Source organism: Pseudomonas sp. LBUM1670, assembly GCF_059695695.1.
On the sequence record NZ_CP166783.1, the window covers coordinates 2,562,435 to 2,677,777 of the forward strand.

General features: G+C 58.1%; 100 protein-coding genes and 6 pseudogenes (2 of these 106 cut by a window edge). 38 read left to right on the forward strand and 68 right to left on the reverse strand.

Annotated features, from left to right (window positions below; genetic code table 11):
- Both ACA073_RS11630 and ACA073_RS11635 read left to right on the forward strand, forming a co-directional pair.
- Positions 1–873: the 3' portion of an efflux transporter outer membrane subunit gene (locus ACA073_RS11630; protein ID WP_497403549.1), read on the forward strand. Its footprint begins 546 nt before the window's first position; 873 of the gene's 1,419 nt are visible here — the last part of the coding sequence; the start codon falls outside the window, past its left edge; its stop codon occupies positions 871–873.
- A gap of 456 nt (positions 874–1,329) precedes the next feature.
- Positions 1,330–1,527 (forward strand): hypothetical protein, encoded by a 198-nt coding sequence (locus tag ACA073_RS11635; protein ID WP_497403551.1) that lies wholly within the window; start codon positions 1,330–1,332, stop codon positions 1,525–1,527.
- Positions 1,528–1,692: 165 nt separating this feature from the next.
- Here the strand turns inward: ACA073_RS11635 and ACA073_RS11640 are convergent.
- Together ACA073_RS11640 and ACA073_RS11645 are read right to left on the reverse strand one after the other, a co-directional pair.
- Positions 1,693–2,283 (reverse strand): annotated as a pseudogene (locus ACA073_RS11640) (alpha/beta hydrolase family protein); the annotation flags it as partial.
- A 118-nt stretch (positions 2,284–2,401) separates the two neighbouring features.
- Entirely contained in the window at positions 2,402–3,142 is a 741-nt protein-coding gene (locus ACA073_RS11645) for a Mut7-C RNAse domain-containing protein (protein WP_497403552.1), read from the reverse strand.
- 495 nt (positions 3,143–3,637) lie between these two features.
- On the opposite strand from ACA073_RS11645, the gene ACA073_RS11650 reads away from it, so the two are divergent.
- Positions 3,638–4,066: an arsenate reductase ArsC gene (locus ACA073_RS11650; RefSeq protein ID WP_497403554.1), complete on the forward strand. Its 429-nt coding sequence runs from the start codon at positions 3,638–3,640 to the stop codon at positions 4,064–4,066.
- A 3-nt stretch (positions 4,067–4,069) separates the two neighbouring features.
- On the opposite strand, the pseudogene ACA073_RS11655 reads toward ACA073_RS11650, so the two are convergent.
- The 3 genes and pseudogenes from ACA073_RS11655 to ACA073_RS11665 all read right to left on the reverse strand — a co-directional run.
- Positions 4,070–4,159, reverse strand: a pseudogene (locus tag ACA073_RS11655) (arsenical resistance protein ArsH); the annotation flags it as partial.
- 82 nt (positions 4,160–4,241) lie between these two features.
- A complete protein-coding gene (locus ACA073_RS11660; RefSeq protein ID WP_497403555.1) occupies positions 4,242–6,368 on the reverse strand; it encodes a TonB-dependent receptor family protein in 2,127 nt (708 codons plus the stop codon).
- A 374-nt stretch (positions 6,369–6,742) separates the two neighbouring features.
- Positions 6,743–7,042, reverse strand: a complete 300-nt coding sequence (locus ACA073_RS11665; protein WP_497403557.1) for a hypothetical protein — start codon at positions 7,040–7,042, stop codon at positions 6,743–6,745.
- A 1,895-nt stretch (positions 7,043–8,937) separates the two neighbouring features.
- Between ACA073_RS11665 and ACA073_RS11670 the strand changes: the two genes are divergently transcribed.
- Positions 8,938–9,588, forward strand: a complete 651-nt coding sequence (locus ACA073_RS11670; RefSeq protein ID WP_497404065.1) for a methyl-accepting chemotaxis protein — start codon at positions 8,938–8,940, stop codon at positions 9,586–9,588.
- Positions 9,589–9,619: 31 nt separating this feature from the next.
- A pseudogene (locus ACA073_RS11675) lies at positions 9,620–9,751 on the forward strand (saccharopine dehydrogenase); the annotation flags it as partial.
- Positions 9,752–9,813: 62 nt separating this feature from the next.
- Here ACA073_RS11675 and ACA073_RS11680 read toward each other — a convergent pair.
- The 4 genes and pseudogenes from ACA073_RS11680 to ACA073_RS11695 form a co-directional block, all read right to left on the reverse strand.
- Positions 9,814–10,011, reverse strand: a pseudogene (locus ACA073_RS11680) (DoxX-like family protein); the annotation flags it as partial.
- Positions 10,012–10,178: 167 nt separating this feature from the next.
- The gene (locus ACA073_RS11685) at positions 10,179–10,631 is read right to left on the reverse strand and encodes a thiol-disulfide oxidoreductase DCC family protein (protein ID WP_497403559.1); all 453 of its coding nucleotides are present in this window, start codon (positions 10,629–10,631) and stop codon (positions 10,179–10,181) included.
- A 172-nt stretch (positions 10,632–10,803) separates the two neighbouring features.
- Positions 10,804–12,441, reverse strand: coding sequence for a sensor domain-containing diguanylate cyclase (locus tag ACA073_RS11690; protein ID WP_497403561.1), 1,638 nt, complete (start codon positions 12,439–12,441; stop codon positions 10,804–10,806).
- A gap of 355 nt (positions 12,442–12,796) precedes the next feature.
- Positions 12,797–13,606 carry a helix-turn-helix transcriptional regulator gene (locus tag ACA073_RS11695; RefSeq protein WP_497404067.1) on the reverse strand — a complete coding sequence of 270 codons (810 nt, stop codon included), beginning with the start codon at positions 13,604–13,606 and terminating at the stop codon, positions 12,797–12,799.
- A 97-nt stretch (positions 13,607–13,703) separates the two neighbouring features.
- Between ACA073_RS11695 and ACA073_RS11700 the strand changes: the two genes are divergently transcribed.
- The gene (locus tag ACA073_RS11700) at positions 13,704–14,675 is read left to right on the forward strand and encodes a threonine dehydratase (RefSeq protein WP_497403563.1); all 972 of its coding nucleotides are present in this window, start codon (positions 13,704–13,706) and stop codon (positions 14,673–14,675) included.
- Between the two features lie 170 nt (positions 14,676–14,845).
- On the opposite strand, the gene ACA073_RS11705 is transcribed toward ACA073_RS11700, so the two are convergent.
- From ACA073_RS11705 to ACA073_RS11725, 5 genes are all read right to left on the reverse strand, one after another.
- Positions 14,846–15,652, reverse strand: a complete 807-nt coding sequence (locus ACA073_RS11705; protein WP_497403564.1) for a substrate-binding periplasmic protein — start codon at positions 15,650–15,652, stop codon at positions 14,846–14,848.
- Between the two features lie 148 nt (positions 15,653–15,800).
- Complete coding sequence (locus ACA073_RS11710; protein WP_497403566.1) at positions 15,801–16,733, reverse strand: MBL fold metallo-hydrolase; 933 nt, start codon at positions 16,731–16,733, stop codon at positions 15,801–15,803.
- Between the two features lie 115 nt (positions 16,734–16,848).
- The gene (locus tag ACA073_RS11715; RefSeq protein ID WP_497403567.1) at positions 16,849–17,277 is read right to left on the reverse strand and encodes an MAPEG family protein; all 429 of its coding nucleotides are present in this window, start codon (positions 17,275–17,277) and stop codon (positions 16,849–16,851) included.
- Positions 17,278–17,781: 504 nt separating this feature from the next.
- Positions 17,782–18,723, reverse strand: a complete 942-nt coding sequence (locus tag ACA073_RS11720; RefSeq protein ID WP_497403568.1) for a hypothetical protein — start codon at positions 18,721–18,723, stop codon at positions 17,782–17,784.
- Positions 18,720–19,166 carry a hypothetical protein gene (locus tag ACA073_RS11725; protein ID WP_497403569.1) on the reverse strand — a complete coding sequence of 149 codons (447 nt, stop codon included), beginning with the start codon at positions 19,164–19,166 and terminating at the stop codon, positions 18,720–18,722. Before ACA073_RS11725 ends, ACA073_RS11720 begins: the two co-directional genes overlap by 4 nt.
- 268 nt (positions 19,167–19,434) lie before the next feature.
- Between ACA073_RS11725 and arsN2 the strand changes: the two genes are divergently transcribed.
- Complete coding sequence (gene arsN2 / locus ACA073_RS11730; protein WP_497403571.1) at positions 19,435–19,884, forward strand: arsenic resistance N-acetyltransferase ArsN2; 450 nt, start codon at positions 19,435–19,437, stop codon at positions 19,882–19,884.
- A gap of 183 nt (positions 19,885–20,067) precedes the next feature.
- On the opposite strand, the gene ACA073_RS11735 is transcribed toward arsN2, so the two are convergent.
- Together ACA073_RS11735 and ACA073_RS11740 are read right to left on the reverse strand one after the other, a co-directional pair.
- The gene (locus ACA073_RS11735) at positions 20,068–20,490 is read right to left on the reverse strand and encodes an MAPEG family protein (protein WP_497403573.1); all 423 of its coding nucleotides are present in this window, start codon (positions 20,488–20,490) and stop codon (positions 20,068–20,070) included.
- A gap of 81 nt (positions 20,491–20,571) precedes the next feature.
- Entirely contained in the window at positions 20,572–21,525 is a 954-nt protein-coding gene (locus tag ACA073_RS11740) for a diiron oxygenase (protein ID WP_497403575.1), read from the reverse strand.
- A 199-nt stretch (positions 21,526–21,724) separates the two neighbouring features.
- Between ACA073_RS11740 and ACA073_RS11745 the strand changes: the two genes are divergently transcribed.
- Positions 21,725–22,681, forward strand: a complete 957-nt coding sequence (locus ACA073_RS11745; RefSeq protein WP_497403577.1) for an AraC family transcriptional regulator — start codon at positions 21,725–21,727, stop codon at positions 22,679–22,681.
- Positions 22,682–22,687: 6 nt separating this feature from the next.
- On the opposite strand, the gene ACA073_RS11750 is transcribed toward ACA073_RS11745, so the two are convergent.
- Positions 22,688–23,089, reverse strand: coding sequence for a GFA family protein (locus tag ACA073_RS11750; RefSeq protein WP_497403579.1), 402 nt, complete (start codon positions 23,087–23,089; stop codon positions 22,688–22,690).
- Positions 23,090–23,820: 731 nt separating this feature from the next.
- Positions 23,821–25,407 carry a diguanylate cyclase gene (locus ACA073_RS11755; RefSeq protein WP_497403581.1) on the reverse strand — a complete coding sequence of 529 codons (1,587 nt, stop codon included), beginning with the start codon at positions 25,405–25,407 and terminating at the stop codon, positions 23,821–23,823.
- A gap of 138 nt (positions 25,408–25,545) precedes the next feature.
- Between ACA073_RS11755 and yecR the strand changes: the two genes are divergently transcribed.
- Positions 25,546–25,833, forward strand: coding sequence for a YecR family lipoprotein (gene yecR, locus ACA073_RS11760; protein ID WP_497403582.1), 288 nt, complete (start codon positions 25,546–25,548; stop codon positions 25,831–25,833).
- Positions 25,834–25,970: 137 nt separating this feature from the next.
- Here the strand turns inward: yecR and ACA073_RS11765 are convergent, their stop codons facing one another.
- The 9 genes from ACA073_RS11765 to ACA073_RS11805 form a co-directional block, all read right to left on the reverse strand.
- Positions 25,971–26,831 (reverse strand): alpha-amylase family protein, encoded by an 861-nt coding sequence (locus tag ACA073_RS11765; protein WP_497403584.1) that lies wholly within the window; start codon positions 26,829–26,831, stop codon positions 25,971–25,973.
- Positions 26,828–27,817, reverse strand: coding sequence for an alginate O-acetyltransferase AlgX-related protein (locus ACA073_RS11770; protein ID WP_497403586.1), 990 nt, complete (start codon positions 27,815–27,817; stop codon positions 26,828–26,830). The genes ACA073_RS11765 and ACA073_RS11770 overlap by 4 nt, the downstream gene beginning before the upstream one ends.
- The gene (locus ACA073_RS11775; protein ID WP_497403588.1) at positions 27,814–28,467 is read right to left on the reverse strand and encodes an alginate O-acetyltransferase AlgF; all 654 of its coding nucleotides are present in this window, start codon (positions 28,465–28,467) and stop codon (positions 27,814–27,816) included. The genes ACA073_RS11770 and ACA073_RS11775 overlap by 4 nt, the downstream gene beginning before the upstream one ends.
- 8 nt (positions 28,468–28,475) lie before the next feature.
- Positions 28,476–31,019 carry a bacteriophage N4 adsorption protein A gene (locus ACA073_RS11780; RefSeq protein WP_497403590.1) on the reverse strand — a complete coding sequence of 848 codons (2,544 nt, stop codon included), beginning with the start codon at positions 31,017–31,019 and terminating at the stop codon, positions 28,476–28,478.
- A complete protein-coding gene (locus ACA073_RS11785) occupies positions 31,016–33,130 on the reverse strand; it encodes a glycosyl transferase family protein (RefSeq protein WP_497403592.1) in 2,115 nt (704 codons plus the stop codon). Before ACA073_RS11785 ends, ACA073_RS11780 begins: the two co-directional genes overlap by 4 nt.
- 12 nt (positions 33,131–33,142) lie before the next feature.
- Positions 33,143–35,356, reverse strand: coding sequence for a hypothetical protein (locus ACA073_RS11790; protein ID WP_497403594.1), 2,214 nt, complete (start codon positions 35,354–35,356; stop codon positions 33,143–33,145).
- 59 nt (positions 35,357–35,415) lie between these two features.
- A complete protein-coding gene (gene wecB, locus ACA073_RS11795; RefSeq protein ID WP_497404069.1) occupies positions 35,416–36,678 on the reverse strand; it encodes a non-hydrolyzing UDP-N-acetylglucosamine 2-epimerase in 1,263 nt (420 codons plus the stop codon).
- A 597-nt stretch (positions 36,679–37,275) separates the two neighbouring features.
- Complete coding sequence (locus ACA073_RS11800; protein WP_497403595.1) at positions 37,276–37,701, reverse strand: hypothetical protein; 426 nt, start codon at positions 37,699–37,701, stop codon at positions 37,276–37,278.
- 110 nt (positions 37,702–37,811) lie between these two features.
- Positions 37,812–38,717 (reverse strand): alpha/beta fold hydrolase, encoded by a 906-nt coding sequence (locus ACA073_RS11805; RefSeq protein ID WP_497403597.1) that lies wholly within the window; start codon positions 38,715–38,717, stop codon positions 37,812–37,814.
- Positions 38,718–38,819: 102 nt separating this feature from the next.
- Here ACA073_RS11805 and ACA073_RS11810 point away from each other — a divergent pair, with 102 nt between their 5' ends.
- The 7 genes and pseudogenes from ACA073_RS11810 (at position 38,820) to arsJ (ending at position 45,888) form a co-directional block, all read left to right on the forward strand.
- Positions 38,820–39,833, forward strand: coding sequence for a GlxA family transcriptional regulator (locus ACA073_RS11810; protein WP_497403599.1), 1,014 nt, complete (start codon positions 38,820–38,822; stop codon positions 39,831–39,833).
- Positions 39,834–40,380: 547 nt separating this feature from the next.
- On the forward strand, positions 40,381–41,778 hold the full coding sequence (locus ACA073_RS11815) for an MFS transporter (protein WP_497403600.1): 1,398 nt from the start codon (positions 40,381–40,383) through the stop codon (positions 41,776–41,778).
- Between the two features lie 495 nt (positions 41,779–42,273).
- Positions 42,274–42,636 (forward strand): metalloregulator ArsR/SmtB family transcription factor, encoded by a 363-nt coding sequence (locus tag ACA073_RS11820; protein WP_497403602.1) that lies wholly within the window; start codon positions 42,274–42,276, stop codon positions 42,634–42,636.
- Between the two features lie 94 nt (positions 42,637–42,730).
- Positions 42,731–43,447, forward strand: coding sequence for an arsenical resistance protein ArsH (arsH, locus tag ACA073_RS11825; RefSeq protein ID WP_497403604.1), 717 nt, complete (start codon positions 42,731–42,733; stop codon positions 43,445–43,447).
- A gap of 30 nt (positions 43,448–43,477) precedes the next feature.
- Positions 43,478–43,630: pseudogene (locus tag ACA073_RS11830) on the forward strand (protein phosphatase); the annotation flags it as partial.
- 23 nt (positions 43,631–43,653) lie between these two features.
- Complete coding sequence (locus ACA073_RS11835) at positions 43,654–44,658, forward strand: ArsJ-associated glyceraldehyde-3-phosphate dehydrogenase (RefSeq protein ID WP_497403606.1); 1,005 nt, start codon at positions 43,654–43,656, stop codon at positions 44,656–44,658.
- 9 nt (positions 44,659–44,667) lie between these two features.
- Positions 44,668–45,888, forward strand: coding sequence for an organoarsenical effux MFS transporter ArsJ (arsJ, locus tag ACA073_RS11840; protein WP_497403608.1), 1,221 nt, complete (start codon positions 44,668–44,670; stop codon positions 45,886–45,888).
- 159 nt (positions 45,889–46,047) lie between these two features.
- On the opposite strand, the gene ACA073_RS11845 is transcribed toward arsJ, so the two are convergent.
- Both ACA073_RS11845 and ACA073_RS11850 read right to left on the reverse strand, forming a co-directional pair.
- Positions 46,048–48,543: an arsenate reductase (azurin) large subunit gene (locus tag ACA073_RS11845; RefSeq protein ID WP_497403609.1), complete on the reverse strand. Its 2,496-nt coding sequence runs from the start codon at positions 48,541–48,543 to the stop codon at positions 46,048–46,050.
- A 14-nt stretch (positions 48,544–48,557) separates the two neighbouring features.
- A complete protein-coding gene (locus ACA073_RS11850) occupies positions 48,558–49,076 on the reverse strand; it encodes an arsenate reductase (azurin) small subunit (RefSeq protein ID WP_497403611.1) in 519 nt (172 codons plus the stop codon).
- A 548-nt stretch (positions 49,077–49,624) separates the two neighbouring features.
- Between ACA073_RS11850 and ACA073_RS11855 the strand changes: the two genes are divergently transcribed.
- Positions 49,625–51,526 (forward strand): potassium transporter Kup, encoded by a 1,902-nt coding sequence (locus ACA073_RS11855; protein ID WP_497403613.1) that lies wholly within the window; start codon positions 49,625–49,627, stop codon positions 51,524–51,526.
- A 53-nt stretch (positions 51,527–51,579) separates the two neighbouring features.
- Here ACA073_RS11855 and ACA073_RS11860 read toward each other — a convergent pair whose 3' ends face one another.
- From ACA073_RS11860 to ACA073_RS11870, 3 genes are all read right to left on the reverse strand, one after another.
- Entirely contained in the window at positions 51,580–52,200 is a 621-nt protein-coding gene (locus tag ACA073_RS11860; protein WP_497403614.1) for a LysE family translocator, read from the reverse strand.
- Positions 52,201–52,234: 34 nt separating this feature from the next.
- Positions 52,235–52,990 (reverse strand): hypothetical protein, encoded by a 756-nt coding sequence (locus tag ACA073_RS11865; protein ID WP_497403616.1) that lies wholly within the window; start codon positions 52,988–52,990, stop codon positions 52,235–52,237.
- Between the two features lie 70 nt (positions 52,991–53,060).
- Positions 53,061–53,555, reverse strand: coding sequence for a PaaI family thioesterase (locus ACA073_RS11870; protein WP_497403618.1), 495 nt, complete (start codon positions 53,553–53,555; stop codon positions 53,061–53,063).
- A 259-nt stretch (positions 53,556–53,814) separates the two neighbouring features.
- Between ACA073_RS11870 and ACA073_RS11875 the strand changes: the two genes are divergently transcribed.
- Positions 53,815–56,406, forward strand: a complete 2,592-nt coding sequence (locus tag ACA073_RS11875) for a bifunctional diguanylate cyclase/phosphodiesterase (protein ID WP_497404071.1) — start codon at positions 53,815–53,817, stop codon at positions 56,404–56,406.
- Between the two features lie 73 nt (positions 56,407–56,479).
- Here the strand turns inward: ACA073_RS11875 and ahr are convergent, their stop codons facing one another.
- Positions 56,480–57,511 carry an NADPH-dependent aldehyde reductase Ahr gene (ahr, locus tag ACA073_RS11880; RefSeq protein ID WP_497403620.1) on the reverse strand — a complete coding sequence of 344 codons (1,032 nt, stop codon included), beginning with the start codon at positions 57,509–57,511 and terminating at the stop codon, positions 56,480–56,482.
- A 98-nt stretch (positions 57,512–57,609) separates the two neighbouring features.
- Positions 57,610–58,368, reverse strand: coding sequence for a sulfite exporter TauE/SafE family protein (locus ACA073_RS11885; RefSeq protein WP_497403622.1), 759 nt, complete (start codon positions 58,366–58,368; stop codon positions 57,610–57,612).
- Between the two features lie 147 nt (positions 58,369–58,515).
- Between ACA073_RS11885 and pdxR the strand changes: the two genes are divergently transcribed.
- The 4 genes from pdxR to ACA073_RS11905 all read left to right on the forward strand — a co-directional run bounded on the left by pdxR (position 58,516) and on the right by ACA073_RS11905 (position 66,188).
- Positions 58,516–59,988, forward strand: a complete 1,473-nt coding sequence (gene pdxR, locus ACA073_RS11890) for a MocR-like pyridoxine biosynthesis transcription factor PdxR (protein ID WP_497403624.1) — start codon at positions 58,516–58,518, stop codon at positions 59,986–59,988.
- A 198-nt stretch (positions 59,989–60,186) separates the two neighbouring features.
- A complete protein-coding gene (locus ACA073_RS11895) occupies positions 60,187–62,991 on the forward strand; it encodes an amino acid adenylation domain-containing protein (protein ID WP_497403626.1) in 2,805 nt (934 codons plus the stop codon).
- A 341-nt stretch (positions 62,992–63,332) separates the two neighbouring features.
- The gene (locus ACA073_RS11900) at positions 63,333–65,219 is read left to right on the forward strand and encodes an LTA synthase family protein (protein ID WP_497404072.1); all 1,887 of its coding nucleotides are present in this window, start codon (positions 63,333–63,335) and stop codon (positions 65,217–65,219) included.
- A 180-nt stretch (positions 65,220–65,399) separates the two neighbouring features.
- The gene (locus ACA073_RS11905; protein WP_497403628.1) at positions 65,400–66,188 is read left to right on the forward strand and encodes a DeoR/GlpR family DNA-binding transcription regulator; all 789 of its coding nucleotides are present in this window, start codon (positions 65,400–65,402) and stop codon (positions 66,186–66,188) included.
- A gap of 30 nt (positions 66,189–66,218) precedes the next feature.
- Here the strand turns inward: ACA073_RS11905 and ACA073_RS11910 are convergent, their stop codons facing one another.
- Both ACA073_RS11910 and ACA073_RS11915 read right to left on the reverse strand, forming a co-directional pair.
- Entirely contained in the window at positions 66,219–66,455 is a 237-nt protein-coding gene (locus ACA073_RS11910) for a hypothetical protein (RefSeq protein ID WP_497403630.1), read from the reverse strand.
- A gap of 259 nt (positions 66,456–66,714) precedes the next feature.
- Entirely contained in the window at positions 66,715–67,566 is an 852-nt protein-coding gene (locus ACA073_RS11915) for a CAP domain-containing protein (protein ID WP_497403632.1), read from the reverse strand.
- Positions 67,567–67,767: 201 nt separating this feature from the next.
- On the opposite strand from ACA073_RS11915, the gene ACA073_RS11920 reads away from it, so the two are divergent.
- Positions 67,768–68,388, forward strand: coding sequence for a cell wall hydrolase (locus ACA073_RS11920; RefSeq protein WP_497403634.1), 621 nt, complete (start codon positions 67,768–67,770; stop codon positions 68,386–68,388).
- Positions 68,389–68,497: 109 nt separating this feature from the next.
- On the forward strand, positions 68,498–69,433 hold the full coding sequence (locus ACA073_RS11925; RefSeq protein ID WP_461950182.1) for a Ppx/GppA phosphatase family protein: 936 nt from the start codon (positions 68,498–68,500) through the stop codon (positions 69,431–69,433).
- 206 nt (positions 69,434–69,639) lie between these two features.
- Here ACA073_RS11925 and ACA073_RS11930 read toward each other — a convergent pair whose 3' ends face one another.
- From ACA073_RS11930 to ACA073_RS11940, 3 genes are read right to left on the reverse strand one after another with little or no spacing between them, the layout of a single operon-like run.
- Positions 69,640–70,338, reverse strand: coding sequence for a dienelactone hydrolase family protein (locus ACA073_RS11930; RefSeq protein WP_497403636.1), 699 nt, complete (start codon positions 70,336–70,338; stop codon positions 69,640–69,642).
- A gap of 55 nt (positions 70,339–70,393) precedes the next feature.
- Positions 70,394–70,909 (reverse strand): HvfX family Cu-binding RiPP maturation protein, encoded by a 516-nt coding sequence (locus ACA073_RS11935; protein WP_461950187.1) that lies wholly within the window; start codon positions 70,907–70,909, stop codon positions 70,394–70,396.
- A 54-nt stretch (positions 70,910–70,963) separates the two neighbouring features.
- Positions 70,964–71,167, reverse strand: a complete 204-nt coding sequence (locus ACA073_RS11940) for an HvfA family oxazolone/thioamide-modified RiPP metallophore (protein WP_046048963.1) — start codon at positions 71,165–71,167, stop codon at positions 70,964–70,966.
- 375 nt (positions 71,168–71,542) lie between these two features.
- Here ACA073_RS11940 and glsB point away from each other — a divergent pair, with 375 nt between their 5' ends.
- The 3 genes from glsB (at position 71,543) to ACA073_RS11955 (ending at position 74,455) form a co-directional block, all read left to right on the forward strand.
- Positions 71,543–72,451: a glutaminase B gene (gene glsB, locus ACA073_RS11945; protein WP_497403639.1), complete on the forward strand. Its 909-nt coding sequence runs from the start codon at positions 71,543–71,545 to the stop codon at positions 72,449–72,451.
- An 84-nt stretch (positions 72,452–72,535) separates the two neighbouring features.
- Positions 72,536–74,038, forward strand: a complete 1,503-nt coding sequence (locus ACA073_RS11950) for an aldehyde dehydrogenase family protein (RefSeq protein ID WP_497403641.1) — start codon at positions 72,536–72,538, stop codon at positions 74,036–74,038.
- 66 nt (positions 74,039–74,104) lie between these two features.
- Positions 74,105–74,455 carry a BON domain-containing protein gene (locus tag ACA073_RS11955; protein WP_497403643.1) on the forward strand — a complete coding sequence of 117 codons (351 nt, stop codon included), beginning with the start codon at positions 74,105–74,107 and terminating at the stop codon, positions 74,453–74,455.
- A gap of 204 nt (positions 74,456–74,659) precedes the next feature.
- Here the strand turns inward: ACA073_RS11955 and ACA073_RS11960 are convergent, their stop codons facing one another.
- The 5 genes from ACA073_RS11960 to ACA073_RS11980 form a co-directional block, all read right to left on the reverse strand.
- Entirely contained in the window at positions 74,660–74,962 is a 303-nt protein-coding gene (locus ACA073_RS11960; protein ID WP_497403645.1) for a hypothetical protein, read from the reverse strand.
- Between the two features lie 295 nt (positions 74,963–75,257).
- On the reverse strand, positions 75,258–75,587 hold the full coding sequence (locus tag ACA073_RS11965; RefSeq protein WP_461950195.1) for a hypothetical protein: 330 nt from the start codon (positions 75,585–75,587) through the stop codon (positions 75,258–75,260).
- Between the two features lie 520 nt (positions 75,588–76,107).
- Entirely contained in the window at positions 76,108–76,611 is a 504-nt protein-coding gene (locus ACA073_RS11970) for a GNAT family N-acetyltransferase (RefSeq protein ID WP_497403648.1), read from the reverse strand.
- Between the two features lie 53 nt (positions 76,612–76,664).
- Positions 76,665–78,614: a DNA topoisomerase III gene (locus ACA073_RS11975; protein ID WP_497403650.1), complete on the reverse strand. Its 1,950-nt coding sequence runs from the start codon at positions 78,612–78,614 to the stop codon at positions 76,665–76,667.
- Positions 78,615–79,073: 459 nt separating this feature from the next.
- Positions 79,074–79,307, reverse strand: coding sequence for a hypothetical protein (locus ACA073_RS11980; RefSeq protein ID WP_497403652.1), 234 nt, complete (start codon positions 79,305–79,307; stop codon positions 79,074–79,076).
- Between the two features lie 344 nt (positions 79,308–79,651).
- Here ACA073_RS11980 and ACA073_RS11985 point away from each other — a divergent pair, with 344 nt between their 5' ends.
- Positions 79,652–80,020, forward strand: a complete 369-nt coding sequence (locus tag ACA073_RS11985) for a DUF427 domain-containing protein (RefSeq protein ID WP_497403654.1) — start codon at positions 79,652–79,654, stop codon at positions 80,018–80,020.
- Between the two features lie 35 nt (positions 80,021–80,055).
- Here the strand turns inward: ACA073_RS11985 and lldD are convergent, their stop codons facing one another.
- From lldD to ACA073_RS12000, 3 genes are all read right to left on the reverse strand, one after another.
- Complete coding sequence (lldD, locus tag ACA073_RS11990; protein WP_497403656.1) at positions 80,056–81,210, reverse strand: FMN-dependent L-lactate dehydrogenase LldD; 1,155 nt, start codon at positions 81,208–81,210, stop codon at positions 80,056–80,058.
- A gap of 540 nt (positions 81,211–81,750) precedes the next feature.
- Positions 81,751–83,373: an MFS transporter gene (locus ACA073_RS11995; protein ID WP_497403658.1), complete on the reverse strand. Its 1,623-nt coding sequence runs from the start codon at positions 83,371–83,373 to the stop codon at positions 81,751–81,753.
- 214 nt (positions 83,374–83,587) lie between these two features.
- Positions 83,588–85,234, reverse strand: coding sequence for a GMC family oxidoreductase (locus ACA073_RS12000; protein WP_497403659.1), 1,647 nt, complete (start codon positions 85,232–85,234; stop codon positions 83,588–83,590).
- Positions 85,235–85,355: 121 nt separating this feature from the next.
- On the opposite strand from ACA073_RS12000, the gene ACA073_RS12005 reads away from it, so the two are divergent.
- Positions 85,356–86,252 (forward strand): LysR family transcriptional regulator, encoded by an 897-nt coding sequence (locus ACA073_RS12005; protein ID WP_497403661.1) that lies wholly within the window; start codon positions 85,356–85,358, stop codon positions 86,250–86,252.
- Between the two features lie 91 nt (positions 86,253–86,343).
- Here ACA073_RS12005 and ACA073_RS12010 read toward each other — a convergent pair whose 3' ends face one another.
- From ACA073_RS12010 to ACA073_RS12065, 12 genes are all read right to left on the reverse strand, one after another.
- Positions 86,344–87,720 (reverse strand): ATP-binding protein, encoded by a 1,377-nt coding sequence (locus ACA073_RS12010; RefSeq protein ID WP_497403662.1) that lies wholly within the window; start codon positions 87,718–87,720, stop codon positions 86,344–86,346.
- On the reverse strand, positions 87,717–88,379 hold the full coding sequence (locus ACA073_RS12015) for a response regulator (protein WP_497403663.1): 663 nt from the start codon (positions 88,377–88,379) through the stop codon (positions 87,717–87,719). The genes ACA073_RS12010 and ACA073_RS12015 overlap by 4 nt, the downstream gene beginning before the upstream one ends.
- An 11-nt stretch (positions 88,380–88,390) precedes the next feature.
- Positions 88,391–89,035 (reverse strand): tetratricopeptide repeat protein, encoded by a 645-nt coding sequence (locus ACA073_RS12020; protein WP_497403664.1) that lies wholly within the window; start codon positions 89,033–89,035, stop codon positions 88,391–88,393.
- A complete protein-coding gene (locus ACA073_RS12025) occupies positions 89,032–89,841 on the reverse strand; it encodes an SDR family oxidoreductase (RefSeq protein WP_497403666.1) in 810 nt (269 codons plus the stop codon). The genes ACA073_RS12020 and ACA073_RS12025 overlap by 4 nt, the downstream gene beginning before the upstream one ends.
- Positions 89,828–90,502, reverse strand: a complete 675-nt coding sequence (locus tag ACA073_RS12030) for an iron-containing redox enzyme family protein (protein ID WP_497403668.1) — start codon at positions 90,500–90,502, stop codon at positions 89,828–89,830. The genes ACA073_RS12025 and ACA073_RS12030 overlap by 14 nt, the downstream gene beginning before the upstream one ends.
- Positions 90,499–91,980: an AMP-binding protein gene (locus ACA073_RS12035; RefSeq protein ID WP_497403669.1), complete on the reverse strand. Its 1,482-nt coding sequence runs from the start codon at positions 91,978–91,980 to the stop codon at positions 90,499–90,501. The genes ACA073_RS12030 and ACA073_RS12035 overlap by 4 nt, the downstream gene beginning before the upstream one ends.
- The gene (locus ACA073_RS12040) at positions 91,970–92,647 is read right to left on the reverse strand and encodes a thermostable hemolysin (protein WP_497403670.1); all 678 of its coding nucleotides are present in this window, start codon (positions 92,645–92,647) and stop codon (positions 91,970–91,972) included. Before ACA073_RS12040 ends, ACA073_RS12035 begins: the two co-directional genes overlap by 11 nt.
- A 115-nt stretch (positions 92,648–92,762) precedes the next feature.
- On the reverse strand, positions 92,763–93,872 hold the full coding sequence (locus ACA073_RS12045; protein ID WP_497403671.1) for a DNA alkylation repair protein: 1,110 nt from the start codon (positions 93,870–93,872) through the stop codon (positions 92,763–92,765).
- Positions 93,873–94,006: 134 nt separating this feature from the next.
- A complete protein-coding gene (locus ACA073_RS12050; protein WP_497403673.1) occupies positions 94,007–95,815 on the reverse strand; it encodes a monovalent cation:proton antiporter-2 (CPA2) family protein in 1,809 nt (602 codons plus the stop codon).
- 262 nt (positions 95,816–96,077) lie between these two features.
- The gene (locus ACA073_RS12055) at positions 96,078–97,142 is read right to left on the reverse strand and encodes a diguanylate cyclase domain-containing protein (RefSeq protein ID WP_497403675.1); all 1,065 of its coding nucleotides are present in this window, start codon (positions 97,140–97,142) and stop codon (positions 96,078–96,080) included.
- An 84-nt stretch (positions 97,143–97,226) separates the two neighbouring features.
- Positions 97,227–97,550 (reverse strand): protealysin inhibitor emfourin, encoded by a 324-nt coding sequence (locus ACA073_RS12060; protein WP_497403676.1) that lies wholly within the window; start codon positions 97,548–97,550, stop codon positions 97,227–97,229.
- Positions 97,547–98,611, reverse strand: coding sequence for a M4 family metallopeptidase (locus ACA073_RS12065; RefSeq protein ID WP_497403677.1), 1,065 nt, complete (start codon positions 98,609–98,611; stop codon positions 97,547–97,549). The genes ACA073_RS12060 and ACA073_RS12065 overlap by 4 nt, the downstream gene beginning before the upstream one ends.
- A gap of 144 nt (positions 98,612–98,755) precedes the next feature.
- Between ACA073_RS12065 and ACA073_RS12070 the strand changes: the two genes are divergently transcribed.
- The gene (locus tag ACA073_RS12070) at positions 98,756–99,094 is read left to right on the forward strand and encodes an FKBP-type peptidyl-prolyl cis-trans isomerase (RefSeq protein ID WP_497403679.1); all 339 of its coding nucleotides are present in this window, start codon (positions 98,756–98,758) and stop codon (positions 99,092–99,094) included.
- A gap of 119 nt (positions 99,095–99,213) precedes the next feature.
- Here ACA073_RS12070 and ACA073_RS12075 read toward each other — a convergent pair whose 3' ends face one another.
- Positions 99,214–99,549, reverse strand: a complete 336-nt coding sequence (locus tag ACA073_RS12075; protein WP_497403681.1) for a hypothetical protein — start codon at positions 99,547–99,549, stop codon at positions 99,214–99,216.
- The gene (locus tag ACA073_RS12080; protein WP_497403682.1) at positions 99,546–100,784 is read right to left on the reverse strand and encodes an S-type pyocin domain-containing protein; all 1,239 of its coding nucleotides are present in this window, start codon (positions 100,782–100,784) and stop codon (positions 99,546–99,548) included. The genes ACA073_RS12075 and ACA073_RS12080 overlap by 4 nt, the downstream gene beginning before the upstream one ends.
- Before the next feature lie 462 nt (positions 100,785–101,246).
- On the opposite strand from ACA073_RS12080, the pseudogene ACA073_RS12085 reads away from it, so the two are divergent.
- From ACA073_RS12085 to dmeF, 3 genes and pseudogenes are all read left to right on the forward strand, one after another.
- Positions 101,247–101,565: pseudogene (locus tag ACA073_RS12085) on the forward strand (DUF6124 family protein); the annotation flags it as partial.
- A gap of 234 nt (positions 101,566–101,799) precedes the next feature.
- Positions 101,800–102,075, forward strand: a complete 276-nt coding sequence (locus ACA073_RS12090) for a metal/formaldehyde-sensitive transcriptional repressor (protein WP_497403683.1) — start codon at positions 101,800–101,802, stop codon at positions 102,073–102,075.
- 12 nt (positions 102,076–102,087) lie between these two features.
- Entirely contained in the window at positions 102,088–103,014 is a 927-nt protein-coding gene (gene dmeF / locus ACA073_RS12095; protein ID WP_497403685.1) for a CDF family Co(II)/Ni(II) efflux transporter DmeF, read from the forward strand.
- Between the two features lie 94 nt (positions 103,015–103,108).
- Here dmeF and ACA073_RS12100 read toward each other — a convergent pair whose 3' ends face one another.
- On the reverse strand, positions 103,109–104,221 hold the full coding sequence (locus ACA073_RS12100; protein WP_497403686.1) for a cytochrome P450: 1,113 nt from the start codon (positions 104,219–104,221) through the stop codon (positions 103,109–103,111).
- A gap of 82 nt (positions 104,222–104,303) precedes the next feature.
- On the opposite strand from ACA073_RS12100, the gene ACA073_RS12105 reads away from it, so the two are divergent.
- The 3 genes from ACA073_RS12105 to ACA073_RS12115 all read left to right on the forward strand — a co-directional run bounded on the left by ACA073_RS12105 (position 104,304) and on the right by ACA073_RS12115 (position 107,245).
- Complete coding sequence (locus tag ACA073_RS12105; protein WP_497403688.1) at positions 104,304–105,065, forward strand: ArsR/SmtB family transcription factor; 762 nt, start codon at positions 104,304–104,306, stop codon at positions 105,063–105,065.
- Positions 105,066–105,185: 120 nt separating this feature from the next.
- Entirely contained in the window at positions 105,186–106,406 is a 1,221-nt protein-coding gene (locus ACA073_RS12110; RefSeq protein ID WP_497403690.1) for a putative DNA modification/repair radical SAM protein, read from the forward strand.
- Positions 106,403–107,245, forward strand: a complete 843-nt coding sequence (locus ACA073_RS12115) for a TIGR03915 family putative DNA repair protein (protein ID WP_497403692.1) — start codon at positions 106,403–106,405, stop codon at positions 107,243–107,245. Before ACA073_RS12110 ends, ACA073_RS12115 begins: the two co-directional genes overlap by 4 nt.
- Before the next feature lie 53 nt (positions 107,246–107,298).
- On the opposite strand, the gene ACA073_RS12120 is transcribed toward ACA073_RS12115, so the two are convergent.
- The 5 genes from ACA073_RS12120 to ACA073_RS12140 form a co-directional block, all read right to left on the reverse strand.
- Positions 107,299–108,318, reverse strand: coding sequence for a branched-chain amino acid aminotransferase (locus ACA073_RS12120; protein ID WP_497403694.1), 1,020 nt, complete (start codon positions 108,316–108,318; stop codon positions 107,299–107,301).
- Positions 108,319–108,530: 212 nt separating this feature from the next.
- On the reverse strand, positions 108,531–109,913 hold the full coding sequence (gene lpdA / locus ACA073_RS12125; RefSeq protein WP_497403696.1) for a dihydrolipoyl dehydrogenase: 1,383 nt from the start codon (positions 109,911–109,913) through the stop codon (positions 108,531–108,533).
- A gap of 3 nt (positions 109,914–109,916) precedes the next feature.
- The gene (locus ACA073_RS12130) at positions 109,917–111,188 is read right to left on the reverse strand and encodes a dihydrolipoamide acetyltransferase family protein (protein WP_497403697.1); all 1,272 of its coding nucleotides are present in this window, start codon (positions 111,186–111,188) and stop codon (positions 109,917–109,919) included.
- On the reverse strand, positions 111,189–112,247 hold the full coding sequence (locus ACA073_RS12135) for an alpha-ketoacid dehydrogenase subunit beta (protein WP_461950221.1): 1,059 nt from the start codon (positions 112,245–112,247) through the stop codon (positions 111,189–111,191).
- A gap of 1 nt (position 112,248) precedes the next feature.
- Positions 112,249–113,484 carry a 3-methyl-2-oxobutanoate dehydrogenase (2-methylpropanoyl-transferring) subunit alpha gene (locus tag ACA073_RS12140; protein WP_497403699.1) on the reverse strand — a complete coding sequence of 412 codons (1,236 nt, stop codon included), beginning with the start codon at positions 113,482–113,484 and terminating at the stop codon, positions 112,249–112,251.
- Between the two features lie 185 nt (positions 113,485–113,669).
- Here ACA073_RS12140 and bkdR point away from each other — a divergent pair, with 185 nt between their 5' ends.
- Complete coding sequence (gene bkdR / locus ACA073_RS12145) at positions 113,670–114,158, forward strand: Bkd operon transcriptional regulator BkdR (protein ID WP_007915088.1); 489 nt, start codon at positions 113,670–113,672, stop codon at positions 114,156–114,158.
- A gap of 87 nt (positions 114,159–114,245) precedes the next feature.
- Here bkdR and ACA073_RS12150 read toward each other — a convergent pair whose 3' ends face one another.
- Positions 114,246–115,109, reverse strand: coding sequence for an MBL fold metallo-hydrolase (locus ACA073_RS12150; RefSeq protein WP_497403701.1), 864 nt, complete (start codon positions 115,107–115,109; stop codon positions 114,246–114,248).
- A gap of 161 nt (positions 115,110–115,270) precedes the next feature.
- On the opposite strand from ACA073_RS12150, the gene ACA073_RS12155 reads away from it, so the two are divergent.
- On the forward strand, positions 115,271–115,343 hold the beginning of the coding sequence (locus tag ACA073_RS12155; protein WP_497403703.1) for a sulfite exporter TauE/SafE family protein. The gene runs 728 nt beyond the window's last position; 73 of the gene's 801 nt are visible here — the first part of the coding sequence; it begins with the start codon at positions 115,271–115,273; its stop codon lies off the right edge, out of view.

Here is a 115,343-nt window from a genome sequence, read left to right on the forward strand (position 1 = left end):
CTGCGAGAAAAAATCGCCCTGGCCAACCTGAAGAATCAAAACGACTCTCGCAGCGTGACAGTCAGCCTGCGCGATGCCGGCGTTGGCAACGAACTCGATGTAGTGCGCGCCGACGCGCGCCTGGCCGCCGTCGAGGCGAGCGTGCCGCAACTGCAAGCGGAACAGGTCCGGGAGAAAAACCGCATTGCGACATTGCTCGGTGAGCGTCCGGATCAATTGAGCGTGTCGTTGAACCCGGCGGACCTGCCGGCCATCGCCAAGGCGCTGCCAATCGGCGATCCCGCCGAACTGCTGCGCCGCCGCCCGGATGTGCTGGCGGCAGAGCGCAGACTCGCGGCCGCGACGGCGGACGTCGGCGTGGCCACCGCGGACCTGTTTCCCCGGGTCAGCTTGAGCGGTTTCCTGGGCTTCACCGCCGGGCGCGGTTCGCAAATCGGTTCCAGCGCCGCCCGGGCCTGGGCGCTGGGTCCGAGTATCACGTGGGCGGCCTTCGATCTGGGTAGCGTGCGAGCACGTATCCGCGGCGCGGATGCCGACGCCGAAGGCGCCTTGGCCACCTATGAGCAACAAGTGCTGCTGGCGCTGGAAGAGTCGGAAAACGCCTTCAGCGATTACGGCAAACGCCAACAGCGACTGTTGTCGTTGATCAAGCAAAGCGAGTCGAGCCGAGCCGCCGCAGACCTCGCGGCTATCCAGTACAAGGAAGGCACGGTGGATTATCTGGTGCTGCTCGACGCACAGCGTGAGCGACTGAGCGCCGAGGATGCTCAGGCACTGGGTGAAATTGACCAGTACCGGGGAATAGTCGCGATCTATAAAGCGTTGGGGGGAGGGTGGGACAGCGGGGGCAAAAAAGTTGTAGCCACGAACTGATGCTGGCGTGAAATCTATCGCCCTACGCTGATGGTGTGGATCGACCTGTCGGATATTTCGGTGATTTGGCTTGGGTTGAAAGCGGCGTCGACGAGCGACGGCTTCTTGGCAATAGGTGTTAACTATGAAGGAGTGCTTTCGACCCGAAGCTGACGCGCAGGATTTCGCACTCTCAAACCCCAACCCCAAATTCGCACATCTCTTACGACAAATCGGTACGTCCGGGGAGGGGCATGATGATCATGAAAAAACTTAATCAAGAAATGCAATGTGCAATCCCGGATTAAAGGTCATGGATTGTCATGAAATGAAAAAGCGCTGTCGCCAAATGAAAGGTTGGTAGTCCCCCCGTCTATAAACTCGTTTCACAGTCTGCGGAGCAAACCCCCACTATTCGACTTGCACGGTCGGCGCAATGTCGGCCGTATGGTCTTCAGTCCTGAGGAGAACAAAAAAATGCGTATAGAACAACTCGCTGCCAGTCTTGATGCCGTGTTGATAGGCATGCGCCTCGTTAATGCCACGCATGACGCCCCGTTCAATGAAATCAAGGGGCTGCTGCCGCATAAAGCTCTGTTCACGCTCGATCAGGACACCTTCCATCCAGATTACATGGCCTTCACCCTACGTTTCGGCGCACTGGAAGACGGGTGAGTAGTCAAAACGCTCTTTAGAATCGACCTTGGTTTCATAGGCACTTAAAGCCATAGAGGAATGGCCTGGCAATAAGTGGGACGCCTAGATTTTTTGGTGCATCCACAGACTGCTATTGGCCGATAGCTGTCTGTCGTGAAGGGCTGCAATCGACCCAGAGCGCTCATCCCTGGCCAACCGATCTGACAGATTGCGCGGGCGGAAACGAGCACCGGCGATCTCCAGGGCGGTCAAGCCGCCGAGTGAATGGCCCACTACTGCAATTCGGCCATTGGCGACCAAGCCGAATTTTTCAGGTTGAGTCGTGACCCTATCAATGGCTCGGCGCACATCAACGGGCCGCTGCCATAACTGCGCCGCTGCTTGAGGGCTACGGTCATGAGTGGTGGTGCCAGGGTGATTGATTGCGGCGACGATGTAACCCCTATGAGCCAGAGCACTCGCAAGCCAGATCTGGTTGCTCCAGTTACCTCTGTACCCGTGGGAGAGCACCAACAATGGATGCTTGCCAGCAGCGGGCGGCGCGTCACGAACGGCAGAGGCCCCGACGAACACTGCATCATCGCCGATCAATTGCGTGGCAGCGGTAGTTGCACTGGGGTACCAAACGACCATCTCCAGTGAGCGGTCGTTGTGCGAGTCCGGCAGTGTGAAAGATTGGAAGCCGACAGGGTTCTCGTCAGCGAGTGCGATAGCAGTCAGCCAGGTCAACAACAGGGCGCCAAAAGCTGTTTTCAATGTCGTTTCTTCCTTGATTAGACAAGTGCATAGCAACCTGAACCCGCCGTTAGGCGCATTCACCTTCGTATGAGTCGAAGCTAACGTGGCTGCACATAAGCACGGACATTAAAGCCCACATTCGAACCGCGCTCGGCTACCTGTCCAGCAGAGGTGCCAGCAGTGCACACATGCCGCGCCAGTGCGAACCCTCCCAGTAAACCCGTTGGCAGGCGTCGCAGCGCAGGAAGTGCGAATAGAGGGCACCAACGCGTGGTGGCACCTGCGGCCGGGCCAGTTCCGGGCTGATCTCGTGCAGCGGCAGGTTGCAATGAAGGCACAGGCTGAATGGCCGCGCGCTACGCGCCAGGTCGAGGCGCTCGTACAATTCGCGCAGCTGCAGCGACGGTTTCAGGGCATGCACGTAACAGCCGTGGCTGATGATCCGTCGCTTGCGCAGTTCGCGGTCACGGGTTAGCACGATGCGTCCTTGCTGCGCAGCGATCTCAGCGATCTCGCCATCCTCGAAGCCATTGTCGTATAGGGTGTCGAAGCCACTCATGCGCAGCAGACTGGCCAGCCCGCCCAGGTGCGCATCAGCGACGAAGCGCAGCACCCGTAAAGGTTGCGCACGAACCTTTAGCAGCGGGCTGATGTCCAGCGCTTCGAACTTGGGATACACCGCCAGCCGGTCATCGTCGAAGATCACCCGCTCGAAGCCCACCGACTCGCCGTTCAGCAGCACCAGTTCGACCTCCGTGTGCGGTATCCCGAGCGCTTCGATCATGTGCTTGACGGTCGCCCCTCGTGCGCACTCGCAGGTGAATGACTGCCGCCGCCGTTCGGCCGGCAGGAAATCGTTGAGCTCCTCGTAGAAGCGGAAGGTTGCACTGGTCATGCTGAACAGTATGGCAGGGCTGCAGGATCAGCGAGTCTGGCCCGGACATCTTCTCCGGAAGGCCCCAAACTACGATCGTAATCATGTTGAAATTGACTATGCCATGTAGCTTCGTTGCTGGATGTCCTGCTTGAAATTGAAGTTGAAGCCTGGCCCTTGAGCGGAGCCAACGCAGCGATCAAGAAGAGCATGGGCGGACATGCTCGCGGCAAACTGGTTCTCGATACCCTGAAATGATCCGGAGGGGTCAGGCAGTTGTTTGAGAAGGCAAAAACGCCAGGCAAAAAAAAGCTGCCAAAAATGGCAGCCAGTTAAAGAGCCCGCAACGGGTTGAAGTCAGTATTACTAAAGATAGATGACAGCCTCATGACAGTTTTTCTATCCGCACTCGATTGCCCATGCTTCCCATCGGCCAGGATTTCCCTTCGGCGCAATCACTGCTCTAATAACAGCAACCGCTGTTCCGTTCACTGTCTTGAGAGAGGGGCGTTGTTCATGACCGAAAAATCCCGGGTACTGTTCGTCTGCGCTAAAAATGACATTCGTTCATTGATGGCGGAAGCGCTCCTCAAACACACCGACTCCGAACACTTTGAAGCCTTCAGCGCGGGTCTGGAAGCCAGTGAAGTCGACTCGCGCACGCTCGAATCGCTTGATCATATCGGCGTCGACGCCACCGGGTTGCGCAGCAAATCAACCCGCGAATTTGAAGGTCAGCAGTTCGACTACGTCATCACACTGTGTGACAAGTCATCGGAAGAAGCAGACAGGATGCCGATCTCTGACGAAGTGATGACGTGGAATTTTGAGGATCCCGCCACCAGTGAAAAGCATGAACCTTTTCGCCATGCACTCCAGGAAATTCACGACCGCGTCAAAATGTTCGTCACGGTGAAAATGAGACATCCCAGCCCTGATGCCTGAGGTTCAAATCGACCGCTGATTGACGCGCCGGGTCCGTTCTGCTGCCTTGCGTTCCGAGTAGCGGTCAACCCGATCCGGACGATCGCGTAGCAATCCGACGCAGGCGGTCATCCTGTACGCTTTAGTAATATCGCTGCTTGAGTCTCGCTCCGTCTATGAGCCTGCGCGCAAAGTCTCAGAGCAAACTCCACGACACCCCGACATACACCCCCAAACCCTCGCCGGGCGTGGATCGTGCAGCGTCCAGTCCTTTGTCGTCGTAGCCCGGAGTGACGGTAGCGGCGTAGTGCTTGTCAGTCAGGTTGCGCAGGTCCAGCCAGGTCTGCCAGTCGCCCTTGGGCGCGTTGTAACCCAGAGTCGCGCCGAACAGCGCGTAGGGATCGGCGTAATAGCTGTTGGCATAATCCACCGCAACCTTGGACACCCACTGCGTGTTGAGTGCAGCGAAAAAGCCGAGAGGCCAGTCGTAGCGCAGTTCGCCCTGGTAGTAGTGCATCGGCAAGCCCGGCAGGCGGTTGTCGCCGAAGCGGTCGTCGTCGCGGTAGTGGAAGTCGCTGAAGGTATAGCTCTGGCGCAGGCTCAGTTGGCCGCCATCGTCCCGCGACCACAGGTTGCTCTGCAGGCTGGCCTCCATGCCTTGATGCACGGTGGGGCTGGCGTTGAGTTCGTAGGGCGTGGTGGCGTTGGCATCCGGCAACACCGAGAGCAATTCGTGGCGCACTTGGGCGAAGTACCAGGCCAGGCTCCATTGCCCCATCGCGCTGTCGCCGCGGCCGCCGATTTCCAGGGTGGTCGCGGTCTGGTTTTGTAGCTTGATCGGATCCCGCTGGGCACCTGTGGCGACGCCGCTGCCTGCCGGGAATCGAATATTGGAACTGTAGATCAGCGACCATGGGTGTGGCGCTTCGACCGAGCGACTGAGATTGCCGAACAGTTGCAGGTCAGGTGTCAGTTGGTAGCGCAGACCTAAACGTGGGGCGTAATCCCAGTCGTTCAGGCTGGTCTTGCCACCTCCTTGCGGGTAGCTCACGGCGCTTTCGCGGCGGGTGTAGATGGCGGCGAGGCCAGTCGTCAGCCACAGGTCGTCGGCGATCTCCAGATCATTGCCCATGTGCAGGACAGTGTCCGACCCCTGGTAACTAAAGTTGCGAATGTGCGTGCCCGGCGCGTAGCCAGCGGTGTTGCCGGTGGGGATGCGCACCCATTCCGTGGCGCCGGCATTGGGTAGGTGTTTGGTCACTCGCAGGCCCAGAGTGCTGTGGCTTTCCAGACCCCAGAGTGTGTCGCGACGCTTGTAGTCGAACGTGCCACTGACGTCCGTGTACGCGACCTTCAGGCGGTTGGGCCCCTCGCGCAAGTCCATGGGATAGTCGTGGTAGACAAAACCCGTCTGGATACTCGAATCGTCATCGATGTAGTAAGTGGTTTTGTTGCCGATGAAGGTACTGCCTGGCTGTTCACGGCTGTCATCCCGCGCCACGTACGCGGGGTTGGCCGCCCGTGAGTCGTGCTCGATGGAGCGCTTGGTCACCCGCCCGGCGAGGTCGTTGTCGGTCTGGCGGTAGCGCAGGTAGAAACGCGTTTCCAGGTTCGGGTTGAAGCGATAACCGAAGTTGGCGATGACGCCCTGGCTCTCCCTGGCCGTGTGATCCTGGTAGCCATCGGAATGCGCGTCGGTCGTGGCCACGTAGTAGTCGAAGTCGCCCAGCACCTGCCCGGAGCTGACCTGGCGCTGCTGATAACCGTGGCTGCCCATGGCGTAGCGCACCTGCAACAGCGGTGCGTCGTAGCCGGTGTGGCTGACGTAATCGATCGCCCCGCCCAAGGCCAGGGCGCCCCTGTCGAAACCGTTGGCGCCGCGCAGCACTTCTACGTGGTCGAGCCACAACGGTTCCAGCAATTCGTAGGGCGTGCCGCCCGGGCCGGTCAGCGGCAGACCGTCGAGCATGCTGTACAACCCCGAGGCATGGGCGCCCGGTGCACGGTTGATCCCCGATCCGCGGATCGAGATCTTCACCCCTTCGTTACCTGCCGACTGAGCATAAACCCCCGGTTGATACGCCAGCACATCCTGATTGCTGGCCACGCGGCCCTGCAGGGGGCGGCGCAGGTCAACCACATTGGTGCCGCCGGGCACCTCGGCAAGGCGTGCCTTGGCGTCCTCGACCGATGCGTCTTCGCCGCTGCGGTCCTCAGCCCCAATCAGCACTTGTCCAAGCTCCAGGCCTTGCGCTTCGGCCATGGCCGGACAGACAAGGGCCAGACCCAGCAGCGCAGCGGGCAAGGATTTGGGCGAGGGCATTGAGAAACTCCAGACGGACAGAAACGGGCAGTGAAGAACTGCGACGTAGGGAAGAACGAAGGAAACACATGGGGATTTTGTTTTTTTGCCTGGGAGTCGGAGAGGGCAGGATTCTCTTGCTACCCAGTCATGCGTCGTTGCACAAATGCGATCCGAAAAAAGGGATCGCTGCGTGGCTGATGCCGATCAGTAAAGCGAAAGCTGACTCTTGTAGGAGCGAGCTCGCTCCGGGCGGCGTTCCGACGATGGACGCCAACGATAACGCGTATTCTCTGGATACACGCGTCGTCCTGAAGTCCATCGCGAGCAAGCTAGCTCCTACAAATTCTCTTAACTGACGTGTTTAATTTGCGTGCGCGAACATGACTGCACGCCTAATTTCTACACTCGGCCAACACCACCTGACAGGTATCTGGCGTGCCACCGGAGCGGCCGGCATAACGAATGCAGTTACTCAGTGATTTCTGGCGCGCCATGTTCAAAGTGTCCCCCCAAGCAAGGCCGCCCTCGCCGGAGGTGGGCAGCGCTTTGGCATAACAGCTTGAACCTGCGTTCGAGGCCGAATAGCGAGCCGTGGCAGCTTTGCCAGAACATCCCGCCATCAACGCCAGGTTGATGGCGAGCAGGGACGGCAGGATCCATGACGAGTAGTGGCGTGCTGTGTTTCCGGTCATGGTGTTTTCCTGCAAGAGGCGGCTAGCAGCGTGTGTGTAGTCGTGTACTCATCAGATTAGACGGTAGGCGGACGTTGAGAACCGTATTCCAGCTTTTTGGGCTCGTCTGTCCCAAATCGAAAACAAGTTTGGTTGTGGGACTAGCTAGCAGGCCCTGGCGACTTTGATCGTCCTGGCACAGCTCTCTTATAGAGCGTGGCGCGGTTGGCGCACTGAGTTGAAGCAGGATATGCATTGCGCACTCCGTTCAGGCAAACAAGCAGAAGGGTCCACGGCTTCGCCAGAACGTCCTATGCCATGGACAATGGTTAGCGTGCTTTCGAATTGGCCTGGTATTTGCAATGCATTTTCTTATCCGAATGTCGCAGTTGGTGAAGTTAATGTCGCTATCAAGTAATTCGATGCAGTTATCCTTCAGTGAGAAGCGCTGGTTACCCTGGTCCGGCAAAACTGGAAAAATTGCGATGGGCTGGTCGTGTCGGCTCAATCAGTCGGCTTATCCGGTGATCGAACAGACTTTCGAAGCTATCGCTGAAACCCGTGTGCAGTTGCTGAACAACTGGACGCGCGAGCAGTGGGAACACCTGGCTGAATTGGCGGAAAACCTCGGTCGTGATTTCGCCCATCTCGACAGCACTTCACTGATGGACAAGCTCAGCCAGGCAGAAGATTTTTCGGAGTTATTTGTCGTTGATGCCAGCGGCACCGTCATTGTCTCGACCTGGAATCGACGCGACAAAACCCGGATCGAGCAAACCCGTGCATTGGAAGAAGGAATGAAGAGGCCGTTTCTCCATGGGCCTTACACCGATCCACTGACCTTGCAAATCGGTCCATCGTCTTCACGCTTCCACGATGAAGTCACGTTGATGTTCTATCAGCCCCTGAAGGCCGATGGAAAAATCCTTGGCTGCCTCTGCGGTCGCGTGCCAAACGATGTGCTGGGCGATCTTATCCAGCGCGAAGCCGGGCACATTTTCGCCGAGTCGGGCGATAACTATCTGTTCATGGCGCAATCACGCTTTGATCCCGCTATCAAGCCGGGAACCGCGTTGTCACGTTCACGTTTCGAGGACGGTACGTTTACCCACGGCGAAAATCTGAAGAGTGGCGTACACACACCCTGGAAAACCGTGCAGATCCAGCGACACACCGAACTGGAACTGCGTTTTACCGACCCGGCGACGCAGCAACTGCACCCAGGCGTACGCGAAACCATCCGCACGGGTTCCAATCTGTTCGTGACTTATCCCGGTTACTCGGACTACCGGCACATTCCGGTGGTCGGTAAGGGCGTTACGTTTCAATTGCCAGGATCACCTGACCGCTGGGGCATGATGTGTGAGGCCGATCTGGAAGAGGTATACCGCCGGCGCTCACTCGGCTACGGTTTGATGAAGCCTTATCTCGCGACCATGACCGGACTCTTTGCCTGCAATTTCATGGCCCAGCATTACAGCGGCCTGACGCAAAGCCTGATCGATACCGTCGAGGTATCGAGCATGGTATGTGCCACTTTCCTGTTCGGCCTGCTGGGGCCCAAACGTCTTGCGGTAAGGTTGAGCGAGATGACGAGTGTGGTCAGGACCATCGCGGAGGGCGAGGGCAACCTTCGTCAGCGTCTGGATACCACGCACATGGCCAACGATGAGACCGGTGACATGGGGCGCTGGATAAACAGTTTCATCGACCGTCTGGACTCGGTTGTCGGGCAAGTGGTGAAAGCCAGTCGCAATGTCGGCACCACCAATCAAATGATGCTGGGACGCAGCCAGGAAGCCGGTATTACTTCCACCGAGGTCGCCGAAGCGGTGCATAGCATGATGATTATCGTCGAAGACCAATTGGGCGAGATCCAACAAGCATCTGCCAGCGCTGAACAAATGAAGCAGGCGATGGATGAAGTCGTCACGCGTTCCCGAGAGCAATTTCTCGCCGTTCAAAAAGGGACGCAGTCCATTCGGGACGTGGTCGAACGCTCTTCTTCGAGCGTGCAGTTGCTCGACAGCAGAATGACTCAGATCGGCAAGATCACCGGCCTGATTAGCGACATCACCAACCAGACTAATCTGTTGGCACTCAATGCGGCGATTGAGGCTGCACGCGCGGGTGAACATGGTCGAGGCTTTGCGGTGGTCGCCGATGAGGTCCGCAATCTTGCCTCACGCACGTCACGAGCCGCCGACGACATTCGCAAGATGGTCGAAGGCCTGCAGAACGAAACGCAACAGGCCGTCGGATTCATGGAGGAGGGCGTCAAGGACGTCGATAACAGCCTGCGCCTGGCCGAAGATGCATCCTCGGAAAACGTGCAGTTGCATCAAGCGGTGGAAAGTATGTTTGCGATCATTCAGCAACTCAACATGCGCAGCCTCGACTACGGCAAGACGATCAAGAAGGTCGACCAATCCTCCACAGAGATGCGCCAGACAGTGGTCGTGCTGCAAAGCAGTGCGGAAACCGTGAGGCTCAATGCCAACAAACTGCAAAAACTAGTGGGGCAGTTTGAGGTGAGTAGCAACATCGAAGGTGTTGCGGCGGCTTGAATCCGGGCGAGGGTGGGAGCTTCCTGTCCACCGTCGTGGCGCCCAAACCCTGAGCTTCAAGGCCGGTGCGGGGCTGAAGCTTGGCGGTGTCGCCAACTACCTGCTTGCCCAGGCGCTGAGGACAGGGATGGTTCGTGACCATGCTCCCTGGGCCGCAAGACTTTGGGGTATTCGGGTTTTTCGGGATGTTTGTGATCGTGATGATTATGGCTAGCCCGCTTTTGCTCAAGCCTTGGTGTTCCAGGCCACTGCACACAGGGCAAGTCCGGCCACATTGAGTGTGACGGGATTAAAGGCGTCCCTGAGCATTGCCGGATTGAAAATCACGACATCCAGCAGCAGGCCGAACAGCGCCATCGAGGCGACGATAAGCGGCCAGGCACTGCGCCGCGCGAGCAGTAACCATAAGGCCAGGCCAATCTCCGCAGCCCCGGCACCCTAGGCAAACAACTCCACCTGGTGGATGCCGTGCGCTTCGATCATGGTCCGCTCGCCTGGACTCAGCCATAGCAACTTGGGCACCAGACCATGGTAGCCAAACATGAAAACCAGGCTTCCTCGGGCGATCCAGTGGACGCGTTGCAGAACGCTCACCTTGGCAACTTCAAAAATCGGTGTTCATGGTCGGGATGGGGTAACAGGCACGTGTCGTACTTTCCGAAGAGCCAGTATCGATTCAGCGCAATGCGATCGTAGGCCCAATCCCGCAACCAGCGCGGGCAGCCTCGCAGCACTTTCAATGCACGCCAGCGGCCGGGCAGCAGGGCGATGACTTCGAAGAAGGCATCCGAACGTAGCCAATAATGCCGGTCGCGGATCACCGCCATGGTATCGAATTGATGCAAGGGCAAATCTGCCCAAGCCAGCAGCGCCTGCCCCTCGGGCGACTGTACTGACGCCAGCCGGACACGCCGGTGAAGGTCGTGACGGATCAAGAACCTTGCCCAGCCATTGCATAACTTGCAGACGCCGTCGAACAAGACAACGGTCTCGCCTTGCTCGAGTAATGGCGCCGGTGAGGGCCGTATTTGAGACGCTGGCATAGACGTGGGTCCATTGGTGGCCTGGTTTTGCGGATCATACCCGCGTGCCAGAGCTAAAGTCTGCTTCTGGCCGTTTGCCTGCCCTTCGCGACAGGTCGCCATCAGCTGATTTTTTTTGAAAAAATTGGACTTTCAGCTTGTCTGTACTCAGGTACAACCACCGCCGGAGAGCCTACTCACCACCTTGAGAGGTTTCCCGGCCCTTCGTTGCCGTTGCAGCTCTGTTATGGAGTTCGTTGGCGATAACACTCATATTTCTTCCGCTGGTTTTGGCTACATAGAGAGCCTTGTCAGCAGCGCCGATCAAGGCTTTGGGTAAGTCGTCAACTGTTGGTTTACATGCACTTACGCCAAGGCTGACCGTGACGATGCCCTGGGCACTTTCGCTGTGCTCGATTCCAGCTTGCTGCACGGCATGCCGGATCTTCTCTGCCACCAGAAATGCCCCCACATAGTCAGTGCCTGGCAACACCACGGCAAATTCCTCGCCGCCATAGCGAGCGGCGAGATCGCCGGGCTGCTTGATGTTTGCTCTTATGATCGCGCTGATGGTGCGTAGACACTCGTCTCCGGACAAATGACCGTTTTGATCATTGAAGCGCTTGAAGTCGTCGATATCGATCATCAGTAACGCAAGACTCTGTTCGTTGCGTTTGGCGCGCCTCATTTCGGCTTCAAGGTAAAGGTCGAACTGACGCCGATTTGCCAGCCCGGTCAATGCATCCTCCAGCGCCAACGTCTCAAGCGTTCGATTGACCGCAATCAGTTTTTCTTGAGCACCCAGCAATTCGTTCTGAATATGATTCTGCCCCTTCATCAGCCTGATAAGGCGATAGCCGAGCACACCTAGAATTGCCATCAGAAAAGCAACTATCACCGCGCTTAGCAACGACTCTTGCCGCCAGCTCGCCAGGGCTTCCTCCTTATTGTGAGCGGCAAAAATGACGAGTGGATATTCATCGAGTCGCCGATAACCCACGACTCGTTCCACACCGTCCACATAGGATTTAACGATTGCCGAGCCAAAAGGTTCTTTGGGCAAAAGTTGCGTGAAGAGCGGACCTTTGGCGAGGCTGGTATCGACTTCAGCTTCGTTAAAGGGGCGGCGGACCGCGATCCTGGCGTCGGCGGAGATCAAACTGATGACCCCATTACCACCGATATCGATGCTGTTGTAGAGCTTGAGAAAATGATCGAGATACAGCGTTGCCACCACTACGCCGGCAAAACTGCCATCGGGATGATTGATCCTGCGCGACACCGGCATGACCCAGTCGCCCGTAGAGCGACTTCTTATCGAGGGCCCGATATGCGGACCACGCTCTGGATGGTTGCGATGAAAGATAAAATATTCGCGGTCCGAATTGTTGGTGCTTGATGGAATGAACCCGCTCGAACTCGCTATCCACTCGCCTTTTTCGTCATGGATGAACAGGCCGTGTAACTGAGGCAGTTCATTGCGCTGGGCAGTGAGCAAACTTCGTAATCGGGGTAACCGGTCGCGGTCCATACCATCGATTTCGAGGCGGTCTACCAGGCTGAACAATACGGTGTCGGCCTGCTTGATCGACGCTTGTGCCTGGGATGACAGGGTTTGCGCAAGATTTGACATCGCCACTTCTTTGTCATGCAAGCGATACTGGCGGGAGTTCCAGGCCTCCCAGATAGCCACCGCCACCAGGGACATGCAGACGGCCATCAAAAAGAGAATTGCAGACCGAACCTTGAGTTTTGCCACAAACTGCTTAGCCGTTCCGGGTCCGACGTCCTTTATCGCAGCGAGACGAACTGCCAAAGGCTGATGAGGCATGTTTGCTTCCTTAATAGTTGAAACGGCGACACCCTTCCTTTGAAAGGCGCCACCGGCGTATCTGGCGCTTCAGGGCAGAGTTTATACATCGTCCAAGAGAACCGGGGTGATTTACAAGAGAAGAGTCACAGGAGCGTTCAGAGGGTTCATGGTGAGTTCTGAAACTCGGACTCAACATTACCCAGCCAGGGAAACAGGCAATGATGGAAACACTGGCGGGCCTTTGAAGTTCATGCGTTAAGTTGACAGTATCTACACGCTACTTGATTGGCAAGGCGACGTAACCTGCGCGACGGATACTTCGTGTTGAACGATGAGATCTGCTTATGGCTGATTGCTGCCTCTGGCCAAACCTTCAACATTTACGCAATTGTGCCGGACTCACGCCAAGGCGTTGCTTGAAGGCGGTCGCCATGTGCGCCTGAGAGTTGAAACCGCAGGTGAGGGCGATCTCCGACAGGCTGGCTGTCGAATCGCGCAGCCGGGCACGGGCCTTGGCGAGGCGTCGGTCGATCAGGTAACTATGCGGGCTTTTGCCCGTCGCGCTCTTGAATGCTCGCATGAAAAATCCTTCGGACAATTCAAGCAATCCTGCCATCGCCTGCACACTGAGCGGGCCCTCAAGGCCATCGTCTATGAACTCATCGAGCAGGCGCATCCGGCTGCCGGTGATAGAACCTGCTGGCGGTGCTGACAACGCGTCGCGACCCTTCGCCCGCTCAGCCAAGGCGAGTGTCCAGGCCTCCCAATCGTCATCCATCGAAGCCTGCAACAGCGCACTGCGCATTCGTAGCCCGAGGGTAATGGCCTGCGGATCAACGCGATTGTTGAATGCGCGATCCCCCATCCATTCCATACCCTCGGTGTGTATGACCCGCAGGTATTCACCGCCTTTGGATGACTCGGACAACACGTCACAACCGGCAGGGACGAACGCCAGGCTGTTGGGCGTGGCAACGAAGGGTTGCACTCGGTCGCTGCCGATGGCGTGCAGGCCTCGCTGGCTGTCGAAGGCAAAACCAATCGCCGCATGGGTCGCTACATACCGGGCAGCGTAGGCGGAGCTGGGCAACAATTCGATCGCCCAAGGCCCGGCCTCAACGCGGCGGACCGGTTCACATACAAGCGATGGCTGTAGGTCGTTTCGATGGCTCATGAACGCCATAGTAGTGAAGAGAGAGCACAAAAGTCAGGTCAGTTTTTTGAAAGCCAGCGCAGTGCGCCCCTGTCTAGACTGGGCAAAATCTCAGGGAGGCCGCTTCATGAATAGACTGACTCGCGACGATATCGAACAAGCGGCTCGCCACGTGTACCAAGTCATGCCCGCGACCGCCCAGTACGCTTGGCCATTGCTGGCAGAGCGGCTGGGTTGCACGGTGTGGGTCAAGCATGAAAACCACACCCCGACGGGGGCTTTCAAGGTGCGCGGCGGCATTACCTTCATGCACTGGCTCAAACGCGTACACCCAGGTGTGAAGGGCATTGTTTCCGCTACCCGCGGCAACCATGGACAAAGCCTGGCGCTGGCGGCAAGCGCGCTGGGTTTGCGGGCATTGATCGTAGTGCCGAAAGGCAATTCGGTTGAAAAGAACCATGCCATGCGCGGCTTCGGCGGCGAAGTGGTTGAGTACGGCCGCGATTTCGATGAGGCCCGTGAAGAGGCCGCACGCCTGTCGCAAATACATGGCCTCTACCTCGTGCCGCCATTCCACACCGAGTTGGTTAAAGGCGTGGCCACGTATGCGCTGGAGCTGTTCAAGGCGGCGCCGGATCTGGATACCGTCTACGTGCCGATAGGCTGTGGCTCGGGGATTTGCGGAGTGATCGCCGCCCGCGACGCACTGGGCCTGAACACCCAAGTGGTGGGCGTGGTTTCCACAGAGGCTGCGGCCGCAAAATTATCGTTTGAGGCTGGAACCCTATGCGAAACCGCCTCGGCGAATACCTTTGCCGACGGCCTCGCCGTGCGCAAGCCAGTTCCCGAGGCCTTCGCCATCTACGCGGCAGCGGCGGCGCGAATCGTCTCCGTCAGCGAGGGCCAGATTGCCGAGGCCATGCGCGTGTATTACACCGATACTCACAACCTCGCTGAAGGGGCAGGTGCAGCGGCCCTGGCAGCGCTGATTCAGGAGCGTGCAACCATGGCGGGCAAAAGGGTCGGGGTGATTCTGTCCGGCGGGAATGTTGACCGAGCGGTGTATGCGGGAGTAATTGCCTCAGCCCTTCACGCTTGAGTGGACGCCTGTATCTCATAAATGCGAGGCATTGACGCTGGGACTGACCGATTTCGACTTTGGATTCAACCGGTCGGGTTCATTGACGAAGACGTCGACTACGCGCACCGAATGGGTCGCTGACGTAGTCGTCGGGGCTTTCAGGAAGTCAGGTGTTTTGATCTCGACTTTCACAAAGGCTGCGAGGGAAACCAGCGCGTATGAATTTGCGTGAGCACGCCGTTGGCCTGTATGCGTCGATAGCCTTCGTCATACATTTTCATTGCCCGCATTCCGTCCGGGTGCGTGAGACTAAAGCCTATGGTCGAGGTTTCCACTCCGCAATTGAAGGCAAATTGAACGGCATCTTCTGTGCCCGACTGTTTGGCCTTCTGTTTTTTTGCTTCCAGGTCATTGGTCACTATCATGGCGGCCGATAAGCGCCGGGCGGCGAGTTTCTTAAGGTTCTGCACGTCAGAGTCGGTGCTCTCGAACACCACCCCGGCAGACTGTAGCGCTGTAGCCTGAGGTGAATATTCGTAGCCTCTGACGGTGCCCACTACAGTACCGGGCGGCAACGTGCATGTACCTTCCCGAGGTTTCGGCAAGGGGGTTTTGATCGGTTCGAAGATGTCGTTATTGACGGTGAAGATGGGTTGCGAAGCCAGTTTGATCTTGCCCTCGAACTCGGGTAGCCAACTCATGTTGAAGCAGGCCACGCTCGTGCCATTGAGCACCATTTTCTTGCAGCGGGCGTAGGGCACGACTTTGAGCTGAACTTCAACCGCCATTTCCTTGAAGGCGGCGACCACTATGTCGTTGGCGTAACCTGTGCCGTCACGCTTTGACCATGGAGCGGCCGCATCCTCGACCATGATTATCATCGTCTCGTGCGTATCCTGTGCCGTGACGGCGCTCGGAGCCAGCAGATAGAGTGTGGACATAAGCAGGATCGGTTTGAACGGCCACATTCTGTGGTTAGTCTTTTGTTGACGCATGTTCCCTCATTGAACAGTCGCTCCCGGGTGCACCCTGGAGCTCTAGGGAAGGGTACCCGACTTCTGATCAGGAAACACAGATATTGGCCATTGCTGCCCGTCGGGAAAAGCCACAATCGAACCGGCATTGAACGATAGATATCCAGAACTATTTTTCAGTGGCAAGTTTAAATGCCGGTGGGCCATAGGCTTGCAGAGCAGGACCATCATGGCATAACAGCACATTAACAAGATCACTGCTGTCAAGCTGGGTAAGCCATTGGCGCAACTCACTGAATCTTTGCTCATCTTCAGGAATGACAAGCGAGCGGAATAGCGAAACCTGCTTGGGCTGATTAGCCAGCATTAACTGACGTTGCCAACTGATATCCCCTCCAATAATCCATAACTTGCCTCCCACCGTTGCGACGAAAACGGTACTGTCAGGGCTATGGCCCGCTACTGGAATCGCTGCCAATCCTGGAAAACCAGGGACGGAATGAAGCGGTCCATCGCCCGCCAAAACCTGGGGTTCAATACAGTCTGCTTTTTCAACAAAAGCTTCACCGGGCATAGTCGTATAGTTATGTTCATGTGCCTGCTGTGCTGTTTGAAATAGCGGCAGTTTTTTTGCGTCTGGCCGACAAAAGCTCTGCACGCCCTGCACATGGTCCTCATGCAAATGTGTAAAGCCAAGCCCCGCAACTGATGATATTTCTGCACCTAATTGCTGCGCGACGGAGCCGTGAGGATGAATGCCGTCACTCTTATACTGCCACCCCAGTTTTTTGAAAAAATTCTGTGCGCCTTGCTCGTCCATTCCCATATCAATTATGAAGCGGCGGCCATCAGCCCAGCGCAACACGAAGGCGGGAAAGACAATCTCACCACGGAGTTGATCCTGTAAGCTCGCGGTAGTGATATAGCTTATGGAAGTAGGGCCGTTCTCTAGAGTGAGCAAATCAAGTAATTCTTGATGTGATGGTAATGACGTTCTCAACTGACGCATTGACCAGTGTGTATAGGCAATCACGCTGACGGCCAAACCTATAATAAGCAGGAGTGCGAGAATTGAAGTGCGTATAAGCATTTTTCGATTCATGGTATTTATTGAGGCTCCTGATTGTAGTGATCCTTGGTGTATGGTGAAAAATATGGCAGCGTTGTCCGGTTTCTGGAGCAGGCAAAGCTAGCGGCTATAACGCAAACTTGCCATGTTATGCAATCACTCCAAAAGCCAGCTTCCAGGCAAGCAGAAACAGCATGGTTAAAAGAGCCAAACACCCAATTAGGAATAGCCGAAGTCTCAACGGCAAAGAATTTGAGCCTGTATGAACATAGGCGTGTGCGTAGCGGCTCAATACGTACAACCAGGCTAAAGCCAAAAATGCGAGGCCTACCGAGTTGGTGCTATAGATGATCAGGCATAAAATATAAAATAATACCGGCCCCTCGAACTGATTGGCTATATTGTTGGAAACTTTTACGACCTCCTCTGGCCAGATACGGTTATCTATTGCCGTCTGCTGGCGGTTAACCGTGCCTGCTGTTACTGCTTTGGCTTTTCTTATTCCAAGTACGATGTACATAACCAGCGTCAGGAGGATTTGCGCCAGGATTGGCCACAAAATTTGATTCGTGTTCATCCGTGATCCCTCAGTTTATAAGAGTCAGGTTAAGGGGTGGTCAATCGACCCGAGCGAGCGACTTGCATCGCCTGTCAGGTTTGGCTGTATGTTAAGAGTGAGCGCTTTTGAATTGCGACTGCTGCTGTTGCCAGACCAATAGCTAGTGAATAAGCAAATAGGCCTGGGTTCAGGTTTGATATGGCCGGCGGGGCTTGCTGGTTTTCGGATAGCCTTTCCAGTACATCCGATAGCGAATAATCGCTTGGCATGCTGTCGATTCCTTTCGAGAAAGCCCAAGCATAGCAGCGACAACGCCCGCAGCTGGAGCCAGAACCAGGTCGCTTACAATTTGCTACAAGGCGAAAGGGAGGGTCCCGCTGAGCCAAGCAGATTTGGGATATGGGGGGCAGCGAGCCAATGGTGACTGGGCAAAATTGGGGCAAACCATACGCCTACTCGCGCTTGGTCTACTTTTAAGGGCTGACCGCTTGGGGGCGGCCGAGGCTGAGCGTGACGGCTGGGTCAATGCAGGTTGTGGGATTTATCCGCCAGGCCGCAAGCCAGCATCGATTCCTTCCTCAGCGCTTCTATCTGGCGCAGACCGGCGAGGGGGCTGGCGCGGAATTTGGTCGCGAAATGGCCGCCAGTGCAGTTGCAGAATTCGACGTGATCGGAGCGTTTGTGCTGCATGAAGGCATCGCAAGACTGGAACACCCAGGCCTTGGTCACCTCGTGGCTGGCTGGACAGGTCTGCAACAACTCGTTCTGGTCCTTCAGGGACAGTATGGTGCTACCCGAGCGGGTGGCCCGCTGCCGATAGCCCTCGGTAAGACACTCGCACTCGTGCAGTCCATTCAGTAGGCTGCTGTTCACGCACTGGGTGTGGAAGTCCGCGATCCCTTTGGCAAGCTTGTCCTGCCCAACCTTTACGGCAGCCGCCGTCGGCGTGGAGCCCGCTTCAGCGATCGAGTCGCCGGCCTTGCAGCCGCATTGGTCAGGGCCCTTGATCGGATAAGTCTTGTTGCGGCACACCCCATGGATTTTGGCAGCGGTGGCCATGATCCTCGATTGGCCTGGCCCCACAATGTCCTGCACGCAACCGTCTTGCGGGCGCCAGGTGAACACGATCCAGACGGGGACGGCACAGGTGTTGGTAAAGTCGGAGACATCGCCTCTGGGGTTGATCTTCAGGCACTGATTCGAACCCGGTACGGTAGCGCCCACCGGAGCGCTGGCTGCTTCGGCAGCTGCAGGTGCGGGCGTCGCTTCGGCCGCTGGCGTGGTCGCCTTGTCGATAGCCGAGCTTATGCCCTGACCCAGCGAGTCGATGCCTTTGCGTGTGGCATTGGACACGCTATCGCTGACGTTGCGAGTAATGTCATCCAGCATGCCCGCGCGCAGCGGCGTCGAGGCGAGCAGCAGGATCAGGCCAATAGTTTGCATCGCCACCCTGGCGGCGCTCATCTCGGCACCTCATCGCCGGCGGCGCATTCGCAGCGGCCGGTAGCGGCGTTGATATTGGTCTGGCTACGGCAGACGCCAAAAATCGCCATCTTGGCAGGGAAATGCTTGAACTTGCCAGGATCGACGTTGGTCTGCTTGCAAATTTTTTCCTGGTTGTATTTCCACAAAACCCATATCGGGTAGGAACAGGTGTCGGTCACGTGGATGATTGGGTCGACGAATTTTGTGCTGTAACAGGGACCTGAACCGGGCACTCCAATGGGCACAGCCGCTGCCCCGGAAGCAGGCGCCGCCTCGGCGGTGGGCGCTGTCGCCTTGTTCACCGCCGAGCCTATGCCCTCACTGACCGAGTCGACACCCCTGCGCGCGGCGTCGGAAACGCTCTGAGTCACGCTCTTGGTAAGGTCATCGAACGCCCCGGCATGCGCCAGCGACGAGCTCATCTACGGTGCCATCAATATTGCACATGCAAGTGCTACAGCCACAGCCAGATTGCGCTTGCCTGACTCAAAACCGACTTTGCCTCTAGGCATCACGGATTCCTCGCCGGGAGTCGCGCAATTGCGCGGCTATGGGAGGAGCCTAGTCAATTCGTCGAAAAATGAAGCAATAAGTATGAACTTTTCGTCGGGCGGGTTGTATCAGGCCACTGTGGAGCGGCGGCTGAGTCTGCTAGCCTTGAGGGCCTTGGGAGCTATGGAAGGGCTGATAATGCACATGTTTAAAATCGAGGCGAACGGAATGAGTCAGCTCCGTGAGGCTCTGAGTCAAGCAGCATTGCCCTTTGATGATGTAAGCGACCCGGGTCGGCAGTTTTTCCGTTTTGAGATAGACGGGAAATGGATCGCATACGGCGGGCTGGAGGGTTCTGATCAGGACATGCTGCTTCGCTCACTGGTCGTTTGTGATTCGCATCGTGGGAAAGGACTGGGCAAAGCTGTGCTGGCTGAGCTGGAACGATATGCTGCCTCCCAGGGTGCACTTCGGTTGCACTTGTTAACTCAAAGCGCTACCGGGTTTTTTACAGCCAATGGCTATGAAACTTTGGACAGGGATGATGCGCCGGTCGCTATCAGTCAAACCGCCCAGTTCAAGCATTTGTGTCCTGCGTCGGCAGCCTATCTACGAAAGTCGTTAGGCAACGCGGTTGTTACGAAGTAGCCGTCAATTCGCGCTTATGGGCGGGATCCGTGTTGTGAGTGTATGTCCGCACTTGGCCGTTTTCTGCTGGTCGCGCCGAAGACTTGACTGCATCGAATTCAACCACTGACTCGCCAGGAGCGCGTCCGAGCGAAATGTTGATTTGCAGGACTAGTCCTCGATTCATCCCCCTATCCAAGATACTCATGCGCCGTAACAAGCAGCTATAACAACAAGCGCGAAAAAGCAGACCAACTGAACGCAATAAAAGGTAAACCGAACCGCCACGAACCTGTCGGTTTGCACATGGGATACGTGAACCAGCGACTGGCACACGCGAGCGATCAGGACGAGTATGGACAAGTAGTTCACTGCAGGGCCGTTGACACCAATGGCCGAAATCACCAACACGATAGCGCCAAAGACCGGCAGATTTTCCACGCAGTTCGCGTGTGCTCGTGTCCCGCGCCGATACCAATCCTCGCCTTCGAGCTGATCGTTTTGGAAAGAGGCAATCGGAACATTCGAGAACAGGATTCTGACCCAGCGATACACCCCGACGGTTGCCATCAACAGCAGCAAAGTCCAGGTCGCAAATCCAAGCAACATCCACATCGGAATCGTCATGGCGGCCATCCTCAATAAGTCATTTTCAGCACGACATTCCACAGCCGCGCGGCCGACGCGCGGTCGGTCGTGCCCTGTAGATCAGTTGCTCATGATGGGGGCCAGTGCGGTCTGAATCCTGGACATCTGTGCGGGTGTTGTCATGCGCGTAAGCAGCCGGCCAAAGTGTGGATGCTGCACGCCCGAGATAATGTATTGCCAGCGGTAGGCGCCTAGCAGGGAGGCTTTGATTTGCGCTGTCTCATCAACACTGAACGATCGTGAAACATTGCGAATAAAGTAGTCGGCATCGGATGCCGATTGCGCCTGCAGGATTGCGTCGATGGCTGCCACCAGCGCAATCAGATCGTTCACTGCCTGGTCGCGCTCGGCTGGCGTGAGTTTCGCGTGCTCCGCCTTCCACTCCAGCTCATCGAGTACGACGTGCCGGCTTTCATCCTTCCAGTGAAATTTGAAAACATCCTTGAACAGTGGGCACAACTCCTCGCGCGGGGCGATGCTTTTTGCGTAGTGCGTTTGAACAAACAGTTCGATATGACAGGTCAGCGCCAGCACCGACCAGGTGCTGGCCGCAAGTACCGCGCGCGCCACATCGTTTGGATCGGCAACTTGACGATATCCCGCTGGCAATTGCGAACCCATCATCGCCTCTATGCGCCGGAACAGTTCCTGGTGCTTGATCTCGTCATTGGAAAAGCGCACCAGCGCTTCGAGTGCGAGCTGATCGTCAAATACATGGGCCCGACCTTGATCGAGCATTTGGGCACTGATAAAGCGCTCGACCAGGCCGAAGATATACGCATAGGTTCGGCCCTGAATCTGGCTGAGCAGGCACGCCTCGTCCGTGGCGAGAAAGGTCAGGCGGTCGATCCGCGAGAGTCCGTCGGGCAAGAATTTGCGCGAGAAGTCGAAACTCCGGTCCTGTAGCAAATCGCGATCGATCTGCCATTCCGCTTTCTTCGATGATTTGACAATTTGAGCATAACGGGTGGCGTTGCCCGAATCTGAGCCGGGTAGGGTAGCGATGGTGTTCATATCGATCTCCTGCTTTCCTGGTCGAGTTTGAATGAGGCAATTACGGTTAACGTCGGAGCCAATGAACATGGGTGAAGCGTCCGGGGATAGCCGCGATCACTGAGTCCACGTTGGTGCTAATCTAGGCCACGCCTTTCAGGCGAAGAATGACCGGTCCGCCTGATTACGTGCTCCGGACTCCGGAAAGGAGGGCTGGCAATTGTTGGATGCGCTTTCTGATGTCTTGCGTGTGATTCGGCTGTCTGGAGGGGTTTTCCTCGAGGCGGAACTCACTGCGCCCTGGTGCATCAACGGAAGAATTTCCGTGGACGATTGCAAACCGTTCCTGGCGGCACCTCGACATATCATTGCGTCGCATTTTGTCGCCGCGGGGCACATGCAATTGCGAGTCGATGGTGGTGCCACTATCGACGTGCGGGCAGGCGAGCTCATTCTGCTTCCTCACAATGACGCGCATTCTTTTGGCAGCGACCTGAGCATTGCGCCGATGCCGGCGCGCGATGTTATTCAGCCGCCAGAAGTCGGCGGTATTTCACGCATCAAATACGGCGGGGGCGGCGAGGTCACGCAGTTGTTGTGTGGATTCCTCGGCTCTGAAATTCCCTTCAATCCATTGCTTTCGTCGCTGCCATCTTTATTGAAATTAGACGTACGCGCGACGGCTTCGGGAGCCTGGATTGAAAGCTCATTCCGTTTCGCTGTCAGTGAGATTGCGGCGGGGCGCGTCGGCTCGACAACGGTCATCGCCAAGCTATCCGAACTGCTATTCGTCGAAGCCGTCAGCCAGTATGTCGCGAGCCTCCCGGCTGAGCGGCGCGGGTGGCTGGCGGGTTTGCGAGATCCACCTATCGGGCGCGCTTTGGCACTGCTCCATGCTCGTCCAACCGAGGGCTGGACTGCAGAAGCCCTGGCACTTGAAGTCGGTATGTCGCGCTCGGTATTTGCGCAGCGATTCACGGCATTGGTCGGACAGCCTCCGATGCAATACCTGACGCTCTGGCGTATGCACGTGGCGGCTCAACACTTGCGCGAAGGTCGCGGTAATGTGGCGCAAATCGGCTTTGCTGTTGGCTACGAGTCCGAAGCCGCGTTCAGTCGCGCATTCAAACGCCAGTTCGGCACATCACCCGGCACCTGGCGCAGACAATCAGCATGAGAAGGGTTATCGAGACTTTGGCCAGTGATCCTGAATTTCATGCCATGGCGCTTTGGACGTCACCTCGACATGCTTCTGTTTCTCGCAAGTAAAGGGCGTGTCCAGCGTACCGAGGGCTATGGAGATCCAATCGGAGTATTCGCCCTGGCGATTTGACCAGAAGAGCGACGAACCGCAGCGCGTGCAAAACTGGCGCTCGACAGATTCAGAGGACGGGTAAGACCGGATGTCATCGTTACCCTGTACAAGATCAAAGTCGCCACGCAAAACACTGCCGTAGCTCGCAAATGCTGCTCCATGGCTTTTGCGGCATTGGCTGCAATGGCAGTGAGAAACTGCTTTGGGGCGTGACCGGAGTTGGTATTGGACGGCACCGCAAAGGCAACTGCCCAAGAAGATATCAGTCATTTTTGGCGGCGATCCACTGACGAGGGGACGGCACTTTAAGCGGTGATCAGATGCAGTGTCGAGCGACTGCTTCAGGCGGATTGTTCCTCGTTGCGAGTGACTGCTTTTGGCCGATTCTGTTGAAAAAGTCGGCCATGGTTTGCGCGTCAGAAAAGTACGCGTCCGAGATTGAAATCTTTACTTTTGGCAGAGGCTTCCGGACTCGGATTTCACGTAGCAGCGTGCAAAAAAGGCGTTTTCACCATTTAATGATCAGGCAGTTTGGGCAGACCGACTTTTTCAACAGAATCGGCCGTTCTCTGCCGGTCATGCCAAGACTCGAGTTGGTCATATCCGATGCAAATGGTAGCTCAGGTCGAATGCAAACGGGTGACGACGCGAAACTCATTAGCGGCCGTGAGTCCGACAAAACTGCAGAAGTCTTCCAGGTCGGCCTGATAGGCGCGCCGAGTTGATGATAACCCCACCTCGCTGGAGCAGGTGGAGGAGGCGCTGCGGCAGGTCATCGAAACGCTGCTCGCTTTTCGCGCTCGATGATCCCTTGATGTCGATCCAGATCAAGCCTGCTCAATGCTCAATCAGTCCAATTCAGCGCCTGGCGTACAGGCAAAAAAGCCCGCGGGTTTTTTGTTGTTTGGGATTTCATAAGCTCAGGTTGCGGCATGGGCATCGATGTCACCGGAAAACCGGCGGCCAAGCTGGCAACAGCAGCTTGTTCCCACACGCCGCATTCAGGCCAGTTTTTCAGCGACCATCACCCGATTGCGGCCGGTCCGCTTGGCCTTGTACAGCATTTCGTCGGCAGCCTTGAGAACAGCTCCGACTTCATCAACATGCTGCAACCAGTGGGCAACACCTACGGAAATGGTGATCTGCCCGACGGGCTCAATCAGCAACTGCTCGACCTGTCGTCGCAGACGCTCGGCAACCTGCTCGGCGATCTCGGGAGCAACGTCAGGCAGCAGGATGAGAAACTCCTCGCCCCCCACCCGACAGAGTACATCGTCATCCCGCGAGCTGTTGCGCATCAACCGGGCCAGACTCTGCAGCACTTGATCACCCACATCATGTCCGTAAGTATCGTTGACGGATTTGAAGTGGTCGATATCCAGCGACACTACTGCGAAAGGCCGCTGCTGGGACTGCAATAGGTCTAGCGCCAGGTCCAGGCCACGGCGATTGTGCAATCCAGTCAAAGGATCGGTCTGCACATCCAGGCGAAGTTTGTTGATCTTGTAATGCAGGAGATTGAAGCCAACCAGCATCGCTCGCTTGATCTCGGAGGATTCGAAGTACCAGGAGTGCACATGTTGGATTCGATCAGCATTGGCCGATTGATCCATATCCTGGGCACTATCTGCCAGTTGCCGCAGCGGTCGGGAAATCAGCTGGGCGAACCACCAGATGAACAGCAGGGTCAGTAGCGCCAGCGGTAGGGTATTGCGCAGCACGCTGAACATTAACTCATTCAGCGAAGCCAGACTGGCCTCTGTGGGTCGCTGCGCTACGATCCCCCAGCGAGTCAACGGCACCACGGCATAGCCAGCCAACATATCGACGCCCTCACTGTTGTGCAGGCGCATAACGCCCGTGTCGCCACTGATTAGCGCATCGATCACCGGGTTCTTTCCAACTTCTTCACCCACCCGAGCAGGGTTTGGGTGATACAACAAGCGCCTGTTCTGATCGACTACATACAGATAGGAGCCATCGCGATAGTAATGTTCACCGAGCAGGTTGTTGAGGATGCTTTTTTGCTTCAGGTAGACGGTACCGCCGATATAGCCCAGGTATTGCCCAGCACTGTCGATAACAGGGTACGAAATGACTACCAACAGGTTGCCTGCTACCGAGACATACGGGCGACTGATCAGCGGCCTCCGCTCGCGCAAGGCCTCGATGGCACCAGGCGACTCCATCTTTTTCCCGCGAATCTCAAGGGTATCTGGCGAGGTAGCCAGTACCCAGCCGTTAGCATCTACAAACACCACAGAGTTGAAACTGTTCGTCTGCAGGCGCAGACGTTCGGCCTCAGTCAGCAGCAGGGATACATCCCCGAAATTTTTGGCCATCAGGCCGGCGCTGTAGGCAAGTTGTTGATGTGTTGACCGCAGAAATTGATCAACACTGTCGGCCAGCTTGTTTGCATAAACGCGATTGCTCTCCAGCGTATTGTCGATCAACAATTGACGCTGGACGCGATAGCTAGCGTAGAACGTGTTGGCCAGGGTGATCAGGGCACTGAGAATGGCAAGGGACAGGATCAGGCGGCGTAAATTCACACGAAACAAGTGTGAAAAAGAGATGTTCGACGCCATTAGATCAAATCCACGATGTAAGAAAAGGCCAGTATTCTAGAGGATGTACGAAGCCTTTCGTACTGCCCCACTGAAATCTCTTTTCCATGAGCACATAACCATCAAACCCCACTTGCGAAAACCAACCCCCATATAAATGTGCGGTTTGGGGTTTACAACCGCGCCGAACCTTTCGGTGAGCAAGCCCAGAATTGCCAGGTTCGCGATGGATGGGGCAACTGCACTGCTGGTCAGATGATCGTCAAATATCAATGCATCGGGAACATCACGCCAGCTAACCAGACCACAGCTTCTACGCTGACCTCCGTTCCGGTTGGAATGCTGACCCCTGCTCAGTACAAAGACGCACGCGTCAAAGCATTGATGGATCCAAACCTCCCCTATGCCGAGTACCAGAAGCAGTATCAGGCGATCATGGCTGAGTAATTTCATCGACGCTGGTTTTAAAGTGTGGCTCCATTTCTCCAAAGCTCCCAGCGTGTCGTTGTGAAACTGAGCCAGGTCTCACTCGAAACAAACTGCGCTGTCACTCTATCGGCAACGGCGGCTTTTGGCCGAAAGCGTTATCGCCCCAATTGCTCCACCAACTCAGGCGTCACGTAGTGCGGTCCGTCGAACAGGTAGAGCGGGTAACCGTCATAGGCCGCCAATTGCGTTTTGAGCTCGGCGGCGGTGGCAGAGCGGAATCCGCCACCGAAGTTGGGGCGGAAGGCTTCGGCGATGATTCGCACACGATCTTTGCCCAGGCGTTTGCGCAAGGCATCGGCGTAGGTTCGGGCGACCGGTGCGGTGCGGGCGTAGACACCGACGCCGTCCTGGAAGAACACGCCAATGTCATTCGGCAGCCACTGTTTGAGCCAGTCGGCGGTGGCGGCGGGGCCGATGTTGGCGCCGTCATACACGCTGATCCACAACGGTCGCGGCAGCTTGGCGAGCAGGGCGGGCAACTCTTTGGCGCGGGTCCAGCTGGGGTCGACTTCGGCGGGGAAGTACCAGCCGGTGACATGTAACGGCGTCGGCAGTTTGGCAATGCGCTCCGACACCTTGGCCAATTGCTCGATGTTGTCGCGCGAGCGATTTTCGCTGAAGTAACCCGCCAGCCCGAGGATCACATCCTGCGCCCAGGGCGCCTTGGCGATGCGTGCCCAATCGGGCAGGACCGGCACGCTGGGCAGGCCGGTGCCGGCAATGAACGCTTGATCGTCGACGACCGTCCATTGCACCAGCAGTTCGCGAGCGCCGAGTTTTTCCCAGTGACCGTTGATGCCGACCGTCTTGTTGTCCGGCTGCCAGACGATGCCGACGATGCCTGGGTCCAGAGACTTGTTCGTCATGTAGAGCGTGCCGGTCCCTGCTGCGAGGGTGACGGCAAACAAAACACCGGCAAGGGAGGCTCGACTGACGGTGTAGCCGAAAATGTTCACGGAAGTGCCTTGTTGATGCGCTGATGCCATTGGCTCAGCGAGGTGACGCCCTTGGCGTTCCAGTTGCCTGCGGCGTCAGGGCCGAGATGGAACTGGCCTTCATTGAATTGCCAGACGATCACTTGCGGCGGATGTTGGGCAAAGTCCGCCGATTCCAGATATTGCAGCAGCGTAGCCCATGGGCCGACGTCGCCGGGATTCCAGGTCAGCGCGACGGGGCGGTCCAGCGCATTGGAGAGCTTCTGCGTAAAGCCGAGATAAGGCTGGACAAAACTGTTACCGATGACTTGAACCGGTGCCGGCGCGTCATCGATCAGCAAGTCGTTTTCAGCCTGATGGCGAACGGTGTAGATGTCGCGACCAATCGCCTTGCGCTTCACCGCCGGCAGGAAGTTGCTCGCCAGATCGCCGAATGCGCGGCGGTCGAACCACTGGCCCAGCGCGGCGCCACCACCGGGATCGCCTTGCAGGCGGTAACGCTCGGTCATCAGCTTCGCCGTGGCGTCGGCGGTGTTTTCGGCGCTCCAGGCGGTCCAGTGGTAGTCGGCGCGATAAAACGCGGTCTGTTTGCCTTGTTCGGTTCGTTGCAGAATCGGCTTGATGTTCAGTGTGGTCAGGCCCGCTCGAGTCAGGTCGTTCTGCACCTGTTCATAGCGCTGCGTCACGGCTGGACTCAGTGGCTGATCAGCGGGCAGACGTTGGGCGTAGAACGGCGCTTTCATCGGCACTACCAGCACGATCAGCCCGATGTGTTTGCGCTCCAGTTGCCGCTGAAGTTGTTTCACCAACGCAATACTGCGTGCAGTACCGGGGTTGTCGATCTTGCTCAGGCTTTCCCAGGCCGGGAACAGCCAGCCGTTGTCGCCGGTGATCACCGCCGAGGCCGCTTGCACGCCGGTGCTCAACAGGCCTGACAGCAGGCCGGTGATCAGGGTGGACATCGACAATCGGCGGATAAAACGATGGGAGTGGAATGCAGGGTTCATGGCGCGCTCTGGTCGACAAGGCCAATCAAGCGCGGAGCATGGCGAGAGCCGATCAGAAACAGGCTGTAGCGATCGCCCGCCTTGAAGGGCGCCAGCTTCATCGGCAGGCTGGCGCTTTCATTGCAGCTGGCAACCAGCGTCGCCTGCACCGGGTTGATTGTGCGCTGGGCCTGTCCGTTGAACGGCACCTGGTTGAATACCGTGGCGCCATTGGCCAGTTGGACATTGGCCTTTTCACAACCGCTGCTCAGGTTGTAGAGGTTGAGTTCGGCGCGCAGGTCTTTGCCACGCAACGGCGGATCGATGACCAGGCGTGGCGCGAATGCCGGATCTTTGTCGAGGATCAGCGTCACCCACGCACTTTTCGGGGCGTTCAGGCCCTTTATCTCGCGGCCATTAATGGTCAGTTGCAGCGGCTGACGTGAGTCCACGATCTGGAAGGGGCTGGCCACCTCGCTCCGGGCGGACAGGGCAAAACTGGCGCCTTGGCCCAACTGGACTTGCATCGCGGTGTCGAACGGATTGACCACCCGCACCCAAGCCGAACCCTCGGGCAATTTTGGCGCGTACAGCTGGGCGATTTCGGGGGCGGCCTGGGCCCACGACGGGAGCAGGCCAAGGCCCAGCCACAAACAGATTCGAACGTTCATGCAAGTCCTCAATAGGAATAAGTCAGGCGACCGAATACGCCCTGCGCGCGGTCATCGCCCAGTACCTTCACGCGGTACTGCAGGGAAAAATCCACGTAGGAGCGGGGCGCGTTGTACGCGTCTTCGCGGAACCAGTAACGGACGTTATTACCGACGCCAACCCCCCCGGCCTTGCCGGATGACGATTCGGTGCTGCCGTCGGCATTGGTCCCGCTGTTCATTTTGGAGTCGTAGTCGAACGCGGCGACAACATGAGGGAAACTCACCCAGCGCGAGCCAGCGCCGCCGATCGCGTAGCTGCGACCGACCTGCCATTCACTGTTGAAGTAGTCCCGCGAATCGTTGATGTAATGACCGGCTTCAGCGAACAGCTGTGAGGTCCACCAACTGGAAGCATCGACCCGCAGATCGGTGCCGACGCTTGAGCCATAACCCAGGCGCACCAGCCAGTCACCATCGACGTCCGACGATCCCAAGGGGAATGTGCGTTCGACGGCGGCCATCACGTTCAGCGACGAGAAGGGTTTGACCCGCGCACCCACGGCGCCTTGTAGCGCATCGAAGCCGGTGTCCGAATCGCCGTCCTTGCTCCACAACGTGTCGGTGACGCGGCCGTAGAGTTCGACAAAACGTGCGTTGCGATAGCCCAGCGGGCGCCAGGACAGCTCGGTGCTGTTTTGCAGGCTGTCATTGCTGCTACTGCCGCTACTTGGCGCAGAACTCAGGCCACTGCTGGAATTGTTACCGCGATAACTGGTGGTACTGGTCAAGCCGATTCTGCGCGACACATCGCCCACCGCGCGGCGGGTGTCGAACAGCTGCTGCGCGGGCATGTCCATTTCACCGGCGTGTTGCGCATCAATGACGCGCTCGAAGTAACCGACGGCTTGCTCGTCTTCGTTAGCGCGCATCGCGGTGTAGGCCGCATCCTGAGTGGCCGGCGGCGTGAGCCGGGTATCGGCATCGGCCTTGCGGAACGACCCCAGGGCGCCGTCATCATCTCCGGCCTGGACCGACAAATATGCGATTTGCAAATCGCTCATCGACTCCAGTTCACCGCTGTCCCGCGCTTGTTGCAACCGTTCGCGCGCGGTCCGGCGCTGACCAATGGCGGCATACAGGCTGGCCTCTTCGTACGCGGGCAGGCTGCCCAGAGCCAGGGCCTGGGTGAAATCCTTGCGCGCCCCGGCATCATCGCCCGATTGCTGACGCAGACGTCCACGCTGGGCCAGCAGCCGGGCGTCGTCGCCCGTGACCTTGAGGCCTTCACTGGCCGCCGCAATGGCTTCGGGTACGCGTTTTTGCTCGCTCAGGGCGCTGACCAACAGGCGTCGGTAAGCAGGATTTTGCGGCGCGCGGTCGATGGCTTGTTGCGCCAGGGCAACCGCTGTTGCGGCGTCCTTGCGGGCCAGGGCCGCGTAGGCCTGGGTGGCCATGTCGGTTCCACCATCGCGTTGATTGCCGGGCCAAATATCACAGACCAGGCCGAAAGCGGTTGCCTGACAGTTCAAGGCCGGAGCCGGAAAGTGAGCCACAGCTTTCGCCCCGTTGTTTTTCTGCCGCAGCGCCATGCGGGCGGTGGTGCGTCGGCGGGCTACTTCGCCGTCTTCATCGTCGGCCAGTGGCTGCAGATGATCGAGCGCCTGTTGCGGCTCGCCATGGGCCAATGCGGCGTCGGCGGCGAAGAAGCGTATGTCGCGGGTTTCCGACTCCAGAAGACCCTCGATGGCCAAGGCGTGATTCAGGTCCGCCTGGGCCGCTTGAGTTTTGCCCTGTCGATCAAGGGCATAACTGCGCAGAATCCACGGTGCGATTTCCCCATCGTCCTGGGCCAAGGCGCCTGATGCGGCCAGCTCGGCCCCTCGATAATCCTTGGCAGCAAGTAGGGCACTGATCAGCAGTTGCTGATTGGCGCCGATTTCCGGCGCCCAGGCCACGGCTTTTCGGGCCTGGTCTACGACCAGCGGCACATGGCCTTGCTCCAGGGCGCGATACCCCGCAACCGCCAGTGGCGCGGCCAGTTGCCGACGAATCGCTTCGCGGCGCATCAGTAACGTGTCGTCGTCCGGAAACACGGCCAACGCCTGAGTGGTGGCCTGATCTGCCTCTTGAAGATGTTGCTGGCGCTGCAAGGACTCGATCAGCAGCAGTCGATAATCCATGCGCTTGGGTGCCTGAGCGATGGCTTTGCGTGCCGCCAAAGTCGCAGCGCCGAAGTCATCGCGATCATAGGCCTTGAAGGCCTGGGCGGCAGCGCCGAAGCCTGGAGCCTGGCGAGACTGTGGATAGCGCTTGGGATGATCACGCAATTCCTTGTCGCGCTGAGCCAGAGCAATCAACGTATTCAAGCGGATGATATCGGCGCGCTGACGCAAGGCTTCGCGAGCCTTGGCGATGGCCAGGTCGTAGTCTTTTCGTTCGTAGGCACTGTAGGCCTCGTTAGCGGTGACATACGCCGGACCGGTCAACGGCAGCGGCAGTGTTTCGCCGTGCACAAACGCGGGCAGCAGGCTCAGCCCCGTGGCCATGAGGGTCAGGAAGGGGCGATTCATACCAGAAGCTCCGCGGGGTAGTGGCTGTGCTGACGGGCCACGGCCTTCTCGATGGTGGAGCGGGGCAGCACACCGCTGTCGACCAGATAGTCGCCGATGCGTCCGTGGTGCTGCGGGCGGTACTTCAACATGACCTGGCTGAACACCTCGCGATCGAGCAGGCCCATTTCGATCAACAGGTCGCCCAACAGCGGCGCACGGGCATCCGGTACGGACTGGCCTTCACGCACATTCAGTTGACGCAACTGCGCGACGATTTCGCTTTCCCGGGCAATCAGCTGCACCGGTTCGCTGCCCAGTTCATCGCTGACCTGTTGCAGACCTTCGGCGGACAGCGGGCTGGCCACAGCCACTTGTGCACGACCGTCGGCATTCAAGCCAAGCGGCACCACACGCCAGCGCAGGGCGAATTCATCGTCCAGCGTCTGATTCGAATCCTGCGCCTTGGCGGCCACATCGAACACCCGCGGCAAGTCGTTCTGGAAGGCGATGGCTTCCGCCAGCGTCTCGTCGTCCAGCCAGCCGTTGCTGAGCAAAATCCGCCCTAATGGCATGTGCCGGGTTTTCTGTTCGGTGAGGGCACTTTGCAGGTCGGTTTCGTTGATCGCCTGCCAGGACAGCAACACGCTGCCCAGTTTGCGCGGTGCGGCCGCGACCAGGTCGGTGGACGGGAAGTCGTGCATGGTCTTGTCCCACACCAGTTTGCGGTTCAGCACCTTGCCGACCAGGAACATGCGCCAGGCCCGTGACGCGGCCATGAAGTTGACGAAGTTGCCGACCACCATGCGCGGGATCGACAGCAAGCCATGCTGCCAGCCGTACAGCACGGTGGTGAAATAACAGCGGTGGGCAATACGCCAGACCAGCGCGATACCGTTGGCCAGCAGCAGGTATTGGATGAAGCCGTTGGTTTCGAACGGCGTCGGGAAACTCATGTCCCACAGGCCGCTCTGGCGCAGGATGATCAGGCCCAGCAGTTGCACCAGAATCACGTAGGCGATGATGCTGACGAACGCCGTCACTACACCTTTGCGGTCACGAAACAGCAGATACCGGTTGGCCAGCGAACCGTTCCAGCCCATCTGTTCCCAGCCTTGCAGGCCGATGCCCAGCGTCCAGCGAGCTTTCTGGCGGAACGCGGTGCGGAAGGTATCGGGAAAGAATTCCCGCACGCACAACGGCATCCTCAGGGTCGATTCGTAAGGCTTGCGAAACCAGGATTTGCGCAGCACGCGAAACTGCACCGGGAAGCGCACGAAAATCGCGTTCATGCCAACCTTGGCCAGGCGCGCACCAACGTCGTAGTCCTCGGTGAGGCTGTCGGTGTTGAATGGCTGGTTCTGGGTTTCCCCGGCCAGCACTCGCAGGGCGCGATGGGAGAAACAGGTGCCGACCCCGGCGGACGGCACGGTATCGGTCATGCTTTCACGCACCACCAGATCCTTGCCGTGCCATTCGGCGAATTCGTCCATGTAGGTGCCGGCCACCCATTCGTACCAGTTGCGCTCGAGCGACACCACGGGCAACTGGATCATGTCCTTGCGCGGCAGCAAGTAATTGAACAGGCGCAGTTCCATAGGGTGCAGCACGTCTTCGCTGTCGTGCAGCACGACGCCGGCGAAGGTCATGCCGTGGGTTTTCTCGTGCAGGAAGATCGCCTGGATCACCCAGTTCAGGCAGTCGGCCTTGCAGGTCGGGCCGGCATGCGGGACTTCTACGCGGTGCAGTTGCTTGTAGCGCCGACGCATGCGCTCCACTTCATCAATGGTGCGCTGGTCGTTGATGTAGGTGCCGACGAAGACCACATAGTTCTGGTAATCCAGGGTCGACACCATGTTCTCGATCATCGGCGCGATGACGTCGTATTCCAGCCAGGCCGGGACCATGATTGCCAGGGGCTGTTCGTCCCGGGCCATCAATTGCTCGGCGGTCAGTGGCCGATATTTTCGGTCCACGGTGAACTTGCGAAACAGGCGACGAGACCAGTACCACAGGTCGATGAACAGATCGTCCAGGCTGGAGATCAGGATCAGCACCGCGACCACGATGGTCGAGATCTCCAGGAAGCTGTAGTAGTGGGCCAACCAATAGGGCCAATAAAGCGACGTCATCGAAAGTTACCGTTACTGGCGATTGCGACGGGCACTACGGCCGGCCAGCAACAGGATGAGAACCAACAGGATGCCACCCGGAATCAGCCACGACAGCGACACCGTGCGCCAGGCGTCGAGGCCCTTGGGTTCTTCGTTGTCGATCAATTGGCTACCACTAGGGTCCTGGGTGTCGAAGGTGGTCAGTGCACCGGTGTCGCCGAGGATGGCCACATCGCCGCGGGTCAGCAGAATCTGCCTGGCGAAGCGCGGTGCGTCGTTGCCAAGGGTGCGATAGACCAGACCGTGTTGACCGCCGGCATCCACCACTTGCAACGAGGCCAGGTGGTTGAGCGGATGCACGTCGAGCAACAGTTGATCCTTGTGATTGATGCGCAGGCGACCCTGCTCATCCGCTTGTACCGATTCCTTGCTGTCCTTGATCGGCAGCTCGAAGGCGAGGAAGGTTTTGTCCGGTGTGACCGAAACCTTTGGATCGGCACTGACGTTCAGTTGCGCCCGCAGCGGCGAAACCCCGGCGGCATCCGCCACCGAAATCACTTGCGGCAAACTGCTTGCCGGATGGTCGAGGTAGGCCTGGGGCACGAGGATTTGCGTGTCCATGGCAAAACGCGCGGCCATGCCGGAGAAGTCATCACCCAGGGCCGTTTTATCCAGCACGATGTGGCTGGTCGGCAGCACCGAGACCGGGAAGGCTTGTGGCGTTTCCAGGCAGCGATCACTCACTGGCTGACGCTGGAACGACACGCGCAACACGTTCGTTGCGCCCACCGCATAACGCGGGATTCGGGCTTCGATGCGTTGCTTTTCACCGTTGGCCACGAGCTGTTGCGCGCCAATCAGGTAATCATTGAGAAACAGCGAGGCCACCGGTGCAGTGTCCGAGGCACCGGGCGCGGCAGACACATCGATCACCGCCTTGACTGGCAAGCGACCGTCATAGGCCACGCTGCCGAGAGGGAAAGAAGTGCTCCAGTCGGATTTGGCCAGCACGTCGATGGCGCCGGGATTGCCGCCCAGGCGCGACAAGGCCACGCGGCCATCGGCGCTCAAGGGCAGTTGTGCTTCGCTGACCGTCATCTGGCGGCTGCGTGCCAGTGTGTTCCAGGCCGAGCTGAACAAGGCCAAGGCCTTGCCGGTGGCTTGTGGCGCGATCATCAGCACCGGGCGTGTGCCCAGTAGTGCCAGACGCACGTTGTCAGTACCGGTGGCGGCCAGACCTGCATTGATATGCCGCTCACGCCACTGCGTCAGCGCGTTGGCTGCCGTGGCGTCGAGACCTTGAATCTGGCGCTGCAGCGCGTCCAGAGATTCATTGACGGCCTTGAGCAGTTGCGGGTCGTTAATGGCCAGGTCCGCCTGGACGTTCGGCGTCTGGCCCAACATCAGCAAGGCGCCGATTTGTGCCGGGTCGGCCAGAACGTGCGCGCCCTTGCCGTTGAGGCTGGCGAACGCTGGAATCGTCAGCAGTTCGGCGGGGACGCGCAGACCGCTGAGGTCAACGCTGTCTTGAAGGGCAGGGAAGGGCAGGATGCGGCTGTGCTTGCCGATCCGCTCCAGCGCTACGCCGAGGCGCCACGCCGCATCGTAGCTTTCGGCGGACAAGGTGCCTGACGCGACCATTATTCCCGGTTTGCCCGGTAATGCGGTCCACGCGGCGCCGACGTCCTGCAACTGGCTGGCGTCGTAGCTGTAGTTGAGGCGCGTGTCCGGTTCGATACGCAATACGTTGCCGATGGCGCGTTCGTCTTCGCACAACACACGGGAGACGATTGACGACCAGGCAACTCCCAGACGCAACGAGCCGCTGTCCCGCGCTTTCTTGTCCACGCCGAGCGTGGCGCTGGCGTCACCCTGAGGTTCGCTGAGCCCTTCGGCGCGAACCGGATAGCCATCCAGCGACAGCAGCAGCGTGTTGCGACCGCCTTCGCCATTGAGGTAGCTGGCGTCGAAATTCAGGGTGGCGTCCGTCAGCGGCACACCTGCCGGCACCGGCAGATACAGTTCGCGGCGGGCATCGGTGGAACCGAGGATGATCGGTGCGTCGATCCCCAGATCGCGCAAGCTCACCTCACGTTCCTGGCGTGTGTCGGCGTTGAGCCGGTTGATTGCCTGGGTGAGCGGGCTGTCCGCGGCCAGGGCAAAGGTCGGCATGAGCGCGAGCAGGCTCACGCCACAGGCAAGGGCGCTGAGCGCACCCGTATGGATGGCAACGGAAGACTTCATTCAGGTAGATCTCGAGCTGATGAGGGGAGAAGCGGTTCGGTTTAAAGAGAGGTGTAGGCCTAATGTCGATCTGTAGGAGCGAGCTTGCTCGCGATGGTCGTTAACGAGGGGGCGTATCTACTGACCGAACGCGGTGTTCTTGAGTCCATCGCGAGCAAGCTCGCTCCTGCAATTTCCAGGGATCCGGGCAGCGCAGGGACCACGATGAAATCATTCACCGGACGACCCATCAGCGCATCGACGATGCGCACGCTGGCATTGCCGTCGCCGTAAGGGTTGGCCGCCTGGGAACATCGGCGCCACAGCAGGTCGTCATCGAACAGCGCGTTGACGCCCGCGATGATCGAGTCCGGCGACGTGCCGACCAGGCGCACAGTGCCCGCCGCCACCGCTTCCGGGCGCTCCGTCACGTCACGCATGACCAGCACCGGTTTGCCCAGTGAAGGCGCTTCTTCCTGCACGCCACCGGAGTCAGTGAGGATCACGTGGGCCCGTTGCATCAGACGCACGAAGGCCAGATAGTCCAGCGGTTTGATCAGGTGCACGTTGGGCAGGTCGCCCAGTTGCTCGGTGACCGGGCCCATGACATTGGGATTCAAGTGCACCGGATAGACGATCTGGATATCCGTGCGCCGGGCCAGATGGCTCAGGGCCTTGCAGATATCAAGGAAGCCCTCGCCGAAATTTTCCCGACGATGCCCGGTGACCAACAGGACCTTGCGGCCGTTTCGCAAGAACGAGAACTGCTGGTCCAGGCTGGCCCGCAAGTCAGCGTCCTGCTCGATACGTCGCGCGGTCATCTGCAACGCGTCGATCACCGTATTGCCGGTCACGAAGGTGCGGCCCTGCAGGCGTTCGTCGAGCAGGTTCTGACGGGACTCGTGGGTTGGCGCAAACAGCATGTCTGCACCCAGGTCGATGCAGCGACGGTTCATTTCTTCCGGCCACGGGCTGTAGATATCCCCGGTTCGCAACCCGGCTTCCACATGGCCGACCGGAATGCGCCGATGGAACGCCGCCATCGCAGCGACCATGGCCGAGGTGGTGTCGCCATGCACCAGCACCCGGTCCGGACGCGTCAACTCCAGCACCGGGTCAATCGCCCCGTACAACGCCGCCGTCAGGGAATTGAGGGTCTGCTGCGGCGTCATCACATCAAGGGTGTAATCGGCCTTGAGGTCGAACAGATCCAACACCTGTTTCAGCATGCTTTGATGCTGGCCGGTGATGCAGATCTGCGACTCAATGCCAGGTTCCGCAGCAAGGGCTTTGACTAAAGGCGCCATCTTGATGGCTTCTGGGCGGGTTCCGAAGATCGACAGAATTTTAATCTTTGACTGATGGCGCACGACGATGTCTTCCTTGCGCAGTTTTAGTGCGCAATACAACAGCGGCCCAGGTTTTATTGAAACCTGAGCAAGCTAGCGGTATTTGAATTTAATTAAGGTCGGGTCATCGACGTGTGAACTGATGTTCACTTCAGAGAGTGCGTCGCCTGGAGCCCGGGATCGCTCGGATTATTAGCATCGAAGAACAATCTTTAAAAGGGTTGTATGTGTTTTTTTATTTAATTAAAAAGTTTGAAACTTTTGAATTTGTGGTCGGTCTTTTCTAGTTTTTCGTAATTTCATGAAGATTGCAGATGGTTGTTTGTTTAACTTTAAGTTGATGAATCATAAGGATTTTATGTATTTGTAATCCGTTCGTCGGTGCGCATGAATTAATCCGGCTGTATAAGAGTCGGGGGCTTACTGTTAACCGTCGGCTTTCTGGAGTATAGGTGGTAATGGTCACTTAAGTGGCGCCTGTATATTGTCGTGTGCAATATGTTTTATGCGCGGAGTCATAAGTGTTTTATAAAGGTCTGCAGTGCATTTTCAGGGTTAAGTGATTTGGTCGACGAAATAAAACTCGGATAATCACTTCGCTTTCCAGTGCCCACCACCCGACTCGCAATCAATTTTCACCTGACTTAAATGCTCCGTATCGTAGTAATACGTCGTGACCTGAGCATTGTCGGGAATGTTAAGAGACTTGGCGCTCTTGTCCTTGCTGGTGGAATGAGGATTGGCCAGCGACTCCTGAGTCAAGGTCGCGATGCAGGTGGCCTGATAATGATCGTCACACTGTTCGACCTTTTTCTTGGTGCTGGTCATCATTTCCTTGCTTTCATTGCTGCATGACCAATCGATGGAATTGACCGGCATGCCTTCGTACTCATAGCAGCTATGGGATTCGACCACGGGCACGGAAGGGCTTTGGGAACGGGTCAGTACGTCACAGCCTTCAGCGTAAACCAGGGTCGGGCCGAGGCTGGCGATCAGAAGCAGAACTCTACTGTTCATCGGGATTTCCTCTCCAGTGGCGCCTTGCCGGATCAGGGATCAGCGCTGATAAAGTTTCGAAAACACGATGACGCGTGGGGTTCAATTCGTTTTTGATCTGCAACAGGCTGTCACTGCAAAAAGTCGCGAATCGCTTGAATGGTCTGCGTCGGTGCTTCTTCCATCAGCCAATGTCCCGCCCCTGGAATCACCACTTCCGTGACCTTGTCCGCAGCATTGCGCATGACGATGGCTTCGTTGTTGCCAAAGGATTTTTCCCCACCGACGGCCAGCACCGGCATGGTCAATCGCGTTTTCATCGACGCTTCGTTGTCCACCGCATCCTGGCGAATGCTGCGGAACTGTGCGAACGCCGCATGCATGGCGCCGGGTCGGGCGTAGAGTTTGGCGTAATGCTGACGGGTTGCTTCATCCACCTTGGTGGGATCGCCGGCAAACTCGTTCCAGAAGCGGTCCAGGTAGATGCGCTCACGCCCGGCGACCAGGCGTTCGGCATCCGGGCCACCGAAGTCGAAGTGCCACAGCATCGGTGAACGCACGATGTCGTTCCACGGGGGGATGCCCGGCACGGGCGCATCCATCACCACCAGGCGATCGGTTTGCTGCGGATAACGCGAGGCGTAGGCGAAGGCCACCATGGTGCCGATGTCATGGCCGATGACCACCGAGTGTTCGATACCCAACGAGGCCAACACCGCGCGCACGTCGCCCGCTTGCGTCTTCTTGTCATACCCGCTTTCCGGTATCGACGACAAACCCATGCCACGCAGATCCGGCACCACGACCGTGTGATCCCTGGCCAGGTCGGCCGCGAGTGGCGCCCACATATCGCCGGTGTCGCCGAAGCCATGCAACAGCACCACGGCGGGCCCTTTACCGCCAACGCGGACGTGGATTTTCGCGCCTTCTACCGGGATGTCATCGGTGCGAAAGGAGGAGGGGAAGGGTGTCACGCCGGCATGGGCCGCAAGACTTAGCGCCAGGAGCATGGAAGCTGTCAGCAAGGTGCGGATCATGGCGCTGTCTCCGGAGGAACCGATTGGGGGAGCGTAGACCGTTTTGCGATATCCTGATGAACCGGACTCCCTCTTCGTTAACGCAACCGAGTGCCACAAACCTTGATCGAACGACGCCAATTCAGCGGAGGCATGAAGGGGAAAAATCTTCGCTATCTGAATGACAACCCCAACGAGCCTGCTCAACTGACACGGACAGGCTTTTTGCTGCTCGAACATTTCTCGCTGCCTGCTTTTACCCAGGCGCTGGACACGATCGTCACCGCGAATCTGCTACGACCCCAATTGTTTTCGTCTCGCACGTTCGGCTTGAGTGACGGGGAAGTCGTCAGCGATCTGGGGCTGGTCATTCGGCCTGATGCGCGCATCGATTGCTCAGTGGTTCACGACCTCGATCTGCTGGTCATTTGCGGTGGCTACAGAACCGAGCTGAAGGCCACTGACGAGTTGATCAGTCTGTTAAGAACGGCCGCCGACCAGGGTGTGAGTCTGGCCGGATTGTGGAATGGCGCATGGTTCCTCGGCATCGCCGGTTTGCTCGACGGTTACCGTTGCGCGATTCATCCCGAACATCGCCCCGCGCTCGCGGAAATTGCCAAGGCCACGCACGTCACCAGCGAGCCTTTTGTCATCGACCGGGACCGGCTCACGGCGTCCAGTCCGTCAGGTGCCTTCCACATGGCGCTGGACTGGATCAAGGGCTTGCACGACAAGGCGCTCGTCGAGGGTATTGAAGACATCCTCGCGTTCGAAGAGTCCCGCTACCGGCGCATCAAACCAACGGAAAATGTCTGTGTGAGTGCACCCTTGCGCGAGGTGGTGAAGCTGATGGACGCCAACCTCGAAGAGCCGCTGGAGCTGGAGCAACTGGCGGTCTATGCAGGTCGTTCTCGTCGACAACTGGAGCGCTTGTTCAAGGAACAACTCGGCACCACGCCGCAGCGGTATTACATGGAGCTACGGATCACCGAAGCGCGTCGATTGCTTCAGCACACGGAGCTGTCCCAGGTGGATGTGTTGGTGGCGTGTGGTTTTGTGTCGCCGAGTCATTTCAGCAAGTGCTATAGCTCGTATTTCGGGTACAGGCCGTCGAAGGAAACGCGGCTGGTCAAATAAGACCCCTCAAAAACTGTAGGAGCGAGCTTGCTCGCGAGGGTCGTTAACGAAAACGCGTGTTACCTGATTAAACGCGGTGTTCTGAAGACCATCGCGAGCAAGCTCGCTCCTACAGATGCCTAAACGTCGCGATATGCGTTGTCGTACGACTATCTGATTTTATATACCCGCTGACAATACCCGAGGGCTGAGTGCTGTCACGCGGCATAACCTGTGTCATTCGGCGGAAATCACATCTTCCGCGGTGGTATGTGTCGAGACGAACGGCAATTTTCCAGATTGACAGCCGGGTAGAGGACTCGCTATAAAAGGCATAGTTGTACGATGACATACGATGTAATACCCCTAAAAACAAAAACCGGGTCCCATCATGAACTCAATCCGCTTTCTCGCCTCCCTGCATCCCGCTTCTGCAGCTCCGCCAACCCCCCGATAGCACATGCTACTCGTCGTCTGACGCGAGCCGCTGAGCAGTGTGCTGCGCGTAAGAAGTGATCTCGCTTGAAACCGAGAGATCATCACCATAATCCAATAATAAAGTGATGCCATGAATCTGAACGAGCCCATCAATGCGCAACGTGTCGGCCAGGCCGTCGGTAAATACCGCTGGACGATCTGCGCGCTGTTGTTTTTTGCTACAACCGTCAACTACCTGGACCGTCAGGTGCTCAGCCTGTTGGCGCCGGATCTGTCGACGCAATTTGGCTGGAGCAACAGCGACTACGCCAACATCGCCTCGGTGTTCCAGTTTGTGTATGCGATCTCCATGCTGTTTGCAGGCCGTTTCGTCGACAAGATCGGTACCAAGAAGGCCTACATCATCGCGATCAGTATCTGGTCGACCGGCGCCATGATGCATGCCTTTTCAGTGCCGATGGGCGAGGGCATCGCGGCGGTGTGCGGCGCGTTCGGCCTGGCCGTCATCCCGGTTTCGATCGCGGGCTTCATGCTGTCGCGCGCCGTGTTGGCGATAGGCGAAGCGGGTAACTTCCCGATCGCGATCAAGGCCACTGCCGAATACTTCCCGAAGAAGGAACGCTCCTTCGCCACCGGTATTTTCAACTCTGGTGCCAACGTGGGCGCGATTCTGGCGCCGATCTGCGTACCGCTGATTGCCGGCCTGTGGGGTTGGGAGGCGGCGTTCATCGTGATCGGCATGCTCGGCTTCGTCTGGGTGACCGTGTGGATTGCGCTGTACGAGAAACCCGAAAAGCAAAAACGTCTCTCGGCGCAGGAACTGGCCTACATCCGCAGCGATGCGCAGGTGGTCGCCACCCCGGAGCCGGGCGTCGCCGAGAAAAAAGTATCGTGGTTCAAGTTGCTGACCTACCGTCAGACCTGGGCGTTTGCCTTCGGCAAATTCATGACTGACGGTGTGTGGTGGTTCTTCCTGTTCTGGCTTCCGACCTACCTGTCGGCGCAATACGGCATGAAAGGCCAGGCCATCGTGTGGCCGCTGGCCGTGTTGTACAGCATGACCATGGTGGGCAGCATCGGCGGCGGCTGGTTCCCCAGCTACTTCATGGCTCGCGGCGATGCACCGTATGACGGTCGTATGAAAGCCATGCTGGTGATCGCCTTCTTCCCGCTGCTGGTACTGCTGGCGCAACCCTTCGGTTACATCAGTTTCTGGGTGCCGGTGCTGTTGATCGGCGTAGGCGCGTCGGCGCATCAGGCGTGGTCGTGCAATATCTTCACCACCGTGTCCGACATGTTCCCGCAGAAGTCCATTGCATCAGTAGTCGGCATTGGCGGTTTAGCCGGCGGCCTGGGCGGTGTGGCGATGACCAAGGTTGGGGGGTGGGTGTTCGACCACTACAAATCGATCAATGATATTCACACAGGCTACATGATCATGTTCGGCATCTGTGCGGTGGCTTATCTGGTGGCGTGGAGCGTGATGAAACTGCTGGTGCCGCGCCATAAGGAAATTACCGACCTGTAAATGGATGGACCGACGAAATTGGACCGGCCAGGTTCAATTTCGTCAGGCCTCGCCACCCGTGGCTGCTCAAGCAGAGCAAGCCATCCTGTCATTCCTTTCGATCTGGTAGTCGACATCATTTCTCGTTTTATCGACGCATTCTGATCGAGTCTGCTCTTTAAGTAGCGTCAGGCCCATGGCGCGGCAGAGCTACCAGGGAGCGACCTATTTCTGCGTGAATGACAAATTCATTCCATATTTCGTATATGCATAACCCCAGATATTTTGATGCGATCTGCTAAGCAATTTACGCAGATAACGCCATAACGCATGGCTTTCAGTGAAGGTGGTGGGCAAAGCTCAATCGCTTTGATGGATTAATCTTCCTTTGACTCTTTACCTCGTATGCGGAAAAACATATATTCGATAAGCCGCATATGAGCTGGGCTTCACAATAACCGGCAAAGCCGCATCAAGATGTTCGTCTTGGTCAAAAACAAACACTGAGAAAACGATATGGCTGACCATCTGACACCGACCACTGTTTTCAAATGCCTGGCTGACGACACTCGGGTCCGCACGATGATGCTCATCACCCGTGAAGGAGAGCTTTGTGTTTGCGAGCTGACCTGCGCGTTGAACGAGAGTCAGCCAAAAACCTCCAGGCATCTGGCGCAACTGCGTACTTGCGGGCTGTTGGCGGACCGTCGGCAAGGCCAATGGGTTTATTACCGACTGCATCCGAATCTCCCTGACTGGGTTCATCAAGTACTGACCACCGTGCTCGAAAGCAACAAGCACTGGTTAAGCCCTGATGCCAAACGCCTCGATGAAATGGGCGACCGTCCTGAACGGGTACTCGTCTGCTGTGAAACCTAGATCGCCTGATTCCGCCTTCGACTACGAGATCGCTCGATGAAAATCCTGTTTCTCTGCACTGCCAAAAAGCGCGCCGTTGCGCAGGACAAAGACTATGTTTGATGACCCTATCCCCCAGCTCAATACCGAACTGGTTGATCTCCCATCGGCTGACAAGCTAGGTATCGAGAGAACCTCCATCCACAAACCGCGCATCTTGCTGCTGTACGGATCGACTCGTGAGCGCTCCTTCAGTCGCCTGCTAGTAGAGGAGGCCGCTCGACTGCTGGAGCACCTCGGCGCCGAGGCGCGGATTTTCAATCCGTCAGGTTTGCCGCTGCCAGATGACGCCCCTGACGATCACCCTCGTGTGAAGGAACTGCGCGAGCTGATGCTGTGGTCCGAGGGGCAGGTCTGGTGCTCTCCAGAACGTCACGGTTCCATGAGCGCAGTGTTCAAGGCGCAGATCGACTGGGTGCCTCTCGCGATGGGCGCGGTACGCCCGACACAGGGCAAAACCCTCGCCGTCATGCAGGTGTGCGGAGGCTCACAGTCGTTCAACGTAGTCAATCAGCTGAGAGTGCTGGGTCGCTGGATGCGCATGTTCACCATCCCAAACCAATCCTCCGTGCCGAAGGCTTATATGGAATTCGACGACAACGGCCGGATGAAACCTTCTCCGTTCTACGACCGTGTCGTTGATGTGATGGAAGAGTTGGTGAAATTCACGCTGCTGCTTCGCGACCGCCAGGACTATCTGGTTGATCGTTATTCCGAGCGCAAAGAGTCAGCGGAAGAACTCATGAAACGTGTCAATCAGCGCTCAATCTGAGGATTTTTCACCGTGCAACAACACCCTTTTTCCGGTTTGGTCGCCGCTCAACTGTTGATCGAGAGCGGTGTGCCCTTCAGCGATGCCATCCGCGATGTTCAGTCGTTGCGTCCGCGCGCCATTCAGCATCCTGCCCATATCGAATACATCGGCCAGTTCGACACCCCGTCGAACTCCCACTGACAACAGATAAAGAGCACAACAACATGACTATCAAAGTGGGCATCAATGGTTTTGGTCGGATCGGTCGCCTCGCGCTGCGAGCAGCCTGGAGCTGGCCAGAGTTTGAATTCGTGCAGATCAACGATCCAGCAGGTGACGCGCCGACTCATGCGCACCTGCTGAATTTCGACTCGGTGCATGGTCGTTGGAATTGCCAGGCTGACTCCGAAGGCGACAGCATTGTCATCGACGGCAAACGAATCAAGGTAACGGCCAACAAGGCGATTGCCGACACCGATTGGTCGGGCTGCGATCTGGTGATTGAAGCCAGTGGCAAGATGAAGACAGTCGCTGTGCTTCAGGCTTACCTCGACCAAGGCGTGAAGCGCGTAGTGGTTAGCGCTCCGGTGAAGGAAAAAGGCGCGCTGAACATCGTCATGGGCGTCAACCATCAGCTGTTCAAACCGGCTGAACATCGCATTGTCACGGCGGCGTCATGCACCACCAACTGTCTGGCGCCAGTGGTGAAAGTGATCCACGAAAAACTGGGCATTCGCCACGGTTCGATCACCACCATCCACGACCTGACCAACACCCAAAGCATTCTCGATCAGCCGCACAAAGATCTGCGCCGTGCGCGTGCTTCAGGCATGAGCCTGATTCCAACCAGTACTGGCTCGGCCACCGCCATTGCCGAAATTTTCCCGGAGCTGCGTGGGCGCCTGAATGGTCACGCCGTACGCGTGCCGCTGGCCAATGCTTCGCTGACCGACTGTGTCTTCGAAGTCGAGCGGGCCACCACTGTCGAAGAAGTGAATCAGTTCCTCAGGGACGCTTCCGAGAATGAGCTGAAAGACATTCTCGGTTTCGAGGAGCGTCCATTGGTGTCCATCGACTATCGAACCGACCCGCGTTCGTCGATCATCGATGCGCTGTCGACCATGGTTATCAATGGCACCCAGGTCAAACTCTATGCCTGGTACGACAACGAATGGGGCTATGCGAACCGCACCGTCGAACTGGCCAGAATGGTCGGTCTAGCGGTCTAAGGAGTGGTCATGAAAGCGTTGTCGGCCCTCGCTCCGGAAGTGCGGCAGTACCTGCTCGTCACGGGCAACTACTGGGCCTTCACCCTCACCGACGGCGCGTTGCGCATGTTGGTGGTGCTGCACTTTCACGCGTTGGGCTACAGCCCACTGCAAATCGCCGCATTGTTCCTGTTCTACGAGCTTTTTGGCGTGATCACCAACCTGGTGGGTGGCTACCTCGGCGCTCGGCTGGGTCTGAACCGAACCATGAACATCGGGCTGGGCCTCCAGGTCGCGGCGTTGCTGATGCTGACGGTTCCTGTCGCCTGGCTAACCATCCCATGGGTGATGGGCGCTCAGGCGCTGTCGGGGATTGCCAAAGACCTGAACAAGATGAGCGCCAAAAGCTCCATCAAGCTTCTGGTTCCGGATGGGCAACAGGGCAAGCTCTACAAGTGGGTGGCGATCCTCACCGGCTCGAAGAACGCACTCAAGGGGGTCGGTTTCTTTCTTGGCGGAGCCTTGCTGGCATTGATCGGCTTCAAAGGCGCCTTGCTGTCCATGGCCGGCGTACTGGCGCTGATCTGGATCAGCAGCTTGATCCTGTTGAAGAGGGACCTGGGCAAGGCCAAAGCCAAGCCAAAGTTTCGCGACATCCTGTCCAAGAGCCGGGCGATCAATATCCTCTCAGCGGCCCGAATGTTCCTGTTCGGCGCCCGCGATGTCTGGTTTGTGGTGGCCTTGCCGGTGTACCTGAGCAGCGTGTTCGGCTGGGACTTCTGGAAGGTGGGTGGCTTCCTCGCGGCCTGGGTGATCGGCTACGGAATCGTGCAGTCCTTTGCACCCCACATCACCGGCAAGAAACGTGGGCATGTACCGGATGGTCGTGCGGCATTTCTGTGGGCACTTGCGTTGGCGGGTCTGCCGGCGACAATTGCTTTGGGGCTGAACACCGGGCTGTCGCAACAGCTAGTGCTGTTGGGTGGATTGATGGTTTTTGGTGCGTTGTTCGCGGTGAATTCGTCGCTGCACAGCTACTTGATCGTGTCCTATGCCAAGGAAGATGGCGTGTCGCTGGATGTGGGTTTTTATTACATGTCGAACGCCTTGGGGCGCCTTATCGGCACGGTGCTCTCAGGCTGGGTTTATCAGGTGTATGGGCTGGGCACGTGCTTGTGGATATCAAGTGCATTCGTGCTGCTCGCAGCACTGATTTCTATCGGGCTGCCGAGGCATGCCGAAGGTGCGTGACACTTTTTTTGAAGGCAACTCCACTTCATGAACCGGCGACTGGTTAAATCCAGCCAGGGTTGTGTCCATTAGAAAGGTGAAATAACCACGAGACGCCAAGCCCCCCTCCCACACGATGTAGGTAGGAGGGGGCTTGGCGTCTGTTGAACGATTTTGCTGTTAACCAACCGCGATCACGTTAAACCGGCGCGACTTGAAGCTGATCGTCTCTTTGAATGCCTCCACCTTGCCAATGCGACGGATACTCGCCCATGTCCCTTTGTAATAGGGCACCACGTTGCGGTCGGTCCATGGCGTAGTCAGATCGCCCATCACACCGTTGAAGTGGCCAAACTGCATGAAGGTTTGATTCCGTTTGATATCAGCCTCCAGATAGGCCAGCGCATAGGACGAACCGTAATCGTTGAACACCTCGACCACATCTCCAGATTCAATAGCCAACGCTTGTGCATCTTCGTGATTGATTTCCAGATAAGCCATCGGCACGCGCCGCTGCACGAAGTCGTTGTATTGGTCGTGGTAGAGCGTTTGCCACACTTCGTTGATGCGTCCATTGTTGACCCAGAACTGATGCTTCGCCTTCTGTTCTGCCACCGGTTTCGGCAATCCGGGCCATGTTGCTGGCTTGAACTCTGCTTTGCCGTCCGGTGTGTCGAATTTGTAATCGGTGTAGAGCATTTCGGTGCCGATCAGTTTGCCGTCTCGGTATTCTTTTGCGGGTAACTGGACACCATTGTTGCCCATGGCTTTCAGCCGTTCGTAGGTGACAAGATTGCCCGTGGTCCCGCCCTGACTGTCGATTGGGCCAGCACCGGGTTGGCCAGCCATACGGAAGCCATCATTGAAGGCGTCCTCCTCAGTATTCCAGTCGAACCCTGCAAAACGCGCCGCCATGTCCTGTTTCCCTTCGTCCGTATACATCTGCCGAAGGGTGTTAGCGATAGCCGCTGCGATCAGGCAATCGGCTTTCGCCGAACCGGGAGGATCCATGAATTTTTGTGACAGGCGCATCCGGCGTTCCCCGTTCATCGAGGTGAGATTCATCTCACCTGGATGGGCTGCCGGCAGCATCACATGGGCGGCTTCTGCCAGCTTGGTAGGGTAGAGGTTGATATTGGCGAAGAAGAGACCACCTTTATTTTTCACCGCGTCGTAGACCGCATCCACCCTCTGCGCGGTTGTACCACCGCGAACATTGGCCATGGCTTCCCTGACAATGTTGGCGCGTTTCAGAATGACCGCACGATGTTGCTCCGCATTTAGCGTGGTCTGGAACGGATTGGCCCCCCACGCCGTGTACATCATTCCCTTGCCATTGATGATTTCCTGATCCACATAGATCTTGGTATCGCCTGGATAAGGGGGACGTGTGTAACCCTCTTGATGTCCACCCATGCGCACCACCCCCGTACCTCGTCGGCCGACGTTGTGGGTCGCAAGCACCAAGTCGACCAAGGCGGACTGAATGAGGTAGTTGTCATTGCCCCAAATAATCCCTTTTTCGTAGGCGTGCATGGCATGGGGGCGATGGCCAGAGGCCTTGGGTTTGTAAGCCCATTCGGCTGCTTGCTTGAGTTTGTCCACCGAGACCCCGGTGACGCGACTGGTTTCCTCAAGCGACATTCGATTGGCTTGAAGTGCCTGGTCAAACGCTTTGGTATGGGCTGCGATAAATTCCTCGTCATGCCATTTTTGGTCGACCACGTAGGTCAGCAGACCATTGAACAGAGCGATATCCGTTCCCGGCTCGATATCCAGGTGAAGCACGTTGTCCTTACCGGCTGCTTGCTCCGCTATAGCGATGGTCGGTGTCCTGCGAGGGTCGACAAAAATCAACTTGGCTGGAGCAACGGTTTCCCCAGGAAAGCGCTGTTTACGCTTGTCGAGCGTCTGCCCCTGTAAATTGGGCAGCCAGTGCGCCAAGAAGTAGTTGGTTTGGGTTTCATATGAGTTGCAGCCGATGGCAACTATAACGTCAGCCAACTCCGCGTCTTCGTAGCTGTTGTTGAGTTCGCCAATGCCCATCTCGCGGGTAGCGTGGCACTCGGAGTTATAGGCGGGGCGATTGTGGATACGTACCAATGGTGTTTGCAGTGCCGTGAACATCAGCTTGCCGGTGCCCCACGTATTCTCGAATCCGCCTCCGGCACCTCCGTGATCGAAGCAGTCAAAGGCGAGCGAGGCAGGCCCATCATTATCAAGAATCTTCTTGGTCACCCCGGCGTAAAGCGCCAACGCATCATCCCAACTGGTGTCCACCCACTGATCAGCCACATAAACGCGTGGGCTGCGTAACCGCTCCTTGCCTACGCCATCGGGGTTGTACATGACCTTGGCCAGTTGTCCGCCTCGTGTGGACGAGAGCCCTTTATTAACGTCGCACTGCTTGTCCGGCACGATCATGATGTTGTAGCGCTTTCCGTCCTTGTCGGTGATCGTGTTCTGCATTGCCGGCGTCATGATGATGGCCATGGGGGGTAACTGCTTGCGGAAGTCGAGCCCTAGCGCGTTCTCATCGGGTGCCCGTCCACCTTCCTGATTTTCCGGCCATTTGTACACGTGATAGCCACAACCGACGATGCAGAAGTGGCATGTCAGGTTGGTCTTTTGGGCATCTGTCGGAGGCAGTGCCATACGGTCTTTGTTGGTTGCCATTTTTAATCTCCTTATCAAAGGAGGTTGGACTGACGTCCGTAGATCAACCCTTCGACGGCAACTGCACGTACCGAATCGTCATTGGGGTTGTATTCAAGCACTATGCTCGGCAGGTTCTCGGTGGCTTGGCCGGAAACCATTTGGCCAATATTCTCAGGGTCGAAAATACTGAAATGACAGGGGCATTTGAACAACTTCTGTCCCGCGTCATAGGCGACCGGACAACCCATGTGTGTGCATAGCGTGCTGAAGGCGACAATGTCGCGCTCGGGGCCGACACCACCCGGAACGGGAGCGCCCATCTTGATCAATGCGCAAGGTGAAGCCGCGTCGGGATAGGAAAACAGGACTGGCGTGTTGACCTGCAATTTCTGAGCTTTGGTGAGTGCCTGCATTTGGTAGGGGAGATTGACTCGGCCCTCTACCGTTGGCTTTGGGGTCGCGGCCTGCGTGAGTTCGGGCAGACCTATCGCCACGCTTGCAGCAACCCCGCCTCCTGCTTTCAGGAAGAGTCTTCTGGATATCGATGCCATCTCTGCCTCCGCATTACGCTTGCGATGCAGTCGGCCCTACCTGTGTCGTAAGCGACTTTTACTTCAACCCATTGAGCATAGTAGACAGCCCGCTTCTTTGGTCGAATGGCTCGAAAAAACGCGTGTATAGCACCTGATTCTGTCGATTTTTCCGACTGAGGGTTGCGAAGCTATCTGCTTCGTTTTTTCAGGATCGGCGATTGGAAGGACGCATGAAATAAGCGCCGCCAGTGCAGATTTGCCGCCTCGTCCCATAGCAGTACGTAAAGAATACAGCCGGACAAAATGGATTTGACGTTGATTTCCCTCGACATGAGCAACGAGATTCTCTGCGCCAGAGCGAGTCTGGTGCCCAATTGTTCGAATGGGTAAGGGGCGTATCTACCGTAAAATTTTTACGATTTCTTTACGGTAGGTGTATTTGCCCGCAATGATACTGGCCGCGATTTTTAGATCGCCCATGCGCCTCGCATCTGCAATGGCCCTGGCAAATCGTATTGCCCAAGGATGGCATGCACTTCCTTCCCGCAGTTTGAGAGAAGCGACCCTTGAGTGAAACAGTGACCAGTGCACACGATGACTCCAAATCCAAAACGTCAGGAGCCGGCTTGCTCGTCGCTGCTGTCGGAGTGGTTTATGGAGACATCGGCACCAGCCCCCTCTACACACTGAAAGAAGTGTTTTCCGGCCACTACGGAGTTCAGGTAAATCACGATGGAGTACTAGGCATTCTGTCGTTGATCTTCTGGTCACTGATCTGGGTAGTCTCGATCAAATACGTTCTGTTCATCCTGCGTGCCAATAACCAGGGTGAGGGTGGCATCATGGCGTTGACGGCGTTAGCCCGCCGCGCAGCAGCACCTTATCCGCACATGAGAAAGGTTCTGGTTCTGCTCGGGCTGTTCGGTGCGGCACTTTTTTACGGGGACAGCATGATCACCCCGGCTATTTCGGTGCTCTCTGCGGTTGAAGGATTACAACTGGCGTTTGACGGAGTAGAACACTGGGTTGTGCCCTTGTCAGTGATCGTGCTGGTGGCGCTGTTCTTGATACAGAAACATGGCACGGCTCGAATCGGCATCCTGTTTGGTCCGGTCATGGTGCTGTGGTTTGTGGTGTTGGGTGCCCTTGGGATCTACGGTATTTTGCAGCGTCCCGAAGTGCTGCAAGCGCTTAACCCAGCTTGGGCAGTGCAGTTCTTTGTGGTTCATCCGGGAATGGGTGTGGCGATTTTGGGCGCTGTCGTGTTGGCATTGACCGGTGCTGAAGCACTGTATGCCGACATGGGCCACTTTGGTCGCCAACCGATTTCTCGTGCATGGTTCATTTTGGTGTTGCCGGGGCTGGTACTCAATTATTTTGGCCAGGGTGCCTTGATCCTGGAGAACCCGGAGGCTGTGCGCAATCCGTTCTATCTGCTAGCGCCTGACTGGGCACTGTTGCCGATGGTCGCGCTCTCCACTCTGGCCACCATCATCGCTTCTCAAGCAGTGATCTCCGGTGCTTTCTCTTTGACCCGCCAGGCCATTCAACTGGGTTACGTCCCTCGCATGTTTATCCAGCATACCTCCAGCCAGGAGCAGGGGCAGATCTACATCGGCACGGTTAACTGGGCGTTGATGGTCGGTGTCGTGCTGCTGGTGATCGGTTTCGAGTCATCCAGTGCCTTGGCCGCCGCTTATGGGGTCGCAGTGACGGGGACCATGTTGATCACGACAATCTTGTCCTCGGCTGTCGTCCTGCTCCTATGGAAAACGCCGCGCTGGTTGGCCATTCCACTGTTGCTCGGATTTTTGCTGGTCGACGGTCTGTACTTCGCGGCCAATGCGCCGAAAATTTTTCAGGGCGGTGCGTTCCCGGTGATTGCCGGCATTGGTCTGTTCATCTTGATGACGACCTGGAAGCGGGGCAGGAAGATTGTTGTCGAGCGGCTGGATGAAGCCGTGCTTCCCCTACCGTTATTCATCGGCAGCATCCGCACGCAGCCTCCCCATCGCGTACAAGGCACGGCAGTGTTTCTGACGGCCAGGGCCGATGCTGTTCCCCATGCGCTGCTGCACAATCTGCTGCACAACCAGGTTTTGCATGAGCAAGTCGTGTTGCTCACCGTGGTCTCCGAAGACAGCCCGCGAGTGGCTGCTGGTCGGCGGTTCGAGGTTGAGGCCTATGGTGAAGGCTTCTTCCGGGTCAGTCTGCACTTTGGTTTTATGGAGGAGCCCGATGTCCCATTGGCCTTGAGTCTCTGTCACTTGAATGAGCTGGATTTCAGTCCGATGCGCACGACCTATTTCCTGAGCCGTGAGACGGTCATCCCGACCAAGCGCATCGGTATGGCCCGCTGGCGAGAAAGCCTGTTCGCGTTTTTGCTCAAGAACGCGAATAGCAACTTGAGATACTTCAAGTTGCCGCTGAATCGGGTGATAGAGCTGGGCACACAGGTCGAGATGTAGCGGAAACAGGCCGCAAAGCGCCAAACTACCAGATACGCTTTCGTGGCCCCCCCTCAGCGTTTACTAAAGGCCAACCGTGCGGCAAACAGGACAAAGATCATGCCCGTCGTGCGATCCATCCACTTGATCACTTTTCCACGCCGCAGAATGCCGGCGAGTGGTCGAGTCGCGCCAATCAGCATCGTTGACCAGATCAATCCGATCACCACATGGATGCTGACCAGACCAAATGTCCAGGCTACCAGTGGCTGTCCCTGGGGAATGAACTGCGGGAGAAAAGACACGTAAAAAATGCCGATCTTCGGGTTGAGGACATTCCCCGTCATGCCCTTCAGGAACCAGTTGGCCTCTGGCTTTGCGCGCGTTTCCACGGGCGACAGAGCGCTGCGCGGGCGCAACAGCATGTTCAACCCAATCCACGCCAGGTAAGCGGCACCGCAGTATTTCAACAGGTCATAGGCCAGTTCCGAAACCGCAATCAAAGCGCCCAGACCAAAAGCGACCGCCGCGCCCCACAACAAGCAACCCGCATTGATTCCCAACGCAGCGCGCAACGCCTGCTGTTTGCCTTCCACCGTGGCGGTTCTCAAGATCAATGCAGTGTCGAGCCCTGGCGTCAGGGTCAGCAATGTGGCAGCGAAGGTAAAAGCGAGAAGATTGTCAGCGATGGACATGGGCGTGTGACTTCAAGATGAGGATGGGCGCACGTTAACACGCGCCTGACTGACTGCCGATGCACGCTTTTTGCCGTTCCCAGGCCAGTTTGATTGCCTCAACGCTCGGCACAAATCTGGACATATGCCGAATCCCCACAACCGGAATCTTGCGGCTGCAAATGGTGGCGGTGAACCCATAAGTCGCCCGGTAGGAAGAAGCGTCAACATGATCCAGCGCTTCTCCATTGCCAAACCGCTCCCACAGAATCCTGGCCGCCGATGGGCTTCCCAACCCGTTGCTATAAGCAATGATCAGCTCAGGCTCCGCGAGCGGCACAGTGACTCGCTCGAAAAAATCCATCGATTTGCGTGTCAGCGATTCCAGGCTCGCCGCAGAAGATTGCCGCGCGACTTTTTGTATGGACGCCGCATCAGCGGAGCACAGCAGCAACGCGTTGGTATAGAGAGTGTCGCGCCAGTCAAATCCAAGCTCGGTGGGCAACTCGGTCAATCGCCGGGCCAAGGTCTTCGAACCCCAGCCGCCTTCCAGGCCATGGGCGACATTGGAAAACTCGGGTTGTTCGTAGCCCGCGTGCACCGCGCCGGCGTTGGTGTGGATGGCGTCGGCGAGGGAGCCGTTGAAGCCGATCACGATCAGGCGCTTGCGGCTGGGAGGTGCGGCGAGCAATTCGAAGGCGCAGTCGAAGGGGCGGGCAGCGAAATCACCGATGCCGAGGTCTTCAAGGGTCTCAAGAATAAAGTTGCGGGTTTCTAGCGGCATGGATCTATCCAGTTGGCATAGCAGCATAAGGAATCGGCACTAACGTAAAGCCTGGTAGCCCAACTTGTATCGCTCAGATTTTTAAAGAGGGTGCAACCTACCGGCCATGTGCAACCGCCGCCAGTTGCTCGGTGTCGACGCGCACGAAAACGCAATCCCCAACCGCCGTCAGCAACTCCCCCGCGTAGACCTCGCAGATGACGCGGGTTTTGCGTCCGACATCGCCTTCCACTTTCGCCCGCAGGGTCAGCGGTACGCCCATTGGCGTCGGTTTGATGAATTTGATGCCCAGGTTGCCAGTGACACAGTTGATGCGCGGGAGGCTGGCGACTTCGCGGTTTTCCATCCGGTAGTGATAGGCCATCGCCGTCCAGTTGGAATGGCAGTCAACCAGCATTGCGATCAACCCACCGTAAACCAGATCCGGCCAGCCACAATATTTGGCCTCGGGCAGGTGCTCGGCAATGACATGCACGCCGTCCTCATGCCAAAAACTCTTTATGTGCAGCCCATACGGATTGCTGCCGCCGCAGCCATAACAAACGCCGTCAGGTGCGGCGGCGTCTTGCAGGGAAGTGTCGAGCGTGGACATACCTGGATCATCCTCAAGAATGTGAACCGGACCGGGCGGATATTAACGCTGAACCGATCGCGATGGGTGCTGCAAATTCATGTTCGGCGCGGGCGTCAGATCATTTCCCAGTGAAATCTTCATGGCTGGATCGTATTGGGTGCAGAACCATAGTCCTCAATAGAAAGCGGCCACTCATGGATACCGCTGCTCATCGTTCTGCCAAAGCAGCCGATAGCAGGAGATGCAACGGACTTACTTCAACGACCAGCGGGAACCTATGCCGAACAGTATCGCCTCCAGGAACCATTCCCCCTCCCGCCGCTCGAGCGTGGTACTGGCTCGCGCCTCGCTGTTCAAATTTGTGGGTCTATTGGCAGGCGTGTTTTTACTTGCCAGCTATTCGCTCATTTACCTTGCACACGATTTAGACCGGACGGAGGAGGCAGAAAGCGCGTTTTACACGAAGAAGGCCGTGCAATCGCTGGAAAAATCGTTGCGCTCAACGGTCAAGGATTACGCGTTTTGGGGCGAAGCATACAAGCACCTGCATACCGAAGTGGACCCTGACTGGGCCTTCGTACGGCAGAACGTCGGACCAACGCTTCACACGGATTTCGGGATCCAGGGACTGTTCGTCGTCAACGACGTCGATCGCACCGTTTACTCTGTGGTCAAGGGTGAGCTGAAATCCGTGGAAGTCACAGAGTGGCTCAAGCAGTCCGTTGTCGGGATTCTTGATAAGGCGCGTGCAGGAGCGGAAACAGAAACGCCGACAACAGCCTTCATCAACGTGGAAGGAGTACCTGCCCTCATCGCGGCAGCAGCCATTACGCCGGGAACTGACCCGACCGTGGTGCCTGATGACAGGCAGCCTTCGGTGTTGATTTTCGTGGATGTTTTGAACAGCGCCAAGCTGGAGATGATCGGCGCCGATTTCGGGGTCGATCGTCTGCACGTCGCCACGTCCGACGACAGTGGCGCTACGTCGCTCCTTCCGCTGGGCGATGACGGTTCGGCCGGCAATCTGAAGTGGAGTCCGGAAAGACCGGGCCTGCGGTTATTGGGGATAGGGTTGCCATTGATCGGCGTCGCCGCGTTGTTGGTGTGCCTGATGACGTGGGTCATTTTGCGTCGCACGACTGCTGGTGCGCTGGCACTTGACGCTAGCTATGCATCGCTGCAGAGCAGTCAGGATGCCCTCGCCACCAGCGAAGCGCGCTTTCGCGACGTCGTTGAAGCCAGTTCGGATTGGGTATGGGAAATCGATTCCAAGTGGCATTTCACCTATTTGTCAGAGCGATTTGAAGGTGTGACGGGGCTCTCCAGAGACGCCTGGATTGGTGCGCTGATCGATGATTTGCTGAACACCGAAATGGGCACATTGGCGCAGTGGCTCAGCATCCCGAACCGTCGTCCGGATATCAGCATTCAGTGCCGATACGTCGATACCGAAAGCCAGGAGCGAATCACTCGTCTTTCGGCTCGAAAAATGGCCGGTGGAGGGTTCCGTGGTACTGCGACGGATGTGACAGAGGAGGTCGAAGCCCGTCGGCGTATCGAATTCCTCTCGCAGCATGACGCGCTGACCGGCCTACCGAACAGAACCCGTCTCCAGGAATTTCTCGACGGTAAACTCAAGGCATTGCCGACGATAGACCAGCCGTTGGTCATGCTCAGCCTGGACCTTGATCGCTTCAAACCGGTGAATGACTTGCTCGGGCATGCGGCGGGTGATCTGGTCCTTAATGAAGTGTCGAGTCGCCTGGCAGACTGCGTGCGCCATGGCGACCTTGTTGCTCGGGTCGGCGGGGATGAGTTTGTATTGATCCTGACTGACGTGAGTTCCCAGGAAGAAGTCGAGACGCTCTGTCGCCGTTTGATCGAATCCATCGAGCAGCCAATAGAGATCGATGAGCAGGAAGTGTTCGTCAGCGCCAGTCTTGGCGTCGCGATGGCGCCTCGTGATGCCTGCGAGGCGACCGAACTGCTTCGCTATGCGGATATCGCACTGTATGAGGCCAAGGCCGGTGGTCGTAACACCTGGCGCTTTTATGCAGGCGATATGAACACCAGGATCATCGAGCGCCGTCAACTGGAAAGCGACCTGCGTTTCGCGATCAAACATGGAGAACTGCGGCTGCATTTCCAGCCACGCTATCGCATCGCTGACGGTCGGATGGTGGGTGCCGAAGCGCTGGTCCGGTGGCAACATCCCGAGCGCGGTTTGATACCGCCCGACACTTTTATTCCGATTGCCGAGGAGTCCGGGCTGATTCTTTCCTTGAGCAACTGGGTTCTCAGTACCGCCTGCCGCAGCGCCGCACGGTGGCCGGAAAGTTTGTTCGTATCAGTCAATCTGTCACCGACCGAATTCAAACAAGGCAATCTGGTCGAGCGCATTCAGACAACCCTTTTCGACTCTGGCATCGACCCTGCCCGAGTAGAACTGGAGATTACCGAAAGCGTCATGCTCGAAGACGCCACCGGCGCTCTTGAAGTAATGCGTACGCTCAAACGTCTCGGCGTACGGATATCGATGGATGACTTTGGCACGGGATATTCTTCGCTGAGCTACCTTCGCGCATTCCCGTTCGACGGCCTGAAAATAGACCGCAGCTTTTTGACCAGGCTGGGTGAAAGCGAGGATGACAAGGCAATCATCCGGGCGATTGTGGGCTTGGGGCGTGCGTTATCGCTGACCGTTACGGCCGAGGGCATTGAAACGGCCGATCACCTGAACTTGCTGAAAGCGGTGTCGTGCGATGAAGGTCAAGGCTATTTCCTGAGCCGGCCGCTGGATACTGTTGCTTTCAATAAGTTGGTAGGCATCTGCGAAGGAAGTCCGCTGGAGCCTGCCTGCCGACCATGAGCATGGGTGCCCGTTGCTCGAAATCGGTCGTTGAGGTGATGGCGCATGCGGTGTTACCCGATGCGCCGCCCCGTCATTTGCTGGCGTCAAGCACGACGCGGTAACGCGCCTTGCCACTGCGCAGGTGATCGATGGCTTCGTTGACCCGGCTCATGGGAAAGTGCTCGACCTGCGGCAGAATCTGATGCCTTGCGCAGAACTCCAGCATGGTCGCCGTGGTAGCGGGCGAGCCGACCGGCGAGGCGGACAAACTCTTCTGTTGTGGAATCAGGTCGAATACATGCACCGGAATCGCGCCGGGCACGACGCCAACGAAGTGCAGGCGACCCTTGCCGCGCAGGGTGCCGAGCATGGCCGCCCAGTCGAGGTCGGCATTGGCGGTGACCAGAAGAAAATCCAGGGTGCCGGCGATGGCTTTCAGCGCAGTACTGTCGGTCGAGGCGACGACGTTGTGCGCGCCCAGACGCTTGGCTTCGTCCTGCTTGCTCAATGACGACGTGAAGGCCGTGACTTCGCAGCCCCAGGCATTGAGGAAGCGTAAAGCCAGATGACCGAGGCCGCCGATGCCCACCACACCGACCCGGTCCGTGGGTTTGACGTCGAATTCCACCAGCGGGTTGAACACCGTCGAGCCGGCACAGAACAGCGGGCCGGCCATGGCGGGATCGAGGCCGTCCGGTATCGCAAGTGCCCAGGCCCAGTGCGAGCGCACGCGGTCGGCGAAGCCGCCGTTGCTGCCGATGATGGTGGGTCGGGCCGTGCCACACAGGTGATGGGAACCACCGATACACGAAGAGCAATGCATGCAACTGCCCTTGTACCAACCGATGCCCACCCGTTGCCCCGTTTCGAGACCGCGTACCTGTGCGCCCATTCGCACGATACGGCCGACCACCTCATGGCCCGGGATAAACGGGTATTGGCTGATGCCCCAATCGTTATCGATCAGCGACTGGTCGGAGTGGCAGACGCCGCAATATTCCACGGCGACTTCCACTTCATCTTCTCCCAATGGGCCGGGATCGTAACTGTAGCGTTCCAGTGGAGCGCCGGCCGCCGTTGCGGCCCAGCCGGTGAAAGACGTGAGTTCGGTGTTATCGCTCATGGGATACCTCCAGGTCGGGAGACAGGGATCTGGCCACTCGGCTGCCCTGCGCGGACTGCAAAGTGTAGCCGACGGCTTCGAAACCCGACGCACCCGTTTCAGGCGAGATACCCGCCGACACCATCCCACAAAAGCTTCACGGCCGTGACGACCAGCAAGCCATAACAGGCGCGGTACATCTGACGCTGGTCCAGTCTTGCGTGCAGACGCCAGCCCAGCCAGACGCCACTAGGCACGGCGAGCAGGCAGATCAGCATCAGGCTCAGCACGTTGCCGGTCGGTCTGGCCAGGAGCAACCAAGGCGTAGCCTTGAGCAGATTGCCCACGGTGAAAAACATGCTGGTCGTTCCGGCATAAACCTGCTTGCTCAAGCCGAGCGGCAGCAAATACATCGCCAGTGGCGGCCCGCCGGAATGCGCGACCATGGTCGTGATGCCTGATGTGAGACCGGCGGCCACGGCCTTGGGCGATGAGCGCGGGCGTACCCTGTCTTCTCCGCCGGCCTTGAACCAGAGGCCGACAAAAAACAGCGTGACCGCTGCCATCACGATGGCGATCGCGCGGTGGTCCAGCACACGGAACAGCAGATAGCCGACGCCGATGCCGACGACAAGGCCGGGTACAAGCAACTTCAGGTCCGGTTTTGACCCGGTGGACGGCTTCCAGTAACGCAGACCGTACAAATCCATTGCGATGAACAACGGCGCGAGCAGGCCACCGGCGGTGATCGGGTCCATCACCAGTGACAGAAGCGGGATACCGACAATGGCAAAGCCGCCGCCGAACGCGCCTTTCATGAAACAGATCAGAAAGACGCCGGCGAACGTGACCAGGAGCGTAGTGACAGTCAGTTCCACGGTGCGGCCTCCCTGTTTTTATCGGCCTGAAAAACCTTTTGAGGTGGACCCGGGTGCGGACACATGGGGATTTCACTCGCAATGATGAGAACCCATAATCTCGGTCAGCACCTGCACAATAAAAAGTGCCAGTTTTGAGGTTTTCCCATGGGCCAGTTTTCAACCACACCGGATGCAGCCGCACGCGGCGCGGAACGCCGTATCTACGCCAGGCTGCGCCTGCAAATAGAAGACGGCACGCTCGCGGCAGGCACCCGGCTTGTGTCGACGCGAGCGCTGGCGGCCGAGCTCGGCGTGTCGCGAACCACGGTGACGGCGGCCTACGAACAACTGGCCGCCGAGGGTTTCGTGGTGACGTCGGCGGGAAAAGCCGCTCGGGTAGGCTCCGTGAGGCGTACCCCGTCCGGGCAGGCCCAAGTGGACTCCGCGCCACGCGAGCATTTGCCGCCTGCGCTTTCCCTGTACGGACAGCGTGTTGCCGCTCTGAAGCCGTACAGCATGACGACTCCGCATGCCCGTATCGACTTCAAGTATGGCTCGGTCGCCTCGAGAGATTTTCCGGCGCTGGGGTGGCAGCGCGCCTACCGCGCCGAACTGGTCAAGCGTCAGCCCAACCATCATTACGGCCAGCCCGAAGGGGAAGAGCGTTTGCGCAGTGCGCTGCAAGGCTATCTGCGACGCGCACGAGGTTTGACCTGCGATGCGGACCAGATCCTCGTGGTGCATGGCTCGCAACAGGGGCTCGACCTGTGCGCGCGGCTTCTGTTGAACCCGGGAGACGCATTCGTCTTCGAGGAGCCGGGCTACCGCATGGCCAGGTATTGCTTTGAGGCCACCGGCGCGACGGCGTTGCCAACTCCCGTCGACGCCTCCGGGCTGGATACCGGCGCTCTGCCGGAAGACGACTGCGTGCGGTTGGCCTATGTGACGCCGTCCCACCAGTTTCCGATGGGCGCGGTGATTCCCGTTGCGCGGCGCCTGGAACTGCTGAGGTGGGCGAGTCGACAGCGCGCGTGGATCATCGAGGATGATTACGGCGGCGAGTTTCGTTATGGCCAGCGTCCGATCGACGCACTGCAATCCATGGACACGGAGGCGCGCGTCATTTATGTCGGCACATTCTCCAAAGCACTGTCACCACAACTCAGGTTGGGTTATCTGGTTCTTCCGCGCGAGTTGGTTAACGTTTTCCGCGAAGCCAAACGGCTGACGGATCGTCATTCACCGCGTTGGGAGCAAAACGTGTTGGCCTCGCTGATCGAAAGTGGTACCTATGAGCGCCACGTTCGCCGCCTGCGTCGGGAGAACGAACGGCGGCGAAGAGCGCTGCTGGACGCCGTTGAACAGCATCTGGCGGGGCAAGGGCAGTTGGTCGGCATGGCCGCGGGTCTGCATGGCGTGCTGCTGTTGCCGGGACTTCGCGCTCGGGATGAGCCCTCGTTGCAGGCCGCGGCGCTTGAGCGCGGGGTCGGGGTTTATCCGCTCTCGCCGCTGTTTGCCGACACCGCGTCGACAGCGCCCGAGCGATCTGCAGGGCTCATTTTGGGCTATGCCGGCCTGACGACGCAGGAGATTCAAGAAGGCATTCGGATTCTTGCCTTGGTGATCGCCGGACATTGATCGCACCGGGCAGGGCATCGATGCCCTTCGAAATTATCGGCGCCAACGGCCACTCTGCACTAACGTTCATACATCCGTCCTGAACTGGAACTACGCTGCATGTTTTGCTCGGCTACCGATAAATCCCGCGCCACCTCACTCAGGATTTTTCGGGGCACGACGTTAACCTCGTATAGATGATGCGGAGCATAAGGATAAATGCACGATCTTCGCCCAGACCCAACGCTCAGTCTGAAATACTGTGCCGAACGCCCGATATTCATGGACTTCTTGCAGCAGGCGAGGCGATCACCTGATGCAATCGCTGTCATCGCTAAAGACGCGACATGCAGCTATCGACAACTTGAAGAAATAAGCCGGGGCATTGCGTCCTTCCTGGTCAGAGAGGGCGCTAAACAATCCGACCGGGTGGTTATCGTTTCGAGTCGCTGTGCGGCTCTGATCTACGCAATGCTCGGTGTGTCGCGTGCCGGATTGATGTTCACGGTGGCCGACGTCGCCTATCCGCCAGCGCGGGTAGGTCAAATCATCCGGGCGCTTGAGCCTTCCTTTGTGCTGGTGTGCGGCGAGGCGACTGGCGAACTCAAGCTTGAACGCCTTGAGTCAAATCCGCGGGTCGTTCAAATACCGGAAAACCCCACCGATGCACTGAAGGCGTTCAGCTGTGATCAAGCGAGCTTGCCTGAAGTCGACCCGGCCAATCCGGCCTATGTCACCTTCACCTCGGGCAGTACGGGTGAGCCGAAAGGGATAGTGACCCATCACGCGCCTCTGGTTCACTTCATTGAATGGCATACCCGGTGTCATTCGTTATCGAAAGACGATTGCTTTTCCTTGCTTTCCGGTCTCGGTCATGACCCTGTCTACAGGGATGTATTTACACCACTCTCCATTGGCGCAAAAGTTGTTGTTCCTGCGCAGTCAATCGTTGTAGATCCTTTTGCTCTAGCCGCGTGGATACAAAAGCACGAAATATCCATTATTCATCTGACGCCCCCGTTGGGGAAACTGATAGAAACGGGAACTAAACCTGGTGGACGTAAATTCGGCGCCCTGCGATATCTGTTCTGGGGCGGAGATGCATTAAGTAATACGCTGTACAAACAAATATGCGTTATTGCTCCCAATGCCGTGAGCGTGAACTTCTACGGCACAACGGAAACGCCGCAGGCCATGGCGTACCATCCTGTCGATCCTGAAGCCGATAATAAAAAAATTCCGCTGGGCAAAGGGATTGAAGGCGCACAACTGCTGGTCGTGAAAGACTCCAATCAGTTGGTCAGCGAAGGCGATGTCGGAGAAATACTGATACGCAGCCCTTATTTATCGTTGGGTTACTGGAATGACACATCGCAAACCAGAGAAAAGTTTGTGGTGAACCCGTTTACGAAAGACCAGCACGACATTTGTTACAAAACCGGTGACTTGGGCACTTATCTTCCAGATGGCACTGTCAGGTTCCTGGGGCGGAGCGACAGTCAGGTCAAGATTCGCGGTCATCGAATCGAGCTGACTGAAATCGAAGGCGCACTGTCACGGCATCCCCGAATCAAGCAGTGCGTGGTGCTCGCCAACCATGAAACGTCGCTCGCCAGGCTGGTTGCCTACTGCGTGGTGACATCGCCGGTTTCATCGGTTGAATTGCGTGACCATGTCAGCAAGGAACTCCCCGACTATATGGTCCCGGCGGTGTTCGTTTTTCTGCAAGCTATACCACTCACGCCGAACGGAAAGATTGACCGGCGCGCGTTGCCCTCGATTGATACGGATGCAACGTCGCCTGAGTCGAGCCAGAATCTCTCGCCGCTGACGCTGAAGTTGGTGTCCGCCTGGTCGGAAATACTCGAAGTCCCGCGCATTGATTCGAATTTGTCGTTCGTCGAACTGGGTGGGGATTCGCTCTCGTTTGTACAGGCTTCCATGGCACTTGAAGCGCTGATTGGCCATCTCCCGGATCAATGGGAAATGATACCGGTGCGCGAATTGTGTGAGCTGGCCCATAAAGCCAGGTCTTCCAGGTTTTCACTTCGGGCAATGGAAGTGCCTGTTCTTCTGCGCGTCATGGCCATTTTGCTTATTGTTATCGAGCATCTTGATCTTTTTTCAAAATTTCTGATTGCAGGCGAGACGAAGGTGTTGTTTATCGTGTCCGGCATCAGCCTGGCAAGGTTTCAACTTCAAGCCATCAATGAGCGCGGTAACGTGCGCACACTTGTAAGGTCCATTGTCAGTATCGCGACACCCACAATACTGTACGCCATGTTGGTCCAGGTACTCTTCGACAAGGTTCATTGGCAAACGGTGTTGCTTGTTTCCAACTGGTTTCCAGAAAGTGTCGTAGGCACTTTTACCTATTGGTATGTCGAAGTTCTTCTGCAAATGATCATAATCATTGGTTTCGCCCTGTCGTTCGAGCGAGTCAGAAAAATGCTCATGTCAGACCCCTTTCGGAATCTGGTCATTGCAGCATGCGTTTTGGCAGTGGCGGATATTCTGATTGATGCGTATTTGTTTGATGCAGCAGCACTCTATGACAGGGTGCCGCAGCACTATCTTGCGATCATGGTGCTCGGAATGGCGATTCATTATGCCCATTCGAGCGTCCAGAAATGGGTCGTCAGTGCGGTGACCGTCATTGTGCTGGGCGGGCAGGATCTTCTGGTCATCTATGGACCGCACGACCTGGACATAACGGGATATATCGGTATCGCCGTGCCTGCCGTTCTCGCGGTGATCTGGATCAAATCCATTCCTGTGCCGCGCATCATCGCGCGAGGGCTTGCGTTAATAGCCTCGTCAACGCTGTATATCTATTTGACGCATTTTCAATTCCAGTCCTTGGCTCGTCACATCGTTGATCTGCCGGTGCTCTCAGTCGTGATTGCCATCGTCGGAGGCGTCGGGGTGCGTTATGCCTGGAACAAGTTCGTTCGAATTGTTTTGATGCGCTGGAAAAGAGGAAAGCAGAAAACCAGTGCGGATACGGTCGAGCGAGTGGCATGAATAAGGGGTGGGATGAGAGGGTGTACCTATCCGTTTCTTCGGTAAAAGCCACTTAGGGTTCCGTTTTTACAGCGGGCCACTTGGAAAAACGGAATGCGGCCCAGCGCCAAAACAGGCGCTTCAAGGAGCGTTTGGGCACGAGCTGAAGGCCGCAGATGTATCAAGCGGCAAAAAAACGATGCGAGCCCTGATGCCATTGCTCACTCAATCCCCGAGTTTGCTTGCCCAAACAAAGGTTGGGTGCTTAAGTTGATCAAATGGGGGTTCTGCAGGTGGTGGCTCCCTGCCGGTCTCCCGTTTCAAGCGGTCCAATTATTATAAGAATTCAGAGGCTGAACAATATGTGGAAAAGAACATATTTACTAAACATAACTCTCTTTCTTGCTGTTTCTCTTTTTCTTGTGCCGAAGATTATTTTGATAGAATTTTTTTCTAGTAGATGGATTGATACTGGTGCGTCCAGTATTTTTTTGTTCTTATTGGAAGACTTGATTCTTTCGGCAATTATATACCTGGCAGCAACAGCCATAACAAGTAAGAGTAAACGTTATTTTTACTTGTTGAGTATTTTCTCAGGGGGTATTTTGCTATGTCTAATAGTAGACATGAGGGTGAGAGAGCTATGGCTCACACCTTTAGATTTTGCACTGATAAAATACAGCTTGCAACATTCAAGTAATTTAATTTCAGGAGCGGAAATATTTTTAAATCAGTCCTCTGGCTTTGGATTAACTTTTCGATTCATTGTATTTATCCTCTTCCTTGCTTACCTGGCAACCTGGTTTCTTGTTGGAGTGGTCACATATAAAATACATAAAAACCAAAAAACAAAAAAAGAAGAGAAAGGCAAATACAGGATAATGTTTATGTTGTTCTTGTCATCCATTTTTTTATGGTCAATTTATTCGAAAGACGCTCGCTACGACTTGAATACAAATATTTTCATAAACCCTTTGATTGCTACTTTTAAAAGCGTCATCTCTTTAAATGCCACTCAAGCTAAAACCATACTGGAATTCGAACAACCAGTTTACCCTTTGTCAGCAATCAACAACATTCAAAAGCTTAATTCCCAGCCCCCTCCAGACTTTAAGAATCTGGTATTTATTGTCCTGGAGTCGGTTCGATGGAACAGTGTTTTTGGTGCTGGTGTAAATGTCGGTGAAAAATATCCAGTATTCGAAAAACTTTCTCAGGAAGGGATGCTTTCTAAATCGTATGTGTCAGTCCCCCATTCATCTAAAGGCTATTACTCAATACTTACCGGGTTGCATGCATATCCAGATATTGAAGTAAAAGAGGCGATGCACCTATATCAACCCAGTATAATTCACGAATTAAAAAAGAAAAGAAATATGGAGGCAGTTGCTTTTAGTTCATTATTTTTACAATTTGAAAACATGGATGGTTTTTTAAAGTCTGTAGGCGTGTCGAACTCATATGCCGCTTCTGATATTATCGCGCATAAAACTCACCCGCAAAACCATAGCAGCTTCGGAGAAAGTGATGAATATTTATTCTCTTCAAGTGTTCCATACTTGGAAGATATTGCTAAAGAAGGCAAAGGGTTCATTTCATTATATTTTCCAGTCGCAGCACATTACCCATACAACTGCACTAACAATTTAGCTTCACAGGCAGCGATCAAAAAATACGAAGAATGCATAATGAAAATAGACACCCTGATAGGTGGAATGTTAGATGCATTCGACAAGTCAGGCATCTTGAATTCAACATTATTTGTGTTTGTTGGCGATCATGGAGAATCTTTTGGGGAGCATGGGGTATTTATTCACAACTCCTCCATGCACGAAGAGGAGGTTACTGTGCCTTTAATATTTTGGGCGAATGGTAAGGTATTACCTAAGAACACACCAACAACAAGTCACCAGACTGACATTGCACCAACAATTGCGGATTTTTTTGGAGTGACTGATTCCTCTCTCAATGTACAAGGCGTTAGTTTGTTGAGGGAGCAAGGAAAACGAGTGTTTTTTATGTCTACTTTTTTTGACGAACTGTCATCAGCATTAGTTGACCACCCGTATAAATACATATATGAATATGGTTCAGACGCTATTGCAAAATATAATATTGAAGACGATCCGCAAGAAAAAACACCTTACCCCGTCCTTGGCAATGAATTCAACGCCATTAAAAATAGATTGCTTTCTTATAATATGTATCAAAAAAATATTTTTGCAAAAAAACCTGAGCAAACTGAATGACTTCAATCATCGTTGCTTTGTAAATTAATCGGTACCCGAACTCCTGGAATAAGTGCAACGCTTGAAACGTGAGACAGACAGCGAGCCCCCGGCGTTGCCGCAGAAACGGATCACCGCATCATTTGTGTTTGTGCGTGGGTTTGGCTAATCTCGCACAAATCCGCAAATTCAGGCATGAACATGCACGATCAGCATTCGGCGGCCGAGCTACCCCATCTGCGCCGGCAAAAAATCCTCCTGATCCTCGAGCGTGACGGCAAGGTCATGGCCTCCGAGTTGAGTCAGCATTTCGCAGTCTCCGAAGACACCATCCGCCGCGATCTGTCGGAACTGGCCACGGCCGGTCTGGTGCAACGCGTACACGGCGGGGCGCTGCCTCGGCCCAAGGACACGGGTAAGGATTACTTCACCCGGGTCAGCGAAACCGATGAGGTTAAAACCTGCTTGGCGCAGCTCGCGGCCGCAAGGGTGGAAGACGGTCAGATCGTGATGTTTGATTCCGGCACCACCACGCTGCAGATCGCGCGTTCGTTACCGTCAGACATTTCCATCACCGCCATCACGACATCGCCGATGACCGCGATCATCCTCGCCGAATACACAGGCATCAAAGTGATTCTGGCCGGCGGGCAGCTCAATCTGGCGACGATGTCGGTCAGCGGTCACGAGACTGTGCGCCTGCTGCAAGGCATCAAGGCCGACGTGCTGTTCACCGGGGTCTGTGCGATCCACCCGGAAGTCGGCATCAGCTCGTTGCATTTCGACGAGGTGCCGGTGAAACAGGCGCTGATTGACAGTGCTTCGCAAGTGATCGCCGTCACCACGGCGGACAAACTGGGCGCGGTCGAGCCGTTCGTGGTCGCGCCGTGCAGCCGCATCCATACCCTGATCACCGAACGTCATGTGGCGTCGGGCGATGTCGGGGACTATCGAAAACTGGGGATCGAGGTGGTTCAGGCGGACGCCTGAGTTCGCCAGGCATGACTCGGCGATCGCGCGTCAGCTCAACGGTCGCGATCCGCTCGATGATTCGCGAAACCCAGACAGCGACAGACCGAGCAGGGTGAAGGGCGTCGCGTTCACCTTGGCAAAATAGTTGGGTTGCAGGGTTTCAACGAGCACGATGGCGGCGGCCAGCAGCGTCACCATCAGACAGCGCAACGCAATCTTCCTGGCGATCGAGCCCTTGAGCGACGTGAGGATGTTGATCAGATTGGGCTTGGGTCGGACGATCATGGGGCTTTGCCTGCGCAGGCGCCCACGTTGGAGGTGGGGCGCTGTTCACGAAATTATGTGTGCGCAGGCAAGAAGCAACGGGCCGGGGCGTCCAATCACTATAGATGACCAGTTGATTGACAGAGTCTATGACGGCGCCAAACGCCGATCTGTAGGAGCGAGCTTGCTCGCGATGGACGTGAACGATGACGCGTTTTCCTGAATGAACGCGGCGCCTTGAAGTCCATCGCGAGCAAGCTCGCTCCTACAGGAGATGCGGTTAAGGCGTAGCAAACATCGCTGTCCAGTAAATCCCCGAATCACTCTTCGGGTCCACCGCATACGCCGCGCCCAACTCCTGGAATTGCGGGTTCATCAGGTTGGCGCAGTGACCGGGGCTGGCGACCCAGCCATCGACCACCTTGCGCACGGTGTCTTGCCCGGCAGCGATGTTCTCGCCGATCTGCTGGCCGCTGTAACCCGCCAGTTCTGCCCGATCACCCGGCGTGCGACCATCGCGGTCCTTGTGATCAAAGTAATTGTTGTTGGCCATTGACCGGGAATGGGTCTCGGCGGCTGTCGCCAGTATGGCGTTCCAGGTCAACGGCGTGGCGGCGGCGAAGGATTGCGTGCCGCACTGGCGCGGCCGACCGCGTGCGACGTTGAGCTCGGCCAGCAATTTCTGGCCTTCGGCCTGCCAGTCGCCCAAGCGTGCGCTCAACAGTGGACGGGCCAGCACAATGCGCCATTCACGGTCCTGGCGGCTCACACCGATGTCGACGAATTGCGGGTCCAGCACGATCTGGCAAAAGCTCTCCTGGATCGCTTTCATCGCCGATGCTGCATCACGTGGCCCGGACAGACTGATCGCCTGCACATTCTTCATCGGATAATTCGCGGCGACCATGGCCTGTTGCAGATTGCCGATGCTGGTGGCGGACAACGCCAGCCGTGGATCACCCGCCAGCGGCGGCAGTTCCGCCGATACCTCACCCGCGCAACGCTGCACCTGGCTGCGGTAATCGTTGATCGAATCAATCAGTTGTTTCTCGTCAGCCGCCAGCGCCTTCGCAGCGAACAACAAACCCAATGACAACGTGGCAAGACGCAAAACGGATGACAGGACACGCATGGAAATCTCCCTTGATCTGACTGCGCCCATGATGCGCGATTTCACCCCTGTGAGCGCAATGCCTTTTCGCACCGAAATTCAGTTTGTTGGCCGTCTTATGTAATGAAAATTGGCAACTACAATCAAGCATGTCGCCACGATGGCGCGGTACAGCGTCGACATGATGTTGCTTTGAATCGGGCTCACTCAGAAGGGTCGATCATGCGATTTATCTGGATAGCAACCTGCCTTGCAATCACTCTACTTGGCGGCCAGGCATTGGCGACTGAACAGGAACAGAAAAAGGAAGTGGCCGAAAACAAGGCCGAGGTCCTGGAACAGAAAGCGGCGGAGAAGGGGGCCGATGTACCGGTGCCCAAGTCCGAAGTGATTACCACCTCCGAAGTGCAGGCCGTCGATCCGGCCGGCGCGTCACCGCTGGACGATGCAATCACCTGTCTGGCGCGCTCGATCTACTGGGAAGCCAAAGGCAAATCATCCGCCGACATGGAAGCCGTCGCCAGCGTGGTCATGAATCGCCTGGGTCATGAGGGCTTTCCGGACACGGTGTGCGCGGTGGTCAAACAGGGTTCTGAAGCGAAGAACTGCCAGTTTTCATGGTGGTGTGACGGGCGTTCCGATCAGGTCCAGGAAGAAACCCAATACGCGATGGCCAAGGAAATCGCGCGCAAGGCACTCAACAAGCAGCTCAACGATCGAACCAACGGCGCGATATATTTTCACGACCGCACTGTGAAACCCGATTGGGCCAGGAAGTACATCAAGACCACCCAGACCAGCATGTTTCTCTTCTATAAGCCCAAGGGAGGGGAGGCTCGGTAGAGGGTGTCATCTGGGTGTCATCGAACCCATGTAAAAATTCTTGCAAACCGTCTTGAACGTTCAGCGGACCTGCGTCGGCTGACAGATGAATTTTGCAAGGAACACCTCCATGAAAGGGGACGCCTCCCTGTTTGCGGCCATTGACCTGGGCTCCAACGCGTTTCGCATGATGATCGGCCAGTCGGTCAAACGGAACCAGCAACTGGTGATCCAGGAAGTGAAGACCCTGCGTGAACCTGTTCGGTTGGCGGAGGGGTTTCAGGGCGGCGCGCTGGACGAAATGGCGCTGGATCGCGGATGGCAGGCACTCGCACGATTTGGCAAAAAGCTGCGTGGTTTCGAGCCCGGTCGTGTGCGGGCGGTGGCCACCAGTGCAGTGCGCGAAGCTGACAACGCCCAGCTGTTTCTGGCCAGCGCCGAACGGCATCTGGGATTCCGCATTGATGTGATTTCCGGGCATGAAGAAGCCCGGCTGGTATACGCCGGTGTGGCCCATACGGTTCCCGGCACCGAACGCAAGCGACTGGTCATCGACATCGGTGGCGGCTCCACGGAATTGATTCTGGGGCAGGGCGCTCAACCGCTGTTGACCGAGAGCATTGCCATCGGCAGCGGCACCTTTGGTGCGCGCTATTTTCAAGGTGGCCGCATCACCGCCCCGGCACTGCTGGAGGCCGAGCGTGTCGCCACACTGCAGTTCGAACGCGTGGCGCGCCGTTATCGCACGCTGGGCTGGCAGCAGGTCATCGGTTCTTCAGGCACCGCACGCATGCTGGCCAAAGTCCTCAAGGCCAACGGTTTGAACGACGAAGGCCAAAGCGGAATCACCTACAGCGGCTTGCTGCGCCTGTCGTTGCGCCTGCTGGAAGTGGGGCACGTCAAACAGCTCAGACTGGCCGGTTTGCAGAGTCATCGCCTGAGCATCCTGCCGGGCGGGCTGGTGCTGATGCTGGCGGCGTTCAAGGTCTTTGGCGTTTCGCACATGACACCTTCCGAGCCGGGTTTGCGGTTCGGCGTGCTGCATGGGTTGATGACCAGGCATTGATTGCCGGGCGCGCCCCCCGCTAAAACTTCGCATAGTTAAGCTGACTCTATGTAGGAGCGAGCTTGCTCGCGATGGACGTCAACGATAACGCGTATTTTCTGGATACACGCGTCTTCCTGAAGTCCATCGCGAGCAAGCTCGCTCCTACAATTTCCTTAGCTGACTGGCATTACGGCAAGTCGTGCTCCTACGAAAAGCGTCTGGCTTTAGAGTTCCATACCCAAAAAGATCAGCGTATTGCCATGGGCCTCGGCCGCCGCGCGCTGGTTGTAGCTGTCGCGGTGCGAGCAGTTGAAGCCATGTTCGGCTTCCGGATACACGACGATTTCCACGTTATCGTTGGTGTCGAAGCGCTCGGCGATTTTCTCGACGGCTTCCAGCGGAATGTGACTGTCCCGTTCACCGAAGTGCATCAGCAGCGGCACTTCGATTTCATCGGCACGGTCCAGTTGATTCTGGATGCCGCCGCCGTAGTAGGCGATGGCCACGTCCACCAGGCCGTTGGCGGCGGTGTGGTACGAGAGCAGGCCACCGAAGCAGTAGCCGATGGAAGCGATCCCGCCGTCCAGGCCCGGTTGGGCTTTCAGGGCATCGATGGCCAGTTCGATGTCTTTCTGCGCCTTGTCGACGTCAGTGGCATTCATCAATTCGACCGCGCGTTTCCAGCCGGCTTCATCGTAGGTCAGTTCGATACGGTGGGCGCTGCGCCAGAACAGGTCCGGCGCGATCACCAGGTAGCCGTCGGCGGCGTATTGCTCGGCGACGGAACGGATGTGTTCGTTGACGCCGAAGATCTCCTGGATCAGCACGATCCCCGGGCCTTTTTGGGTATGCGGAATGGCCAGGTAAGCGCCGAATTTACCTTCGGCGCTGTCGATCTCGATCCATTGGGTGGTCACGCTCATGGTGGCTCCTGTCTACGCAAGTGAGGTGGGAAGTGCAGCATGCCACGTTAACATTTCAGCGATTGTTGCGGCGCCAGAAGAATCGAGCCAGCAACGCATCGAGGCTGAGCTTGCCGGCACCCGAGAGCAACAGCGGCATCAGGGCGGCGAGGTAGATCAGCGGCAGTTTGAAGTTGCCGTGCCCTTTGTTGCTGATGGCATAACCCTGGGCAAGCTCACTCAATGTAGACCAATCGGCCGGCCAGTGAACGGCAGCGGTCGCCACGACAGTGACCACGATCAACACGATGGCGGAAATCCGCGTGCCCAGTCCGACAAGGATGGCGAGGGCGCAGATCAGTTCGGCCCACATCGACAGTTCCCAGTTCAGCGTCGCCGGCACGTGGTCGAAGGGAAACGGGAAGCGGTCCTGGATGTCGGCGAACCAGTTGTCGCCATTCCACTTTTCCAGGCCCGACTCAAAGAATTCCCAGGCGATGAACACCCTTAAAGTCAGGGAGGCGAGCCAGCTACCGGCACGATCAAGGTTCAGGTGCAGGCCTTTCACGGCGGACGAGATTGCAGCGTTCATGGACGTGGTCTCCGTTCAGTCAGGGGGGCGGGGCCCGACGGCCCCGCGCAGGGGTTACTCGCTGGCGCCGCACTTGCCTTCGCCACATTTGCCTTCAGCCGGTTTTTCCGCGGTGTCGGCCTGAACCTGGCTGTAGCCGTGGGCCAGCTGTTTCATGCTGAACGCTTCGGACTCGGAAGCCGACGCGACGTTGGACAGGGCCAGGCCGCCCGCGATGATCAGGCCGAGGGTCAGGGAAGAAGTCGAGAGCTTGAACATGGTGATACTCCGTAGCATTGAGTGAGTTGAGCGCTTTGATCGGCTGAGCCAATCGACAGGCACATTTCATCAATCGGGTGTATCTGCGATGTGTCGCAGGTGCGGGGTTTTATGGACGGGGAGTGTCAGCGGCGGGGTTGTACACACTCTGATACGTAACCGGCGATCCCTTGTGGGAGCGGGCTTGCTCGCGAAGGCGGTGTGTCAGATATATTCATGGCGACTGGCACACCGCCTTCGCGAGCAAGCCCGCTCCCACAGGGGTGCAGTGGTGTTTATACGATTGTGTTCAGGCAACCTGTGATCCGCCACTGACCGACAGCGTCTAGCGTCAGTGTCCCCGCAATCCCATGGGGCGAGACTTCGGAACCCGGCATGCAAGCGCTGTTGAACGAGATCCTTGACGCAGTTCGGCCCCTGATCGGTCAGGGCAAGGTGGCTGACTACATTCCTGCCCTCGGCACGGTGCCGGGCAATCAGTTGGGTATCGCCGTGTATGGCAACGACGGCGAGCTGTTTTGCGCCGGCGACGCCCACACGCCGTTCTCGGTGCAGAGTATTTCCAAAGTGTTCAGCCTGGTGCAGGCCATCGATCATTCCGGCGAAGCCATCTGGCAGCGCCTGGGCCACGAACCTTCCGGCCAGCCGTTCAACTCGCTGGTGCAACTGGAATTCGAGCGCGGGCGCCCGCGCAATCCGTTCATCAACGCCGGCGCGCTGGTGATCTGCGATATCAACCAGTCGCGTTTTGCCGCACCGGCCTTGTCGATGCGCGATTTTGTCCGGCGCCTGTCGGGCAACCCGCAGGTGATGGTGGACGGCAAGGTCGCCGAATCCGAATACCAGCACCGTGCGCGAAACGCCGCCATGGCGTACCTGATGCAATCCTTCGGCAACTTTCACAACGATGTCGAAGCGGTATTGCGCAGTTACTTCAGCCATTGCGCCCTGCGCATGAGTTGCGTGGACCTGGCCCGGGCGTTCTGCTTCCTGGCCAACGACGGTTTCTGCAAGCACAGTGGTGAACAGATCCTCAGCGCCCGCCAGACACAGCAAGTCAATTCGATCATGGCCACCAGCGGCCTCTACGACGAGGCGGGCAACTTCGCCTATCGCGTCGGCCTGCCTGGCAAGAGCGGCGTGGGCGGCGGGATCGTCGCGGTGGTGCCGGGGCAGTTCACGGTGTGCGTCTGGTCGCCGGAGCTGAATACGGCCGGTAATTCACTCGCGGGTATGGCGGCGCTGGAGTTGCTGAGCCAGCGGATTGGCTGGTCGGTGTTTTGACAGATTCGAGCGGCCGGGGTTAATGACGCTCTGGGGATTTTCCTATACATTTTCAGGCCGCCCCTTGCATGGTGAAACCGCTTCATGTCTCTTGCGCTCGAACGTTTAGTCGCTGGCACGCCGATCCCTTTCGCTGGTAACCGCGTCACCGTGGTCAGCCCCGAACTGGCCTTGCGCTTTCAGCCCGGGGACCACCTGCTGGTGGAGCAGGTCAGCGGTGAGTTGCTGCTGATTCCCGTCGCGGACCAGAAAGCGGCGGCGGTAGCGATCGAGCGCGCCGAAGCCGCGTTTACGGCGATGTCCGCCGTTTCGGATCAGGCGATCAGTGCGTTCTTCGACTGCTTTGCCCAGCGCCTTGAAGATCAGGACTGCTGGGACTTGATCGAGGCTGCCAACCGCGCCGACATCGAGTGGGCCAAATCACGTGGACGCTCGACCACGCGGTTGCTGGCCGATGAACGCATGCGCCGCGACATGATCGCGGGCCTCAGGGCCTGGCGCGATGCGCCCGCCACGCGCGGCAAAGTGATCAGTTGCGTCGAGCATGATGGCTGGAAAGTCGAGCAGGTGGTTTCGCCCCTGGGCATTGTCGCCTTCGTCTTCGAAGGCCGGCCTAATGTTTTCGCCGATGCCGCTGGTGTGCTGCGCACCGGCAACACAGCCGTGCTGCGCATTGGCAGCGATGCCTTGGGCACGGCGCAAGCCATCGTCACTCACGCGTTGAACCCGGCATTGAGTGACGCCGGATTGCCGGTGGGCGCGGTGTCGTTGGTGGAAAGTGTCAATCACGCCGCCGGTTGGGCCATGTTCGCCGACCGGCGCCTGTCGCTGGCGGTGGCCCGTGGTTCGGGGCGTGCCGTCAGCCAGCTGGGCAGCATTGCCCAACAGGCCGGCACCGCCGTCAGCTTGCATGGCACCGGTGGCGCCTGGCTGATCGCCGACAAGGACGCCGACGCCCAGCGTTTTGCCGCCGTCGTGCGCAATTCCCTGGACCGCAAAGTCTGCAACACCTTGAACGTCTGCCTGATTCACCGCAACCGCGCCGCCGAACTGGTGCCGCTGTTTCTGCGCGCCTTGAAACAGGCTGGCGCCGCGCGGGATGAGGGCTGCAAGTTGCACATCGTCGAAGGCAGCCAGTCGTACTTGCCTTACGATTGGAGGAATGCGACGGTCGAGGTCTGCCGCGCCGAAGGTTATCAAACTGAAGCGTTGGCCGAACCGTTGCCCGAAGATCAATTGGGCCGCGAGTGGGAATGGGAAGAAACCCCGGAAGTCAGCCTGGAAATCGTCGACGACCTGGACAGCGCCATCGCCTTGTTCAATCGCTACAGCCCGCAATTCACCGTGTCGTTGATCAGTGAAAATGCCGAGGCCCATGAACGTTTCTACAACGCGGTCAACGCGCCTTTTGTCGGCAACGGCATCACCCGCTGGGTCGACGGGCAATACGCGCTGAACAAACCGGAACTGGGTCTTTCGAACTGGGAGAGCGGCCGCCTGTTTGCCCGCAGCGCAATTCTCTCGGGAGATGGTGTGTTCACGATCCGCAGTCGCATGACGCAGACGGATCTGTCGGTCAAACGCTGAGTACCCGACCGCAAGCGCGGACCGCACTATAATTAAAGGTGTCTGCGTCTGTGACAGAGGTCCACCATGAAACTTCAATCCTTCGAGCATTACTCTCATCAGCTGGAAATGGCCGCACACGACGCGTGGCTGACCGCCCGGGTGAAGTCAGCCATCGCGTTGGCCGATCCGACCCTTGGCTTGCATGTCCATGTCAAAACCCTTGCGGGAACGGTGATGTTGAGTGGTCGCGTCAACACCCATAAACAGTGTGAGCAGGCCGTTGCGCTGGCCCGCACGGTTCATGGTGTCAATGAAATCAATGCCAGGGAGTTGCAGACTCACGTGTTCACGCCTGGAAGCGTTCCAACACCGCCTAACGCCGAGGAAAGCCCGGATATCCGGCCACCATCGTCAGCCAAACCGGACGACAAATGAAACTGATTGCAGCGCTCCCGTGAACCGGGCGCGCTGCATCGGCTGCCGACATGGATCAAGCCGCTTCCATCGCTTTGCCGTGCACACGGCGCAGGTGGTCGGGTGCTCGGCCAGCGAGACGAACGTGCGGCTGCGCTGCTGCGGCGCAACAATAATTATCACAGTGTGGCGTCGGTAGCCTTTATGGAGCTGGTGTTGTCGAGGTCAGTCATCGACTGACTGGCACACACCATTGGGGGCCTTGCCGGTGGAGGACACGGCTACCGAGTCGTCATCGGCCAGGACGATGGACAGCGTGATACCGGAGCCCTTGGCTTCGAAGCGGCGATCGTTGATGGCTTTGGTTTCGGCCTCCTTGTTGTTGATCAGCACCGGCCCGTCCTGATCTGCCTGGACGAGGAACTTGCCGGGGCACTCCACCGCGAATGACGGGACACCGGCGACGCTGTTTGCCTGAGCAACATTCGTCATAACCAGCAACAGCAGAAATACCAGGTTATTTTTCATCGCGAGTCTCCAGAGACCAACAGCGCATACGCTTAACGATAGCTTCGTTTGGCACAGTGGAGATGCTAGACCGGGAGTAGTTTTACACCGCATTTCATCTTGTAGGAGCGAGCTTGCTCCGGGCGGCGTTCCGACGAAAAACTAAACGTCGCCACAGGGCATCTGGTTTTACGCGTTATCGTTCACGACCATCGTCGGAACGCCGCCCGGAGCAAGCTCGCTCCTACAGTGTTTTTAGACAAACAAAAAGGCCCCGCTCGATCATTCGAGCGGGGCCTTTTTTGTCGCGAGATTATTAGTAGAACCGGTCAATCACCCGAACTTCATTCTGGTTCTGCAGCGAGGCCCAAGCCTGTTTCAGCGTTTGCAGAACATTACCGATGAAGTCCTTGTCGGCTGCGGCTTTCTTGCCGACATAGCCCTGGCCGCGACGGTACATCTTCAGTCGGGCCAGCAGGTTCTGGTTGTTCTGGTCGAACTCGGCTTCATGGGCATGCGGCGACAGGCAGTCGATATGCACCTGGCCCGACTTGCTGATCCACAGGATATGGCTGTCCTGGCTGTCTTTTTGCGCAGCGAACATACGTGCCAGTTCGTCGATGGTTGGTTGATTGTTCAGATTCATAATAAAGCCCCTTGACCATTTGGTGATCTTTCAAAGTTGATTCGCTAATACAGGTAGCCCATCGGTTAGTTGATCCCTGGCACCGAAACCAGGACGTCAGCGGTCGGCCGCCGAAATGACGGGGTCCCGCGTCTGTTGCATGTAGTCGTGTTGAATAACTGCTACGCAATCGCGTCACAACGAAGAGAAGCAGCGATAACCTTCGGGCCACTACCGACTTTTTCAGGGTCGGTCACAAGCTTCATGAGGATTGATCGCCAGCGATTCTCGTCCTTGTACTGGACGTTCGGGCCAGGTCAGCTTCTTCAATCTGCCTTGTGGGCAGCGTGTATCCGGGAAAAACAGCTCGGCGGTCAGACGAGCTTGCTCAAACATGTTGCCGTACTCCCGATCGGGGAGATGTCTGCATCATGCAAGGGCAAATCGGAGGCGTCAACGGTTTTGTAGTGATTATTTTCAAGCACTACATATTGTCGGACAAAGCTGATTGGAATGAGAAATCGGAACCGGAAAGCGCCACTCAGGACGATGGTGGCGAGCTTTGGAAGCGGTAAAAGGTGCAGGGGAAATCGTCTACCGGCTGCTGATGCCGTGTGTACGCGCCACCGGTGAGATCGTCTATCACACCGGCCCAGAACAAACGCGCGGGCTGATTGGCGTCGATGTGGAAAATCTGCCATTGACCGGGGAGCTGGCTCAAGACGGTGGAAACGACAAACGTCGCGACACCTTGGCCACGAAAGCGGCGGCTGACGAACAGGTAGCCGATGTTGTACTCGGCACCGGGTAAATGGGTGTGGTCATCCACGCTCACGAAACCGGCCAGGTCCCCATCGACCTTGATCAGATACGGCCGAGTGGTGGGGGTTCGCCAGTAATCCTGTTGATCCTGGATGTTGAAGAAACCATTCGCACCGAGTTTCAGCGGCAGCCATTCACTGAAGTCGTGCAGGTAGAACTGCATCAGGTTTTCAATGGTTTCCAGTTCATCGCGCTGCGCGGCGTGCAGTTCTATCGTGGGCATGCTGGGTCGCTCCTGATGTCGCCCGATCTGATGAACAGTAGACCATCGCTCGATCAAGCTTTGCTCGCCGGTTTTGCCGCGCGTTTGCTAGCGGTCGCGGGTTTGCGCTTGGCCGGTTTGCGTTTGTTTTTCCACGGTGTGGCACCGCGCCCGGCAGGGCTTGCCGGGCCGCTGATGGTCAGGCTCAGGCCGGCGCAGCGGGCAACCTGCTTGCTCATCCACGCGGCTTGTTTGGTGACGAACTCTTCCAGGCTCATTTCGCCGCTTTGCACCATGTCCAGCGCCTGTTCCCAGATCGCCGTGGTGCCCGGATCGGCAATGGCGCGCGGCACCGCATCAATCAGACTGAATGCGGCCGGCGTCGCCGCCAGGGCCTTGCCGTTCTTGATCAGGTAACCACGGTCGAGCAGGCCCTGGATGATCGAGGCACGGGTGGCTTCGGTGCCAATCCCGGTGGTGTCCTTGAGTTTCTGCTTGAGCAGGGGGTCTTCCACCAGTTTGGCGACGTTCTTCATCGCCTTGATCAGATCGCCTTCGGTGAACGGTTTCGGCGGTTGGGTCCAGAGGTCCTTGAGCTTCACGTCGGTCACTGCGCACTCACGCCCTTCGGCCAATATCGGCAATGTTTGCGGCGCCGGTGCTTCACGGCCCTTGGCCGGTGCGAGGGCCTCGGGCAGGGCGCGTTTCCAGCCGGGTTCGACGATCTGCTTGCCGACGGCACGCAAGGCTTCACCGGCACAGTCGAAGTCGGCCTGGGTCCGGTCGTATTCATGATTGGGCAGAAACTGCGCCAGATAGCGCGCCCGGATCAGGGTGTAGACCGCGCGCTGCTTGCCCGCCAGCCGATCAAGATTCTTTGCGGCGGCCGTGGGGATGATGCCGTGGTGAGCGCTGACTTTCGCATCGTTCCACGCCCGTGACCGCCGCTGGGATTCCAGATAATCCTGCAAGGCGTTGAGGGCGGGATCAGCCTGCCTCAATGCCGCCAGAATACCTGGTGCTTCACTGTGTTGACTGACGGGCAGGTAGCCACAATCACTGCGCGGATAGGTAATGACCTTGTGGGTTTCGTAAAGCGCCTGGGCGATGTCGAGCGTTTCCTGAGCGCCGAGGCCAAGCTTCTTCGAGCAGACTTCCTGCAAGGTGCCCAGATCGAACGGCAGCGGCGCCACTTCACGCATCCGCTCGGTGCGCAGCTTGATCACCCGGGCACTCGCCGCACTGCCAATCGCCGTCGCCGCGTGTTGCGCCAGCGCCTGATTGAGACAGCGATCCTGATCGTCGCAAGCGTCGGAGGCCGCGCGCCACTGTGCGGTGAATGCCGTGCCGTCGTGTAGCAGTTGCACGTCGATGGCCCAGTAAGCCACGGGGACGAAATCGGCAATGCTGCGGTCGCGGTCCACTACCAGCCGCAGGGTCGGTGTTTGCACCCGGCCGACCGGCAATACGCCCTGATAACCGGACTGACGCCCCAGCAACGTGAACAACCGGCTCATGTTCATCCCGATCAGCCAGTCGGCCCGTGAGCGGCCCAATGCCGAATGATAGAGACTGAACGTCTCCGCCCCCGGCTTCAGCGCGGCCAACGCCTTGCGGATCGACGCCTCGTCCAGCGCCGACAGCCATAACCGCTGGATCGGCCCGCGATAACGGCAATGCTCCACCAGTTCCCGGGCGATCATTTCACCCTCACGGTCGGCATCGGTGGCGATCACCAGTTCATCGGCCTCGCCGAGCAAGCGTTTGACGGCCTTGTACTGACTGGCCGTGCGCGGTTTGACGGTCATCTTCCATTTGTCCGGAATGATCGGCAGATCCGCCAGCACCCAGCGCTTGTAGCGCGCGTCATAGGCATCCGGCGGTGCGGTTTCCAGCAGATGGCCGATGCACCAGGTCACCGTGACGTCCGTTCCCAGCCAGCAGCCGTCGCCGCGACGCCGGGCGCCGAGCACGGCCGCAATGTCTTTGGCCTGGGAAGGTTTTTCACAGAGGTACAACCGCATAACCACCATCGTTCATCAACTGCCGGGAGGTGCACAGAATGGCGGCTGATGAGCGATGGAGCAATCTTTATCTGTATGGATGTACAGTTCGTGCATTTCGATTCATTGCAACGAACCGCGCCAGTCCCCCCTGTAGGAGCGAGCTTGCTCGCGATGGACGTGAACGATGACGCGTATTATCTGAATGAACGCGCCGCTCTTGAGTCCATCGCGAGCAAGCTCGCTCCTACAAGGGCAGGGTGTTCAGTAGTTCAGGTTAACCACCGGCTGCGCGAGTTTCGCGCCCGGTGCCAGGCGAAGAATGGTCAGCAAAATACTAGTGATGACGTTGATGTGCACCGCGGGTTTGCTGGTCACGGGCGGACGGGCGCGAGTTTTGGGAGAGCCCGCCGTGTTCGATCGCTGCGCCGAGGGCGACGGTCCAAGCGTCGGTGCCATTGGCCAGCCAGTCTTCAAACGTCAGGATCGCGAAGCCCGAAAATTCCCAGTGCATGCGCCCTCGCTGCCCTGGAACAGCACCATGTCTCTGGCCAGATACCCCGAGAGTTCGGCGGCGATGTCCTTGTCGGCGGGCCAGGAGGGCGGTAACGATTGAATGCGTGGAGTGAACAGGCGATCACGCAGATCGAGGCGATCCGGGCGTGCATCGAGGGTGATGAGTGTTTGATCGAGGGAGAATCGACTGGCCGGCATGTTGGTGACCCTCAAGTTTCTGAGACTCGAACCCCACGCCACGACGACCTGACTGCGAAGCAGGGATGTCAACGGTGCTATTGATCGTAGACGATGTTTCGGCGCAGTTGAGCCGTTGGTCTAATAGGCGATGACTTGAAGAGTGGAGGCGGTGAGCCGGGCTATCGACGGATAACCGTCAGGGTTCCGTTCGGCTGTGAACGCGTCGTGATGACGAAATCTGGGTTATACATGACGGAGTTGTGTTCTCAAGTTTTGGGGCCGCTGCGCGACCCATCGCGGGAAAGTCGGATCGCCGCATCGCACGCTCCCACTGGTTTATCACCGTCCCGAGGAACGCATTCATGAAAAGCTCCGGTCCCAGTCCTGTCATCACCATCGCCGAGCAGCCCGGCTGCCTGCTGGTGAAGTTTCACGGTATTCAGGTGGCCGCGTCCACGCGCGCGCTGGTGCTGCTTGAGGCCAATTACCCTCCGGTGTATTACGTCCCGCGGGAGGACATCGCCGAGCAGTTTTTTGCCCGCACCGATCACACGAGCTATTGCCCTTACAAGGGCGATGCGAGCTATTTCAGCCTGCAGATCCCAGGGCATGAGGGGGCCAATGCGGTATGGAGCTATGAAGACCCCAAAGTGTCAGTAGAACAGATCAAGAATTACGTGGCGTTCTATCCCGATCAGGTAACGTTCGAGATTCTCAAAAACGTCGAGTGATTGAAAACGCCCTGCAGTGACAGGGCGTTTTACGTTCAGGCTTTCAGCTCACGAATTGCCTGCACCAGGGTGGTTTCATCAATCTGACCAATTGAAGTCACCCCGGTCAACGTCATCGCCACGCGCATCTCTTTGGCGAAAATGTCCAGCATGTTTTCCACTCCGCGTTGACCGTCGGCGGCCAGCGCATACGCCATGGAGCGCCCCAGCAAGACGCCTTTCGCGCCCAGCGCGAGCATCCGCACGACATCGAGCCCCGAGCGGATCCCCGAGTCGACCAGCACCGTCAGGTCATTGCCCACCGCTTGCATGATGGGCGGTAATGCCTTCGTGGTGGAGAGCACGCCGTCCAGCTGCCTTCCACCGTGGTTCGACACCACAATGCCGTCCGCGCCAAAGCTGACCGCGTCCCGGGCATCCTGAGGATCGAGAATGCCTTTGATGATCATCGGGCCTTGCCAGAAATCCCGAATCCACTGCAGATCGCTCCAACTGATCGACGGGTCGAAGTTGTTGGCCAGCCAACCCATGTAGTCTTCGAGCGTGACGGCTTTGCCCAGGTACTTCGAGATGTTGCCGAGATCGTGCGGGCGCCCCATGAGGCCGACGTTGAAGGCCCAATCGGGTTTGGTCATGGCCTGCAACATTCGTCGTGAAGACGCAAAAGGTCCGGACATGCCCGAGTGCGCATCCCGGTAGCGGGCGCCGGGGGTGGGCATGTCGACGGTGAACACCAGGTTTTTCACCCCGGCGGCCTTGGCCCGCTCCAGGGCATTTTTCATGAAGCCTCTGTCTTTCAGCACATACAGCTGAAACCAGATGGATTGTTGGCTTTGGGTCGCTACTTCCTCGATCGAGCACACCGAGACCGTCGACAGGCACAGGGGGATGCCTTTGTTTTGTGCGGCTTTGACCGCCTGCACTTCACCACGGCGGGCGAACATGCCCGTCAGGCCGACCGGCGCGAGGATGATCGGCATTGCGAGGGGCTGGTCGAAGAGGGTGGTTTCAAGGCTCAAGGTTTCGACGTTTTTCAGAATGCGCTGACGCAGGCTGATGCCCGTCAGGTCGGCGCTGTTGGCCCTCAGCGTGTGCTCGGCATAGGCGCCCCCGTCGATGTAATCGAACAGGAAGCGGGGGAGTTTGCGGCGGGCTGCCTCGCGATAGTCGGATGCGGATGAAATGATCATGGTGCCTCGGTCGGGTGAGTGGCGGGGCGATGGGTGCTTCGGGGGTCAGAGTAACTAAAACGATCTGCGTTTGCGGTAACTCTGTTCACTTTAGAAATTGGATGACGGTCCAGTCCCGCTAATGTTCCCGGAACCCTGTGGGAGCGGGCTTGCTCGCGAAGGCGACTTTGATATCGACCTGTTCCTCGCAGATGTACACCGATCAAAGTGTGGGAGCTGGCTTGTCGGGTCGCCGCATCGCTACGATGGCGGCCTGGTAGCCGACCATACTTTTTCAGGTGTACATATCCATTCCTGCGGTAACGGCGGCTTATGGTTTCGCTCTTACAGCGAGTCCCTTTTTCAAACGCCAAAAAGGAACCAAAAGGCTTTGCCCCTGACGTACGGTGCCGAGCCTTAGCGAGGCACCGAACGAAAGGGGCAGAAGCGCTTTGGTTACTTTCGCGCGTTTCGAAAGTGACTCGCCGTAAGGGCGAAACCGCCAGCCGCCATCACCAAAATAACGGATATGCCCCCAATCGATAGCCCACCAAACAGCCCTCAGTTGGTATCCAGATCCACATTCTTGGTCTCACGCAAACAGATCATCCCCACCACGAGACTCACCGCAGTAATCACCACCGGGTACCACAGACCGTAAAAAATGTCCCCGGTATACACCACCAACGCAAACGACACCGTCGGCAGGAACCCGCCGAACCAGCCGTTACCAATGTGATAGGGCAGGGACATCGAGGTATAGCGGATGCGCGTCGGAAACAGTTCGACCATCAGCGCCGCCAGCGGGCCGTAGCACATGGCGGAAATAATGATCAGCGCAACGATCAGCGCCACGATCATCGGCTTGTTGATCAACTGAGTGTCAGCCTGTGACGGATACCCGGCCAGCGTCACCGCCCCACGCAGGGCCGCTTCATCGTAGCCATCGATTTTCACCTCGCCGACGCTGACCTGCACGCCGCTGCCAGCCGGGGCCGCTTCGCTGCTGTAGGGCAGGCCCTGTTTCACCAGGAAGGTTTTGACCTTGTCGCACGGGCTGTCAAATTTCGCCTTGCCCACCGGGTCGAACTGGAAGGTACAGGTGGCCGGGTCGGCCAGTACGGTGATCGGCGCCTGACGGCTGGCCTGGTCAATGGCCGGGTTGGCGTAATGGGCCAGGGTCTTGAAGATCGGGAAGTACAGCGCGGTGGCCAGCAGCAGGCCGATCATCAACACCGGTTTGCGCCCGACCTTGTCCGACAGCCAACCGAAGAAAATGAAGAACGGCGCGCCAATGATCACGCTGACGATCAACAGACTGTTGGCCAGTGCCGGGTCCATTTTCAGAAACTGGGTGAGGAAGAACAGCACGTAGAACTGCGCCGCATAAAAGGTCACCGCTTGCCCGGCGTTGATACTGAACAGGGCGATCAATACGACTTTGAGGTTTTCCCATTTGCCGAAGGAATCACGCAGCGGCGACTTGCAGAGCTTGCCTTCCTCTTTCATTTTCACGAACGCGGGTGATTCGTGCAGGCTCAAACGAATCCAGGTCGAGATGCCCAGCAGCACGATCGAGAACAGAAACGGAATCCGCCAGCCCCAGACTTCGAACTGGTCACCGGTGAAATAACGGCAACCCAGCACCACGAGCAACGACAGCAGCAAGCCGAGGGTCGCAGTGGATTGAATCCAGCTGGTGTGGAAGCCGCGTTTGCCGATGGGCGCGTGTTCTGCGACATAAGTCGCAGCCCCGCCATACTCACCGCCCAACGCCAGGCCTTGAAGCATGCGCAACACCACCAGAATGATCGGCGCGGCGATGCCGATGCTCGCGTAGGTCGGTAGCAGCCCGACGCAGAACGTCGCGACACCCATGAGAACGATGGTCGCGAGGAACGTGTATTTGCGCCCGATCATGTCCCCCAACCGACCGAACACCAGCGCGCCGAAGGGCCGCACGATGAAACCGGCGGCGAACGCCATCAGCGCAAAGATGAACGCGGTGGTGTCGTTGACCCCGGCGAAAAACTGTTTGCTGATGACCGCCGCGAGAGCGCCGTAGAGGAAGAAGTCGTACCACTCGAACACCGTCCCGAGTGACGACGCGAAAATGACTTTGCGGGTATCGCGGCTCGCGTCGACGCTGCGTGTGATTTCCAGAGGCTGTACATGTTCTGACATATCGGTATCCCTCACAGTGATTGTTTTTGTTGTTCCACTGTCGGCGCCTGCCTTGTGGGCGGGTGCCGCTCCTGTCGATGTATCGGGTGTATTTCCTGTAGGAGCGAGCTTGCTGGCGATGGTCGTCAACGATAACGCTGTAAACCTGACACCCACGTGCGCTCTCTGGTTCATCGCGAGCAAGCTCGCTCCTACAGTCATGTCCGTCCAAGGTTCACGGGTGCGTAACCAGTTCCTTTGGCGGGGTAATGCTCCTTGTGGTGGGGTTAAGAATCAGTTGCGCAGCTTTCTCGGCAATCATCAGCGTAGGCGAACAAGTGTTGCCCGAGGTGATGCGCGGCATGATCGACGCATCGGCGATGCGCAGGCCCGGGATGCCATGGACCTTGAGTTGCGCATCGACCACCGCGTCGGCGTCGTTGCCCATGCGGCAGGTGCCGACCGGATGGAAAATCGTCGTGCCGATGCGGGCGGCGGCTTCGTGCAGTTCTTCTTCGCTCTGCAAGCTGTCACCGGGCAGGTATTCCACCGGTTTGAATACTTGCAGGGCGGGGGCGGAAACGATACGACGGGTCAGGCGGATGGCATCGGCCGCAACGCGCAAGTCTTCCGGGTGGCTCAAGTAATGGGGTTGAATCAACGGTGCTTCCTGCGGATTGGCCGAACGAATGTCGATTCGACCACGGCTTTGCGGACGCAGATCGCAGACCGATGCGGTGAAGGCGGGGAAGGCGTGCAACGGCTCGCCGAAACGTTCCAGTGACAAGGGTTGCACGTGGTATTCGAGATTCGCCGAGGTCTGTTCCGGCCCCGACCGGGCAAACGCACCGAGCTGACTCGGCGCCATGGACAGTGGCCCGCTGCGGTCATACAGATAACGCAGCCCCATGCCCATCTTGCCCCACACGCTGCCGGCGATCTGGTTCAGGGTCCGGGCGTTTTCCAGTTTGTAGATCAGCCGCAGTTGCAGGTGATCCTGCAGATTGCCGCCCACGCCGGGCAGCTCATGGACCACGCCGATCCCCAGTTTTTCCAGGAGCGGGCGAGGGCCGATGCCGGAGCGTTGCAGGAGGGTCGGTGAGCCGACGGCGCCTGCGCAGAGGATGATTTCCTTGCGCGCCTTGAAGGTTTTCGCCTGGCCCTGCCAGCGTGTGCTGACCGCCGATGCGCGGCCGTTTTCCAGCAGGACGCGGTCGACTTCGACGTCGGTCAGTATGGTGAGATTGGGGCGGTGGCGGACCGGTTTGAGAAACGCCTTGGCTGCGTTCCAGCGGATTCCGGCCTTCTGATTGACCTGGAAGTAGCCGCAACCTTCGTTGTCGCCCTGGTTGAAGTCGTCGATGCTGGCGATGCCGCTTTGCTCGGCAGCACTGCGGAATGCGTCGAGAATTGGCCAGGAAAGGCGCTGACGCTCGATCCGCCACTCGCCCGCGGCACCGTGAAACTCCGAGTCGCCGGCAAAGTGATTTTCGCTTTTCTTGAACAGCGGCAGCACGTCGTTCCAGCTCCAGCCGGGATTGCCGTCGGCGGCCCAGCCATCGTAGTCACTGGCCTGGCCGCGCATGTAGATCATGCCGTTGATCGAGGAACAGCCGCCGAGGACCTTGCCGCGCGGGTAACTCAGCGCACGACCTTGCAGGCCGGGTTGCGCTTCGGTCTTGAAGCACCAGTCGGTGCGTGGGTTGCCGATGCAGAACAGGTAACCCACGGGGATGTGAATCCACGCGTAGTTATCGCGGCCGCCGGCTTCAAGCAGCAGCACCCGGTGTTGCGGATTGGCCGACAACCGATTGGCCAGCAAACACCCGGCCGGCCCGGCCCCGACCACGATGTAGTCGAATTCATCAAGGGAAGTCTGCATCCCTGACCTCGCATTGTTGTTCTTGTTGTCGGCCATCCTAGTTGTTAGCTTTCGTTAAAAGAATGTTAGTTTTTGCGCAGCCGCTGTGCGTTTTTAAACAGCGTAGCTCTAAGGACGGTTCATGTTCGATTGGAATGACCTGCGGTTTTTTCTCGAATTGCAACGCAGCGGGCGTTTGCTCACCGCCGCCCGCCATTTGAACACCACCCACGCCACGGTGGCCCGGCACATCGAGGCCATCGAAAAGAGCCTGGGCACGGCGCTGTTCGTCCAGCACGCCCAGGGCTACGAGATGACTCCGGCCGGCGAAGCGCTGCTCAAACACGCCGAGGCGATGGAAAACGTGGCGCTGCTGGCTCAGGAAGAAATCACCCAATCGACCGCACCGCTGGGCAAGATTCGCGTCGGCGTGACGGAAGGGCTGGGCATCATGTTCCTCGCCAGCCGCATGAACGGGCTGTTCGAACGCTATCCGGGGCTGGAAGTGGAACTGGTGGCGGTACCGCGGTTTGTCAGCATTCTCAACCGCGAAGCCGAAATCAGCATCCATCTGGAGCGCCCGTCTGCCGACATGCTGGTCACGCGCAAACTCACCGACTATCGACTGGCGCTGTATGCCAGCCAGACTTATCTGGACAAGGCGCCACCGTTAAGCAGTCGCGAAGACCTCGGTCGCCATGCCTGGATCGGTTACGTCGACGATTTGCTGTTCAGCCAGGAACTGATGTTCCTCAACAGCTTCTGCCGCAACCCGCAGGTGGTCTTTCACAGCACCAGCGTCATCGCCCAGCAACAGGCGGCGCGCTCCGGTCTGGGGATCGCGGTGCTGCCGTGCTACATGGCCAGTGCCGATCCGGAGTTGGTGCCGTTGTTACCGGATGAAAGCATCCAGCGCAGCTACTGGATCAGCACCCGCCGCGAGTTGCACAAATCCGTGCGGCTGCGGGTGTTGTGGGATTACGTGGTGGAATTGTGTGAGCGTGAGCAACAGTTATTGTCCGGCATCGATCCTCTGTAGGAGCGAGGCTTGCTCGCGATGGACGTTAACGATAACGCGGGGCACCTGACTAAACGCGGCGTTCTGGCGTCCATCGCGAGCAAGCTCGCTCCTACAGGAGGCCGCGATCCGGAATCGACAACGTGGCACGCAACCCGCCTTCCGGTCGGTTGACCAGGGTGATTCGGCCACCCAACCGAGTGGCAATGGTGTTGACGATCGTCAGCCCCAACCCGGCGCCTTGAGTATTGCCGCGGCTGTAAAAACGTTCGAACAATCGCCCGCGATCCGCTTCATCGATGCCGGGCCCCTGGTCTTCAACGCTGAGGTTGTAGAACCCGTCGGCCTGGCTCAGTTGCACGGTGATAACACCTTGCACAGGTGAAAAATTCGCGGCATTGGTGATCAGGTTGTTCAGGGCAATGTCGATGGCGGCGGCGTCGGCCACCACGGACAAGGGCTGATCGTTGACGTCGAAGGCCAGCTCGAGGTTTTTACTCAACAGCCACGGCGACAGCTGAACCAGACTGTCGCGTACGGTTTCGGTCAGGTCGATGCTATGCCGTACCGGCGCCACGGCTTTGGGCTCCAGGCGGGCCATGGTCAGCAATTGATTCACCAGACGGCTGGTACGGTCGACGCCGGCGATCAGGAATTCCAGTGATTCGCGACGTTCCTGTTCGGTGCCGGCCTCCAGCAGGTTTTGCGCATGCACCCGCAACACCGCCAGGGGCGTACGCATCTCATGGGCCGCGTCGGCAATGAAGCGGCGCTCGCGACCGAGCACTTCCTGAATCTGCGCGAGCATGCGGTTCAGTGCTGCTTGCATCGGTTCCAGCTCGCTGGGCAGCGGGTCCAATTGCAGCGGTTCGAGCGAGCCACTGTGCCGCGCCCGCAGGGTCGCCGCCATGTCCGCCAGCGGTTTGAGGCCCCAGCCGATGGCCAGCCAGACCATCGCCGCCAGAATCAGGCTGCCCAGAATATTGGGCCACAAGGTGTGCCGCACGATCCGGTCCACCAGGTCCGAACGCACATCGTCCCGCTCGCCGACCCAGATGCGCAGGTGGTTCTGTTTATCTTCGAGCAGGAAGGCGCGCCAGTGGCGGTTGTTCAGGTCCACGACATCACTGAACCCGGGTTTCGAGGGAGGCGCGGTGAAGGAGGGGGCGCTGGCGGTGTGCACCAGCACTTCGCCCTGCTGATCCCAGACCTGAAAGGCCAGTTTGCTTTCATACGGGTGGCCGTCGACCCTCGGCACCGCTTCGCTCAAGGCCTGGTTGAACGCCTGGTACAGCTCAGTGTGTTCCTTGCTCGCCAACGGCATGCGCATCACACCCTGAAGCAAACGGGCGTTTTGCGCGAGGTGCGCATCGTAGACTTCGGCGATTTCATGATTGCTGTCGTGTAGGTTGAGCATGCTGATCACTGCCAGACCGGCCAGCATCAGGCCGATAATCAACGTCAGCGTGCGGCGACGGATCGACGTCATCGACGCTCCTCCACCAGATAACCGACACCGCGAATGGTGCGAATCAGGTCGGTGGAGAATTTCTTGCGCAGGTGATGGATGTGCACTTCCAGAGTGTTGCTCTCGGCTTCTTCGTTCCAGCCATACAGCAGCTGCATCAGATGATCGCGGGTCATGACCCGGCCCGGTGGCGAGAGCAATTCATGGAGCAGTTGATATTCCTTGGGTGTCAGTGCCACCGGTTCACCCTGATAGCTGACTTGCTGGGTGCCAGGGTTGAGGCTGATGCCGGCGTGTTCGATCAGTACCTGGGCGCGGCCGGCGCTGCGCCGCAACAAGGCCCGCAGCCGAGCCTTGAGTTCTGCCAGATCAAAAGGTTTGATCAGGTAATCGTCCGCGCCGGCATCGAGCCCGGCGATGCGATCCTCGGTGGCATCACGCGCGGTGAGGATCAGCACGGGCAGGTTGGAGCCGCTGTCGCGCAAGTGCCGCAGTACTTCGAGCCCGTCCATGCGTGGCAGGCCGAGGTCAAGTACCGCCAAATCAAAGGTTTCGCTGAGCAGCGAGTGCAAGGCGCTGGTGCCGTCCTGCAACCAGTCGACGGTATAGCCTTCCCGGCCCAGCGCCTGATGGATGCCTTCGCCCAGTGCAACGTCATCCTCTATCAGTAATAAGCGCACATGGACTCCCGTCAGTCGAGTTTCTTGTTCACGTCCACCAGCAAGGCTTCGATTTCCTTGCGACGTCCGGCATCGGCGAGCTCCCGGCCCGGCCGTGGCGCGGCCTGCAGGGCTTTTTGCAGCGCTGTCCGGGCGTCACCGTAACGCTTTTGACGGTAGAGGTGGTCACCCCAGAAGTACAGACTTTCGATGCCGTTCGGGTTGAGTTGCAAGGCCTGTTTAAGTAACAGCTCGGCTTGGTCCGAGTCGCCAAAACCGATGGGCCAGCCGGGAACGCGGTCGTACAGGGCGCCAAGGCTGGTGTAGGCCGAGCCTTGCAGGGCTTTGGGGTCCAGGGCCATGGCTTTTTCCAGATCGACCTTCGCGTCCTTGACCTTGCTCAACGCACCGAGCCCGCCCTGGGCACCGGCCCAACTGCTGGTGACGATGCCGGACCAGATCCAGGCTTCGGCGACTGATTGGCGTTCCCGCGTAAACGCTGCAGCCTGCGCGGCGAGTTTTTCAAACGCGTCGGTGCGCTGATCTGCCGGCAGTTCATATTGAATGTGTGCCCAGCTTTGCTGGATGCCTGTCAGGCGTTGCTGGTCAGCGGGTTCCAGCGCCCAGACGCTTTGGCTCAGGGCGGTGAGCAGCAGGCAAACGGTGAGTTTTTTCATGGCTTGAGGTTCTCATTGTCGGACTTTTGACTCAGGTGACGGATCAACGGCAATTGCTTGCGCAACCCCCGGTCCACCAGATTCGGCAACAGGCTGTTCAGGCGCACGAAAAAGCGTTCCTGCCAGCCCAGGTACAAATCGCGGCGGTCGCCGGCAATCGCATGGATCACGGCCGCGGCGACGGTTTGCGGGTCGTCGACATTGGACTTGAGCGCGTCATTCAAGGCCTGCGCCGCCGGGCTGTTCATGCTCGTGCGAGTCGCGCGCGGGGCAACGTACAGAACACCGACGCGGGTATCCGCCAGTTCCCGGCGCAAGGCTTCGGAAAAACCGCGCAAGGCAAACTTGGTGGCGCAATAGCTGGCGTAACCGGGGTAGCCGATGGAGCCATACGTAGAGCCGACGTTGACCACCATCGCGCTCTCGGCCTGCTTGAGTAACGGCAGCAAGGTTCTGGTCAGGCAGATCGGTGCGCTGATGTTCACCGCCAGCATCGCATTGATGTCGCTGTCATCCAGCTGTTCGAGCATGGCGAAGTGATTGATTCCGGCGGCGTTGATCAGCAGGTTGATGCCGCCCATGACCTCGGCCGAGGCCAGCACTTTGCGCCGGTCGGCAACACTGGTCAGGTCCGCGCCGACCCAGAAAAAGTGTTGCGGATAACGTTTGAGCAATGGCTCCAACGGTTCCCGATGTCGACACACCGCCAGTACCCGCGCACCGTTGGCACACAAAGCGGTCGCGATTGCCAGGCCAATGCCACCGCTGGCACCGGTCAATACCACGCGAGCGTCAGACAGGCGCATGCGGATTCTCCCCGTTGCGCGGCAAGCCGCGGAACATGTCGGCGTAAAGCTTGTACACGACCCTTGAGGCATGAATCACTGCGGCCTGGTCGGCGGGATCGTCAAGCGTGTTCATCAGCCGGCGGTAGGTTTGCATGTGCTCGATATCCAGAGAGCCATGGGAACTGAGGTAGCTGAAGGCACTCTCCGGCAGTTCCAGGCGCTCGCGAATGCTGCCTGCCGCGTGGGTGGCGAGGGCGATGCTGGTGCCTTCGAGCACGTTGACCATGCCGAACAGTCCGACCGGGTTGTCCCGCGCTATCAGGTCGTAGAGGTAGCTGACCATCAGCTCAATGGGCAGGGACGGGCGACCGTCGCGCACCGAATCCTTGTCGCCGCCGCAGGCTTCAATATCGTTGAGGACCCATTTTTCGTGGCCGTATTCTTCCTCGATGTATTCGCACACGGCTTCACGCAGCCATTCCAGACGCTGCGGCAGACGCGCGCCGCAGGCCATCATCAAAGGCACGGTGTGGCGCACGTGGTAATAGGCTTGAGTCAGGAAAGCCCGGTAGCTGTCCAGACTGACCTTGCCCTCCAGTGCGTCGCGAATGATCGGAAGGTTGAACAGTTCGTGTCGTTCTTGTTGGGTAGCTTCTTGCAGGGTGTCGAAAAAACTCATGATGCGTGTTCCTCGGAAAGTGCGGATTCAGTCAGTAGCGCCCGATAACGTTCGACGATGGCGTCACGGCGTGGACGGCCATTCGCGGTCAGCAGGCCGTTGGCAGGGGTGAACGGTTGATCGAGGCGGGTCCAGTGATGGATCTGTGCGTAATCGGGCAAGGCTTCGTTAGCCTTGGCGACAGCGACGGCAATCTCTTCGTCGGTGCAATCCGGGCGATGCGGCCAGAGCAGTGCATGGTTGCGCGGCAAGGCTTCGCCGTAGACGAAGGCCTGCGCGATGTAATGACCCTGGGTCAATTCGGTCTCGACCCATTCAGGGTTCACGTTGCGGCCGAAACTGGTGACGAATTGATGTTTCTTGCGCCCCTTGAGGTAGAGGAAACCCTCGGGATCGAATTCGCCGAGATCGCCGCTGGGCCACCATTCCTCCGCGTGCGGTGCTTCACCCAGATAACCGAGCAGCGTCGAACCCTTGATCAGTACTTCACCGTCGTCGGCCAGACGAATGTGCACATGGGGCAAGGGCCGGCCGACGCTGCCGGGGCGATGTGCGTCTGGTCGATTGAGGCACACCACCGACGCGCACTCCGACAGCCCGTAACCTTCGTAAACCGGTAGACCGATACGTTGCGCGCGATGCAGCAATTCCTCGGAAACCCGTGCGCCACCCACCGCGACAAAACGTAACGCATAGGGTTTGAACGCTTTTTGCTCGGCGGCGCTGACCAGCATCAATAGCAATTGGGGCACCAGGATCAGGCTTTCCGGTACTCGGCTGGCCAGGCAGCCGAGCAGGCGTGGCACATCAACACCGCTGGCGCCCTGGATGCCCAGGGTTTTCTGGCTGGGCAGGCTCAAGGTTGCCCCGGCGTATAGCGCGGCATAGCAACCGAGGTTCTCGAGCAAGATGGCCAGGGGCAGCAAGGCCAGGTGATGCTGAGGGTGGGTGGATTTGCTGGCCTGATCCAGCTCGCGGGCGACGCCCAAAAAGCTCTCGGCGCTCAGGCACACGCCTTTTGGTGTGCCCGTCGTGCCGGAGGTAAACGTCAGTTTGGCGGTGCCTTCGGGCAGCCGGTTCGGACCGCTGAAGCGGCGGCGCCAGAATTCACCGGTCTTCTCGTAGCCGGCGCTTTGCAGTTCGCCTTCCTGTTCCGGCTCGGCGATCACCCGTTCGGCCTGGCTTTGTTCCAGGCAATGGCGGCGTTGCGTCGGGCTGAAGAAGGGTGGCAACGTCAGGCAGGTCAGGCCTTCGAACAGCGTGGCCAGGTCCCAGAGCATGGCTTCAACGCCATTGTCCAGCGCCAGTGCAACCACGTTGATGTTTTCATCGCGCAGGCGTTGCTGGCGATAGGTGACTTCGGCGTACAGCGTGGCGTAGTCGAGTTTCAACTGATCGCCCCACAGAGCGACGGCATGGGTCTTGCGTTCGGCATGGCTGCGCAAAGTCTGTTTAAAACGCTCTATTTCAGGCGACATGGCTGGATTCCTCAATGGACGACGGCAAACCCAGGCGGTTGAACATCCCGATGTTTCGCAGATGGACGAAACCGGCGCGGATGTTGCCGACGTGAACCCACGGCTTGCTCTCGTAGTAGCTGCCCCAGCTGTGGCGATCGTCGCCGAGCCTCGCCGGATCGGCTGCACACAGGGTCACCGGTTTCAAACCCAGGCGATGAAAGCTGTTTACCAGCCCGATGTTGCCGGTGAACGCCACCCATTCAAGGCCGCCCATGGCCAGCAGGTAGGTGATGGCGATGATGCTCATTCGCGCACTGCCGGTGTCGCTGGCAGCCAGGTTGCCCACTTCGACGATGCCGGCCCGGTCCACGGGGCGGTCGGCTGCAGCGCGGATCAATGGATCGACCGGTTCATCCAGGTAACGCTCCAGAAACAACTGCCCACCGTTCGCCAGACGCACACCGGCCACCGCGCAGAGTTCACCGGCCGCATTGCTCATGCCAAACAGCTCCGGCATGAAATGACGGATGTCGGCCCCGTGGGCCTTGCGGAATCGTTGCTGGATAAAGTCTTCGAAGACTGGACGCCGGGGCTCGTCCGGCAAGGCTCTGGCCAGACTCAGCTGCGGATTTTCGGCATGGCCGAAATGCAGGGGTAAAGGGATGTTCCAGTCGTAATCGGGCATGGAAAGATGCCTCCCGGGGAGAATTCGGGAGGAGTATCGGCGGCATTTCTTAACGGAATCTGAAGGTGAAGGAAAGAGTGGCCGGAGGTAGTTTTCCGGCCGTTTGGCAGCAGGGTCAATCAGCGTCCGCGATAATGTCGAACTGCGTGCTGGCCAGCCGTTCCCCGTTCACCAGAATGTGCACCGCGTGCCGGCCCGCGTAATGTTTGCGGGTGGTGAGTTCCTTGATGTGCTGACCACGGCGAAGGAGGGCGCAGGTGTGGCCGGGCAGCGTCAGCGCCTTAAGCTTGAACACCTTCGCCGAAGTGCTGCCGTTGGCCTTGACGTAATCGATGGCGTAGTCGATCACCAGTCGCTGACTGATCGAGACCTTGGATGTGATGCTGAAGGACAAGGTGATTTTCTCCCCCAGACCAATCACCGCCGGTTCGACCTTCACGTCCATGATTTCGACCTCAGGCTTGCCCCCCGCACCAATGATCGCCAACGCGCGCTGATTGCCCTGTTTGATCAGGCTGCGTAGCGCATGTCTGGCGATCCACGCGGTGTGCCTGTTCTCCAGCGACCAGCCTTCGATCAGGTCCAGCACCCACTCGGGATGGTCCTTGGTGATGTCGTTGAGGTGGTTGGCCACCGACTTGCGTACATAGAGGCTGTCGTCGGCCTTGAGGTTGTCGAGGATCGCGGCGGCGAGGCTCGGGTCGGCCTGGATTTGTTCCAGTCGAAATGACCACGGCAGACGCGGTCGGCAGCCTTCGCTGGCCAGACGCCGTACGTGTTCGTTTTCGTCCAGCGACCAATCGTGCATCACCGCCAACGCGCGCTCGAAGTCGCTGCGCAGGAAATAGCGGATCGCGAATTCTGCGGAGCCGAAGGGGGTGAAGTATTTGAGCGCGTCCATGGAGTGTTCGAACGCATGGCCGCCATAGGTCGCGACGTAATGGGGCAGCGAGATGCTGACGAAGCCGCTGTTCAGGCGGGGGGCGAGGGCGCGCAGCACCTCAAGTGACGCTTCGTAACTCAACGGCAGGACAGCGTGCAGGCACTCGCTGACCCGGGCCATGCGCTGCATGATCGACAAGTCAGCAAGCCCTTCGTTGGCCAGTTTCAGGAAGGCCCTGGCGTTGAACGCGGGGTAGACCGCGGTCATTTCGCTGGCGATGTGCTTGAGGCGCTCGGCGTTGAAGATTTCCTTGAGGGCGGGGGCGGGTTGGTCAGCGGCCATTGTGGGTTCCTTTGAAATTAGTATTTATCCAGATGCACCGCGTTATCGTTCTTCGCGAGCAAGCCCGCTCCCACAGGGGAATGCATTACAACTGTGGGAGCGGGCTTGCTCGCGAAGAGGCCCTAAAATTCACCTCAACTCTTGCTGGACTCTTCCTCCAACTGATCCGACTCAAACAGCTTCGCCAGTTCCGCCCGGGCTTCCTGCGCGGTCTGCAACACCTTCGCCGCATCGTCATACACCGCATGCTGTGCTTCCAGCACCTGTTCATCGTGATGCTTGAAGCGCTTGATCCGCGCATCGGCCTGAGCCTGGGTCAACCCGAGGCCGACCAGCGTGCGCCGGCTCATTTCCAGACTCGAATAATAGGTTTCCCGAATCGCCTCGGCCCCCAGGTCCACCAACCGGTGCACGTGCTGACGGTTACGGGCGCGGGCGATGATCTTGATGTGCGGGTACAGCTTGTGCACCACCTCGGCGGTCTTGATGTTGGTGTCCGGGTCATCGGTGGCGATGACGAAGTATTCCGCCTGTTCGACCTTGGCCGCGCTGAGGATTTCCGGGCGCATCGGGTCGCCGTAGAACACCGGCACGCCGCCGAAACTACGCGACAGCTCGATGGTTTCCACCGAGGTGTCGAGGGCTACGAACTTGATGTTTTGCGCGCGCAGGATACGGGCGACGATCTGCCCCATCCGGCCCATGCCGGCGATCACCACACGGGGTTCGTCGGTGTCGATCTCGCGGAATTTCTCCGGCACCACCACCGGCTGCACCCTCGGGCTGACCAGTCGTGCGCAGATCAGCAGCAACAGCGGCGTCACGGCCATGGACAGCGTGATCGTCAGCACCAGCAGGTCGTACAGGCGTGCCTCGAACAAGCCCTGATCCCGGCCGATCTTGAACACCACAAACGCGAATTCACCACCGGCGGCGAGTACGATACCGAGGCGAATCGCACTGACCTTGCCCAAGCCACCGGCCAGTCGGCCCACCGCAAACAACAGCGGCAGCTTGATGGCGATCAGCAGCAGCGTCAGCCCCAGCACGGTGATCGGAGCGCTGAGCAGCAAACTCAGGTTCGCGCCCATACCAACGCTGATGAAAAACAGCCCCAGCAACAAACCCTTGAAAGGTTCGATCTGCGCTTCCAGCTCGTGGCGATACTCGGAGTCCGCCAGCAGCAAACCGGCGAGAAACGCGCCCAGCGCCATCGACACGCCGACCAGGTCCATCAGCCACGCCGTACCGATCACCACCAGCAACGCGGTGGCGGTGGACACTTCCGGCAAACCGGTCCTGGCCACCACGCGGAACACTGGTCGCAGCAGATAGCGTCCACCGATCACCACCACCGCAATGCTGCCCAATACCCGCAAGCCGTGGTTCAAATCCTCGGCCGCGCTGGTGGTGTGATCGCCGCCCGCCAACAGCGGCACCATGGCAATCAGAGGGATCGCGGCGATGTCCTGGAACAACAGAATCGCAAACGCCAGTCGCCCATGCGGACTGGTCAGCTCTTTGCGCTCAGCCAGACTTTGCAAGCCAAACGCAGTGGACGACAAGGCCAGGCCCAGGCCGAGCACAATCGCGCTGTTCAATGATTGGCCAAACACGAACAGCGCCACCACACCCATCACCGACCCGGTCAACAGCACCTGCGCCAGACCGACGCCAAACACCGACTTACGCATCACCCACAAGCGCCGTGGCGACAGCTCAAGTCCAATGATGAACAGCAGCAACACCACACCGAGTTCGGAAATATGGCTGACGCTTTGCGGATTGCCGATCAGCCCCAGCACCGACGGCCCGATAATCACGCCGGCAAACAGATAGCCCAGCACCGCCCCCAGTTGCAGGCGCTTGGCCAAAGGAACGGTGAGCACCGCCGCGAACAGAAACACGACAGCGGCTTGCAACAGGTTGCCTTCATGGGGCATGGGGAAACTCCAGAACTGGGTACGGCGCGGGGGCACAAGGATAAAGGCTGGACTCGCAGAAGATCCAGTGTGGGAGCGGGCTTGCCCTAATACCTGTAGGAGCAGCCGGTCGACGCTCGATTGCTCGCGATGGACTCAAGAGCGCTGCGTTTAGTCAGTAAACAAGCGGCATCGTTAACGACCATCGCGAGCAAGCTCGCTCCTACAGGTATTAGGGCGAGCCCGCGAAGGCGATCTCACCGGCAAAAGCGCCTGCGAGGATCTATTCGCTATGAGCCCGCACTGCGCTTTCAGTACCCAACCGATACTGATTGTTCCCGCTGCGCTTGGCCTCATACATCGCCAGATCCGCAATATGAATCAACCGGTCCATGCTCGGCGCATGGTCCGGGAAGACCGCGACGCCCAGGCTGGTGCCGATGTAGCGCTGGTCATTTCCAATCGTCACCGGCGGTGAGAGTTCGACGAAGATTTTCTGGCAGATGCTGCGGGCTTCGTCTTGCAGGCTGCTGCCTTGAGGCAGGCCCTGGAGGATAACCACGAATTCGTCGCCGCCGATGCGGGCGACGGTGTCGGTTGAACGCAGGATTCGCTTCAGGCGCGTGGCGGTGGTGACGAGTACGCGGTCACCGGCGGCATGGCCGTAACGGTCGTTGATTGCCTTGAAGCCATTGAGATCGACAAACACCAGCGCCACCCGCGTGGCACTGATGCGCGCCTGTTCCAGCGCCTCGGACAGGCGTTCTTCGAGCACCAGTCGATTGGGCAGGCCGGTCAACGGGTCGAAATGGGCCAGGTGTTGCAGGTAACTGGCGGAGGCTTTTTCCTCGGTGACGTCGCGGACCACGCCCATCATCTTGATCATTTCATCGTGGTCGTTCTTCACCACGTTGCCGGTCTCGCGTAGCCAGCGGATCGTGCCGTCGGGCCAGGTGACCCGGTATTCCTCGTCATGATTCTCGCCGGTTTCCAGGCAACGCAGCTCGCCAGCCCGTACCTTGACCCGGTCATCCGGGTGCACGCAGGCGCAAAACAAGGCGTAGGAGGGTGTTATTTCGCCGATCTTGAAGCCGAACATGCCGTAGATCGCGTCCGACCAGTAGAGCCGGTCAGTGTCGACATCCCAGTCCCAGGTGCCGATACGCGCGAAGTACTGGCTGCGCTTGAAGCGTTCGGCGTCGCTGTCCTGATGGATAGTTTGCCGTTCGGACAGGCTCGCCCGATGTTCGGCGAGCTGCTTGCGCAGCGAGCGCTCGCGGTAGATCAGCGCGATGATCACGGCAAGCAGTACCGAACCGATGGCTGCGCTGGTCGAGACAGATATCATTCAGGAGTTGCCATCATGGCGAGCCATCATTCCGGGAAAGGTGTGCATAGGTTAGTTCACACCGGCTCAATAGCACTTTAGTCCCTAAAGAACTTCTCCTTTGTCCCACAAGTGCACCAATTCCCCCGGCGCCTGGTCCTCGGGCACTTTCAGCACCAGCTGGTCGTCCTGCTCATTGAGGCGGTAGCGCACTTCGATTTGATAGAAGCGCTGATCGCCCTGGCCGGAAGACTCGCGGGTCAGTGGCAGGCAACCCTCCAGCAACGTGCAAATACGCGTGCGCTGATCGAGATTACATTGCGCGAATTCGATTTCACGGGGGCGGGTCAAGGCGTGGATCACCGCGAAACCGCCCTGGCGGGAGAGACGAACGACGGCTTCATCGCCGAGTGTTGGCAGGGTGTTCATGATCCCTCCTGAGACAGTTTGACGCCCACCTCGGACCAACCGTTCTTCACCGCGCGAGCCGCGTCGGTGCCGAAACGGTTGCGAGCGTGGGCGAGGGTCAATTGCGCGAACTGCCCGAATGACGCATCGCCGCCCAAACGTTTGTCGCACAGCGTGTCGTACCAGATGCGTCCGGCTTTCTCCCAGGCAAAGCCGCCCAATGCATCCGCCACCCGATAAAACGCCCGGTTGGGAATGCCGGAATTGATATGCACACCGCCATTATCCTCCTGGGTGATGACGAACTTGCGCATATGGTCCGGTTGCGGGTCCTTGCCGAGCAACGGGTCGTCGTAAGCCGTGCCCGGGTGGGCCATCGAGCGCAAGCCAATGCCCTTGATGCGTGGCGTCAGCAGGTCGGCGCCGATCAGCCAGTCCGCCTCTGTCACCGTCTGGCCGAGCACATGTTGCTTGATCAGCACGCCGAAAACGTCGGATATCGACTCATTCAATGCCCCGGACTGGTTGGCGTAAATCAGGCCGGCTTCGCTTTCGATCACACCATGAGTCAACTCGTGCCCGATCACATCCAGCGAGCGGGTGAAGCGCTCGAAGATCTCGCCGTCGCCGTCACCGAAGACCATTTGCGCGCCGTTCCAGAACGCATTTTCGTATTCCAGGCCGTAATGCACACTGCCGATCAGCGCAAAACCCTGATTGTCGATGGAGTCGCGGCCCAGCACCTTCCAGAAAAAATCATGACTGGCGCCCAGGGCATCGTACGCCTCGTCAACCGCCGGATCGCCCGTCGCTGGCTGGGCTTCAAGGCGTGCGGGCATTCCCGGCAGCAGCATTTTTCCTTGCGCGTCATGAATGCTGCGCTGTACCTGGCCGGGTTGAACCGAAGGGGGCAGGATCGTCGCCGCAGCAGAAGGCACCGGTGTACCCGGCGTGTGTCGAAGTGTGCGCACGTGGGTCAGCGTGACCATCGCGCTGGAGCGCTGACGCTCGGAACCGTGGGCGATGATTCGATTGAGAATGTAGGGTGGAATGAAACTGCGCAGTGTTTGTGGATCGGTCATCAGAGCGTCCTTTACTGAGCACGAGGTCGATACTCATGTGAACGGGCGCCAAGGGCTTCGGTTCCATGGATTGCCTTCGGCGCCGAATTCTGCGAAAACCACCGTCCGCGCCCCGAACCCGGGCGACCGTAAACGAGTAGAAGCATGAACGACGAACTGCAAATCATCGATATCGAGCCCGGCGACGGCAAAGCCGCCGTCAAGGGCTCACTGATCACCACCCAGTATCGCGGCTGGCTGGAAGACGGCACCGAATTCGATTCTTCCTACAGCCGAGGCAAACCATTCCAGTGTGTGATTGGCACGGGGAGAGTCATCAAGGGCTGGGATCAGGGCATCATGGGGATGCAGGTCGGCGGCAAGCGCAAGTTGTTGGTGCCGGCGCATCTGGCCTATGGCGAGCGCACGATGGGCAAGATCACGCCGAATTCGAACCTGATTTTCGAGATTGAATTGCTGGAAGTGCTGACGCGGGATGATTGATTGATTGATTGATTGATTGGCTGGTGAAACTTTAACGACAAAAACTGCACGCTTTGTTCGCAAAAAGCAGTTTTTGTCGGGGTGTTTACTGAATGCCCAAGGCCTCCTTCCATAGACGTTCAGGTGAATGCATCAATGTCGTCGAGGGTGTCCGCAACAATGCCTTCCAGAGCCGGGAATGCGTTCTTAACGTTTTCGAGTGCAGGAAACACTGTTTCCTTATCCAGTTCGCCATGCCTACGGGCTAGATGACCAAGAGCGGTGACAGCGGACGCTGCAATCGATTCGTCCTCACTCTCGAGATACTTCAGGCAAGTGTTCTGAGCCCAGATGCGGTCCTCTTCATTCAGACCGATGGAAACTAATGCAGCAATGACACTTGCACCCACGTCGCTGGCAAGGAGCTTCACTGCTTCATCGTGGGTCACTGACGGGTCTTGATAAAAAAAGTTCACTTTTTTACTCCCACAATATTGCCCTTGTTGTCCGTTTTTTTAGCTCTCATCAGCGCATTTTTCATATCTTGGTGGAGTTTATCCCATTGTCTGACGTGACCGTGGTAGAAGTCTCCTCCCGTACGGTCAAAGACAACAAGCTCATTTGTGTTTGGATCGACGCCAATTCTGCGTGGAGATGTAGGTTTCACCTGAACTGAGTTGTCCAGCGTTTGCTGTCCATTTGTCGGGCCCTTACTTTTGACTGGGGTATCCGTCTTGCCATGGTAACTAGCCGCATCGAACTCCAGACTCAAAACAATATAAAGAGGTTTGATGCCGGAATCGGCGGGAAATATAAGGATGAAGTCGTTATATTCGGGAGGATAGATCGGATTGACGATGATGTTATCCGCCTGTTCAGTGGGCGGATAAATCCAGATATGCGGGGCTTGTGGAGCACCTTCCAGTGGAGGGATTCCCGAAGTGCTGGACGGATCTACCGCTGGTGTCCATATCAGCGTTATCCCGTTACCAAAGTCAGCTACCTGTTGAGAGCCTTGAACTATGAACTGCACAACAGGAATCATTTCCCAGTCGCTACGCGTCTGAGTGTTGTACCCATAGCCCTTCAAGGTGCTATCGGCCTGTTGTTCTACCTGCAGGCGGACGCGCGTACGACCTTCCTTGAGTGATTTGAGTTGTTCTTCCGAATACAGAGAACTATCCCCGAGACTCGACGGCCAGAGCAGTGCAACTACGCCCGCCAAAGCGCCGGCCGCAACGCCAGCCGTCACTGCCGCTGTACCACCGGCAACGGTGGTCCCGGAACCAGCAATCCCGGCCCCGCCCAAGAGAAGCGTTCCCATCGCACCAGGTAACGGGCTACCACTGATTTTTTTGAGAGGAATGTTTCCCGCTGCGTCCCTTTCGCGACCACCCAAGAGAGAGAAACTTCCGTAGTCGGCCAGTATCTCGACAGGGACAAACCCGGCTGGGTTGTCATGGTTGATTACCCCGTCCGAGAGATTGCAGCTTTTGATAAACACGCAACCCTTGGTGTTTTGATTTTTCCACAGCGGCTGCCTGACAAGACGGTCTTCGTATGCTTGCTGTCGAGCCATCATGTCGTCATAGGCTTTTTGTCTGGCGTTCCGTTCCGCCAGTTCAGTTGCGGTCATGTAGCGGCTGGTGATGTGGTGCCCGTCGCCTGACGGTGGGTTTTGAACCCGAGGGATGTCTGTTTTGCGAGCCATGAGCGTCCTTGTTTCATCGTTTTGGAAACGATGCGGACGCTATCTCGAAAAGATATTTCGGCGCTGTAGGACAGGTCTGAAACTCGCGGTGTTGTTACAAATGTCAGCCAGTTGGCAGTGCGCTGTCGCGTCTTGAACGTCGTGTGAGGGCGCATGTTTAAGCGCCATCAAAGTAACTTTCTGAAAAGCTGCAAAACCCTGCGTCGTTGCCTACCGTTACGCCAGAGTCCGCCGGCTTGTGCACCTTGGGCTCGGGCTCTATCATTTTCCGATCGCTGAAAAAACAGCGATGGGGTTTGGTAGCCCGTAAACCTGATGCGTAGCGCGACCTTATGCAGGGAAGTTTCTCGTCCTCTGTTTTATGGTGGCCATGCGTAGGGCACCTTCGGATGCGCCGGGTTTCCAGGTGACCGGTCTACCAACCTTCGTATGGCCGCCACCTTCGTTTTGGTAGCGAAAGTGATGGTTCCACTTTATTTATCTGGAGTTCCATCTAAGTTCAAGGTTACACCCAATCCGCCGGACACCGATCCCGCATCCCCGTACGAAACCGATTCAAACAAACTCAACGATGCCGCCGAACGGGCCCTCGAACTTTCACTTCCCATCGGCTGCCGACATCAAAGCCACGCCGCGCACACCCAGCACCCTGTTTACCGTGGACCCCGAAGCCACGACCGAAACCCTGCTGGTTTATCTGGTCGTGACGCTGGCCTCGGTTGACGTAATGGTTCATCACTTGGTGGATCTTCTGGACGGCGGGTCACGTAATGCCCTGCTGAAGGGGCAGAGCGAATACCAACCGAAAACCAGTTGAGGGCTTCCCCTCAACCAAAGAATCTCCCACAAGGGTTCGGCGTTGTCCCGGCTATGGTGAACGACAAAAGAACCTGTGGGAGCGAGCCTGCTCGCGAAGAACGATAACGCGGCCAACCTTAAGAAACCTCAAAACAGCCTTGCCTCCACCGGCCCTATCATTGATTATGTGCGCCACATAGGGGTAGGGGGTATAGGTATGTCGCACATCCACGAACACAAAGACGATCTGCTCAATCGGGTGCGGCGCATTGCCGGCCAGGTTCATGCAGTAGAAAAGGCCCTCGAGTCCGACGCCGATTGCGCCAAGACCCTGCACCTGGTCGCGGCGATCCGTGGAGCGGTCAACGGCTTGATGGATCAGTTCATCGACGCCCATGCCCGTGAACACGTGGCCCATCCCGATCTCAGCAACGAGGAACGCGCGCAAGGCGTTGAAGAATTGCTGCAAGCCATTCGCCGTTACTCGAAATAGAGTCCAATCACCATGACACTGACACCTCAGGCTCCATCCTTCAGCCATAACCACGTGTTCCTCGGCGCTTCCCACGATGAGAATGCTCGCCGCACGCTATGGGTCGTGGCGTTGACCTTCGTAATGATGATCGGTGAGATCGCTGCCGGTTACATCACCGGGTCCATGGCGCTGCTGGCCGATGGTTTTCACATGGCAACGCATGCCGGCGCCTTGGGTATCTCGGCGGCGGCTTACGCGTTTGCCCGACGCAATGCCAACAACGCCCGTTACAGTTTTGGTACTGGCAAGGTCGGTGATCTGGCCGGTTTTGCCTCGGCAATGGTATTGGGGCTGGTGTCGCTCGGCATTGCCGGAGAATCCGTTCTGCGCCTGTTTCAGCCGACTACCGTTGCCTTTACCGAAGCGACGCTGATTGCGGTGGTGGGGCTCTTAGTGAACATCGTCAGTGCATTTTTGCTGGCCGGCCAACACGGGCATCAGGGCCATGATCACAACCACTCTCATGAACATCCTCACCATCACGACAACAATCTGCGTTCCGCGTACGTCCATGTGCTCGCCGATGCGTTGACATCCGTGCTGGCCATCGCCGCGTTGCTGGCCGGCCGGTATCTGGGCTGGGTCTGGCTGGATCCGGTCATGGGCATTGTAGGCGCCATCGTCATTGCAAAATGGGCATATGGCTTGTTGCGCGACAGTGCCGCCGTGCTGCTCGACACCACCGATGAGCAGGTTGCAGCTAAGATTCGTGATCTGCTGGAACAGACCGGTGATGTGAGGATCAGCGACCTGCATGTCTGGCAAATCGGTCCACAGGCGCGAGCGGCCATTGTCAGTGTGGTGGCCTCTGCGGATGTCGACGCCGACGCCATTCGCAAACGTCTGGTGCCGGTTCATGAGCTCTCTCACCTGACGGTCGAACACCGTAACACTTGAGCGAGGTGCTGACGCGGGATGATCGGCTGTTAACCCTGAAAGGTTTCCCGATACGCATACAAGCCCCACTTGTCCAGTTGGGTTTGTGCCCCCTTCACGAGAACAGCGGAATCCGGCCGTTCAGGGAAGGGCAGTAGCGCCAGGTCAATCGGTCCAGTGCGGGTTTCAACGCCAGAATCCGCGCCAACGTGGCGCTGGCGATGCTCATGGCCAGCACCTGCCCCGGGCATTGATGACGCCCGGCACCAAAGGTGAAACTGCGACGCTCCGGACGTTCGAACATGAACGCGTCAGGCTGGTCATTGAACTGCGGATCACGATTGGCCGAAGCCAGCAGCACCAGAATCACATCGCCGGCATTTAGCTTTACGCCTTCGATTTCACAAGCTGCGGCGACAAAGCGGCGGGTGTTCTGCACCGATGGGTCGAAGCGCTGGGTTTCGGCCACCAGATCGTCAATGTTGATCGAATCGTTCAGCCACTGCGGATTTCGAATCAACGCCAGCAACGCGTTACCGATCAGCCCGGCGGTGGCTTCATAGGTCTGGGAGAACAGACCGATGAGATTGGCGATCATTGCATCGCTGTTGGAGGATGTTGCCGCAAACCGCTGGCGAATACCGGCGAGCAGGGCGCTTTGATTGTCCGGGTCATCCAGCAACTCGATGAAATAGCCGCTCAACTGTTCCGCCGCCGCATGGGCCGCGTTCAGTTGCGCCTGATCGCTGAGGGGCGACAGGCACGCGACGAAATCCGCGGTCAGCTCACTGACGACCCGGCCCTGGGCAGGCGTGAACCCCAGCAGCGCCGCCACCACGCAAACCGGGCCACGGAACATCGCCTTGTGCAGCCCATCGGCGTCTGGACTGATCAATCGCGCGCTGACCAGCGTATTGATCTCATCCCTGTCGATCATCGCCAGTCCTGGTTGGATGGCCGACCTCGGGCAGCGCTGCCGTTCGCCCTCATTCATCCGCATCAACTGACCGAAGACCTTGCCCGCCATGCCGCTGGCAATCGCCTTGGGCACAGGCTCAAGAGTCGGCCGCACGTGACAGTCAGCATGTGCCAGCACCGTAGCGACAGCCTTGGCGCTACTGGCCACCCACAGTTTCAGTCCTTGGTGAAAAACCAGCCCGCCTTGAGCGCGCAACTGCGCGTAATAAGGATAAGGATCGGCATGAGTCGCAGCGATGATCGGGTCCATGGGTCGCAGCCTTGTTCGTGGTTGAAAAAGTGTTGCTACTATCTCCAGTCCGAAAGGCCCTTGATTCGTCCGGGAGCGAAATATGAACGTAGAACAACACGACATCGGCGTTTCTCAAGTGGCCGCCGCCATTGCGGAGCCGGCCCGGACCAAAATCCTCTGCTCATTGATGGACGGCCACGCCCGCACCAGCACCGAGCTGGCGGCGATTGCCGAGGTCAGCGCCTCCACCGCCAGTGCGCACCTGGCCAAGCTCAAGGAACTGGCGCTGGTGAGGTTGCACGTTCAGGGGCGCCATCGCTATTACAGCCTCGCGGACAAACGCGTGGCCCAGGCACTGGAAGCATTGATGGTGATCGGCCAGAACACCGTGCCGACCTTCAACCCGCGCACTCCGGACCGCCTGCAATTCGCCCGCACGTGTTATGACCATATGGCCGGCACGCTGGCCGTGTTGCTGCATGACCGGCTGCTGGAAAAAGGCTGGTTGCTGGAGACCGATGAGCAAGCCTATCGGTTGAGCGACAGCGGCGAAACGTTGTTTGCAGGACTGGGCATTGAGGTCAACGACCTGAACACCCTGCGACGGCGGTTCGCCTGTCCCTGCCTGGACTGGAGCATGCGCCGGCCGCACCTGGGCGGTTCGTTGGGGGCGGCGTTGTTGCAAACGGCGATCAAGCGCAAGTGGGTGACGCAGGACCTGGACAGTCGGGCCTTGGCGGTGACGGCGTTGGGGCGCAGGGAGATGGGCGCGCGATTTGATTTGATACTTCCTGATTCAGATGAACAGATCAAAAGATCGCAGCCTTCGGCAGCTCCTACAGGAGAACCGCGATCGGCGTAGGAGCTGGCGCAGCCTGCGATCTTTTGATTCTGCTTTCTTCTCCGACCAAGGGTTTGCCGGTAGCTTGTACATGAGGGATCGAAACTATACTGTATATGCAAACAGTATAAGGCCCCGCCCGTGGAACTCATCGACAAGCTAAGCATTCTCGCCGACGCCGCCAAGTACGACGCGTCCTGCGCCAGCAGTGGCGCACCCAAGCGCAGCTCCGAAGGCAAGAGCGGGTTGGGCTCGACCGATGGCATGGGCATCTGCCACAGCTACACGCCGGACGGGCGCTGTGTGTCGTTGCTGAAGGTCCTGCTGACCAATTTCTGTCTGTATGACTGCCAGTATTGCGTCAATCGCCGCTCCAGCGACGTGCCTCGCGCACGGTTCACGCCGGAAGAAGTGGTGACGCTGACCCTGGATTTCTATCGGCGCAATTGCGTCAGCGGGCTGTTTCTCAGTTCCGGGATCATCCGCTCGGCCGACTACACCATGGAGCAGTTGATCCGCGTCGCGAAACTGCTGCGCGAAGACCATGAGTTTCGCGGTTACATTCACCTCAAGACCATTCCCGAAGCCGATCCGGCGCTGATCGAGGAGGCGGGGCGCTATGCCGATCGGTTGAGCGTCAACATCGAATTGCCCACCGACGCCAGCCTGCAAACCCTCGCCCCGGAAAAACAGCTCGGCTCGATCAGGCAAGCGATGCACACCATCTACACCGGCGAGCAAACCGTCCTCAACGAACCGCGTGCACCGAAATTCGCTCCGGCCGGGCAGAGCACGCAGATGATTGTCGGTGCCGATGACACCGACGACAGCACCATTCTCCACAGCGCTCAGGCGCTATACGGCACCTTCCGCCTGCGCCGGGTCTACTACTCGGCGTTCAGCCCGATCCCGAACAGCCCCAAAATTGTGCCGCTGGCCGCGCCGCCGCTGATGCGCGAACACCGCTTGTATCAAGCGGATTTCCTGTTACGCAGTTACGGTTTTACTGCGGGTGAATTGTTCAAAGGCCCGGGGCATCTGGCGTTGGACATCGACCCGAAACTGGCCTGGGCGCTGGAAAATCGTGACGTTTTCCCGCTGGATCTCAATCGCGCCGAGGCGTCGTTGATCGCCCGCATTCCCGGTATCGGCCTGCGCACCACCGAAAGGCTGGTGAAGCTGCGCCAACAACGACGCATTCGCTATGAAGACCTGGCCCGAATGCGCTGCGTACTGGCCAAGGCCAAACCGTTTTTCATCACCAGTGACTACCACCCGCAGCAAGCCGAGGTCACCAGCCATCTGCTGTATCAGCAACTGCGCGACCGGCCGCAACCTCAGCAAATGGGGTTGTGGGGATGATCACTCTGGATTGCGACGACCTGTTTGACACCTGGCGCCAGCAGGCACGTTGGCTGCTGAGTCATGAGGTTGACCCCAGTCGGGTGAGTTGGGCCTGTGAAGGCGTGGCCGATCTGTTTGCCAGCGACGAGTCGCTGCCTGAGACGCAGGGGCCATTTCAGACGCGAATCCCGCGGATGTTGCTCGACACCCTTGAGCGCGCTGCCCGTTATCGCGGCGATCAGCGCTGGAGTTTGTTGTACGAAGTGCTGTGGCGCGTCAGCCATGGAGATCGCACCGCCATGATGGCGGGTGACCAGCTTGGCAGTGAATTACAAAGAAGAATCAAACAGATACAGCGTGAATCTCACCATTTACATGCATTCGTGCGGTTTGTCGCTCTGCCGGAAAACCAGGGGCCGCACTACGTTGCCTGGCATGAACCGGCCCACGACATCCTGCACAGCGCCAGTGAACACTTCATCGGCCGGATGGGCCGACATCGCTGGTTGATCGCTACGCCCCGGGACGGGGTTTACTATGATGGCGAGCAGTTGATTCACCATCGCCAGTGCCCGGTTGAATGGCAGCAACTGGCGCAGAACATCGATGATCCGCACGGCGACATGTGGTTGACCTACTACAGCCACATCTTCAATCCGGCGCGGCTGAACCCGAAAGTCATGCAGGGGCATTTGCCGGCGCGATTCTGGAAGAATCTGCCTGAAGGCGCGCTGATTCCGGGGTTGATCACTCAGGCTCGGACCGGCAAGCAACAGGACGGTCAGGCCAGCGGGATCAAGGGCAGGGGTGGCAAACGCATCGTTTTGGCAGACGCCGAACGCGGTCAAGACTCATAAAAAAGCCCCCCATCGCCAAGGCAATGGAGGGCTTCGATGCAGCGGTTGTCAGGTCAAACCTTGACGATCCAACCTGCTGGCGCTTCGATGTCGCCAGTCTGTACACCCGTCAGCTCTTTATAGAGCTTCTGGGTGACCGGGCCGACTTCTGTTTCGCTGTGGAACACATGCAGGTGGTCGTTGTAGCTGATACCGCCGATCGGGGTGATCACGGCAGCCGTACCGCAAGCGCCGGCTTCCTTGAAGTCGGACAGCTTGTCGATGAACACATCGCCTTCAACCACTTCCAGGCCCAGACGCGTCTTGGCCAGTTCGATCAACGACAGACGGGTGATGCCGGGCAGTACCGATGGCGAGTTCGGGGTCACGAACTTGTTGTCGTGAGTGATCCCGAAGAAGTTGGCCGAACCGACTTCCTCGATTTTGGTGTGGGTCATCGGGTCCAGGTAGATGCAGTCGGCAAAATGCGCTTTCTTGGCCTGGGAACCTGGCATCAGGCTGGCGGCGTAGTTGCCACCGACCTTGGCCGCGCCGGTGCCTTGTGGGGCGGCACGGTCGTAGCTGGAGATCAGGAAGTTGTGCGGGGTCAGGCCGCCCTTGAAGTAGGCGCCGACCGGGATGCAGAAAATCGAGAAGATGAATTCTGGTGCGGTACGCACGCCGATGTTGTCACCCACGCCGATCACGAACGGACGCAGGTACAGCGCGCCGCCGGTGCCGTAAGGCGGGATGAAACGCTCGTTGGCACGGACCACTTCTTTGCAGGCTTCGATGAACTGCTCGGTTTCCACGAACGGCATCAGCAGGCGTGCACAGCTGCGCTGCATGCGCAGGGCGTTCTGGTCCGGGCGGAACAGGTTGATCGAGCCGTCCTTGCAACGATAGGCCTTCATGCCTTCGAAGCATTGCTGGCCATAGTGAAGGGCAGTCGAGCCTTCGCTGATGTGCAGCACGTTGTCTTCGGTCAGGGTGCCTGTGTCCCACTCGCCATTACGATAGTGCGAGAGATAGCGCTTGTCTGTCTTGATGTAATCAAAACCCAGCTTGTCCCAATTGATGCTTTCGTTACCCATGACACCCTCTATCACTGAACAACCGCCGAAACGGTTCAAGGCTTCTGACGTTTTTTGGATGGGGACAACAATACTTCATTCCGGGCCTGTTTCGCAGCCCAGATTGCGATCCCTTGTAGGAGCGAGGCTTGCCCGCGAAGAACGATGACGCGGTGTTTCAGATACACCGTGGTGCCTTGTTCGCGGGCAAGCCTCGCTCCTACAGGTTCGGTTTATAGGTGTAGGGCGTGGCCGAGAGCCCGCAACGCCGCTTCCTGCACCGCTTCACCCAACGTCGGATGCGCATGGATGGTGCCAGCGATGTCTTCCAGCCGCGCGCCCATTTCCAGACTCTGGCCAAACGCGGTCGACAATTCCGAAACACCCACACCGACCGCCTGCCAACCGACAATCACATGATTGTCCCGACGAGCGACGACCCGCACGAAGCCGCTTTTCGATTCCAGCGTCATCGCCCGGCCATTGGCCGCGAACGGGAAGCTCGAAACGATGCAGTCCAGACCCGCCGCCTTGACGTCGTCCGGGGTCTTGCCGACCACCACCAGTTCCGGATCGGTGAAGCACACAGCGGCGATAGCGGTCGGATTGAACTCGCGGGTTTTACCGCTGATCAACTCGGCCACCATTTCGCCCTGAGCCATGGCCCGGTGCGCAAGCATCGGTTCGCCGCTCAGGTCGCCGATGGCGTAGACGTTGCGCATGCTGGTCTGGCAACGGTTGTCGATCTTGATCGCCGAGCCGTTCATGTCCAGTTTCAACGCTTCGAGGTTCCAGCCTTGAGTGTTCGGTTTACGTCCGACCGCCACCAGCACCTGATCGGTTTCCAGGTTCAGGGTATCGCCGCTCGGATCGAAAACCTGCAAGGTATTTCTATTGGAATCAAAGCCTTGAACGCTATGCTTCAAGTAAAGTTTCACGCCGAGTTTTTTCAATTCATCGTGAACAGGCTGGGTCAGTTCGGCGTCGTAGGCTGGCAGGATACGATCCTGCGCCTCGACCACGCTGACGTCGGCACCGAGCTTGCGATAGGCAATCCCCAGCTCCAGACCGATGTAACCGCCACCGACCACGACCAGCCGTTTCGGCACGGACGTCGGCGCGAGGGCTTCGGTGGAGGAGATGATCGGCCCGCCAATCGGTAGCATCGGCAGGTTCACGCTTTTCGAACCGGTGGCCAGCACCAGGTGTTCGCACTGAATCCGCGTGTCGCCGACTTCAACAGTCTTGCCGTCGATGACCTTGGCCCAGCCTTGAATGACCTGAATCTTGTGTTTCTTCATCAGCGCGGAGACGCCGGTGGTCAAGCGATCAACGATCCCGTCCTTCCATTCAACGCTTTTGTTGATATCCAAAACAGGCGTGGAAACGTTGATGCCTAACGCAGAGTTTTTGCTGTGGTGTTGCGTCTGGTGGAATTGCTCGGCAACGTGGATCAACGCCTTCGACGGAATGCAGCCGATGTTCAGACACGTTCCGCCCAGCGATTCACCTTCCACCAGAATGGTCGAGATGCCCAGCTGACCGGCACGAATCGCCGTCACATAACCGCCAGGGCCGCCGCCGATAATCAGCAGCGTGGTGTTCAAAGTCTGCATGTCTTACTCCACAAACAGGGTGGCGGGTTGTTCGAGCAGGCCACGCACGGCCTGGATGAATTGCGCCGCGTCCATGCCATCGACCACGCGGTGATCGAAGGAGCTGGAGAGGTTCATCATCTTGCGGATCACGATCTGGCCTTTGACGACCATCGGGCGCTCGACGATTTTGTTGACGCCGACGATGGCCACTTCCGGCAGGTTCAACACCGGCGTGCTGACGATACCGCCCAGGGCGCCAAGGCTGGTCAGGGTGATGCTCGAGCCGGACAGTTCATCGCGAGCAGCCTTGCCATTGCGCGCGGCGGTGGCCAGACGGGAGATTTCCTGAGCGTTGTCCCACAAACTGCGAGCTTCAGCGTGACGCACTACCGGCACCATCAATCCGATGTCGGCCTGGGTGGCGATGCCCACATGCACGGCGCCAAGGCGGGTGATGACTTGGGCTTCGTCGTCATAACGGGCGTTGATCTGCGGGAAATCGCGCAGGGCGACGACCAGCGCGCGGACCAGGAACGGCAGCAAAGTCAGTTTGCCGCGAGTCGCGCCGTGTTTTTCGTTCAGGTGTGCGCGCAGTTCTTCCACGGCAGTGACGTCGATTTCCTCGACATAACTGAAGTGCGCAGCGCGTTGAGTGGCGTCCTGCATGCGCTGGGCAATCTTGCGGCGCATGCCGATCACCGGGATTTGTTCTTCGTCGTTACGCTGTGCGTACGCAGCGGTGGCGGTCGATGCATTCGTCTGACCTTGCGCCAGATAGGCGTCGAGGTCTTCGTGCAGCACGCGACCGGCTGGGCCGGAGCCACGCACCAGACGCAATTGAATCCCGAGGTCCAACGCATGTTTGCGTACGGCCGGGGAGGCCAACGGACGCTCATCGGCCTCGCGAGCCACCATCGGGCCTTGGCAAACGGCCGCTCTCGGCGCTGCAGCCGCGACCGGTTTGCTTTCCACAACGGCTTCGACTTTCGGCGCCGGTGCTTCTTTCACGGCGGCAACCACAGGCTGAGCCGACTCTTTAACGTTGCCCGCGCCCTCGACTTCAATGCTGATCAGGATGCTGCCCACCGCCATGACTTCGCCAGGCACACCGCCCAGCGCGATCACCTTGCCGTGCACCGGCGAAGGGATGTCGACCATCGCCTTGTCGGTCATCACATCGGCCAGCACCTGATCTTCGACGACCATGTCGCCGACCTTAACGTGCCACACCGACAACTCAACTTCTGCAATGCCTTCGCCAATGTCCGGCATTTTAATAACGTGCGTGCCCATTCAGACCTCCATAACCCGATGCAAAGCCGCGCCCACTCGGGTCGGGCCAGGGAAATACGCCCACTCTTGCGCGTGCGGGTAAGGGGTGTCCCAACCGGTGACGCGTTCGATCGGCGCTTCCAGGTAGTGGAAGCAGTGCTCTTGCACCAGTGCAGCCAGTTCCGCACCGAAACCGCAGGTACGGGTCGCTTCATGAACGATTACGCAGCGGCCGGTTTTCTTCACCGACTTGACGATGGTTTCCAGGTCCAGCGGCCACAGGCTGCGCAGGTCGATGACTTCAGCGTCGATACCGGTTTCTTCAGCGGCGACTTGCGACACATAGACGGTGGTGCCGTAGGTCAGGATGGTCACGTCCTTGCCTGGACGGGTGATGGCAGCGACGTCGAGTGGCACGGTGTAATAACCGTCCGGGACTTGCGCGGCGGGGTGTTTCGACCACGGCGTGACCGGACGTTCGTGGTGACCATCGAACGGGCCGTTGTACAGGCGTTTGGGTTCGAGGAAGATCACCGGGTCATCGTTTTCGATGGAGGCGATCAGCAAGCCTTTGGCGTCGTACGGGTTGGACGGCATCACCGTGCGCAAGCCGCAGACCTGAGTGAACATCGCCTCGATACTCTGGCTGTGCGTCTGACCACCGTAGATGCCGCCGCCGCAAGGCATGCGCAGCGTCATCGGTGCGGTGAACTCGCCGGCCGAGCGATAACGCAGGCGGGCGGCTTCGGAAATGATCTGGTCCGACGCCGGGTATACGTAATCGGCGAACTGAATCTCGGCCACCGGGCGCAAACCGTAAGCGCCCATGCCCACGGCAACACCGACGATGCCGCTTTCGGAGATCGGCGCGTCGAATACGCGGGAGGTGCCGTACTTGTTCTGCAGGCCTTCGGTGCAACGGAACACGCCACCGAAGTAGCCGACGTCCTGGCCGAACACCACGACGTTGTCGTCACGCTCAAGCATCACATCCATGGCCGAGCGCAGGGCCTGGATCATGGTCATGGTGGTCGTGGTCATGGCGGTTTCCGGCTGGATATTGTTGTTGTGATCGTTCATGTCAGATCCCCAGCTCTTGACGCTGGCGCTTCAAGTGCTCCGGCATCTCTTTATAGACGTCTTCGAACATGGTCGCGGCGCTCGGAATCTGGCCGCCGGCGAGGGTGCCGTACTGCTCGGCTTCTTTCTGCGCGGCGATGACTTCGGCTTCCAGTTCGGCGCTGACAGCGACGTGTTCCTCTTCGGACCACTGACCGATTTTCACCAGATGCTGCTTCAGGCGCGCAATCGGATCGCCCAACGGGAAGTAGCTCCAGTCGTCGGCAGGACGGTATTTGGACGGGTCGTCAGAGGTGGAGTGTGGACCGGCGCGGTAGGTGACCCATTCGAGCATGGTCGGGCCGAGGTTGCGGCGGGCGCGTTCGGCGGCCCAGGCAGAGGCGGCGTAGACCGCGATGAAATCGTTGCCATCAACCCGCAGGGAGGCAATGCCGCAACCGACGCCACGACCGGCAAAAGTGGTCGCTTCACCACCGGCAATCGCCTGGAACGTGGAGATTGCCCATTGGTTGTTAACCACGTTGAGAATCACTGGCGCACGGTAAACGTGGGCGAAGGTGAGGGCGGTATGGAAGTCGGATTCAGCGGTGGCGCCGTCGCCGATCCAGGCCGAGGCGATTTTGGTGTCGCCCTTGATCGCCGACGCCATGCCCCAGCCCACGCCTTGTACGAATTGGGTGGCGAGGTTGCCGGAAATGGTGAAGAAGCCGGACTCTTTTACCGAGTACATGATCGGCAACTGACGGCCCTTGAGCGGATCGCGCTCGTTGGACAACAGTTGGCAGATCAGGTCGACCAGCGGCACTTCGCGCGCCATCAGGATGCTTTGCTGGCGATACGTCGGGAAGCACATGTCGTCGATGTTCAGGGCCAGAGCCTGGGCGCTGCCGATGGCTTCTTCGCCAAGGCTTTGCATGTAGAACGACATTTTTTTCTGCCGCTGGGCGACGACCATGCGGTTGTCGAAGATCCGCGTCTTGAGCATGGCGCGCATGCCTTTACGCAGGATCTCGACCGGGACGCCTTCGGCCCACGGGCCGAGGGCATTGCCCTCATCGTCGAGCACGCGAATCAGGCCTTTGGCCAGGTCGGCCGTGTCGGCAGGTTCTACGTCAATGGCGGGTTTGCGCACCGTGCCGGCGTCGGTCAGACGCAGGTAGGAGAAGTCGGTTTTGCAGCCTGGGCGGCCCGAAGGTTCGGGAACGTGCAGGCGCAGCGGTTCGTACGCTTGGTTCATGGCTTCTACGCTCGATCTTGTGAATTTCTTGTAGTGAGCTGACCGTCATTCCTCTGTGGAAGAAATCTTGTCCTACAACAATCATAGGCCCGGCCAAGAAGAATATTTCTCTCTGTTTCGTTGCGCTTGAGATCATTTGAGGATAAAAAATCTGCATAAACATAAAAAGCAGGTGGTTTTGTCTCATGCGCAAACTGGACCGTACCGACATCGGCATTCTCAACAGCCTTCAGGAGAACGCGCGCATCACCAATGCCGACCTCGCGCGCTCGGTGAACCTGTCCCCGACGCCGTGCTTCAACCGGGTCAAGGCGATGGAAGAATTGGGGCTGATTCGCGAGCAAGTGACGTTGCTGGATGCCGATCTGCTGGGGCTGCATGTGAATGTGTTCATTCACGTCAGCCTGGAAAAACAGGTGGAGGAGGCGTTGCAGCATTTCGAGGAAGCGATCTCGGATCGTCCGGAAGTGATGGAGTGCTATTTGATGGCGGGCGATCCGGACTATCTGATCCGGGTGCTGGTGCCGACCATTCAGTCGCTGGAGCGCTTCATGATGGACTTCCTCACCAAAGTGCCCGGCGTGGCCAACATCCGCTCGAGTTTTGCGCTGAAGCAGGTGCGTTATAAAACTGCGCTGCCGTTGCCGGCGAATGGGTTGACCTTGGGCAATTGAAGATCAAAAGATCGCAGGCTTCGCCAGCTCCTACAGGGTGCACGCGTTCAATGTAGGAGCTGGCGAAGCCTGCGATCTTTTGATTTTTCAGAGCTTGTTGATCGGAATCTTCAGGTACGTGACGCCGTTATCCTCGGCCGGTGGCAAATTCCCCGCCCGCACGTTCACCTGAATCGCCGGCAGCAGCAGTGTCGGCATGCCCAACCCCGTATCACGCTGAGTGCGCATCGCAACGAACGCGGCCTCATCAATTCCATCGCGAACGTGGATGTTGTTTTTGCGCTGTTCGCCCACCGTTGCCATGCACCGGGATTCGCGGTCTTCGGGCGGGTAATCGTGGCAGACATAGAGACTCACGCTGGCGGGGAAGGCCAGCAGTTTCTGGATAGAAGCAAACATCTGGTTGGCGTTACCGCCGGGGAAGTCGCAGCGCGCGGTGCCAACGTCGGGCATGAACAGTGTGTCGCCCACCAGAATCAGATTTGCGCCGATCAAATAGGCCATGTCCGCCGGGGTATGACCGGGTACATGCAGGGCCGTGGCCTTGAGGTTACCGATCATGAACGATTCATCAGGGGCGAACAGATGATCGAACTGCGAACCGTCCACCGCAAATTCCGGCTCAAGGTTGAACAGGCTTTTGAACACCCCCTGAACCTTGCTGATCGACTGGCCAATCGCAATCCTGCCGCCCAGTTCCCGACGCAGATAAGGCGCGGCGGACAGGTGATCGGCATGGGCGTGGGTTTCCAGCAGCCATTGCACCTGCAAGCGGTGTTCGCGAACGAAGGCAACGATCCTGTCGGCCTGGGTGGTGGCGGTGCGCCCGGCGGCCGGGTCGTAATCGAGCACCGGGTCGACGATCGCACACTGGCCGCCATCGGCTTCGTAGATCACGTAACTGTAGGTCGACGAGGCAGGGTCGAGGAAGGCTTCAATCAAGGCAGGCATGGTGGCCGTTTCTTTTGGGACAGGCATTGAGGGTAGTGTCATTTTCCCTGCGCTGACCAGCCCCCCAACAATTCAATTGATGTAAAAAGCTGCGCGGGCTCTATCCTGTCAGTCATCGATACCGGGCGTTCCCGGCCTTTTTTGCGGATCATGAGTGTTTTATGTTGCTGGCAAGTTTTTTTGGCCTGGTCATGGGCCTGGTCCTCGGATTGACCGGTGCCGGTGGCGGCATTC

Bases quoted from the DNA above. Each gene is read 5' to 3' on its own strand.
- ACA073_RS11950 (WP_497403641.1), top strand. From the start codon at position 72,536: ATGTCTCTTGCGCTCGAACGTTTAGTCGCTGGCACGCCGATCCCTTTC.
- ACA073_RS11700 (WP_497403563.1), top strand. From the start codon at position 13,704: ATGAATAGACTGACTCGCGACGATATCGAACAAGCGGCTCGCCACGTG.
- ACA073_RS12070 (WP_497403679.1), top strand. From the start codon at position 98,756: ATGAACGACGAACTGCAAATCATCGATATCGAGCCCGGCGACGGCAAA.
- ACA073_RS11905 (WP_497403628.1), top strand. From the start codon at position 65,400: ATGCACGATCAGCATTCGGCGGCCGAGCTACCCCATCTGCGCCGGCAA.
- dmeF (WP_497403685.1), top strand. From the start codon at position 102,088: ATGACACTGACACCTCAGGCTCCATCCTTCAGCCATAACCACGTGTTC.
- ACA073_RS12005 (WP_497403661.1), top strand. From the start codon at position 85,356: ATGTTCGATTGGAATGACCTGCGGTTTTTTCTCGAATTGCAACGCAGC.
- ACA073_RS12100 (WP_497403686.1), bottom strand. From the start codon at position 104,221: ATGGACCCGATCATCGCTGCGACTCATGCCGATCCTTATCCTTATTAC.
- ACA073_RS12115 (WP_497403692.1), top strand. From the start codon at position 106,403: ATGATCACTCTGGATTGCGACGACCTGTTTGACACCTGGCGCCAGCAG.
- arsH (WP_497403604.1), top strand. From the start codon at position 42,731: ATGTTTGATGACCCTATCCCCCAGCTCAATACCGAACTGGTTGATCTC.
- ACA073_RS11940 (WP_046048963.1), bottom strand. From the start codon at position 71,167: ATGTTCAAGCTCTCGACTTCTTCCCTGACCCTCGGCCTGATCATCGCG.
- ACA073_RS12130 (WP_497403697.1), bottom strand. From the start codon at position 111,188: ATGGGCACGCACGTTATTAAAATGCCGGACATTGGCGAAGGCATTGCA.
- ACA073_RS11805 (WP_497403597.1), bottom strand. From the start codon at position 38,717: ATGATCCGCACCTTGCTGACAGCTTCCATGCTCCTGGCGCTAAGTCTT.
- ACA073_RS11875 (WP_497404071.1), top strand. From the start codon at position 53,815: ATGCCGAACAGTATCGCCTCCAGGAACCATTCCCCCTCCCGCCGCTCG.
- lldD (WP_497403656.1), bottom strand. From the start codon at position 81,210: ATGATCATTTCATCCGCATCCGACTATCGCGAGGCAGCCCGCCGCAAA.
- ACA073_RS11865 (WP_497403616.1), bottom strand. From the start codon at position 52,990: ATGCTGCTATGCCAACTGGATAGATCCATGCCGCTAGAAACCCGCAAC.
- ACA073_RS11985 (WP_497403654.1), top strand. From the start codon at position 79,652: ATGAAAAGCTCCGGTCCCAGTCCTGTCATCACCATCGCCGAGCAGCCC.
- ACA073_RS12140 (WP_497403699.1), bottom strand. From the start codon at position 113,484: ATGAACCAAGCGTACGAACCGCTGCGCCTGCACGTTCCCGAACCTTCG.
- ACA073_RS11725 (WP_497403569.1), bottom strand. From the start codon at position 19,166: ATGAGCTCGTCGCTGGCGCATGCCGGGGCGTTCGATGACCTTACCAAG.
- ACA073_RS12025 (WP_497403666.1), bottom strand. From the start codon at position 89,841: ATGCGCCTGTCTGACGCTCGCGTGGTATTGACCGGTGCCAGCGGTGGC.
- ACA073_RS11860 (WP_497403614.1), bottom strand. From the start codon at position 52,200: ATGTCCATCGCTGACAATCTTCTCGCTTTTACCTTCGCTGCCACATTG.
- ACA073_RS12135 (WP_461950221.1), bottom strand. From the start codon at position 112,247: ATGAACGATCACAACAACAATATCCAGCCGGAAACCGCCATGACCACG.
- ACA073_RS11820 (WP_497403602.1), top strand. From the start codon at position 42,274: ATGGCTGACCATCTGACACCGACCACTGTTTTCAAATGCCTGGCTGAC.
- ACA073_RS11815 (WP_497403600.1), top strand. From the start codon at position 40,381: ATGAATCTGAACGAGCCCATCAATGCGCAACGTGTCGGCCAGGCCGTC.
- ACA073_RS11920 (WP_497403634.1), top strand. From the start codon at position 67,768: ATGCGATTTATCTGGATAGCAACCTGCCTTGCAATCACTCTACTTGGC.
- ACA073_RS11960 (WP_497403645.1), bottom strand. From the start codon at position 74,962: ATGAAAAATAACCTGGTATTTCTGCTGTTGCTGGTTATGACGAATGTT.
- lpdA (WP_497403696.1), bottom strand. From the start codon at position 109,913: ATGCAGACTTTGAACACCACGCTGCTGATTATCGGCGGCGGCCCTGGC.
- ACA073_RS12120 (WP_497403694.1), bottom strand. From the start codon at position 108,318: ATGGGTAACGAAAGCATCAATTGGGACAAGCTGGGTTTTGATTACATC.
- ACA073_RS11995 (WP_497403658.1), bottom strand. From the start codon at position 83,373: ATGTCAGAACATGTACAGCCTCTGGAAATCACACGCAGCGTCGACGCG.
- ACA073_RS11970 (WP_497403648.1), bottom strand. From the start codon at position 76,611: ATGCCCACGATAGAACTGCACGCCGCGCAGCGCGATGAACTGGAAACC.
- arsJ (WP_497403608.1), top strand. From the start codon at position 44,668: ATGAAAGCGTTGTCGGCCCTCGCTCCGGAAGTGCGGCAGTACCTGCTC.
- ACA073_RS11800 (WP_497403595.1), bottom strand. From the start codon at position 37,701: ATGAACAGTAGAGTTCTGCTTCTGATCGCCAGCCTCGGCCCGACCCTG.
- ACA073_RS11775 (WP_497403588.1), bottom strand. From the start codon at position 28,467: ATGAACGTTCGAATCTGTTTGTGGCTGGGCCTTGGCCTGCTCCCGTCG.
- ACA073_RS11930 (WP_497403636.1), bottom strand. From the start codon at position 70,338: ATGAGCGTGACCACCCAATGGATCGAGATCGACAGCGCCGAAGGTAAA.
- ACA073_RS11755 (WP_497403581.1), bottom strand. From the start codon at position 25,407: ATGGCGTCGAACATCTCTTTTTCACACTTGTTTCGTGTGAATTTACGC.
- ACA073_RS12050 (WP_497403673.1), bottom strand. From the start codon at position 95,815: ATGCCCCATGAAGGCAACCTGTTGCAAGCCGCTGTCGTGTTTCTGTTC.
- ACA073_RS12000 (WP_497403659.1), bottom strand. From the start codon at position 85,234: ATGCAGACTTCCCTTGATGAATTCGACTACATCGTGGTCGGGGCCGGG.
- ACA073_RS11770 (WP_497403586.1), bottom strand. From the start codon at position 27,817: ATGAACCCTGCATTCCACTCCCATCGTTTTATCCGCCGATTGTCGATG.
- ACA073_RS11635 (WP_497403551.1), top strand. From the start codon at position 1,330: ATGCGTATAGAACAACTCGCTGCCAGTCTTGATGCCGTGTTGATAGGC.
- ACA073_RS12010 (WP_497403662.1), bottom strand. From the start codon at position 87,720: ATGACGTCGATCCGTCGCCGCACGCTGACGTTGATTATCGGCCTGATG.
- ACA073_RS11850 (WP_497403611.1), bottom strand. From the start codon at position 49,076: ATGGCATCGATATCCAGAAGACTCTTCCTGAAAGCAGGAGGCGGGGTT.
- ACA073_RS12060 (WP_497403676.1), bottom strand. From the start codon at position 97,550: ATGAACACCCTGCCAACACTCGGCGATGAAGCCGTCGTTCGTCTCTCC.
- ACA073_RS11915 (WP_497403632.1), bottom strand. From the start codon at position 67,566: ATGCGTGTCCTGTCATCCGTTTTGCGTCTTGCCACGTTGTCATTGGGT.
- ACA073_RS11790 (WP_497403594.1), bottom strand. From the start codon at position 35,356: ATGAAGTCTTCCGTTGCCATCCATACGGGTGCGCTCAGCGCCCTTGCC.
- ACA073_RS12105 (WP_497403688.1), top strand. From the start codon at position 104,304: ATGAACGTAGAACAACACGACATCGGCGTTTCTCAAGTGGCCGCCGCC.
- ACA073_RS11965 (WP_461950195.1), bottom strand. From the start codon at position 75,587: ATGAATCTGAACAATCAACCAACCATCGACGAACTGGCACGTATGTTC.
- ACA073_RS12040 (WP_497403670.1), bottom strand. From the start codon at position 92,647: ATGCCCGATTACGACTGGAACATCCCTTTACCCCTGCATTTCGGCCAT.
- ACA073_RS12055 (WP_497403675.1), bottom strand. From the start codon at position 97,142: ATGATATCTGTCTCGACCAGCGCAGCCATCGGTTCGGTACTGCTTGCC.
- ACA073_RS11660 (WP_497403555.1), bottom strand. From the start codon at position 6,368: ATGCCCTCGCCCAAATCCTTGCCCGCTGCGCTGCTGGGTCTGGCCCTT.
- ACA073_RS11645 (WP_497403552.1), bottom strand. From the start codon at position 3,142: ATGACCAGTGCAACCTTCCGCTTCTACGAGGAGCTCAACGATTTCCTG.
- ACA073_RS11785 (WP_497403592.1), bottom strand. From the start codon at position 33,130: ATGACGTCGCTTTATTGGCCCTATTGGTTGGCCCACTACTACAGCTTC.
- ACA073_RS11685 (WP_497403559.1), bottom strand. From the start codon at position 10,631: ATGCCAGCGTCTCAAATACGGCCCTCACCGGCGCCATTACTCGAGCAA.
- ACA073_RS11715 (WP_497403567.1), bottom strand. From the start codon at position 17,277: ATGAACACGAATCAAATTTTGTGGCCAATCCTGGCGCAAATCCTCCTG.
- ACA073_RS11935 (WP_461950187.1), bottom strand. From the start codon at position 70,909: ATGAACGCTGCAATCTCGTCCGCCGTGAAAGGCCTGCACCTGAACCTT.
- ACA073_RS11690 (WP_497403561.1), bottom strand. From the start codon at position 12,441: ATGCCTCATCAGCCTTTGGCAGTTCGTCTCGCTGCGATAAAGGACGTC.
- ACA073_RS12035 (WP_497403669.1), bottom strand. From the start codon at position 91,980: ATGTCGCCTGAAATAGAGCGTTTTAAACAGACTTTGCGCAGCCATGCC.
- ACA073_RS11705 (WP_497403564.1), bottom strand. From the start codon at position 15,652: ATGCGTCAACAAAAGACTAACCACAGAATGTGGCCGTTCAAACCGATC.
- ACA073_RS11695 (WP_497404067.1), bottom strand. From the start codon at position 13,606: ATGGCGTTCATGAGCCATCGAAACGACCTACAGCCATCGCTTGTATGT.
- ACA073_RS12045 (WP_497403671.1), bottom strand. From the start codon at position 93,872: ATGGCCGCTGACCAACCCGCCCCCGCCCTCAAGGAAATCTTCAACGCC.
- ACA073_RS11780 (WP_497403590.1), bottom strand. From the start codon at position 31,019: ATGAATCGCCCCTTCCTGACCCTCATGGCCACGGGGCTGAGCCTGCTG.
- ACA073_RS11870 (WP_497403618.1), bottom strand. From the start codon at position 53,555: ATGTCCACGCTCGACACTTCCCTGCAAGACGCCGCCGCACCTGACGGC.
- ACA073_RS11720 (WP_497403568.1), bottom strand. From the start codon at position 18,723: ATGAGCGCCGCCAGGGTGGCGATGCAAACTATTGGCCTGATCCTGCTG.
- ahr (WP_497403620.1), bottom strand. From the start codon at position 57,511: ATGAGCGATAACACCGAACTCACGTCTTTCACCGGCTGGGCCGCAACG.
- ACA073_RS11955 (WP_497403643.1), top strand. From the start codon at position 74,105: ATGAAACTTCAATCCTTCGAGCATTACTCTCATCAGCTGGAAATGGCC.
- ACA073_RS11895 (WP_497403626.1), top strand. From the start codon at position 60,187: ATGCACGATCTTCGCCCAGACCCAACGCTCAGTCTGAAATACTGTGCC.
- ACA073_RS12030 (WP_497403668.1), bottom strand. From the start codon at position 90,502: ATGAGTTTTTTCGACACCCTGCAAGAAGCTACCCAACAAGAACGACAC.
- arsN2 (WP_497403571.1), top strand. From the start codon at position 19,435: ATGCACATGTTTAAAATCGAGGCGAACGGAATGAGTCAGCTCCGTGAG.
- ACA073_RS11900 (WP_497404072.1), top strand. From the start codon at position 63,333: ATGTGGAAAAGAACATATTTACTAAACATAACTCTCTTTCTTGCTGTT.
- ACA073_RS11925 (WP_461950182.1), top strand. From the start codon at position 68,498: ATGAAAGGGGACGCCTCCCTGTTTGCGGCCATTGACCTGGGCTCCAAC.
- ACA073_RS12065 (WP_497403677.1), bottom strand. From the start codon at position 98,611: ATGACCGATCCACAAACACTGCGCAGTTTCATTCCACCCTACATTCTC.
- ACA073_RS11740 (WP_497403575.1), bottom strand. From the start codon at position 21,525: ATGAACACCATCGCTACCCTACCCGGCTCAGATTCGGGCAACGCCACC.
- ACA073_RS11670 (WP_497404065.1), top strand. From the start codon at position 8,938: ATGGATGAAGTCGTCACGCGTTCCCGAGAGCAATTTCTCGCCGTTCAA.
- ACA073_RS11845 (WP_497403609.1), bottom strand. From the start codon at position 48,543: ATGGCAACCAACAAAGACCGTATGGCACTGCCTCCGACAGATGCCCAA.
- ACA073_RS11650 (WP_497403554.1), top strand. From the start codon at position 3,638: ATGACCGAAAAATCCCGGGTACTGTTCGTCTGCGCTAAAAATGACATT.
- ACA073_RS12080 (WP_497403682.1), bottom strand. From the start codon at position 100,784: ATGGCTCGCAAAACAGACATCCCTCGGGTTCAAAACCCACCGTCAGGC.
- ACA073_RS12150 (WP_497403701.1), bottom strand. From the start codon at position 115,109: ATGCCTGCCTTGATTGAAGCCTTCCTCGACCCTGCCTCGTCGACCTAC.
- ACA073_RS11710 (WP_497403566.1), bottom strand. From the start codon at position 16,733: ATGAATCGAAAAATGCTTATACGCACTTCAATTCTCGCACTCCTGCTT.
- bkdR (WP_007915088.1), top strand. From the start codon at position 113,670: ATGCGCAAACTGGACCGTACCGACATCGGCATTCTCAACAGCCTTCAG.
- ACA073_RS11665 (WP_497403557.1), bottom strand. From the start codon at position 7,042: ATGACCGGAAACACAGCACGCCACTACTCGTCATGGATCCTGCCGTCC.
- pdxR (WP_497403624.1), top strand. From the start codon at position 58,516: ATGGGCCAGTTTTCAACCACACCGGATGCAGCCGCACGCGGCGCGGAA.
- ACA073_RS11910 (WP_497403630.1), bottom strand. From the start codon at position 66,455: ATGATCGTCCGACCCAAGCCCAATCTGATCAACATCCTCACGTCGCTC.
- ACA073_RS11835 (WP_497403606.1), top strand. From the start codon at position 43,654: ATGACTATCAAAGTGGGCATCAATGGTTTTGGTCGGATCGGTCGCCTC.
- ACA073_RS11975 (WP_497403650.1), bottom strand. From the start codon at position 78,614: ATGCGGTTGTACCTCTGTGAAAAACCTTCCCAGGCCAAAGACATTGCG.
- glsB (WP_497403639.1), top strand. From the start codon at position 71,543: ATGCAAGCGCTGTTGAACGAGATCCTTGACGCAGTTCGGCCCCTGATC.
- ACA073_RS11980 (WP_497403652.1), bottom strand. From the start codon at position 79,307: ATGCCGGCCAGTCGATTCTCCCTCGATCAAACACTCATCACCCTCGAT.
- ACA073_RS12020 (WP_497403664.1), bottom strand. From the start codon at position 89,035: ATGAAAAAACTCACCGTTTGCCTGCTGCTCACCGCCCTGAGCCAAAGC.
- ACA073_RS11750 (WP_497403579.1), bottom strand. From the start codon at position 23,089: ATGACTGATATCTTCTTGGGCAGTTGCCTTTGCGGTGCCGTCCAATAC.
- ACA073_RS11735 (WP_497403573.1), bottom strand. From the start codon at position 20,490: ATGACGATTCCGATGTGGATGTTGCTTGGATTTGCGACCTGGACTTTG.
- ACA073_RS12090 (WP_497403683.1), top strand. From the start codon at position 101,800: ATGTCGCACATCCACGAACACAAAGACGATCTGCTCAATCGGGTGCGG.